This is a genomic window from Microbacterium sp. (assembly GCF_051860965.1).
Taxonomy (GTDB): Bacteria; Actinomycetota; Actinomycetes; order Actinomycetales; family Microbacteriaceae; genus Microbacterium.
On record NZ_JBIMKU010000010.1, the window covers coordinates 1 to 111,969 of the forward strand.

Genomic DNA, 111,969 nt, shown 5'->3' on the forward strand with positions numbered 1-111,969 from the left:
CCGAGACCGCCGCGCCCGGCGCCCCGGCTCCCGGCGCGCCGCGTCCGGGCGGTGCCGCCGGCGCTCCGCGTCCCGGCAACAACCCCTTCGCATCGGCGCAGGGCATGGGTCAGCGTCCCGCGGGCCCGCGTCCGGGCAACAACCCGTTCGCTTCGGCGCAGGGCATGGGCCAGCGCCCGACCCCGACCCCCGGGAACATCCCGCGTCCGCAGGCTCCGCGCCCCGGCGCCCCTCGTCCCGGCGCACCGCGTCCGGGCGGTGCGGGTCGTCCCGGCGGCGGCGGTCGTCCCGGCGCTCCGTTCCAGCAGCGTCCCGGCGGTCCCGGTCGTCCCGGTGGTGCCGGCGGCGGCTTCCAGCGCCCCGGTGGCGCGCCCGGTGGAGCGCCCGGCGGGTTCGCCGGTCGTCCCGGCGGTGGCGGCCCCGGCAGCCGTCCCGGCCGCGGTGGCACCGCAGGTGCCTTCGGAAAGGGCGGCGGCAAGTCCAAGCAGCGCAAGTCGCGTCGGGCGAAGCGTCAAGAGTTCGAGATGAGGGACGCCCCGACGGTCGGTGGCGTCAACGTCTCGCGCGGCAACGGCGAGATCATCCGGATGCGCCGCGGCGCATCCATCTCGGACTTCGCCGACAAGATCGAGAACATCACCGGCTACACCGTGCAGCCCGGCACTCTCGTCACCATCTTGTTCAACCTGGGCGAGATGGCGACCGCGACCGAGTCGCTCGACGAGGCGACCTTCGAGGTCCTGGGTGCCGAGCTCGGCTATAAGATCCAGATGGTCTCGCCCGAGGACGAGGACAAGGAGCTCCTCGAGAGCTTCGGCCTCGATCTCGAGCAGGAGCTCGAGGACGAGAACGAGGACGACCTCGAGATCCGTCCTCCGGTCGTGACCGTCATGGGCCACGTCGACCACGGTAAGACGCGACTGCTCGACGCGATCCGTCAGAGCAACGTCATCGAAGGCGAAGCCGGCGGCATCACGCAGCACATCGGTGCGTACCAGGTGTGGACCGAGCACGAGGGCATTGAGCGCGCCATCACCTTCATCGACACCCCGGGTCACGAGGCGTTCACCGCCATGCGCGCCCGTGGTGCCCAGGTGACCGACATCGCGATCCTCGTGGTCGCCGCCGACGACGGCATCATGCCCCAGACGGTCGAGGCGCTCAACCACGCGCAGGCCGCCGGCGTGCCGATCGTCGTCGCGGTGAACAAGGTCGACAAGCCCGAGGCCAACCCGGCCAAGGTCCGTCAGCAGCTCACCGAGTACGGCCTCGTCGCCGAGGAGTACGGCGGCGACGTGCAGTTCGTGGATGTCTCGGCTCGCGCCGGCACCGGCATCCAGGAGCTCCTCGACGCGGTGCTGCTCACCGCCGACGCCGGGCTCGACCTCACGGCGAACCCGAACAAGGCCGCCCGCGGTGTCGCGATCGAGGCGAAGCTCGACAAGGGTCGCGGATCGGTGGCCACCGTGCTCATCCAGTCCGGAACCCTGCGCGTCGGCGATGCGATCGTCGCGGGCACGGCCTATGGCCGCGTGCGTGCGATGGCGGACGAGAACGGCGACGCCGTGCTCGAGGCCTGGCCGTCGCGTCCCGTGCAGGTGCAGGGTCTCAACTCGGTGCCCCGCGCCGGTGACACCTTCATCGTGACCGAAGAGGACCGCCTGGCCCGTCAGATCGCCGAGAAGCGAGAGGCCGCCGAGCGCAACGCCCAGCTGGCCAAGGCGCGCAAGCGCATCTCGCTCGAGGACTTCACCCGCGCTCTCCAGGAGGGCAAGGTCGAGTCCCTCAACCTCATCATCAAGGGCGACGTGTCGGGTGCCGTCGAGGCGCTCGAGGAGTCGCTCCTCAAGATCGAGGTCGACGAGTCGGTGCAGCTGCGCATCATCCACCGCGGTGTGGGTGCCGTGACCGAGTCCGACGTGAACCTGGCGACGATCGACAACGCGATCATCATCGGCTTCAACGTGCGTCCCGACGCGAAGGCGCGCGAGCGCGCCTCGCGCGAAGGCGTGGACATCCGGTTCTACTCGGTCATCTACAACGCGATCGACGATGTCGAGCAGTCCCTCAAGGGCATGCTCAAGCCGGAGTTCGAAGAGAAGCAGTCGGGTGTGGCCGAGATCCGCGAGGTGTTCCGCTCCTCCAAGTTCGGCAACATCGCGGGTGTCATCGTCCGCTCGGGAACGATCACGCGCAACGCCAAGGCGCGGGTCATCCGCGACGGTGTCGTGCTGGCCGATGGCCTCGCCATCGAGTCGCTGCGTCGCTTCAAGGACGACGTCACCGAGGTGCGTACGGACTTCGAGGCCGGTATCGGGCTCGGCAAGTACAACGACATCCAGATCGGCGACGAGATCGAGACCACCGAGATGGTCGAGAAGCCGCGAGGCTAGTCGGACCGCAGAATGCACGGGATGCCCCGCCCACACCGGGCGGGGCATCCTGCACATCCACCGGATCACGGTGGCGAGGCAAGGAGGACAACATGGCAGGCGAACGTCAGGCACGAGTCGCAGACCGCATCCGCGTCGTGCTCGCGGAACGGCTGGAGAAAGGTCTGCGCGACCCGCGTCTCGGATTCGTCACGATCACCGATGTCAAGGTGACCGGGGACCTCCAGCACGCGTCGGTCTTCTACACCGTGATGGGGGATGACGCGCTGCGCGCGGACACCGCCGCCGCCCTGAAGTCCGCGACCGGGATGCTCCGCACCGAGGTGGGCAAGAATCTCAACACGCGTCTCACTCCGACGCTCGAGTTCTTCCTCGACGCGATCCCCGAGAACGCCGATCACATCGCGGCGCTCCTGCGCGAAGCGCGCGAGCGTGACGAGGCGGTCGCCGGTCTCGCCTCGACGGCGACCTACGCCGGCGACGCGGATCCCTACGTCAAGCCGCGCGAGGACGAAGAGTCCGACGACAGGGATGACGCGGACAAGTGACATGCCGAAGGGCGGGGTGGCTTCGGCCACCCCGCCCTTCGTGTTCTCACGCCCCGGCGACGCCCGTCGATAAGTCCGCCGCGAGGGTCCCCGACACGATCCTGTCGACCGTCGCGGCGAATCCCGCCGCGCCGCTCGCCGCGCTGATGTCGGCCGCGATGCGCTGAGCCGCACGGCGGTAGCCGGGGGTGCCCGACACCCGCTGAACCGCAGCGCGGATCGCGGCCGGCGTGGCCCGCCGCGTTCGGAGGTTCACCCCCGTGCCCGACCACGCGACGCGCGCCGCGACTTCGACCTTGTCCTCCTTGCCGGGGGCGACGACGAGCGGCACGCCGTGCCTCAGGGCGTACTGCACTCCGCCGTAGCCGCCATTCGTCACGAACACGTCCGTGTGCGCGAAGAGATCCTCGTAGGGCAGGAACTCTGCGGCGCGCACGTTCGCCGGCAGAGCACCGAGCGACGCGACCGGCAGTCCGCCGGTCGCGACGACGACCAGGGCCTCGGTCCCGGCGAGTCCCTCGATCGTCGGAAGGATCAGTTCCGACGGGTCGTCGTTGGCGATCGTTCCCTGCGTCACGTGCACGACGGTGCGCGCCCGCTCGACGTCGGTCCACCAGTCGGGCCGCGCGTGCGGCGCGACCGCGGCGGTGATCGGGCCCGTGAAGACGACGGATGCCGGAGCATCCGGTCTCGGATACTCGAACGACGGCACCGTCAGCTGGCAGACGGCGTCGGCGCGGGGGAGCCAGTCCAGCACGGGTCCGCTCAGAGCGTGGCCGACGGCCCGGCGTGCGATCTCGTCGGCGGCGGCGTCCACGGTGCGGAAGAGGCGCTTCGTGCCCGCGGCGAGGATCTTGTTGCGGATGCCGCCGATGAGGCCGCCCAGCGGAGGCAGCCCCATGCCGAACGGCGCGAGTCCGGGACCGGGATAGCTGAGCGGGACGAGCCCCGCCACGACGATCGGCACGCGCTCAGCCCGTGGGAGCTCCGCGTACAGGACGGCCCCGACGAAGAGCGGGTCGCACACGACGACATCGGCATCGCGGATGTCGACGAGTGCCGACAGTGCGGCGTACTGATGTTCGCCGGGTCGCACGAAGATGTGCTCGAAATCGAAGGCGATGGCCTTGACCGCCGGCATCCCTTCGCGCTCCGGATAGCGTGCCGACACCGTGCGGTCATCGAAGTCGGCCGCTTCGGGCAGCGGGATGTGCTCGGCGCCCGTCGCTTCGACGGCCGTGGCGAACCGCGCGCCGGTCAGGAAGGTCACGCGGTCGCCGCGCTCCACGAAGTGGCGGGCGATGGGCAGGAGGGGGACGACGTGGCCGTGCACCGGCACGGAGGCGATGAGGATTTCGGACATGACTGCTCCAGTGGAAGAATCGGGTGACCGTTGAGAGTATTCACTACAGGAGTACAGTAGTCAATATGGCAGATCAGAAATCCCCGCGACGCTATTCGTCGACGCTGCGTGCAGAACAGGCTGCGGCGACGCGCGAGCGGGTCGTCGCCGCTGCCGCTGAGCTCTTCTCGGAGCGCGGCTACGCGGGCACGAGCATGCCGGAGATCGCCCGGACGGCGGGGGTGTCCACCGAGACCGTCCAGTCGCACGGACCGAAGTCCGTCCTGCTGCGCGCCGCCATCGACGCGTTCGCATTCGGCGTCGGCCGCGATGCGGACACCCGCGCCACGGAGCTGGGCGGACGACTGCTCTCGGCGCGGTCGTCGACCGAGGCCGTGGAGCTGGCGGCGGACGTGCTCGCACAGGTCAATGCGGCGACGCACGGTCTGTGGCTGGCGTTCTCCGAGGCCGCGCGCACCGACGACGAGATCTCCGAGTCGTTCCGACAGCTCGCGCAGGGCATCCGCATGCAGAACGTCGTGCTCATGACGGAGTGGCGGCAGCGCGGGTTCGCGCGGGAGGACGTGCCGTTCGAGGAGCTCGTCGACCGATCGGTGCTCGTGACATCGGTCGAGCTCTACGACCGCGCGGTGCGCGTCGCGGGCATGTCGCCCGATGAGTATCGGCGCCACCTCGCGGTGATGCTGCGCGAGCTCATCGCCGCGCGTTGACGTCGTCTCGCGGCGATCAGTGCGGCAGGCGAAGCATCCCGTCGGCGGCCTCGGCCAGGCCATCGGCGATGAGCGAGTCGATCGCGCGATCGCGCTGGAGCGGGTCCGGCCAGTCCGGGATGACGGTGTCGACGGGGACCGCATGTGCCTCGGCATCCCGCAGCACCCTCAGCACGGCACCCCGCGCCTGTCGGTCGCTGCCCTCGTACTTCGCTTGCCTGCGGCGCTCGTCACCCGTGTCGGGGTAGCCGGCCAGACGCCAGGCGCACCGGTCGGCGATCGGGCACGCGTCGCATCGCGGCGAACGGGCGATGCACACGGTCGCGCCGAGCTCCATCGCTGCGGCGTTGACGATCGCGGACGACTCGACGTCGACCGGGAGGATGACCTCCATCGCGGCGAGGTCGCGCTTCGACGGCGGTCCGGGCTGTGAGCGACCGTCGATCGCGCGAGCCAGGACGCGACGGGTGTTGGTGTCGACGACAGGATGCCGCGACCCGTACGCGAACACCGCGACCGCGCGCGCCGTGTAGTCGCCGATGCCCGTGAGTGCGAGGAGCGCGTCGACGTCGTCGGGCACGACGCCGTCGTGGCGATCGCGGATCTCGACCGCAGCGCGATGCAACCACAGCGCCCGTCGCGGGTACCCCAGGTTGGCCCAGGCGCGTACGGCGTCGGCCGGAGCATCCATCGCCAGCGCCGTCGGCGTGGGCCAGCGTGCGAGCCACGCCTCGAGGTGCGGGATGACGCGGTTCACGGGCGTCTGCTGCAGCATGAACTCGCTCACCAGCACGCCCCAGGCGCCGAACCCCGGCCGTCGCCAGGGCAGGTCTCGCGCGTTGTCGCGGTACCACTCGATGAGCGGCGTCGCGAGGTCGGGCATGTCGATCAGCCTATGTCGGTCGGGAACACGTCGCCCTCAGTGAGAAGTCCTCGCGAACGCGAAGTCTGTGGCGATGGTTTCTCCCGGCCCGCCTCGTGCCCGGCCGCCTCGTAGGCTGGAGCCATGCGCCTGCCGACCACCCCCGCGACGACCCTGTGGCGCGAGCTGCGCGACGAGGTGCGCGCCCACTATCGCGCGGGCAGGATCATCCTCGCCGTCGACGGGCGCGACGGCGCAGGCAAGACCGTGTTCGCCGATGGGCTGGCCGACGTGTTCGCCGAGGACGGCTCGGCGGTGTTCCGGGCATCCATCGACAGCTTCCACCGCCCTCGCGACGAGCGCTGGGCCAGAGGCCGCACGAGCCCCGTCGGGTTCTACGAGGACTCGTACGACTACGCGACGTTCCGCCGGGTGCTGATCGACCCCTTCCGCGAGGGCGGACAGACCGGGGCGACGACCGGCTTCCAGCTCGCCGCATTCGACGTCGAGCGCGACGCGGCCGTCGAGTCGACGTGGGTCACCGCGCCGAAGGACGCCGTGCTCATCGTCGACGGCATCTTCCTCCACCGCCCGGCGCTGCGGGGCCTCTGGCACTGGTCGGTGTGGCTCGACGTGCCGATCGACGTCGCGTACGAGCGCATGGCTCGGCGAGACGGCACCGACCCCGACTTCCTGGCACCGGCGAACACCCGCTACCGCGAAGGGCAGGAGCTCTATCTGCGCGACGCGGACCCGCGGGACGCGGCGTCCGTCATCGTCGACAACACCGACTTCGCGCACCCGCGCCGCGTGTTCCGGGACTACTGCTGATGGCGACTGCGGGGATCGTGCTCGTCGACAAGCCCGGCGGCATCACGAGCCACGACGTCGTGGCCCGCGCGCGGCGGGCGTTCGGCACGCGCAAGATCGGCCACGCCGGCACGCTCGACCCCATGGCGACGGGTCTGCTCGTGCTCGGCGTCGAGGGCGCGACGCGGCTGCTCACGTTCATCGTGGGCCTCGACAAGACGTACGAGGCCACGATCCGGCTGGGGGTCTCGACGGACTCCGACGACGCCGACGGTGAGATCACCGCGACGATGGATGCCTCGCCCCTCGCCGACGCGCAGATCCGGGCGGCGATCGAGCCCCTCACAGGCCGCATCTCGCAGGTGCCGAGCACCGTCTCGGCCATCAAGGTGAACGGCAGGCGCGCCTACGACCTCGCGAGGGCGGGCGAGGAGGTGCAGCTCACGGCGCGCGAGGTCACTGTGTCGCGGTTCGAGGTGATCGATGCGCGGCGAGCGGGGGAGACCGTCGACCTCGACGTCGTCGTGGACTGCTCGAGCGGCACGTACATCCGGGCGCTCGCGCGCGACCTCGGTGCCTCGCTCGGGGTCGGCGGTCACCTCACGGCGCTGCGCCGCACGCGCATCGGCCCGTTCGACGCGCGCGACGCTGCGTCCGTCGACGAGCTGGCCGCGGCATCCGTCCTCACTCCCGCCGCCGTCGCGGCCGACGTGCTCGGAGCATTCGACGTCACCGCCGATGAGGCGCGCGATCTGCGACACGGCAAGCGCCTCGGGGGAGCGGCGCCCCGTCTCGCGGCGGGGAGGGCCGCGATCGACCCGAATGGCGTGCTCGTCGGGATCGTCGAGAAGCGCGGCGACGACGTCAAAAGCGCCATGAACATGCCCGAGGAGAGACCCGCATGATCCTGTGGTTCACGCTCGCCCAGGTCGCCGTCGCGGTGCTCGCGGGAATCCTGTGCATCGTCCTCGGACTCGCCGGGCGCCGCCCCAGCGATCTCAGCGTCGGATCGCTCGCGCTCGTCGAGGTTCTCCTGATCGCGCAGATCGTGATCGCGATCATCGCGCCGCTCGCCGGCAACCCGCCGACGGGCAGCGCGCTGGAGTTCTGGGTGTATCTCGTGTCGGCCGCTCTGCTGCCGGTGGCCGCGGTGTTCTGGGCGCTGCTGGAGCGCAGCCGGTGGTCGACCGTCATCATGGGCCTCGCGGCGCTCGCGATCGCCGTCATGGTGTGGCGGATGCAGGTGATCTGGACGATCCAGATCGGCTGAGCCCGCGCGGGCCGCAACTAAGCTGGATCGGTCATGTCATCTTCTGTCACCCCGCGCCGCCGCATGTCGGGCATCGGCCGCGTGCTCGTCGTCGTGTACGGCATCCTCGCGCTCGGTGCGTTCGGCCGCTCGCTCGTGCAGATCATCGAGCGCTTCGACCACGCCCCCCTCGCCTTCACGCTGTCGGCCGTGTCGGCGACCGTCTACATCGTCGCGACGCTCGCGCTGATCTTCGCGGGATCGCGCGTCTGGTATCGCGTCGCGTGGGTCACGATCTCGTTCGAGCTCGTCGGGGTGCTCGTGATCGGCACCCTGAGCCTCATCCGCCCCGACCTGTTCCCGGAGGCGACCGTCTGGTCGTTCTTCGGGATGGGATACCTCTTCATCCCGCTCGTGCTGCCGTTCCTCGGCATCTGGTGGCTCGTGAAGCATCCGCCCGTGACGTCGGATTCGACGAAGGATGCCGCCGTCCAGGTGGCCTCGTGATCGTCTTCCGGTCGCCGGCCGACGTGCCGGCGGGATTCGGCCCGTCCGTCGTCGCGATCGGCAAGTTCGACGGCGTTCACTCCGGGCACCGCGCCGTCATCGATCGCGCGAGGGTCGACGCCGCGAACAGCGATGCGCGCGTCGTCGCGGTGACCTTCGACCGCAATCCGCTCGCGCTGCTGCGTCCGGAGCTGTGCCCCGAGAACCTCATCGGCGTGCACCAGAAGCTGCAGATGCTCGCCGAGACGGGGGTGGATGCGACGCTGATGCTCACCTTCGATCGCGCGCTCGCCGACCTCACCCCGCGTGCGTTCGTCGAGCACGTGCTGGTCGACGCGCTCGGTGTGCGCATCGTGCTCGTCGGCGACGACTTCCGCTTCGGTGCGGGCGGCGCCGGCAACCCCGACGTCCTGCGGGAGCTCGGGCGGGAGTTCGGCTTCGAGGTGGAGGTCGTCGGCGACGTGCGCGCGATCGACGGCGGTCGGCGCGTGTCGTCGACGTGGATCCGCGAGCTGCTCGCCGAGGGGGATGTCGCGGGTTCCGCCCGCCTGCTGGGTCGCCCGCCGGCGGTCTGGGGCGAGGTCGTGCACGGGCTCAAGCGCGGACGCGAACTCGGCTACCCCACGGCGAACCTCTCGAACGACCTCGAGGGGTTCATCCCCGCCGATGGCGTCTACGCCGGATGGCTCGTCGACGAAAGCTCCGCCGACGGGCTGCGCCCCGGCATCCGGTACGCCGCCGCCATCAGCGTCGGCACCAACCCGACGTTCGACGACGTCCCCGTGCGACAGGTCGAGGCACACGTGCTGGACGAGACGGATCTCGACCTGTACGGTCATCGCGTCGAGGTGCAGTTCACCAACCGGGTGCGGGGCATGGTCGCGTTCGAAGGCGTGGACGCGCTCGTGCGGCAGATGGCCGACGACGTCGAGAGGGTGCGGAAGGCTCTGACATGACCGACACGACGCCGACCCGCCCGATCAAGGTCTTCCGGCGCGCGATCGTCGCCGTCATCATCGTCTCGTTCGGTCTCGCCGCTCTCCTGGGCATCGTCGTGCTGCTGGGGGGCGACCTGGGTTCGGAGCAGTACCGGGCCCTCGGAACGACGGCGACGATCGGCGCCTTCAGCGTCGCCGTCCTCTGCTGTGCGGCCCTCGCCGGACGGCGCCTGCAGCTCGTCGGATTCGTCGGCGCGGGAGTCGCGCTGGTGAGCGCGATCCTGTCGGTCTGGCTGATCTGGTATCGCTACGACAGCTACCCGGACTCCCTGTACGACACCCTCATGCGCCTGACGTGGACGGGTATCGCGCTCACCGTCGCCTTCTCGTTCGCGTCGCTCCTGCTCCTGCTCGCCGACCGCCGTCAGGCTGCCGTGCGGATCGGATTGGCTGTCACGATCGTCCTGTTCACCGTCGTCCTCGGTATGACGATCTATGCGATCTGGTGGTCCTCCACGATCACCGGCGACGCGTTCGGCCGCACACTAGGCGTCTGCGCGATCCTCGCCGCGCTCGGGGCCGTCATCGTCCCCGTGCTGTCGCTCATGCTGCGCGACGCGCCATCCACCACGGGACTGTCGCCCGTGTCGATCGCTCTGCTCGATGCCGAAGCCGCCCGCCGCGGCATTCCCGTCAACGCGCTCGTCGATGCGCTGCTGCGCGAGTCCGCCCCGATGGATCCCGTAGACCCGCGCTGAGCGCGCCTCTACGATCGAGGCGTGGATGCCGCATCCGTCGATCTCATCGCCTACGCGGCCGCGGCAGCGCCGTCGGTCAACCTGTGGGGAGCCCTCGGCTGCGCCGTCGCCTACTCGGCATCGCTGCTGGCGACCCTCGACGCGTTCGCGGACCTGATCCTCGCGCGCGGTGACGCGCCAGCGGGTCGGCTCACGGCCGGGGTAGGCTTGAAGTTCGCGTCCAAACTGGCCGCGGCCGCGATCGCCGTCATCGCAGCGGGGATCGTGCTCGCCCTCGACGACAACTGGTTCGCGTTCACGAGCCTCACGATCGCGTTCGTGATCGTCGTCGGGACCGGTGTGATCGTCCTCGTGCGCCACGCGCGCACGGCGGCGCCGACACCGGCGGAAGGCCCACCTACCCGGCGGACCAGACAGACCTGAGGAGACCCATGAGCCGCACCGATCTCCAGACCCTCCCCGAGCGCGCCGTCGAGCTGCTCGGCGGGGAACCCGACGACACGACCCTGCGCCGATACCTGCACGGACTGCCCGGCGTCGACGCCGTCGGCCTCGAACAGCGCGCCGCGGGCCTGGGCACCCGCTCCATCAAGACGACGTCCAAGGCATGGGCGCTCGACAAGATCATCGAGCTCATCGACCTCACGACGCTTGAGGGCGCGGACACGCCCGGCAAGGTGCGATCGCTCGTCGCGAAGGCGCTGAATCCGGATGCCTCCGATCCGACGTGTCCGCGGGTCGCCGCCGTCTGCGTGTACGGCGACATGGTCGCGTACGCCGTCGACGCGCTCGGCGAGGCGCACGGTGACCCCGACGACGGCGGCGTGAGCGTCGCGGCCGTCGCGACGGCCTTCCCGTCGGGCCGCGCATCGCTCGCGATCAAGCTCGCAGACACGGCCGAAGCCGTCGCCGACGGCGCTGACGAGATCGACATGGTGATCGATCGCGGCGCGTTCCTCGCAGGCCGCTACGGACTCGTCTTCGACCAGATCGCGCAGGTGAAGCAGGCGTGCCGCCGCGAGGACGGCTCGTACGCCTCGCTCAAGGTCATCCTCGAGACGGGTGAGCTCAACACGTACGACAACATCAAGCGCGCGTCGTGGCTCTCGATCCTCGCGGGCGGCGACTTCATCAAGACCTCGACCGGCAAGGTGCAGCCGGCGGCGACGCTGCCGACGACACTCCTCATGCTCGAGGTCGTGCGCGACTGGCACCGCGCGACAGGGGAGAAGATCGGCGTGAAGCCCGCCGGTGGCATCCGCACGTCGAAGGACGCCATCAAATACCTTGTGACGGTCGCCGAGACCGTCGGCGAGGAATGGCTCCAGCCGCACCTCTTCCGCTTCGGAGCATCCAGCCTGCTCAACGACGTGCTGCTGCAGCGCCAGAAGCTCAGCTCCGGGCACTACACCGGCGCCGACTACGTGACGATCGACTGATGACCACCCCCGACGGTCGAGGAGCGGGGCGGACCCCGCGGATCGAGACCAAGGAGAACCGAATGACCTTCCTCGAGTACGCCCCCGCGCCCGAGTCGCGCGCGATCCTGAATCTCCGCGAAGAGTACGGCCTCTTCATCGACGGCGAGTTCCGTCCCGGCACGGGGGAGTCGTTCGCGACGATCTCGCCCGCCGACGAGAAGCACATCGCCACGATCGCCTCGGCGTCGGAGGCGGATGTCGACGTGGCTGTCGCGTCCGCCCGCAAGGCGTTCGACAAGACGTGGTCTCGCATGAGCGGTCGCGACCGCGGCAAGTACCTCTTCCGCATCGCCCGGCTCGTCCAGGAGCGCGCGCGAGAGCTCGCCGTCGCCGAGAGCCTCGACAACGGCAAGCCGATCAAGGAGTCCCGCGACGTCGACGTGCCGCTCGTCGCCGCGTGGTTCTTCTACTACGCCGGCTGGGCCGACAAGCTCGACTACGCGGGCCTCGGAGCCGACCCGAAGCCGCTCGGGGTCGCCGCGCAGGTCATCCCGTGGAACTTCCCGCTGCTCATGCTCGCGTGGAAGATCGCGCCCGCCCTCGCTGCGGGCAACACCGTCGTCATCAAGCCGGCCGAGACGACGCCGCTGTCGGCGCTCATCTTCGCCGAGATCCTGCAGCAGGCCGACCTCCCGCCGGGCGTGGTCAACATCGTGACGGGCGCCGGGGCCACGGGAGCAGCGCTCGTGCGGCATCCCGACGTGAACAAGGTCGCCTTCACGGGCTCGACGGGAGTCGGACGCGAGATCGCCAAGTCCGTCGCCGGCACCGACAAGAAGCTCACGCTCGAGCTCGGCGGCAAGGCGGCGAACATCGTCTTCGAGGACGCCCCCGTCGATCAGGCGATCGAGGGCATCGTCAACGGCATCTTCTTCAACCAGGGTCACGTGTGCTGCGCGGGCAGCCGCCTGCTCGTGCAGGAGTCGATCCACGACGACGTCGTCGAGCGGCTCAAGACGCGCCTGTCCACCCTCCGCCTCGGCGACCCCCTCGACAAGAACACCGACATCGGCGCGATCAACTCGCGTGAGCAGCTCGACCGCATCCGCGAGCTCAGCCGCATCGGCGAGGAGGAGGGCGCGGTCCGCTGGACCGCGGACTGCGCGATCCCCGAGAACGGCTTCTGGTTCGCCCCGACGATCTTCACGAACGTGCAGGCGTCGCACCGGATCGCTCGCGACGAGATCTTCGGACCGGTGCTGTCGGTGCTGACCTTCCGCACGCCCTCCGAGGCGATCGAGAAGGCCAACAACACGCCGTACGGCCTGTCGGCCGGCATCTGGAGCGACAAGGGCTCCCGTATCCTCGCCGTCGCCGACCGCCTGCGCGCGGGAGTCATCTGGGCCAACACGTTCAACCGCTTCGACCCCGCCTCGCCGTTCGGCGGCTACAAGGAGTCCGGCTACGGCCGCGAGGGCGGACGCCAGGGACTCCTCGCCTACCTGAAGGGAGCCGCAGCGTGAGCAAGCGTCTGACCGTGCCCAAGACCTACAAGCTCTACATCGGCGGCGCGTTCCCGCGCAGCGAATCCGGTCGCACGTACGAGGTCGCGACCCCGAAGGGCGTGTTCCTCGCGAACGCCGCGCTCGCGTCGCGCAAGGACGCTCGGGATGCCGTCACCGCGGCGCGCGGCGCCGTCAAGGGCTGGGCGGGGGCCACCGCGTACAACCGCGGCCAGGTGCTCTACCGCGTCGCCGAGATCCTCGAGGGCCGCAAGGCCCAGTTCGTCGACGAGATCGTCGCGCAGTCGGGTGTCTCGGCATCCGTCGCCGCCGCCGAGGTCGACGAGGCGATCGACCGCTGGGTCTGGTACGCGGGCTGGTGCGACAAGTTCGGCCAGGTCGCGGGCAACGGCAACCCCGTCGCGGGGCCCTACTTCAACATCTCTGTGCCCGAGCCCACGGGCGTCGTCGGCATCGTCGCACCGCAGGATTCCGCGCTCGCAGGTCTCGTGTCGGTCATCGCGCCTGCGCTCGTGACCGGCAACTCGGTCGTCGTCGTCGCGTCGCAGAAGTACCCGCTGTCGGCGATCAGCCTCGCCGAGGTGCTCGCGACCTCCGACGTCCCGGGCGGCGTGGTGAACGTGCTCACCGGCTCGCCCGCCGAGATCGCGGGGTGGATCGCATCCCACCCCGACGTGCACGGCCTGGACCTCGCGGGAGCAGGCGACCTGGACTGGGTGGATCTGCAGATCAAGGCCGCCGAGACGCTCACGCGCGTACTGCGTCCGGGCGAGCCGGTTCCGAGCCTCGAGCGCATCACGGCCTTCACCGAGCTCAAGACCGTCTGGCACACCAAGAGCCTCGTCTGACGGCGCATCGGGTGGCGTGAGGCAAGGAGAATCACGCGGGAGAAGGATGCCGGGCGACGCAGCATCCTTGCCTCGCGTTGATCTCCTTGCCTCACGCCGTCCGATCGCCGTCTCCGCTCGGTCGGAGGATCGCCGTTCGGTCGGATGATTCGGGGCGAATCCTCCGACCGAAGCCACATTGTCCGACCGAGCTAAGCGCGTATCAGGCGAGGTCGAGGCCGGTGCCCCAGTGGCCGGGCTCGCGCAGTTCGCCGTAGCGCACGTCGACTTCGTCGCGGCCGACGGAGGCGACGCACGCCAGCAGCGAGAGCGTCGGGTAGCCGTACGGGCGGTTGTCGCGGATGATCGCGCGATCGTCGGTGCTCTCGAGCGCGGACGAGCGCTCGAGGACGTCGACCCACGGCATCCACCATCGATCCTGGTCCGAGACCGGCGCGTCGCGGAAGGCGTCGAGCCACGCGGCGATGCGGGGCGTGGACGGGTCGTCGACGTCGTCGTGCGCGATCATGTGCGTGCCGGGCTCGAGTCCGGTCATCGTCAGCGAGACGCCGTCCCACGTCAGCACGCGGGCTCCGTCGGCATCCACTTCGACGAGATTGAAGCCGTGCGTGCGCGGGTCGGCGGCGGGGGAGCGGCCCGCGGCCGAGTCCAAGACGATCCCTCCGCGCGAGAGCAGTTCGGACTCGGGGCGGTCGGTGACATCGGCCCGGTTCAGCAGCACCGCCAGGCGCCCGGCATCCGGATCCGCGGCGAGCCATGCGCCGCCGGCCCGAGCGTCACGGACACCGATCACGCCGTCGTGGGCCTCGGGCCACCACCGGCCGAGAGGATTCCACGGACGCGCGGGATCCTCGTCGCGGATCGCGAGCACCCGCGTCGGCTCACCCGCGGATTCGGGCACCCGGATGATCACGGTGCACATAACGGGCATTCTCCTGTCGGGCTCTCATGCCATGATCGGAACGTGTTCATCGTGGTCGGAGTCACGGGCGGGATCGCCGCCTACAAGACCGTGCACCTCGTGCGCCTCCTCGTGAAGGAGGGCCACGACGTGCACGTCGTGCCGACGGCGGATGCCGTGCGCTTCGTGGGTCTGCCGACCTGGGAGGCGATCAGCCGCAATCCCGTCACGACCTCCGTCCACGACGACGTCGCCCGCGTGCGGCACGTCGCCCTCGGCCAGTCGGCCGATCTCGTGATCGTGGCGCCCGCGACGGCGAACAGCCTGGCGAAGATGGCCACGGGGCTCGCGGACGATCTCCTCGGAACGACCCTACTCGCCACCACGGCGCCGGTCGTCGTGGCGCCGGCGATGCACACCGAGATGTGGCGGCATCCCGCGACCGTGGCCAACATCGCGACGCTCCGCGCACGCGGCGTCGTCATCGTGGGTCCTGCGGACGGGGAGCTGACGGGCGGCGACAGCGGACCGGGGCGGATGACCGAGCCCGAGGCGATCGTCGAGGCGGCGATGTCGCTCGGGGCGCGCAAGGACCTCGACGGCTGGCACGTCGTCGTGAGCGCGGGGGGCACGCGCGAGCCCATCGACCCCGTCCGCTTCATCGGCAACCGCTCCAGCGGCCGTCAGGGGGTCGCGGTGGCCCTCGCCGCCGGCGACCGAGGGGCGCACGTCGAGCTCGTCGCGGCGCACGTCGACGACGGAGTGCTGGCCGAGGCATCCGTCCATCCGCGTGTCGTGATCACGCGCGTCGGCACGGCGAAGGAGTTGGCGGATGCCGTGGGCTCCGCCGCGACCGACGCCGACGTCGTCGTGATGGCCGCCGCCGTCGCGGACTACCGCGTGGCCGAGGTCTCGCCGCGCAAGCTCGCGAAGGACCGCTCCGCCACCAAGGGACTGACGCTCGACCTCGTCGAGAACGACGACGTCCTGGCGGGTCTGGTCGCCTCGCGACGAGAGGGCCAGACGATCGTCGGCTTCGCCGCCGAAACGCCCGCGGAGGGCGACACGCTCCTCGAGCGCGGTCGTCGCAAAGCGGCGCGCAAGCGTGCGGATCTGCTCGCCGTCAACGAGGTCGGCTGGTCGGTGGGCTTCGAGTCCGACGACAACGCGCTGACGCTCCTCGACGCGGCGGGCGAGATCGTCGCGACGCCGAGCGGTACGAAGCGCGACGTGTCGGATGCCCTGTGGGACGCGATCCGCGACCTCCGCGAAAAAGGGTAACGAAAAGGTAACAGCGCGTGTAATGTGGTCGCACCGCGTCGAAGAAGACGCCGGTGGAAGACCCGAGGACACACCCGATGCCCGACCCGCACGCACCCGCCGCGCTGCGCGAGCGGATGCCCGCTCTCATCGTCGTGGGCGTGCTCGCGATCGCGAGCGTGCTCATCGCGCTCGTCGGCGTGACGCCCGCGCGCGTCGGGGCGACCGAGCTGCTCGGCGACGAGCGCACTCCCGGTGAGGCCGCGTTCATCGCGAGTCATCGCGGCGGCGGCGCCACGGCGCCCGAGAACACGCTCCCGGCGATCGCGGCCGCCCTGGCCGCCGGCTTCGACTACGTCGAGGTGGATGTCGCCCTGACGGCCGATCGCCGCCCGGTGCTCCTGCACGATTCCACGCTCGACAGGACGACGAACGGACGCGGCGCCGTGTCCGCGCACACGCTGGACGAGGTGCGCGCGCTCGACGCGGGGTCGTGGTTCGACCCGCAGTACGCGGGCACCCCGGTGCCGACCCTGGAGGAGTTCCTCGACCTGCTGGCGACGTCGCCGCAGCGGGCGATCGTCGAGTTCAAGGGGGAGTGGGATGCCGCGGCCGTGCAGGCGGCGATCGCCGAGGTGTCGGCTCGCGATCTGGACCGCCGCGTCGCGATCGCGAGCTTCGACACCCGCACGCTCGCCCTGGTCGAAGCCGCCTCCGAGGTCGTGCCGCGCCTGCTCATCCTCAAGCATCTGCCGGATGACGTCGTCGCGGCCACGGCGGAGGCCGGCGTGCGCGGCGTGATCGCCGACCGGAAGGCCGTCGATCTGCGTCCCGAGGTGGTCGACGACCTCCACGCCGTGGGAGTCCGCGTCATCGTGTACACGCTCAACAAGGATGCGCAGTGGGGCGAGATGACGGCGCTCGGCGTCGACGGGATCGTGACCGACGATCCCGGCACGCTGTCGGAGTGGCAGGGGATCGTCGCGGACGGCAGGTAGGGTCGGACCGCATCACGTCCTCGGAGGTCCCATGCCCACCGCACGCCGCAGCGCCCGTGCATCCCTCGTCGTCCTGCTCGCCGTCGTCGCACTGACCGCGGCGGGATGCGTGCCCGAGCCCGGCCCGACATCGTCCTCCTCGCCGTCGGCGTCCGCGTCGAGCGCTTCCCCGACGCCATCGGCGACTCCGACCGAGGAGCCGCCGGCAGCGCTGCCCGCCTCGTGCGACGCGATCTACTCCGCCGGCATGCTCGCCACACTGCAGGCGCAGGTCGCGCCGCTGAACGACCCCGGCATCACGATGCTCTCGAGCCAGAACGTCACGGCGCTCGACATCCTCGCTTCCGGCATCCCGACCCTGCGCTGCACGTGGGGCCCACCCTCCGAGCGCGGCATCGCGACGAACGTGTCGCAGATCGACGACGACCAGGCCGCGGCGATCCGCGACGCCCTCCTTCAGGAGGGGTTCTCGGAGGAGGCCTTCGAGGGCGGATCGATCTATCGCATCCAGCAGGAGATGATCACGCAGGACGACGACCTCGTGACGATGGGCGAGCAGCACTACCTCGCGGGCTCGCAGTGGGTGTCGACGCGGTGGATCAACGCCGAGATCCCGGGGTACACGGAAGACATCGTAACCACGGTGTGGGGCTGAAACGCCCCCGACCCACTAGACTGGCCCACGGGAACCGCTCCCGACGCCGCAGCTCGCAGAAGCGAGTGCCCGCGGCCGCAGGCGGACCTCCCGCCCGCAGCAGCGACGATCGCACCGCACCAACCGCGCAGCCGCCTGCGGGAGCACGCAGCCCTCGCCGGTCTCGACCGGTACCGCCGGACACCCGGCACCTACTCTCAGGAGGAGCATGCCGACCACGGCATCCACCACCGGCCGTTCGACCCAGCGGCGTCGCAAGGCCTCGCCGGCGCGCCGTGACGACGAAGCCCCCATCATCCCGATCCTCGCCCGCAAGGTGCGCGAGGTCGAGGCGAAGTCGCAGCGCGGCAAGCTCGGTCCGACGAACCGCGTGAAGTTCCAGGTCATCGCGTTCCTCGTGCGCGAGGAGCGCGCGCGGGTGAAGGCCGATGCCGAGATCACCGACGCCGCGCGCTCGGAGCTGCTCAAGCGTCTCGACGGCGTCGCGACGATCCTCGCCAAGACGGCGGCGCGCGACACCTCGCTCATCCAGCTGCTCGAGGTCGACCAGGCGACGTCTCCCGTCGCCAAGCGCATGCGCCGGGACTGGCTGCTCGAGTCGGGCGCCGAGCTCGCCCCCGACGAGCTCATCATCACCGATGTCGCGCCCGTCGCGACCCCCGTCGTGCCGGCCGCGCTCGCCGAACGGCAGGTCGTGCCGCCTCAGGTCGATGCTCGCCGCGAGGCGAACCCGTTCCTGCCGCCCGACCTCACGCTGCGCGCTCCGAAGGAGACGCCGCGCCGCCGACTCGACGGCTGGGAGCTGATGGGTCCGCTCTACAAGGCGTTCGAGACGGGCGCCGGCGGCGGCGCCGCGACGATGCCTCTGCCGCCCGTACCCGAGTTCGACCGTCTCTCGCCCAAGGGGCTCGAGGTCATGCCGCACCAGTCGCGCTTCCTCGAAGCCGTGCGAGACGGCCACCGCACGTTCCTCCTGGCCGACGAGCCCGGACTCGGCAAGACCGCCGAGTCGGTGCTCGCGGCATCCGTCGCCGACGCCTATCCGCTGCTGGTGGTCGTGCCCAACGTCGTCAAGATGAACTGGGCGCGTGAGGTCGAGCGGTGGACGCCGCAGCGGCGCGCGACCGTCATCCACGGCGACGGCGAGAACGTGGATGCCTTCGCCGACGTCTTCATCGTGAACTACGAGATCCTCGACCGCCACCTCTCGTGGCTGAGCTCCCTCGGTCTCAAGGGCATGGTCGTCGACGAGGCGCACTTCATCAAGAACCTCACGTCGCAGCGCTCGCAGAACGTCCTCGCCCTGGCGACCCGCATCCGCGAGCAGGTGCGCAACCCGCTGCTGCTCGCCCTCACGGGCACCCCGCTCATCAACGACGTCGAGGACTTCGACGCGATCTGGCGCTTCCTCGGCTGGACCAACGGCGAGAAGCCGGGTCCGGTGCTGATGGAGAAGCTGGATGACACGGGTCTCACACCCGCCGACAAGTCCTTCTACCCCGAAGCGCGCGAGGCCGTCATCTCGATGGGCATCGTGCGTCGACGCAAGAAGGATGTCGCGGCCGATCTCCCCGACAAGCTCATCGCCGATCTGCCCGTCGAACTGGATGACGATTTCGGCCGCTCGATCCGCCAGGCCGAGCGCGAGCTCGGCGAGCGCCTCGCGGCGAAATACCGTCGGATCATCGAGGCTCGCGGAGATCGCGGCCTCGCGCCGGGAGAGATCGACAGCGACATCGTCCGTCTCGTCGCGCACAACGAGCTCGAGGAGTCCAAGGCCGCCGGGACGGGCAGCGAGAACGTCTTCACCATGGTCCGCCGGATCGGTCAGGCCAAGGCGGGCCTCGCGGCGGACTACGCCGTGCAGCTGCAGCGCTCCGTCGGCAAGGTCGTGTTCTTCGCCAAGCACATCGACGTGATGGACACGGCCGAGTCGGCGTTCCGCGCCGCAGGGCTCAAGACCGTGTCGCTGCGCGGAGACCAGTCGACGACGGCCCGTCAGGAGGCGATCGACGCGTTCAACAACGATCCCGACGTCGGCATCGCGGTGTGCTCGCTCACGGCGGCGGGCGTCGGAGTGAACATGCAGGCGTCGTCGAACGTCGTGCTGGCCGAGCTGTCGTGGACGGCCGCCGAGCAGACGCAGGCGATCGACCGCGTGCACCGCATCGGCCAGGACGAGCCGGTGACGGCATGGCGGATCATCGCCGCGCACACGATCGACACCAAGATCGCCGAGCTCATCGACTCGAAGCAGGGGCTCGCCGCCCGCGCGCTCGACGGCGAGGCGGTCGACCCGCAGTCCAGCGACTCGGTCCAGCTGTCGGCGCTCATGCACCTGCTGCGTCAGGCGCTCGGCGGCGAGTAGCCCCCGCTATCGTTGCGGGATGCCCCTCGACCCGCTGACGCTGCTCGAGGGGCCCCGCGGGCGCCGGCTGTGCCTCGAGCTTCTCCTCGACCGGCACGAGGGGGACGAACGCCCCGCGTGGGAGGCGGTGTTCTGGGTATCTCACGCTCTCGATCCGAATCCGGGCACGCTGATCACGATCGGCGCGGATGACGGGTACGTGCAGCCCGTCGTGACGGTGGAGGATGCGGCATCCCTCCTCGCGGAACTCGCTGTGCCTCCGCTCACCGAGAGCCGCCTGCGGCGCGCGCTCGCCGTCTCGGTGGATCGCGCGATGTACTGGCAGGCGCCCGACGGCGAAGACGTCCTGGCGGCCCGGGATGAGCTCCGGCCGTCGCTCGCGCGCGTCGCGCAGGCTCTCGCCGCATCGCCTGAAGCGCAGTGGTGGGGGTCGGGCGTCGCGCGCGACGATCAGTGGGCGGTCTCGTGGGACGGGGGTGCGACGGCGCAGACCGACGCCGCGGCCGAGCTCGCGCGGTGGCGCGACGACGTCGTCGCCGAAGAGGAGCGTGCTCGGGTCGAACGCCCGATCGATCCGGCCGCGAACTGGACGGGCACGTGGTGGTCGAGGCCCCCGAGCGGGCTCGCGCGGTCGGCCCGGGGCCTGGGGGCCGCCGGCCCGGCCGGCCTGTGGTTCGTCGAGGACGGGTTGGGGTGGGAATCGGCCGTCGCGACGCCCGTGCTGCCGGTGTCGACGAACGTCCTCGAGATCGACGGCGCGGATGCCTGGATCGCGTTGTGCCGCCGGCATCCCCTCGTCGTCACGGCCTCGCGCCGCCACGACTGGTTCCGGGTGACGGGCTGGACGGGGGAGTGGGTCCAGCCGGACTGGGCGTCGGTCGCCCACGAGGTCGACGGTGTGCACCTCACCGTCGCGGGCTATCTCGAGGCGGCGACGCGCCTGCTCGAGGTCGGCGACGGGCGGGCGAGTGTCATCGCCGGATGGAACCCCGACGAGACCTTCTGGTTCGGCGACACGCGCGCCGGCGGAGCGTCTGAGGAGTGGACGCGGATCGACGACGAGTGGCACCCCGTCCCCGGTCGCGAGGGCGGGTCATCCGGCGATAGTGTCTGAGTGGCACCGTCGCCGACCCGACCCCCCCGACAGCGAGGACCACAGCATGAAGATCGGCATCCTGACGAGCGGCGGCGACTGTCCCGGTCTGAACGCCGTCATCCGCGGTGTCGTGCTCAAGGGCACGACGACGTACGATCTCGAGTTCGTCGGCATCCGCGACGGGTGGCGCGGCGTCGTCGACGGCGACTTCTTCCCGCTCACGCGACACGAGGTCAAGGGCCTGTCGAAGGTGGGCGGCACGATCCTCGGCACGTCGCGCACGAACCCGTACGAAGGTCCGCGCGGCGGTGCGGAGAACATCTCCAAGACGATGTACGGCCACCACCTCGACGGCATCATCGCGATCGGCGGCGAGGGAACCCTCGCGGCGGCCAACCGGCTCTTCAACGACGGCATCAACGTCCTCGGCGTCCCCAAGACGATCGACAACGACCTGCGCGCGACGGACTACTCGTTCGGCTTCGACACGGCCGTCAACATCGCGACCGACGCGATGGACCGGCTGCGCACGACGGGCGACTCGCACCAGCGCTGCATGGTCGCCGAGGTCATGGGCCGCCACGTCGGCTGGATCGCGCTGCACTCCGGCATCGCCGCGGGCGCGCACGTGATCTGCATCCCCGAGGTGCCTCTCACGCTCGACGACATCTGCGACCAGGTGTCCCGCGCTCACGACCGCGGTCGCGCGCCGCTCGTCGTCGTGTCGGAGGGCTTCACTCTCAAGGGCATGGAAGAGGCCTACAGCGACAAGGGCCTGGATGCCTTCAACCGCCCGCGGCTGGGCGGCATCAGCGAGATCCTCGCGCCCGAGATCGAGCGCATCACGGGCGTCGAGACGCGAGCGACCGTGCTCGGTCACATCCAGCGCGGCGGTTCGCCGTCGGCGTTCGATCGTGTGCTCGCGACGCGCCTGGGGCTGCACGCCGCCGACGCCATCGTCGAGGGCGCCTGGGGCCAGATGGTCTCGCTCAAGGGCACCGACATCGTCCGCGTGCCGTTCGCCGACGCGCTCGGCGAGCTCAACACCGTGCCCCTCTACCGCTACGAAGAGGCTGCCGCGCTCTTCGGCTGATTCGACGATGGATGCCGGAGTTCCGGCATCCATCGTCGCCCCCGCCGTCACTCGCCGCCGCCGTCGTTCGGTGTCCCATTTCGCGCGCTTCATGTCCCAGTTCGCCCCGAGTTTCGCCTGGGATGCGGGACAAAGTGGGACATGCCCTCGCTGGAGCCTCCTCCACACAGGGGCGTGCGGAGCAGTTGTCCCGTGTTCGGCCCGCGGAGGTGATCCGCGAGTGCCGGCGGGAGGACAGTGGAGGATGCCTCGCCGCCCGTCCGCGTTGCCAACCGACCTGCCTCCCGTGTTCGCCATAGCCGAGGGACCCGAATTCGGCCTTTCGCGCGGTCGCCTACAGCGCACCGACCTCCGGATCCCCTTCCGCGGGCTGCGCTCGGCCGCGGACGCGCCGTTCCCCACTAGCTTGCGGGAGCGAGCGGAGGAGTACGCTCCGCGGCTGAAGCCCTGGCAGTTCTTCAGCCACGAGACCGCCCTGGCGCTCATCGGCGCGCCCCTGCCTTCATGGCCGTATGCGCCGCGCCTGCATGTCTCAACCCACAGGCCACGACGCGAGCCGCGCATCGAGGGAGTGATCGGGCATCGCCTGCAGGTGCGACAGACTGCGGTGCTGGAGGTCGGCGGACTCCCCGTCGAGAGCCCGGATCGGGCATGGCGTCAGACGGGGGTTTCCTGGGCGCTCGATGACCTCATCGCCGCCGCCGACTTCCTCTCGTCGGGCCTCCTCCCGCTCGCTGCGCAGGACGAGCTTCTCGCCGAGGTCGAGGCGATGGGCGACTTCCGCCGCGGCATCCTGCGTCGCGCGCTCGCTGAGTCCAGGGCCGGCCCGCGGTCGGCGCGAGAGACGAGTCTGCGCCTGTCGCTCACTCGGGCGGGACTGCCGGAACCCGAGATCAACTGGACTCTGCGAGACTCGGCGGGGATTCCCGTTGCCGAGTTGGATCTGGCGTATCCGAAGTGGAAGGTCGCCCCAGAGTACGACGGGCGCGTCCACGAGCTGGACCGGACCCAGTTCGCGAGGGATGCGGATCGCTGGGATCTCATCCGTGCTCTCGGATGGGACCACGTGCGCATCCTCAATCACCACATGCGCCCGAACGCGGCCGTCGCGGTGCGGAAAGTCCGCGATGCGCTCATTCAGGCAGGCTGGCGACCAGGAGCGTGATCGTGTCCCAGTTCACCACGGAATGAGCAGGCATTTCGGGGCGAACTGGGACACGAAGGACGGAAAGTGGGACACGAAGCACGCGAGCGAGGGGTGGGATGCCGATGGTCACGCGCATCGGCGGCGAAGCCGGTCAGGCGTCAGCGGCGCCGAGGGTGTCGAGCAGCCACGCAAGCTCGAACGCACGCTCGCGCCAGGCGTTGTAGCGGCCCGACACGCCGCCGTGGCCGGCGACCATCTCGCACTTGAGCAGCGCGTCGGCGCCGACCTCGCGCAGGCGCGCGACCCACTTCGCGGGCTCGACGTAGAGCACGCGCGTGTCGTTGAGAGACGTGACGGCGAGGATGCGGGGGTACGCGGCATCCCGGACGTTCTCATACGGCGAGTACGACTTCATGTACGCGTACACGTCGGCGTCGTGCAGGGGATCGCCCCATTCGTCCCACTCGATGACCGTGAGGGGCAGCGACGGATCGAGGATCGTCGTGAGCGCGTCGACGAAGGGCACATCGGCGAGGATGCCGGCGAAGAGCTCGGGAGCGAGGTTCGCCACGGCGCCCATGAGCAGCCCGCCCGCCGATCCGCCCTCGGCGACCAGCTGCGCGGGGGTCGTGTAGCCGGCATCCACCAGGTGACGAGCCACGTCGACGAAGTCGGTGAAGGTGTTGCGCTTCGCCAGCAGCTTGCCGTCCTCGTACCACTGCCGCCCCATCTCGCCCCCGCCCCGCACGTGCGCGACGGCGAAGATCACACCGCGGTCGAGCTCGGACAGGCGCGGCACCGAGAAGCCGGGCTCGATCGAGTGCTCGTACGAGCCGTAGCCGTACAGGTGCAGGGGCCGAGGAGCATCGCCGGCGGCGCCGAACGATCGCTTCCACACGAGGGAGACGGGCACCTCCGTGCCGTCCTGCGCCGTCGCCCACACGCGGGCCTGCGCGTAGTCGCCGGGCTCGTAGCCCCCGAGCACGGGCTGGCGCTTGCGCAGGTGCCGCTCGCCGGTCGCGACCTCGTAGTCGTACACGGTGCCCGGCGTCACGAACGAGCCGTAGCCGATGCGCAGCAGCGGCGGAGCCCACTCCGGGTTGCCGCCGAGCCCCACGGCATACAGCTCCTCGTCGAAGTCGAGTTCGTCCACCGCGTTCGTCGCGTAGTCGAAGAGTCCGAGGCGGGGGAGCCCGCCGCGGCGGTAGCCGAGAACGCCCCAGTCGCGGAAGGTCGACAGACCCAGCAGGCGCTCGCCGGGGGTGTGCGCGACGACGACGGTGCGTTCGCCGGACGGGTCGGATGCCGCGACCCGCACGAGCTCGAAGTCCAGAGCATCCTGGTTGTGCAGGATGTAGAGCACGTCCTCGCCGTCGACGACGGCGTGCTCGGACTCGTACTCGACCCCCTCGGTGCGCGGCCACACGATCCGAGGCTCGGAGCGGAGGTCCGCGGCATCCACGAGCCACTCCTCGGACGTGATCGACGACCCGAGGCCGATCACGAGGAACCGGTCGCTGCGCGTGAAGCCCGCGCCGACCCAGTAGCGCTCGTCGGGCTCGTGGAAGAGCTTTGCGTCGCTGTCGACGCCGGTGCCGAGCTCGTGCAGCCACACGGTGTCGGGGCGCCACGCGTCGTCGACCGTCGTGTAGACGATGAAGCGGCCGTCGGGGGAGAAGGACGCCCCGGCGAAGGTATCCGGGATCTCGTCGGCCAGGTTCTCGCCCGTCGCGAGGTCGCGGACGCGGATCGTGTAGCGCTCGTCGCCCGCGACATCCACGCCGTACAGCATGCGATCGCCGTCATTGGTGACCTCGAAGCTGCCGAGCGAGAAGAAGTCGTGGCCCTCGGCTTCGACGTTGCCGTCGAGCAGGATCTGTTCGCCGGGGACGTCGGTGTCGGGCGAGAGGGACGGCGGAGTCCAGTCATCGGGGGCTGCGAGGGGCGCGCGGCACTGGATGCCGTACTGCTGCCCCTCCCGCGTACGGCTGTAGTACCACCACTCTCCGCGCCGCGACGGCACCGAGAGATCGGTCTCGAGCGTGCGTCCCTTGATCTCGTCGAAGATCTGCGCGCGCAGCGGTTCGAGGTGCGCCGTGCGCTCGCGCGTGTAGGCGTTCTCCGCCTCGAGGTGGGCGATGACCTCGGCATCCTCCTTCGCTCGCAGCCACTCGTAGCGGTCTTCGAACGCGTCGCCGTGGTGCGTGCGGACGGTCGGTCGCGCGGCGGCGACAGGGGCGATGGATGCGGTGTCTTCGGCGGTCACCCCTCAACGCTAGTCGCGTCGAGTTGACCCGGCGTAAGGGGGGTGTAAGGATTCCTACTGGCCGGTTGCCGGTTCCTGAACACACGGTGAACTCTTCGTTCGTCACGTCGATCCCGTCGACACCCACATCCTCTCCTCCCTTACGGAAAGCGACCGGTGGAAACCGCAACCCTGATCATCATCTTGGTCATCGCCTTCGCGCTGTTCTTCGACTTCACGAACGGCTTCCACGACACGGCCAATGCGATGGCGACGCCCATCGCGACCGGAGCTCTGAAGCCGAAGGTCGCCGTCCTGCTCGCGGCCGTGCTGAACCTCGTCGGCGCGTTCCTGTCGACCGAGGTCGCCAAGACGATCTCCGGCGGCATGATCCGAGAAGACCAGCTGTCGGCGGCGATCTTCCCCGAGATCATCTTCGCCGGACTCATCGGCGCGATCACGTGGAACATGCTCACGTGGCTCCTCGGACTGCCGTCGTCCTCCTCGCACGCCCTGTTCGGCGGTCTCATCGGAGCGACCCTCGTCGGAGTGGGGGCCGCGGCCATCGACTTCAGCGTCGTCATCTCGAAGGTGATCCTCCCCGCCGTGATCGCGCCCCTGACCGCGGGGATCATCGCGTACACGGTGACGAAGATCGCCTACGCGATGACGCGTCGCTACGACTCGAAACCCGACGGGCGCGACGGATTCCGGGTCGGACAGATCTTCACGTCGTCGCTCGTCGCGCTGGCCCACGGCACGAACGACGCGCAGAAGACGATGGGCATCATCACGCTCGCGCTGATCAGCGTGGGCTGGCAGACCGACCCCGACCCGCAGACCTGGGTCATCTTCGCGTGTGCGATCACCATCGCGCTCGGCACCTACATGGGCGGGTGGCGCATCATCCGCACCCTCGGCAAGGGGCTCACCGACGTGAAGCCGGCGCAGGGGTTCGCCGCCGAAGCATCCACCGCCTCGACGATCCTCGCGTCGAGCGCCCTCGGCTTCGCCCTCTCGACGACGCAGGTGGCGTCGGGCTCGGTCATCGGATCGGGACTCGGCCGCCGCGGCTCGACGGTGCGCTGGCGCACCGTCGGGCGGATCATGGTCGGCTGGCTGCTGACGCTCCCCGCGGCGGGTGCCGTCGGGGCCGGCGCCGCCGGGGTCGTCGTATGGTTCAACACGATGGGTCTCGCGTGGCTGGGCATCCTCATCGACGCCGTCGTCGCGCTGCTGATCATCCTCGGGCTCTTCGCGCGTTCGCGCCGCAACGCCGTGACGGCCAACAACGCGATGAGCGAGGTCGCCGACTCCGGGGCAGCCGTCCGCGTCAAGCGCAATCCGCCGCCCACACGGCGCCAGCGGGCGCTCGCCCGCGACGAGGCTCGTCGCGAGTCGGCCGCACGACGAGCCGCCGACAGGGATGCGAACGGAGGGGCACGCCGATGATCGTCATCGACTGGCTGGCATTCGTCCAGGTCTTCGTCGCCGCCATGACCGGCGCCGTCCTGGTCGTGACGTTCTACTCGCTCGGTCTGCGCCTGCTGGTGCGCGCCGGCCGCGCACCCGTCGTCGCGCCGGCGGAGTTCACCGACGCGATCACCGTCATCACCGAGAAGGAGGCCCGTCGAGCCGAGAAGGCCGCGGCGAAGGCGGCCAAGCGGAGTCCGCTGACGGCCGGGCAGAAGCGCGTCGCCCTGATCGGCGGATACGGATGCTTCGTCGTCGCCGGTGCAGCGGTGCTCGGCGGTCTGCTGCTGATCCTCTTCAACCACTGACGCGTCACTCCGGGGGCGTCGTCGGCCCGTCGTAGGCTGACCGTATGGCTACCGTGCACTTCGGACAGTACGCGCCCGCCCGCCGCACCATCCTGCACCTGAGCGACACACATCTGCTCGCAGACGACGCGCTGCTGGGCATCGGCATCGACACGGCGGCGAACCTTCGGCGCACTCTCGAGGCCGTGGAGCGGATGCAGGTGCGTCCCGACGCCATCGTCTTCACGGGCGACCTGACCGACCTCGGCGAGCCCGACGCCTACCGCCTGCTGCGCGAGGCGGTCGAGCCCGTCGCCGAGCGGCTCGCCGCGCCGGTCGTCTGGGTCGCCGGCAACCACGACGAGCGCCCGGCGCTGCGCCGCGGACTGCTCGATCTCGCGCCGACGCAGGAGCCCGTGACGGGCGTGTGGGATCTCGACGGCCTCCGGCTCATCGCGCTCGATTCGACCGTGCCGGGGTGGCACCACGGCGACCTGGATGCGGGTCAGCTCGAGTGGCTCGCCGGGGTCCTGGCGACTCCCGCGCCGCTCGGTACGGTCCTCGCGCTGCATCACCCTCCGCTGCCGTCCCACGTGCCGCTCTTCGACATCCTCGAGCTGCGCGACCAATCGCGCCTGGCCGACGTCATCCGCGGCACGGACGTCCGCTCGATTCTCGCCGGACACCTGCACTACTCGACGAGCGGGACGTTCGCCGGCATCCCCGTGAGCGTCGCCGCGGCGACCTGCTACACGATGAATCTCGCGCGGCCCGCCGCGTCGGTGAACGGGATGGATGCCGGGCACTCGTTCCACCTCGTGCACGTGTACGACGACACGATCACCCACGCCGTCGTGCCCGTCGTCGACGCTCCCACCGGCGACTACTTCTCCGAGGAGTGGGTCGCCCGCATGGCGGCGATGTCGCCCGCGGAGCGCCTCGAGGTCTTCTCGCGCAAACCCACATAGCCATCGCCCCGACGTACAAGGTCGGTGCAACACCGTACGACCTGTACACGGGCGATGGATGCCGTGAGGGTTACGCTCGAAGCATCCCCTTCACACCGTCGTGACCCACAAGGACGCCCGATGACTGCTGCCGAAACGCGTACAGAGACCGACTCCCTGGGATCCCTCGAGATCCCCGCCGACGCCTACTGGGGCATCCATACCGCCCGCGCGCTCGAGAACTTCCCGATCTCGAAGAGGCCGATCTCGGTCTACAAGGACCTCGTCGTCGCTCTCGCCATGGTCAAGCAGGCCTCGGCCCGGGCCAACCGCGAGATCGGCGACCTCGATCCCGCCAAGGCCGATCTGATCGACCGCGCCGCGCAGCGGGTCATCGACGGCGAGTTCCACGACCAGTTCGTCGTCGGCGTCATCCAGGGCGGTGCGGGCACGTCGACCAACATGAACGCGAACGAGGTCATCACCAACATCGCGCTCGAGCTCGCCGGCCGCGAGAAGGGCGATTACGCGTTCCTCTCGCCGATCGACCACACGAATCGCAGCCAGTCGACGAACGACGTCTACCCGACCTCGATCAAGGTCGGTCTCGGCCTCGATCTGCGTTCGCTCCTCGAGGAGCTCGACCTGCTGCGCAAGGCCTTCCTCGCGAAGGCCGTCGAGTTCCACGATGTGCTGAAGGTGGGCCGGACGCAGCTGCAGGATGCCGTGCCCATGACCCTCGGGCAGGAGTTCCACGGGTTCGCCACGACGCTCGGCGAGGACTACAGCCGCCTGAAGGAGAACGCCTATCTCCTGTACGAGGTCAACATGGGCGCGACGGCGATCGGCACCGGCATCACGACCCACCCCGCCTACGGCGCCGCGGTGCTGCGACACCTGCGGGAGATCAGCGGACTCGATCTCGATCTCGCGACCGACCTCGTCGAGTCCACCAGCGACACGGGCGCCTTCATGTCGTTCTCGTCGTCGCTCAAGCGCAACGCGATCAAGCTGTCGAAGATCTGCAACGACCTGCGACTGCTGTCGTCGGGTCCGCAGGCGGGCTTCGGTGAGATCAACCTCCCGGCGCGCCAGGCGGGCTCGAGCATCATGCCGGGCAAGGTCAATCCGGTGATCCCCGAGGTCGTGAACCAGGTCGCCTTCGCGGTCGCCGGTGCCGACCTGACAGTCACGATGGCCGTGGAGGGCGGTCAGCTGCAGCTCAACGCGTTCGAGCCGGTCATCGCGCACTCGATCTTCCAGTCGATCACGTGGATGCGTCGCGCGATGTGGACGCTGCGCGTCAACTGCGTCGACGGGATCACCGCCAACCGCGAGCGCCTCGGGGCGATGGTCGGCTCATCGGTGGGGGTCGTGACGGCGCTCACCCCGTTCATCGGCTACGCGGCGTCGGCTGCACTGGCCAAGACGGCGCTGCTCACGGGACGGAACGTCGGCGACCTGGTGGTCGAGGCGGGACTCATGTCGGCCGAGGACGTCGCCAAGCAGCTCTCGCCGGCGCGCCTGTCGGGCCTCGAGACGATCACAGCGGCCATTCCGGTTCAGCAGGCGGCGGAAGACGTCATCCCTGTAGAGCGCGCGTAACGGTCCTGCTAGCGTTTCTGTGAACATCCTGAGAGGGGACCTGACATGACCGATCCCAACACGCCGCCGGCGCCCGACGCGGGCTCGACACCGCCCGCCTACGCTCCGCCGCCCGCCGCACCCGCGGCCAGCGCCGCGCCGGCGTACTCGGCCGCGCCGCCCGCGTACGGCGCCCCCGCGCAGCAGCCGGTGCCCGGGAGGGCCCTCGGCATCGCCGCGTTCGTCGTCTCGATCTTCTTCTCGCTCGTCGGGCTCATCATGGGCATCGTCGCGCTCGTGCAGAGCCGCAAGGCCGGACAGAAGAACGGCTGGGCGGTGGCGGCGATCATCGTCGGCTCGATCCTCTTCGTCATCTCGATCATCGTCGGCATCCTCGCGGTCGTCGCGTTCGGGGCCGCGGCCGAGTTCGCCAGCGAAGCCCTGCGCGCGTGTCAGGCGGTCGACTTCGAAGGCACCGTCACCGTGAGCGGCGTCGAGGTCGCCTGCTCCAGCCTGAGCCGCTGATCCCGCGCCACTGAACGCAGCCGCGCTCTGCCCGAACGCCCGTCGCCTCGTGCGGCGGGCGTTCTCGCGCTCGTGGAGCCGTGCGGCTCAGTCGAGGTTGCGGCAGTGCGTCGTGAGCTCGCCGATGCCGTCGATGCCGACGGTGACGGTCGAGCGGTCGCGCAGGAACACCTGCGGATCGCGACTGTAGCCCGCGCCGCCGGGGCTGCCGGTCGAGATGAGGGTTCCCGGCAGCAGCGTGGCCGACTTCGAGAGGTGCGAGATCAGCGTCGCGACGGGACGCACCATCTGCCCGGTCGAAGCATCCTGAAGCGTGTGACCGTCGAGCACCGTCCAGATGTGGAGGTCCTGCGGGTCGGCGACCTCGTCGGCCGTCACGACGTACGGCCCCGTGGGCGTGAAGCCGTCGAACGACTTGCACCGCGACCACTGCGCTTCGGAGTACTGGATGTCGCGCGCCGTGATGTCGTTGACGACCGTGTAGCCCCAGACGTGCGCGAGGGCATCGGCGGGTGCGACGTCCTTCGCGGGTGTGCCGATGATGACGCCGAGCTCGGCTTCGTAGTCGATCGACTCGCTCAGCGTGCGCGGCCACGCGGTCGTGGAGTCGTGGCCCGACAACGAGTTCGGCCAGAGGACGAAGACGGTGGGCGTCGAGTCGGTCTTGAGCCCGAGTTCGCTCGAATGGGCGGCGTAGTTCAGCCCGATCGCGAGGATCACGGGGGGCGCGAGCACCGCCGATGCGAAACGGATGTCGGTGACGGGATGCCGCGGCAGCGCGCTCCGGTCGGCGGTGCGAACCCGATCGAGCAGCTCGTCCCCTCCCGCGATGAGCTCCTCGAGGTACCGGGGTGCGCCGGCGAAGAGATCCTCCACGACGATCGCGTCGCCTTCGTCGATGACCGCGAGGCGAGGCTCTGCGAACCCGGAACGCAGGATGTGGGCGAAGCGCATCCCTCCAAACTACCCGGGTCGCGCGGCACCGTATGCTGTGCGCATGACGAACGCTTCCGGCGAGCGCCCCTCCCTGACCCCGCCGGCGTTCCCGTCGGCACTCGCGCAGCCTCCGCAGCGCGCGGGAGCGAGCATCCCGCCTCCCGCCGCTGCCGTCGCGCCGGTCCCGACGGCCGCCGCTCCGTCGCGTCGCGGGCGTTCCGCGCCCATCTGGGCCGCGGCGCTCCTCGTGCTCGTGCTCATCGGCCTGGTCGGGTACTTCCTCACCGCCATCGGCCCCAGCGCATCACTCGTGGGGATGATCGTCGCGCTCATCCCGCTCGTGGGCGTGCTTTTCGCGATCCGGATCATCGACCGGTGGGAGCCCGAACCACGGGGTCTCGTGATCTTCGCGATCGCGTGGGGAGCGGTGGCGGCGGTGGGCATCGCGCTGGGGGTGGATCTCGTGCTCTCGTTCGTCTTCGGCGCGCGCGACAGCGCCGTGGACGACGCCTTCCGCGCCGTCGTGCAGGCGCCCATCGTGGAGGAGATCGCGAAGGGCCTGGGCGTCTACCTGATCTTCGTCACGGCGCGCCGGGCCTTCGACGGTCCCGTCGACGGCGTCGTCTACGGTGCTCTCGTTGGGGCGGGATTCGCGTTCACCGAGAACATTCAGTACTTCGCGATCAGCTTCATCGAGGGGGGTGTGGCCGACACCGGCGCGACGTTCTTCGTGCGCGGGATCATGTCACCCTTCGCACACGTCATGTTCACGAGCGTGACGGGCTTCGCGCTCGGTCTCGCCGCGCGCCGGGGTGCCCGAGCCGGTCGCGCCTTCGGGCCATGGATGCTGGGGCTGGTCGGCGCGATCGTCCTGCACGCCCTGTGGAACGGCTCGGCGGTCTTCGGCGACTTCTTCGTGCTCTACCTGACCCTGCAGATCCCGCTCTTCGCCGTCTTCATCATCGGCGTCATCGCGTTGCGCCGTGAGGAGACACGACTTACGCACGCGCGCCTGGCCGACTACGCCGCGGCCGGATGGTTCACGCCGCAGGAGGTCGACATGCTCGCCACGTCGGCCGGGCGCCGCACGGCTCTGGAGTGGGCGGGGACGCTGCGCGGCGACCGTCGGCAGGTCATGAAGGGATTCATCGCGGATGCCACCGCGCTCGCCGCCGCGCGGCAGCGCGCGATCTCGGGCCGCGATCCGCACGCCGCCGAAGACGAGCGCGTGCTCCTCTCCCGCACGGCCGCCGCCCGGGCCGCGCTGTTCGCGCCGTGATCTCGTCGAGGTCTTGACAACGCCCGCGGCCGGTCGGCATGCTGGGCACAGGTCAACTCAGCGCCCGGTTTGTTCGCAGGCATCGCCGCGACACCGGGCGCTGAGTCTTGATGTCGACGCGCGCTCGTCCGCGAGAATGGAGCGATGGTCGAAGCCACCGGGGTCCGGATCGCGTGGGATGACATCGCGCCCGAGATCCGTCACGCGGCTGTCGAGCTTCTCGGATCGCCCGTCGTCGAGGCGCGGAGCCAGCGCGGCGGGTTCTCGCCCGGCTCTGCCGATCGCGTCGTGTGCGCCGACGGTCGTCGCGCGTTCGTGAAGACCGCGACCGCGGCCGCCAATCCCGAAGTGCTCTCGATCCATCGACGCGAAGCGGCCGTGAACGGCATCCTTCCCCCGCATCTCCCCGCGCCGCGCATGCTCGGAGCCGTCGACGCGGGGGAGTGGATGCTGCTCGCCTTCGACGACGTCGCCGGCGCGCAGCCTGCCGTGCCGTGGTCCGAGCCCGACATCCGCGCGACGGTCACGGCGCTCGACATCGTGCGCCGGGCGCCGCTCGACGATGAGGCGGTCGCTGTCTTGCCCGCGGCCGATGTCGAGCTCGCCGCCCTCGCCGGGGCCTGGCGGAGCATCGTGACGGACCCCGCGGGCCTGCCCGCAGCGAGCGTTCCCGCCGAAGCCGAAGCGTGGGCCGCCCACGACACCGTCGACGGCATCCACGGCGACGCGCTCGTCCACTACGACATCCGCGCCGACAACATCCTCATCGGCCCGAGCGGTGAAGCCGTGCTCGTCGACTGGCCGTGGGCGGTGCGCGGCGCGGGCTGGATCGACCTCGTCCAGCTGGGATTCAACATCCGGCTGCACGACCCGACGTTCGATGTCGAGAGGCTTGTGGGCGAGCATCCCGCGCTGGACGGTGTCCCGCCCGCGCACGTCACGCGCCTGCTGATCGCCTTCGGCGGCTTCCTGCTCGACAAGTCGCGGGCGCCCGACCCGCCGGGGCTGCCCACCTTGCGGGCGTTCCAGCGCGCGCAGGCGCGCTCGATCCTCGATTGGGTCGCCGAGCGCTCGTCGCGTTGACCCGCCATCCCGGGTCGGGTTGGATGGAACCATGACAGATCGCACAAAGCCCGAGTTCGACGCCCCCGAAGGCCCCGCCCCCACGGAGCTCGTCATCCGCGACATCATCGTGGGCGACGGGGCGGAGGCGAAGCCCGGCGACACCGTGACCGTGCACTACGCCGGCGTGGAGTACGACTCCGGCGAGGAGTTCGACTCCTCCTGGGGCCGTGGCGAGAGCATCCAGTTCCCGCTGCGAGGCCTCATCCAGGGCTGGCAGGATGGCATCCCCGGCATGAAGGAGGGCGGTCGTCGCGAGCTCGTGATCCCGCCGCACCTCGCCTACGGCCCTGCCGGTGGCCACTTCCTCGGCGGCAAGACGCTCGTCTTCATCATCGACCTGATCAAGGTCGGCTGAGAGCTCGTTTCCACGGTGGGGCGGATGCTGCGGCATCCGCCCCACCGTCGTCTTTCCGAGAAAGTTTCCATTCACGGGAATGAATCGATGAGCGCGTGCTGTTGGCACCAGGGAACCTGCCCCATCCATCACGGAGGACACCCCATGACCACGAACACGATCGACATCCCCGGCTACCGCACGGGCACCTGGGTCCTGGACCCCTCGCACAGCGAGGTGGGCTTCGTCGTCCGCCACATGATGATCTCGAAGGTCCGAGGCCACTTCAACCTCAAGAGCGCGACGCTCGTGGCCCCCGAGAACCCCCTCGAGGCGACCGTCGAGGCGCACGTCGACGCGTCGTCGCTGGACACGAAGGACGAGGGCCGCGACCAGCACCTGCGCTCGGCGGACTTCTTCGACGTCGAGACCTACCCGTCGATCGACTTCGTCTCGACCGGTGTGCGCGTCGAGGACGGCGAGTTCCTCGTCGACGGCGACCTCACGATCCGCGGCACGACCAAGCCGGTCACGTTCGAGTTCGACTTCGGCGGCTTCGGCGCCGACCCGTGGGGCAACTACAAGGCCGGCGCGACGGCCAAGACCGTCATCAACCGCGAGGACTTCGGCCTCACCTGGAACGCCGCACTCGAGACCGGCGGTGTGCTCGTCGGCAAGGACGTCACGATCACGCTCGACCTGCAGGGCGCGCACCAGGTCTGACCTGACACGCGAAGGGGGGTGGATGCCGGCATCCACCCCCCTTCGTCGTCTCGCCCGCGATCGCGTCACCCCGAGACGGCGACCGTCTCGCGGATCGCGCTCGCGGACTCGACGAGGTCGGCGTGCACGTGTGCGACGGCGCGCCGCGACACCTTGCGCTCGCGCGTGGAGCCGTCGATCGAGGTGAAGTGCGCGGTCGAGTCGCCATCGCTCAGGTACACGGGCTGCACGATGGTCCAGTCGAGCTCCGATCCGCGCAGCACGCCCTCCTGGATCTCGCTGTCGATGATCTGCGGGCGGATCATCAGCGCGAAGAGAAGACGATCTCCGAGCGTCAGCATGTCGCGGGAGGGGCCGACGCCGTACGACGACTGCACGACGAGGCGATGGATGCCGGCCCGCCGTGCCGCGGTCACGATGGCCGCGGTGCCGCGTGAGCGGATGTCATCGGCGGTGCTCTTGGCGCCCCGCAGGCGCACGCGCAGCGGGGGCTCGGAGATCCCGAGAGTGACGACGATGGCATCATGCCCCGGCAGGAGACGGTCCAGGATTGCGGAGTCGGTCGCGTCGCCGTCGACGCGGTCGAGGCGCGCGCGGGGCTCGAGCCGGGTCGCGCTGCGCGAGAGCGCGGTCACAGCGTGCCCGCGCTCGAGGAGGACGTCGGTGACGGCGCGGCCCGATCCGCCGGTGGCGCCGATGACGAGAATTCGCATGAGGGTGTCCTTTCGGTGGTGGATGCTTCGACTCTGGCGGGCAGACGCTGGATGATCTATCGTCATACGTGCCGAAGATATGATCGTTCGTCCAGGAGGCGTCATGGATCTGCCGTGGGAGCAGCGGGACCCGCTCACCGAGGCGCTGTACCAGGTGCGGATGAGCGGCGCGTTCTACTCGTGGACCGAGGCGTCGGGTGACGGAAGCGTCGCGATGCCCGAGGTGCCGACGACCCTGAGCTTCCACGTCGTCTCGCGAGGGACGGCCTATCTCGAAGTGGACGGCGAGGATCCCGTCGCGGTGAGGGCGGGCGAGATGGCACTCGTGCCTCGGGGGATCGGCCATCGCGTCTCGACATCGGTCGGCGCGCGCCTCCTCGGCAGCGCCGAAGAGCTGCCGCAGACGATGCTCGGCGACCATTTCTCGGTGCTGCGCATCGGACCCGACGACGTGCCGCCGCACCTCTCGATGCTGTGCGGCGTGATCTCGTTCGACTCGCCGGGAGCGCAGCAGGTCCTCGACGTGCTGCCGCGCATCATCCGCGTCGACAGCCGCGACCGTCCGGTGATGGCGGCCCTCGTGCCGCTCCTGTCGAGCGAAGTGGTCGACCCGCGGCCCGGAGGCGAAGCCGTCGCGACGCGGCTGGCCGACGTGCTGGTCATCGAGACCGTCCGGGCCTGGCTCGCGAGCGATCCTGACGTGCAGACGGGATGGCTCGCCGCGCTCCGCGATCCCGAGATCGGCGCCGTCCTGGCTGTGATCCACCGCGAGCCGGGCCGGCCGTGGACGCTCGGGGAGCTCGCGGCGACCGCGGCCATGTCGCGCTCGGCGTTCGCCGCGCGGTTCACCGCCGTAGCGGGCGTCCCCGCCATGAAGTACGTCGCTCAGTGGCGCATGCGCGCAGCGCGGCACCGGCTCGCGGCGGGCGAGACCGTGGCATCCGTCGCCCTCGCCTTCGGCTACGGCTCGGAGGCGGCGTTCAGCCGGGCGTACGCGCGGACGACGGGCGAGACGCCGGGACGGGTGCGTCGACGGGCGGCGTGACGCTCTCGCGGCGCGACAGCGCCCGCAGACGGTCCTGCGCCAGCAGGATGCCCGCGAAGACCACGAGCGCGCCGACCGGCTCGTTCCACGTGATCTCCTCTCCGAGCACGAGGATCCCGAGCGCGACGCCGACGACGGGCGTGATGTACGTGACCGTGGATGCCCGGGTCGGCCCCCACGCGCGCAGCGCGTTCTGATTCCAGATGTACGCGACGCCCGTGCCGAGGCAGCCGAGCAGCACGATGCTGCCGATGATCCACGGGTCGAGCGTGACGGGCGTCAGCACCAGCACGGGTGTCAGGAGGAGCATGATCGCCGCGGCGATGCCGATGTTGAGGAACGAGAAGACGAGCGCGCTCATGCCGGTGTTCGAGACGAACCTGCGCATGTAGGCGAGGCTGAAGCCGTAGCACGCGGTCGCGCCGAGGATCGCGAGCTGAGCGACGAGGCTCTGGTTGAGATCGAGGCCCTGCCAGGGGGCGATGATGACCATGACACCGAGGATGCCGACGAGGATGCCGGCGATCTGCACGGGCTTGAGCTTCTCGACGCGGAAGACCGCCCATGCCATGACGGCGGTCATGATCGGCGTCGTCGCGTTGTAGATGCTCGCGAGTCCGCTCGTGACGTGCTGCTGCGCCCACGAGAAGAGCAGGAACGGCACGACGCAGAACGAGATCGCGAGCACCGTCATGTGCAGCCAGATCCTCAGGCGCCGGGGGAGCGGGTCGCGGCGCAGCGCCACGAAGAGGCCGAGCGTCAGGCCACCGAGCACGAGTCGCGACCAGGCGACCTGAGCGGGGGAGATGCCCGTCAGCGCGACCTTCATGAAGAGGAAGCTCGACCCCCACACGATGCCGCACAGCACGAACTGCACCGCGACGGACGTCGGGGACGGACTGCGCAGGGCGGGGGTGGTCACCCGCCGACTCTAGACCCGGCATCCGACGGCGCAGACGGATCCCGGATGCCGCGTCCGAAATCCGCGCACCCGTGGCCGGATCGCTCCGGTCAGGGGACGGGATGCTCGGCGTCGTAGGCGCGGAAACGCGGGTGCAGGCGCACGAGCGTCGCGACGAGCCCCATGATGAGCAGGCCGCCCAGGAGCGGCGGGAACCAGAGCGCCGTGACCGTCGCGAGGATGCCGGCATAGAGAGCGCCGAGTCGGGGGCCTCCCGTCACGACGACGATGAACACGCCCTGCAGCCGGCCGCGGATCGCATCGGGTACGGCGGCGAGCACCATCGTGTTGCGGAAGATCGAGCTGATGTTGTCGGCGGCGCCGGCGGCGGCGAGCGTGACGACGGCGGCGACAAGGAGCACGACGTTGGGGGTGGCGGCATCCACCGTCTCCGGAGCGAACCACCCGAGCGCGGCGGCGCCGAGCACGAGGCCGAAGGCGAGCATCGCCCCGCCGTACGCGATGATCGCCCGCTCGATGCCGAGTCCCTGCTGCCGCACGCGACCGGTCGGACCGGAGAACAGGCTCGAGAGGAACGCGCCGGCGGCGATGGATGCCGTCAGCACGCCGGTCGTGATCGGCCCGCCGCCCAGCAGCAGCGCTCCGATCGCGGGGAACAGAGCGATCGGGTGGCCGAAGGTCATCGCGACGATGTCGAGGACGAACTGCAGCCGGATGTTGCCGGCGCTCCTGAGGAACCGCCATCCGTCTCTGAGCGACTCGAGCCCCGGTCGGACGATCTCGCCTTCGGGCTTGATGCTCGGCAGGGTCCAGAGCCCGAGGAACAGACTGAGCATGAGCACGACGTCGATCGTGTACGTCCACGCGTAGCCCGAGACGGCCACGAGCACGCCGGCCAGAGCCGGTCCGCCCATGACCATGATCCCCATCGTGATGCCGCCGAGAGCCGAGGCCGCGGGAAGCAGGTCGCGCGGGATGAGCCGCGGCACGATCGACTGACGCGCCGCCATGACGATGGAGTTGGCGGCGGAGTTGACCACCGACAGCGCGTAGAGCCACCACACCGTCTCGAGCTGACCCCAGGCGAGGATCGCCAGGAGCAGCGTCGAGGCGAACGTGACGGTGGCGGCGAGGAGCGCGACGCGCCGGCGGTCGAAGGCGTCGGCCAACATCCCGCCGTAGAGGCCCGCGAGGATCATGGGGACGAGACCCGCGACGGCGACCATCGCGACGGCGAAGGTCGACTGCGTGAGGTCGTACATGTGCAGCATGATCGCGACGATCGTGAGCTGCCCCCCGAGGCCCGCGAGGGTCGAGCCGATCCACATGCGCGCGAACGCGGGACTCACCTGGAACGGCCGCAGGTCGATGAAGTGGTCGCGGCGCAGGCGCGCCACTAGCGGGCTCGGAAGGGGTGGGTCATCCATCGATGCTATCCACCGTCGGGGATTCGCCCGCCCCTCGGGCTGCTGGTAGACTCTTGAGGTTGCCGTTCGATCGGCCGCGGATGAAGAGAGCTCGCACATCAGGTGACGGGCGCCGCGCAATGAAGAGGAAGGGGATCCCATCTATGGCACTCGAAGCAGACGTCAAGAAGGCGATCATCGAAGAGTACGCGACGCACCCCGGTGACACCGGATCCCCCGAGGTGCAGGTCGCGATGCTGACGCAGCGCATCAAGGACCTCACCGAGCACCTCAAGGAGCACAAGCACGACCACCACTCGCGTCGTGGTCTGTTCCTCATGGTCGGTCAGCGCCGTCGCCTCCTGGGTTACCTCCAGGAGATCGACATCAACCGCTACCGTTCGCTCATCGAGCGACTTGGTCTTCGCCGCTAAGCAGCGACTGAGCGTATATCGCGCAGAACATTCTTGAAGAAGGCCTCCCCAGGTGTGGGGAGGCCTTCTTGCTGTCTGCGGGGGAGGATCAGGATGCCGCGCTGCGCGCCGCGACCAGGTCCGGGTGGTGGATCGCCGCGACGTCCGGATGCGCGCGCAGGCGGGACTTGAGCGCGTTCTCGCCGTAGAGGGCGTGGATCGGGTTGGTCGGGTCCTGCGTCACCCCGCGCGCTTCGGCGGCGAGCTCCGCGGGCAGCTCGATGATCGGCAGCCGTGCGTCGAGCGCGGGATTGAAGAAGAACGGCACCGAGATGCGGTAGTCGGGCGCCTTCGGCGAGATGACGCGATGGTTCGTCGCGGTGAGGTATCCCTGCGTCGCGTACTCCAGCAGCTCGCCGATGTTGACGACGAACGCACCGGGGACGGACGGGGCATCCACCCACTCGCCGTCGCGCTGGACCTGCAGCCCGCCCTTGCCCGGCTCGACCCACAGGAGGGTCAGGACGCCCGAGTCCTTGTGGGCGCCGACGCCCTGCTGCGGGGTCGGGTCCGCCTTGCCCGGGTACTTCACGATCTTGATGAGCGTCGACGGGTCGCCGAAGTGGCGGTCGAAGTAGTCCTCGGGTGCGCCCAGGGCCAGGGCCCACGCGCGCAGCAGCTTGCGGGCGACTCCCGACAGGTGGTCGTGCCACTCGGCGACGACCTCCCGCAGCTCGGGCTGAGCGGACGGCCACAGATTCGGCCCCGTGAGGCGGAAGAAGTCGGGCGCATCGGGGTCGGTGATCGCTTCGCGCTCCGGGCCGATGTCGATCTGCTCGCGCCAGTCGACCTTGCCCTGCGTCCGTTCGCCCCCGACGCGGGTGTAGCCGCGGAAGTGCGGGCTCGTGACGTTCTCGATCGCGAGCTTGTCGGCCTCGGGCAGCGCGAAGAAGTCGAGGGCGGCCCGGTGCAGACGGTCCTCGAGCTCCGGCGTCACGCCCGTGCCGGTGAGATAGAAGAATCCGACGTCGTGCGTCGCGTCGCGGAGGTCGTCTCGGAAGCGGGCGGCCTCGTCGGGGCCCTGATCGAGGCGCGAGAGGTCGAGGATCGGCAGGTTCAGCGCGGTCATTCGTCGAGCGTAAAGCGGACCGCGCGTCGTCGGGCCTTTTGTTACGGGATGCCACATGCCGGCCGATTTGAGGCCTCGGTGCCGTCGGAGTAAGGTCAGGCTTGCCTAATTTCAGTCCTCCCTCATTTCGAGAAGATCCCCCGTGCTCGCGACGTTCCTCATCGGCCTCCGTGAAGGCCTCGAAGCCGCGCTCGTCGTCGGCATCCTCGTCGCCTACCTGAAGCGCCTCGATCGCCGGGACGTCCTGCCGCGGCTGTGGGCGGGTGTCGGTCTCGCCGTCGTCCTCGCGCTGGCGATCGGGGCCATCCTGACGTTCGGCGCATACTCGCTGACATTCGAGGCGCAGGAGCTCATCGGCGGGCTCCTGTCGCTCCTGGCGGTCGGCATGGTCACCTGGATGATCTTCTGGATGCAGAAGACCGCGCGCACGATGAAGCGATCGCTCGAGGGCGGGATAGACAGGGCGCTCGCCACCGGCGGACTCTGGGCGATCGTCGCCATCGGCTTCGTGTCGGTCGCACGGGAGGGCATCGAGACGACACTGCTGCTGTGGTCGATGGTCCAGTCGTTCGGCGACGTTCCGGCGAACCTCACGGGAGCGATCCTCGGCCTGCTCGCCGCGGTCGTGATCGGCTGGCTTCTCGCCCGAGGGATGGTGCGCATCGATCTGCGGGTCTTCTTCACGTGGACGGGCGCGTTCCTGATCGTCGTCGCCGCAGGAGTCCTCGCGTACGCGATCCACGACCTGCAGGAGGCCGGCGCCCTGCCTGGTCCCTTCGGCCCGCTGGCGCCGATCGATCCGCTCACCGGCGCCGTCGCGGTCGGGTGGACGGGCTTCCCGTTCGGCTTCGCATTCGACCTCACCGCGGTCATCCCGCCGACGACTCCGCTCGCCGCCGTGCTGCAGGCGACGATCGGCTTCATGCCGCGGATGACCTGGCTCCAGGTCATCGCCTGGACGCTCTACATCGTCACGGTCGGGATCGTATGGCTGCGCGGCATCCGTCGCCCTTCGGCCGCCGCCTCGTCGCCGGTGTCCGTTTCCTCCACTCAGCAAGGAGCCCCATGAGAACCCATCGCCTCCTCGTCGCCGCCGTCCTGGCAGGCGCCGGCGCGCTCGTCCTCGCAGGATGCGTCGCGAAAGCCGACGTCGCCGCGTCCGACGCGCTGACGGTCACCTCGACCGCCGACGGCTGCGCGGTGTCGGCCGCCACGGCGACGAGCGGCACACTCGCGTTCGACGTCACGAACGCGGGCGACGAGGTGACGGAGTTCTACCTCCTCGCCGACGACGGTCTGCGGATCGTCGGCGAGGTCGAGAACATCGCGCCCGGGGCATCCCGCACCCTCACGGTCGTCGCGCAGCCGGGGGAGTACTTCACACTCTGCAAGCCGGGCATGCTCGGAGAGGGCGTCGGGCGCAGCGGATTCTCGGTGTCGGGCGACGCGGTCGCGCTCGATGGGGAGGACGCTGAGCTCAAGCAGCAGGCCGTCGACCTCTATGCGGCCTTCGTGAAGGACCAGGTCGAGAATCTCGTGCCGCAGGTCGACGCGCTCGTGACGGCCTACGAATCGGGCGACGACGCGACGGCCAGGACGCTGTTCCCCCAGGTGCGCGCGTACTACGAGCGCATCGAGCCGATCGCCGAGGCACTCGGCGACCTCGACCCGAAGATCGACTACCGCGAGGTCGACGCCGTCGCCGAGGGCCTCGACTGGACGGGTTTCCACCGCATCGAGAAGGACCTCTGGGTGCCCGCGCAGGACGCGCTCAACGCCGACGGCGAGACGCCCGCGTGGCAGGATTGGGCGCCCTCGACCCCCGAGGAGCGCGCATCCTTCGGCGACCAGCTGGTCAGCGACGTCGCCGAGCTCGACGCGTACGTGCACTCCGACGACTTCCGGTCCACCCTCGACGATCAGGGAGTCGCGGGTCTCTCGAACGGTGCGATCGCCCTTCTCGACGAGGTCGCGACCGGCAAGATCACGGGCGAGGAGGACTGGTGGTCGGGCACGGACCTGTGGGACTTCGCAGCCAACGTCGAGGGGTCGAAGATGGCCTTCTCGCTCGTGGAGGAACTCGCTCGGGCCAAGGGCGACGAGGGCGCGGCACTCGTGGACGACATCGACGCCGGGTACACGGCACTCGAGGCGTCCCTCGCCACGCACGGGTCGCTGGCCTCCGGATTCGTCTTGTACCCGCAGCTGACCGACGCCGACAAGCGCGAGCTCACCGATCTGCTCAACGCGCTCGCCGAGCCGCTCTCGCAGCTCACCGTGACCGTTCTGGAGTGATGTGACCGAGGCATCGTCCCCTCCCGCCCCGGCTCCCGATGAGGGGGCGGGGGTCTCGCGGCGCGGACTCTTCGGCCTCGCGATCGGTGCGGGCGCTGCGGGCCTCGCGGTGGGCGCGGGCGCAGGGGCGACGGCCGGCGTCGCGGTCGGTCGTGCGCGAGCGGAGGATGCCGCGGCATCCGTCTACGACTTCTACGGCGCGCATCAGGCGGGCATCACGACGCCCGTGCAGGATCATCTGCACTTCGCGTCGTTCGACATGATGGCCCGGACCGATCGCGACGACCTCGTCGCGCTGCTGCAGGACTGGACGTATGCCGCATCGCGCATGACGCAGGGCCTCGACGTCAGCGCCACCGGCGCGGTCGGCGGCTCGCCCGAAGCGCCGCCGGACGACACGGGGGAGGCGCAGGGGCTGACGGCAAGCGGACTGACGATCACGTTCGGGTTCGGCCCCACGCTCTTCGAGCTCGACGGCGTCGATCGCTACGGTATCGCGGCGCGCCGGCCGCCGGGCCTCGAGAGGCTGCCGGCGTTCCTCGGCGACGACCTCGACCCCGCGGAGTCGGGGGGCGACCTGTTCGTGCAGGCGTGCGCCGACGATCCGCAGGTCGCGGTGCACGCCGTGCGCAATCTCAGCCGGATCGCCTTCGGTCGCGCGCGGCTGCGGTGGTCGCAGCTCGGCTTCGGGCGCACGTCGCGCACGACGGCCGCGCAGGCCACTCCGCGCAACCTCTTCGGGTTCAAGGACGGCACGGCGAACATCCTCGCGAGCGACTCGGCTGCGCTCGACGAGCACGTGTGGGTCGCGGCATCCGACGACCCCGCGTGGATGGCGGGCGGGTCGTACCTCGTCGCCCGCAAGATCGCGATGCTGATCGAGACGTGGGACCGCGTGCGTCTCTCGGAGCAGAACGCGATCGTCGGCCGCGACAAGGGCGAAGGGGCTCCGCTGTCGGGCGGCGACGAGTTCACGGAGCCCGATCTCGCGGCGAAGGATGCCTCGGGCGCCGACGCGATACCCGCGAGGAGCCATGTGCGGCTGGCGCATCCGGACTCCAACGGAGGCACGCGGATCCTCCGTCGGGGCTACAACTACGTCGATGGCAACAACGATCTGGGCCGCCTCGACGCGGGGCTGTTCTTCCTGTCCTATCAGCGCGCGCCCGAGCAGTTCGTGCGCCTGCAGCGTGCCCTGTCGACGGACGTGATGAACGAGTATCTGCGCCACGTCGGCTCGGGGGTGTGGGCGGTGCCGCCCGGGGCGATCCCGGGTTCCTTCGTCGGGGCGGGGCTGTTCGCCTGACGGTGTGCCCGCGTCAGCCGTTCTGGCGCGGGTCGGCCGGGAGGACGCGCGGCGCCTCGCGAGGGCGTCGCGACCCCGTCGGATCGTTGCGGCGGCCCTCGCGCCCGGCGAGCGTGGGATCGCCGAACAGCCAGCCGGGGCGGGGTTCGACCAGGGGCCGGAAGACCGTCCGCACGGGCTTGGTCGCCAGGCCCAGCGCGATGAGGACGGATGCGACGACCACGATGGGCAGCCACAGCCACGTCGGATCGAGGTCGCGCAGCACACCCGACTCGCGGAACGGGTACAGCACGAACGAGTGCAGGAGGTAGACGTACATCGTGTACTGCCCGAAGTGCGTCCAGAAGTGCGTGCGTCGCGGCACCAGGGCGAAGAACGCCGCCGAGAGCACGATCGCGACCGCCATCAGCGCGAGACGCACCCCGCCGGCCCACCACTGCGTGCCGCCGATCGAGGAGTAGTTCTCGTCGTAGAAGAGCCATTCGCGCAGGTTCATGGCGCGGAAGTCGTCGATGAAGACCCACGCGATGAGCCCCGCCACGACGAACAGTCCGCCGCCGGCCGCGAACACCCACCACGGGCGGTCGCGCAGCAGTCGGAGCCGATCGACGATGTCGTGCTCGCGCAGCCACCACCCGAGCGTGAAGAACGGGAGGAGGCCGAGCGTGCGCGAGAGGGAGAAGGTCGAGTCGAGGTTGGGCAGGTAGCCGGCGCCGATCGAGATCGCGAGCGTCCACAGCAGCGGCCAGCGCAGGAGCGCGAGATAGGGGAGCACGAGCCGGAAGATCCCGAGCGCGAGCAGGAACCACAGCGTCCACGACGGCTCGGTGAGGTTGGGGTTGGCCTGCCCCTCGACGAGCCACTTCGTGAGGGTCCAGATGCCTTCGAAGATGACGTAGGGCACGAGGATGTCGGTGATGACGCGCGCCATCTGCCGCTTCGACGGCGAATCCGACTTCGAGAAGTAGCCCGAGATGATCGCGAACGCCGGCATGTGGAACGCGTAGACGACGAGATAGAGGCCGAGCGCGATGTCGGAGTCGTACGTCAGCCGCTGCGTCGCGTGCCCGAGCACGACGAGCACGATGCACGCGAAGCGCGCGTTGTCCCAGAACGGCACGCGGCGCTTTGCGCGCGGCGTACGTGTCGTTCCCGTGGTCGGGGGCGGAGTCGGTTCAGTCATGAGGCCCTGTCACCCTATCCTGGGGGCACCCCCGGATCGAAGGAGATCGCATGCCCGACGCCCCCGTCCTGTCCGTGTCGACCGGAGCTGTGCGCGGCGTGACGACGGACGGGGTCGACCGTTTCCTGGGCATCCCGTACGCAGCGCCCCCGTTCGGCGCGCTCCGGTACGAGCGCCCGCAGCCGCCCGCGGCGTGGGACGGGGAACGGGATGCCACGGCCTTCGGCCCCACGGCTGCGCAGGCGCCCTACGGCGGAGGTCTCGAGAACTACCTCCCGACCGTCGAGATCCCGGGCGAGGACATCCTGACGGCGAACGTGTGGGCCCCCGGGGGCAGCGGGCTCCCCGTGCTCGTCTTCGTGCACGGCGGCGCGCTGACGCGCGGCTCGGCGGCCCTCGACGCATACGACGGCACGACGTTCGCCCGTCACGGCATCGTCTACGTGTCGGTGCAGTATCGGCTGGGGCAGGAGGGCTTCGCCGTGCTGGGCGACGTGCCGCAGAATCTGGGCGTGCTCGACGTCGAGGCGGCCCTGCGCTGGGTGCGCACCGAGATCGTCGCGTTCGGAGGCGACCCGTCGAACATCACGGTGATGGGACACTCCGCCGGCGCGAACGTGCTCGCCGCCGCCCTCGCGCTGCCGCACGCGAAAGAGCTCTTCGATCGAGCGATCCTGCAGAGCGGACCGCTCGTCGCGCAGCCGCCGAAGAAGGCCGCGCGCATGACGCTCGAGGTCGCGAAACGGCTCGGGATCCCGGCATCCCGCGACGCCTTCTCCCATGAGAGCGCGGCGAAGCTCGTCCAGACGCAGACGGCCATCGCGGCGGGCGGCTCGCCCCTCGGCGGCGGCCCGACCGTGGCGCTCGCGATCGGCGGCGACGCCGTGCCCGTGAACCCGCTCGATGCGCTGCTGGCAGGTGCGAGCCGCGGCATCCCGGTCCTCATCGGCTCGACGAGCGAGGAGTACCGCCTGTGGTTCGTGCCGAGCGGCGCGCTCGACAGGATCCGCCGGGCGACGCTCACGATCGCTCGACTCGCGGCGGGCGTGCCCGCGCGCGTCGTGCGGGCGCATCGCCGCAGACGACCCGACGCGGCGCCGGGCGAGGTGCTCGGCGAGATCGTCGGCGACATGCTGCTGCGCGGGCCGCTCACGCGCTTCGCAGACAGCCGCGTCGGCGCCGAGGCCGGCACGTGGGTGTACGAGTTCCGCTGGCGCAGCCCCGTCGGCGGCCTCGGTGCGGCGCACGGCATGGAGCTCGGCTTCGTCTTCGACGCGATCGGCACTCCCGACGCGATCGCGCTCGCCGGCGACGATGCCCCGCAGCGCCTCGCCGACGCGATGCACTCCGCCTGGGTGTCGTTCGTGGTGGACGGCGATCCCGGGTGGGAGGCGTGGTCGCCACGGCGCCCGGTGCAGGCGTTCGACGCGGACGGCGGGCACATCGACTACGCGCCGCGCGCGGACGAACTCGCGGGGCTCCCCACGCGGTAGTCTCGACGTCGCCATGACGACGATCGATCCCGCAGTCGCCCTCGACCAGGACATCCCCGACATCGATTGGCATGTCTTCCCCGCGGGCACGGTGCGCGACGCCTTCGCCGCGCCGAGCGGTCTCCTCGCCCGGACGACGCTCGGACCGGCGGGAACCGAACGTGTCGTCCTGGTCCCGGGCGTGGCCGGGTCGAAAGAGGACTTCGTCCGCATCTTCCCGTTGCTCGCCGACGCCGGGTACCGCGTCGAGTCGTACGACATCGCAGGACACTGGGAGTCGGTGGATGCCGGGCCCGAGCACCTCGATCCGCCGCGCGAGAGCTACGACCGTCAGCTCTACGTCGACGATCTGATCGCGATCCTCGAGGACGGCGACGGGCCCGCGCACGTGCTCGGCTACAGCTTCGCCGGTCTGGTCGCCGAGCTCGGCCTCGTGCAGCGCCCCGACCTCTTCCGCAGCCTGACGCTCATGGCGGCGCCGCCGGCTGTCGGGCAGGTGTTCCGCGGGGTCAAGCACATCGGTCCGATCTCCGACATGCCGCCGCACCGCGCCGCCGGACTGATCCTGTGGGGCATCCGCTACAACCTCAACCGCACGCCCCCGCAGCGCATCGCCTTCGTGCGCGAGCGCCTCGCCGTGACCAAGCGGGCCGCGATCGACGACGTCGTCGCCGTCATGATGACGATGCCCGACATCGTCGCGGAGGTCGCGGCATCCCCCGTCCCGAAGCTCATCGCGGTCGGCGAGAGCGACCTGTGGCCCCTCGCGCAGCACGCGGAGTACGCCGAGCGCATCGGCGCGACCCTCGCCGTCTACGCGACGGGCCACGCGCCGTGCGAGACCGCACCGCATCAGCTGGTGCGCGACATGCTCGGGATGTTCGCGCACGCGTCGCGGGAATAGATTCGACCCACAGGCGTTCTACGAGATACATTCATTTGCATAGAACCGCCGACGGAGACCCCGACGGCGCAGAAGCGGAGAGATCGTGAACGACACCACCACGTGGCCCGGGATGCAGTTCGGCATCTTCACGGTGAGCGACATCACTGAGGACCCCACCGACGGTCGCACGCCCAGCGAGGCCGAGAAGATCCGCAACACGATCACGCTCGCCAAGCACGCCGAGGACGTCGGACTCGACGTCTTCGCCCTGGGGGAGCACCACAACCCGCCGTTCTGGTCGTCGTCGCCCACGACGACCCTCGCCTACATCGCCGCCCAGACCGAGCGGCTCATCATGTCGACCGCGACGACGCTGATCACGACGAACGACCCGGTGAAGATCGCCGAGGACTTCGCGATGCTGCAGCACGTATCCGGCGGTCGCGCCGACCTCATGCTCGGCCGCGGCAACACCGGACCCGTCTATCCGTGGTTCGGCCAGGACATCCGCCAGGGACTGCCTCTCGCGATCGAGAACTACAACCTGCTGCACCGCCTGTGGCGCGAGGACGTCGTGGACTGGGAGGGCAAGTTCCGCAGCCCGCTGCAGGGGTTCACGTCGACGCCCCGCCCCCTCGACGGCGTCGCGCCGTTCGTCTGGCACGGGTCGATCCGCACGCCCGAGATCGCCGAGCAGGCCGCGTACTACGGCGACGGCTTCTTCGCCAACAACATCTTCTGGCCCAAGGAGCACTACCAGCGCCTCGTCACGCTCTACCGTCAGCGCTTCGCGCACTACGGCCACGGCACGCCCGAGCAGGCGATCGTCGGCCTCGGCGGTCAGGTGTTCATGGCGGCGAAGTCGCAGGACGCCGTCGCGCAGTTCCGTCCCTACTTCGACAACGCGCCCGTGTACGGCCACGGCCCGAGCCTCGAGGACTTCAGCGAGATGACCCCGCTCACGGTGGGTTCGCCGCAGCAGGTCATCGACCGCTACGCCGCGATGCGCGAGACGTTCGGCGACTACCAGCGTCAGCTCTTCCTCATCGACCACGCGGGGCTCCCGCTCAAGACGGTGCTCGAGCAGCTCGACATCCTGGGCGGCGAGGTCGTGCCCGTGCTGCGCAAGGAGCTCGCGAAGGACCGTCCGGCGGAGGTTCCGGATGCCCCGACCCACGCGAACCTCGTCGCGGCGGCCGGCGGCGCGCGCGAGGCGCGGCCCAACCCGAACCGCGGCGACAACCTGACGGGCGCCTCGCCCTACCAGGACACCCCCGTCAAGGCGGGTTCGTCGTTCGGCGCCGCCGCGACGAGGACGGTGGCCTGACATGACCACGGCACGTCGCATCGCGGTCGTCTCGGCAGGGCTGTCCAACCCCTCGTCGACGCGTCTGCTCGCCGACCGGATGGTCTCGGCCACCGTGGCGCAGCTCGCGGAACAGGGCATCGAGGCGGAGGCCGACGTGTTCGAGCTGCGCGACTACGCGCATGACATCACGAACAATCTGCTGACGGGCTTCGCGCCTCCGGCGCTCGAGTCGATGATCAACACCGTCGTCTCGGCCGACGCCGTCATCGCCGTGACCCCGATCTTCTCGACGAGCTACTCGGGGCTGTTCAAGTCCTTCATCGACGTCCTCGACCCCGACGCGCTCACGGGTAAGCCCGTGCTCATCGGTGCGAACGCGGGCACGGCGCGGCACTCGCTCGCGATCGACTACGCGATCCGGCCGCTCTTCGCCTACCTCCACGCCGAGCCGGTCTCGACGGGCGTGTTCGCCGCGTCGAGCGACTGGGGAGCCTCGGGCGACCAGGTCGCGCCGCTCGGCGAGCGGATCGATCGCGGCGCGCGCGAACTCGCCGAGGCGATCGTGCGCAAGCAGCCGGCGGCATCCAGCGATCCCTTCGATCCCGCCAACTATCTCGGCGAGGGTCGCTCGTTCGGGCATCTGCTGGGCGGTCTCGCGGGGGAGTAGACCGACCCGCTCCCAGGGGGCCCTGGTACGGTCGGGCGACGGAGTCGGTTCGGCCCCCGAAACGGGAAGAGGCCTCGTGGCTCCCCAGCATCCCCTCACTCTCGGCGTCGTCGGCTCGTCCTTGAAGCCCGACGAGAAGCGGGTGCCGATCCACCCCGGGCACCTCGAGCGGATCCCCGACGAGCTGCGCCCGCGAGTGCTTCTGGAGAGCGGCTACGGCGAGCGGTTCGGGATCCACGACGATGAACTCCGCCCGCTCGTGGGCGGGATCGTCGACCGTGCCGAGCTGTTCGCGACCGCCGACGTGCTGCTGCTGCCCAAACCCCAGCATGCCGATCTGCACGAGATGCGTGACGGACAGGTGCTCTGGGGATGGCCGCACCTCGTGCAGGACCAGACCATGACCCAGCTCGCTCTCGACAAGCGCCTCACGGTCATCGCCTTCGAGGCGATGAACCACTGGGGGAGCGACGGCACGTTCGGGCTGCACGTCTTCCACATGAACAACGAGATCGCCGGATACTGCTCCGTGCTCCACGCGCTGCAGCTGTGCGGCTCGACGGGCGACTACGGCCGCCGACTGACGGCGGTCGTCATCGGATTCGGAGCGACCGCCCGCGGCGCCGTCACCGCCCTGCGCGCCCACGGCGTGCACGACGTGCGCGTGCTCACGAACCGTGCGACGGCGTCGGTCGCCGCTCCGATCCACGCGGCGCAGATCATCCAGTTCGACCACGACGGGCCGTATCTGAGCGAGGTCATCACCGACGAGGGGCGCGTGCCGCTGGCGCCGTTCCTGGCAGAGAGCGACATCGTCGTCAATTGCACGCTGCAGGACCCCAACCGTCCGCTGCTGTACCTCAAGGACGACGATCTCGGAGCCTTCCGCCCGGGCAGTCTCATCGTCGACGTGTCCTGCGACGAGGGCATGGGGTTCGAGTGGGCGCGGCCGACGAGTTTCGCCGATCCCATGTTCACGGTGGGCGGCAGCATCAACTACTACGCCGTCGATCACAGCCCGTCCTACCTGTGGAACTCCGCGAGCTGGGAGATCAGCGAAGCGCTCCTCGGGTTCCTTCCGACCGTGATGGCCGGGCCCGAGGCCTGGCGCGACGACGAGACCCTGTCGCGCGCGATCGAGGTCCGAGACGGTGACGTGCGCAACGAGGCGATTCTCGAGTTCCAGTACCGCGAGGCCGAACCGCCGTACGCCGTCCGCGCCGACTGACGCGCGGTCAGAGGGCGATGTCGGCGGAAGAGCCGAGTTCGCGCCACCCACGCGGTCGGGCCGCGCTCGCGTCGAGGACGTCGGCATCGACGAGAGGGCCGAGTTCGAGGCGCGCGCGCTCGGCGATGTCCGCAATGGGCGTCTGGAACGTGCGGAATGCGCCGAGCGGGGCGACCGTGGCCGCCTCATCGACGAGGTCGCTCTGGTCGAGCACGAACCCCGTGGCCGCGAGGATGCCGTCGTCGATCCATGCGGCGATCTTCCAGAACATGCGCGGGATCCGGATGCCGCGGTACGGCGGATCCTCGGCATCCAGCACCGGCGCGGTGAAGACCGAGATCCGGAGGTCTGCGGCATCCGCGTATGCGAGGACGTGGTCCTCGAGACCGAGCCAGAGCTCCTTCGACTGGTTGAACGCCGCCGCCTGCGGCGCAGCGTTGGGGTAGGCGAAGGTCGCCTCGGTCGCTTCCCGCGCCTCGGCTGCGGTGCCCCACCCCGGATCGCGGCGGCGCACGAGGTGTCCGCGGTCGAGGTCGTTGCGGGCATAGACCTCTGGCCCGGTCTGCTCCGCGGCGGGCACCCGCTCGTCGAGGTGCCAGTCGCCCGTGCGCGCGACATCCCGCAGCGCGGCACCGTCGATGTTCACGCCGGTCACCGCGGCGAGCCGCCGCTCCGGGTCGAGCGCGACCGAGAACCGCGGGTAGTCGAGCAGCCGCGTCTCCCCGGCCGCAGCGGGCAGCGGCACGGTCGCTTCGAGGAATCGCTCGTCGTAGCCCATGCATCCATCCTGTCGCCCGCCACCGACCCCGCGCGTGCGGGACGGCGTACTTTCCTGACGACACGCCGGGCTCGGGATGCCGCGTGACGGCGTGTCGCGGAGAACTCCCGACGCTGTGCACGCCCGCAGGTCAGCGCCAGCGGTACTCGGTCTCGGGCCGGCCGACCTTGCCGTAGCGCGGGACGCGCTCGGCGCGGCCGCTGTCGACGAGGTGCTCGAGGTAACGACGCGCGGCGACCCGCGACATCCGGAGCCGCTCGGCCGTCTCGGTCGCGGAGGCAGGGCCGTGCAGTCGCACGTCGCCGCTCACGAGCTCGAGCGTCTCGGGCGAGAGGCCCTTGGGCGGGGCCGCGGCGACCGCGGGACGCAGCGCCGAGAGCAGGGCGTCGATCTCGGCCTGCGTCGCCTCGCCCGCCGAGGCGTGCATGCGAGCGCGATAGTCGCGGTACTGCTCCAGCCGATCGCGGAAGGTCGGGAACGCGAAAGGCTTCACGAGATACTGCGCCGCCCCGAGCGCGACGACCTGCCGGACGACGTCGGCGTCGCGCACGCCCGTGATCGCGATGACGTCGACATCGGCGGCACGGGCACGCAGGTGCCGGAGCACGTCGAGACCCGTGCCGTCGGGCATCGTCATGTCGAGCAGGACGAGATCGATCGGCTCGGCGCCCCCATCGGGCTCGATGATCCGCGCGAGCGCCGCGCGCGCCCCGGCGCACTCAGCCACGACCTGGAAGCCGTCCAGTCGCTCGATGTACGAGCGGTGCAGCTCGAGCGTGAGGGCCTCGTCGTCGACCAGCGCGACGTTGATCATGCCGGTGCTCCCGACGGCAGGACCGCACGGAACGTCGTGGGCGATCCGTCCTCGAGCTCGAGCGTTCCGCCGATGTCGTCGATGACCGCGCGGGCCAGAGCCAACCCCACGCCGCGGCCCGCGGCGTCGGCCGGCTTCGTCGAGAATCCGCGTTCGAAGATGCGCTCCCGCAGCGCCGGGTCGACGCCGTCGCCGGAGTCCATGACGACCAGAGCGAGCGCCCCCGGGGCGGGTGTCATCGAAACGCGCACCCAGCGCGGCTCCGGGCCGGCCGCCGCCGCGTCGAGGGCGTTGTCGATGAGGTTGCCGACGACGGCGACCGCGTCGATGGGTGTGAGGAGCGATCGCGGTGCATCGGAGTGGATGTCGGCCGACCATGCGATTCCCCGCTCGCGCGCCTGCGCGGCCTTGCCGAGGAGGAGCGCCCCGACGGTCGGATCGCCTTGGGTCCGCGCGGCGACCTGGTCGACGAGCGCCTGGCTCTGACTCACCGACTCGGTCAGCAGGTCGACGGCCTCGTCGCTGCGGCCGAGCTCGATGAGCGCGACCGCGGTGTGCATGCGGTTGCCGTGCTCGTGCGTCTGGGCACGGAGCGCGTCACCGAGGGTCCGCATCGACTCGGCCGACGCGAGCGTGTCGCGCACGGCACCGGCGGGCAGGTCGCCCGTCACGCGGCGGGTGGCCCGTCGCGCGAGGACAGCGCCGATGTAGCCCGCTACGACGAGGGCCGCGGCGACGGCGACCGCGACGAGGATGCGGGGCAGGGCGGATGCCGTGATGCTCCCGATCGTGACACCCGCCGACACCCAGCCCACGAGTTCGCCGTCGTCGACGATGGGCGCGATCGTGCGGATCGACGGACCGAGGGTGCCCGCGAACTCCTCCGTCAGCGCCGTCTCGGATTCGGGGATCGTGCCGAGATAGTGCTTGCCGATCTGGTCGAGGTCGCGGTGGGTGATGCGGATGCCCGAGGTGTCCATGATCGTCACGAAGTCGATCCGGGCGTCGGCCATGACGTCCTCGGCGAGCGGCTGCAGACGTCCGGTCGGGTCGTCCGCGGTCACGCCCGTGATGACGTCGGGGGTGTGGGCGAGCGTCTGAGCGACCGCCTGCGTGACGCGCTCGGCCTCGGCGCGCGCGGCGCGCTGGCTCTCGAGCAGCAGAAGGCCCGCGGTGAGCAGGGCGAGGATGACGACGGCGGCGATGAGGGCGACGAAGACGCGGGATGCCGCGCTCCGCCCTTGCGTCCGAGCCACGTCGCCCGCCTCTCCGGGCGCTGCCGTGCGCCCGGCATCCATCCGACCACACATGCCGGTCCGCGGCGAGCGACCAATACGACCACAACTCCGTGCCCACTCGGATCGCGCCGAGAGTGGAGCCACCGCCGAAGATGGCGGACTCGAACAACGACCGTTCACCTCGGAGGCGACCATGGCTCTCACGACATCCTCGTTCAAGCTCCCCGGCTACAACTGGCGCCGCGGCAAGACCTCGTGGGACAGACACACCTGGCTCTACGTGTCGGTCATCATCGCCGTCGTGCTGGGCGCCGCCGTCGGCCTCATCTGGCCGTCGTTCGCCGAGACCCTCGAGCCGATCGGCAAGGCGTTCGTCAACCTCATCAAGATGATGATCGCGCCGATCATCTTCTGCACGATCGTCGTGGGCGTCGGGTCGATCGCGAAGGCGGCGACCGTCGGCAAGATCGGCGGGCTGGCGCTGCTGTACTTCATGATCATGACGACGTTCGCGCTGTTCATCGGCCTCGTCGTCGGCAACATCATCCACCCGGGTGAGGGCCTCGACATGACGAGCGCGACGTACGACACGTCCGACCTCAAGGCGAAGACGACGACCGAGTTCATCATGGGCATCATCCCGACGACGTTCTTCTCGGCGTTCACGGGTGAGAGCGTGCTGCAGGTGCTCTTCATCGCGCTGCTCGTGGGGTTCGCTCTGCAGCAGCTCGGCAAGAAGGGCGAGCCGATCATGTTCGCCGTCAAGCAGCTGCAGATCCTCGTGTTCCGCATCCTCGGCATGATCCTGTGGCTCGCACCCCTCGGTGCGTTCGGCGCGATCGCGGCCGTCGTCGGCAAGACCGGGTTCGCGGCGATCGTGAGTCTCGGCATCCTGATGATCGCGTTCTACATCACCTGCGCGCTGTTCATCTTCGGCATCCTCGGCACGATGCTCTACGCCGTCGCGCGCATCAACATCTTCGGCCTCATGAAGTACCTCGCCCGCGAGTACCTGCTGATCGTCGGCACGTCGTCGTCGGAATCCGCGCTTCCGCGCCTCATCGCCAAGATGGAGCACCTCGGCGTCTCGAAGCCCGTCGTGGGCATCACGGTGCCGACCGGATACTCGTTCAACCTCGACGGCACGGCGATCTACCTGACGATGGCGTCCCTGTTCATCGCGGCCGGCATGGGCACGCCGATGTCGATCCCCGAGCAGGTCGGTCTCCTCGTCTTCATGGTCATCGCCTCGAAGGGCGCCGCCGGCGTCACGGGAGCGGGGCTCGCGACCCTCGCGGGCGGTCTGCAGGCCTTCCGCCCCGACCTGGTCAACGGCGTCGGCGTCATCGTCGGCATCGACCGCTTCATGTCCGAGGGTCGCGCGATCACGAACTTCACCGGCAACGCGGTCGCGACGGTGCTCATCGGCACCTGGACGAAGGAGTTCGACAAGGACCAGGCGCGTGCCGTGCTCGCGGGGCAGCGCCCGTTCGACGAGTCGACTCTCGCGGGCGACGGTCACGACGGCATGTCGACGTCGACGGATGCCGTGGGCACGATCGGTCTCGAAGAGGCCGCGGTGACCGAGGCCGCCGCGAAGGAGGAGCGCCTGCGCGAGCGCGAGCGCGTCGCCGGCATCCACTGATCCGCCCTTCCGAGGCCTGTCCTGTCATCGGGGCAGGCCTCGTCGCGTGCACAGCGTCGGGGATCGCTCACGACACGCCGGAAGGCGGATGCCGTCACCCGGCGTGTCGGTCGGACTCCCCGACATCGTGCACGGGAGCGGAGGATGCCGCGGCGTGGGCACACCCGGATCAGGGGGAGCGGCGCGATCTCCGGACCAGCAGGGCGTCGATCGCAAGTCCCAGGCCGACGGCCAGCACGACTGATACGACGACCGCCGCCACTGGGCCGCCCGGCAGGAACGTCGCGACGACCGCCCCGATCAGCGCCTGGTACGCCGCCCACGCGAGGGCGGCGACCGCCGCGATGGCGAGATACCTCGGCGCCGGGATGCGGGTCGCCCCGGCGGTCAGGTTGACGGCGAGCCGCGCGAAGGGGATGAACCGTGCGGTGAAGAGCACGAGAGCGGCGCGACGGTGCAGCCGACCCTGCGCCCAGTCGAAGGCGCCCCGGATGCGAGGGCGTCGCATCCATCGCCATCTCTCGAGCCCGATCGTGCGCCCGACGAGGTAGCAGAGGGCGTCGCCGCACACCGCCGCGACGGTCGCCACGAGGATCACCGCCCACAGCTGCGGCTCTCCCTGCGCGACGGCGAGGGCGCCGAAGGCCGTGACGGCAGCTTCCCCCGGCACGACCACGAGGACGGCGTCGGCGAAGACGAGCGCGAACAGCAGCGCGAGCGCCCACGGGCTCTGAGCGATCCCGGCCAGCAGCTCGTCGACCACGGGCCCTTTCTAGTCCCGGCGGGTGAACGCCGGACCAACGGCGATCGCGGCCGGTGACAGGTGTCGGAGCATCCGGTGAACACTCCGCGGGAGGGCGCGATCCGTGGCATCCCGAGCCCGCGGATCACCCACCCTGGACGCATGAGAGTCGCGATTCTCGCCGAGTCCTTCCTGCCGCACATGAACGGAGTGACGGGTTCCGTCCTCCACGTCCTGAAGCAGCTCGCCGCTCAGGGGCACGAGACCCTCGTGATCGCCCCCCGATCCGGAGAGGTGTCGAGCGACCTGCACGGTGCGCAGACGGCGCTGCTGCGCTCGGTGCCCCTGCCGAGCTATCCCGAAGTGCGGATCGTGTTCGCGCGCGCCGCGCGCCTCGCCGCGATCCTGCGGGCGTTCGACCCCGACGTCGTGCACCTCGCGTCGCCGTTCGTGCTCGGCTGGCAGGGGCTCGCGGCCGCCGACGCGCTCAAGGTGCCCGCCGTGGCGGTGTATCAGACCGACATCGTCGCGTACGCCCGGAAGTACGGGATGCCGCGCGCCACCGCTCTCGTGGAGTCGCACGTCGCGCGGCTCCATCGCCGCTCGACCCTCACGCTCGCGCCGTCGACCGCTTCCCTCGCGCAGCTCGACGGGCTCGGGGTCGATCGTCTCCGGCGGTGGGCCAGGGGAGTGGATGCCGAGCGCTTCGCTCCGTCGCGGCGGAGCGAGGCCTGGCGACGCAGGGTCGCGCCGGGCGAGACGATCGTCGGCTACGTCGGACGCCTCGCGCCCGAGAAGCAGGTCGCCGACCTCGCGGCGCTGCACGATCTGCCCGGCGTGCGCCTCGTCATCGTCGGCGACGGGCCCGCGCGCACCGCGCTCGAGTCCGCACTGCCGCGGGCCGTCTTCCTCGGCCATCAGTCGGGCGTCGCGCTCGCCGAGGCGGTCGCGAGCTTCGACGTCTTCGTGCACCCCGGCGAGTCCGAGACGTTCGGCCAGACGATCCAGGAGGCCCTCGCGAGCGGCGTCCCCGTCGTCGCGACCGGCACCGGCGGACCGGTCGACCTCGTCCGCTCGAGCGTCGACGGCTGGCTCTACCGACCGGGCGATCTGGGCGATCTGCGCGCGCGCGTCGCCGACCTCGTCGGCGACACGGCCAAGCGACGCGCCTTCGCCGTGTCGGCGCGCGAGGGAGTGCGCGGCCGCACGTGGGAGGCACTGTGCCGCGATCTCGTGGCGCACTACGAGGAGGCGCGGATGCTGCGCCCCCTCGACGATGCGCTGCTCGCCCGCTCCGCGACGCGGCCGGAGCGGCCCGAGACCTCCGCGACGGCACCGCACTGGCGTCGCTTCGTCGCGCTCGGCGACTCGCTCACCGAAGGGCTCTGCGACACGTCGCGCTCGACCGACGGCGCGTACCGCGGCTGGGCCGATCGTCTCGCGCAGCTGCTCGCCCACGCGGGCTCGGGCGGGGGAGAGCTGCGCTACGCCAATCTCGCCGTCCGCAGTCGCCGGGTGCGCGATCTCACGTCGGGGCAGGTCGCACGGGCGCTCGCGCTCAAGCCCGATCTCGTTTCGATCCTCATCGGGGCGAACGACCTCGTGGGCTGGGCGGCCGATCCGGTCCTCCTCGCGGCCGAGCTCGAGGCATCCGTCGCCCTCCTCCGCTCCTCCGGGATCGACGTGCTCCTGGTCACGCCCTTCCTGCCGCGCCGCATCTCGGCGCGCCTCTTCGCCCGGCGGTTCGCCGCCTACGCGTCGGAGCTGCGTCGGATCGCCGCCGTCCACGGTGCCCTGCTGCTCGACCTGGAGGCGCACCCCGGGATCAGCGCCCTCGACATGTGGGCCGATGACAAGGTGCACCTCCGCTCGCGCGGGCACCGGTTCCTGGGCTACCGCGCGGCGGACGTGCTCGGGATGCCGGATGCCGAGGCCCTCGGCGCGCTCGACGCCGCGCTCCACATCGACGACGACCCGCCGATGGCCGGACGCTGGCTCACGCGCGACGCGCTGCCGTGGCTCTGGAGACGTGTGCGCGGGCGCACGGCGGGCGACGGCCGGGTGCCGAAGCACGACGACTACGTCGTGATCCGCCGGGGCGACTCCGTCGGGATCACCGCCCCCGGATGAGGTCTACTCGCCGATCGGCTCGAGGTCGTCGGCCTCGACGTCGCCGTCGAGAGGCTCGCCCTGGGCGCCGGAGCCGTCGAGGTCGGGAAGCGCATCGGCCTCATCGGCGATCTCGTGGAAGGTCGGGTCGAACACCATGATGGATGCCTCCTAGCCGCTCTTGCGGCGGAACTCGCGCTTCGTGACGGCACCGTGCGTGCCGTGGACGGGGGAGTCGCCGTCGAGGTGCGCTTCGCCTTCGCGGTGCTGCGCGTTCTTCTTGTCGAGCGCCTCCTTGAACTTGCGCTTCATCTCCTCGGAGGCGGCGGTCTTGTCGTCGGTGCTCATGGTGCAAGCCTACGCAGGCTCCGCGCATGCGGCCAGCAATAGGGTCTCGCGGGCCGCGCTGGTAGGCTTGTGCGGGTTGCCTTCGGGCATCCGCTCAACTCAACATGAGCTCAGGGAGCAGGCCGGCAGGATGCTGGTCTCCTGTGGTGGTCTCCCAGCCGTCGATCTCGCCATCGACGTCTGGGAGCCTTCCACTGGTGACCAGCGCAAGCGCATCGACGTGGCGTGCTGAAATCTGCCTGTTCCTGCTCCTTCGTACGATCTCGCGCGCCACACGGGCGGGCGAGACAAAACAAAGAAGGAGAGACCTCTTGGAAGGTCCTGAAATCACCGCCGCTGAAGCCGTTCTCGACAACGGCCGCTTCGGCACCCGTACCATCCGGTTCGAAACCGGCCGTCTCGCGCAGCAGGCTCAGGGAGCCGTCGCCGCGTACCTCGACGAAGAGACGATGCTCCTCTCGGCCACCAGCGCCGGCAAGCACCCGCGTGAAGGCTTCGACTTCTTCCCGCTGACCGTCGACGTCGAAGAGCGCTCGTACGCCGCGGGCAAGATCCCGGGCTCGTTCTTCCGTCGTGAGGGCCGTCCCTCGACCGAGGCCATCCTGGTGTGCCGACTGATCGACCGCCCGCTGCGCCCGTCGTTCGTCGACGGCCTCCGCAACGAGGTCCAGATCGTCGTCACCGTCCTGTCGATCGCGCCGGGCGAGTTCTATGACGCGCTCGCGATCAACGCGGCATCGCTCTCGACGCAGATCTCGGGTCTGCCGTTCTCGGGCCCGATCGCCGGGGTGCGCCTCGCGCTCATCCCGGGTCACGGCGAGAACGCCGACCAGTGGATCGCCTTCCCGACCGTCACCCAGCTCGAAGAGGCCGTTTTCGACCTCATCGTCGCGGGTCGCGTCATCACCGATGCCGACGGCAACGAAGATGTCGCGATCATGATGGTCGAGGCCGAGGCGACCGAGGGTTCCTGGAACCTCATCAAGGGCGGCGCCGTCAAGCCCAACGAGCAGGTCGTGGCCGAAGGCCTCGAGGCCTCGAAGCCCTTCATCAAGGAGCTCGTCGCAGCGCAGAACGTCGTGGCGAACACCGCCGCGAAGGAGATCAAGGAGTTCCCGGTCTTCCCCGCGTACAGCCAGGAGGTCTACGACTTCGTGGCCGGCCGCGCGTACGACCGCCTCGTGCCGGTCTACCAGATCGCCGACAAGCAGGAGCGCCAGAACGCCGACGACGTCATCAAGGACGACGTCAAGGCGCAGCTGCTCGCGGCCGTCGAGGCAGGGGAGCTCCCCGCCGTCGCGACGCTCGAGTTCTCCGCCGCCTACAAGTCGGTCACGAAGACGATCGTGCGAGGACGCATCCTCGCCGAGGGTGTGCGCATGGACGGTCGCGGCCTCGCCGACATCCGTCCGCTCGACGCCGAGGTGCAGGTCATCCCGCGCGTCCACGGCTCGGCGATCTTCCAGCGCGGCGAGACGCAGATCCTCGGTGTCACGACGCTCAACATGCTCAAGATGGAGCAGCAGATCGACTCGCTGTCGCCCGTCACGCACAAGCGCTACATGCACCACTACAACTTCCCGCCCTACTCGACCGGTGAGACCGGCCGTGTCGGCAGCCCGAAGCGTCGCGAGATCGGGCACGGCTTCCTCGCCGAGCGCGCGCTCGTGCCGGTGCTGCCCAGCCGCGAGGAGTTCCCCTACGCGATCCGCCAGGTGTCCGAGGCTCTCGGCTCCAACGGCTCGACGTCGATGGGCTCGGTGTGCGCCTCGACCCTCTCGCTGCTCAACGCGGGTGTGCCGCTGCGCGCTCCCGTCGCCGGCATCGCGATGGGTCTCGTCTCGGACGAGGTCGACGGCCAGACGCGCTACGCCGCGCTGACCGACATCCTCGGCGCCGAGGACGCGCTGGGCGACATGGACTTCAAGGTCGCCGGCACGAGCGAGTTCGTCACGGCGATCCAGCTCGACACGAAGCTCGACGGCATCCCGTCGTCGGTCCTCACCGCCGCGCTGCAGCAGGCCCGTGAGGCGCGCCTCACGATCCTCGACGTCCTGAACCAGGCGATCGACGGTCCCGACGAGATGGCGCCGACCGCGCCGCGCGTCATCAGCGTCCAGATCCCGGTCGACAAGATCGGCGAGCTCATCGGACCCAAGGGCAAGACGATCAACGCGATCCAGGACGAGACCGGCGCGCAGATCTCCATCGAGGAGGACGGCACCGTCTACATCGGCGCGACCGACGGCCCGTCGGCCGAGGCCGCCCGTGCCCAGGTCAACGCGATCGCCAACCCGACCAACCCCGAGATCGGCGAGCAGTTCCTCGGAACCGTCGTCAAGATCGCGACGTTCGGCGCGTTCGTCTCGCTCCTGCCCGGCAAGGACGGACTGCTGCACGTCAGCGAGGTCCGCAAGCTCGCCGGCGGCAAGCGCGTCGAGAACGTCGAGGACGTCCTCGGAGTGGGCCAGAAGATCCTCGTGAAGATCACGAAGATCGACGACCGCGGCAAGCTGTCGCTCGAGCCCGTGATCGACGAGGCCGACACGCAGGGTTCGGCAGCGGCGAGCGAGGGTCCCGGAGACGCTCCCGCCGAGGGCTGATCCTCCGCACTCGATCGGATGCCCGTTCCTCTCGCGAGGGGCGGGCATCCGTCGTCTGTCCACCGTTCGGAGGACAGGCGCGACATGATAGCGCTTCTGTGACGAAAGCGTTATGCAATGTTTACCGCCCGTACGACTCATTGCACGGAAGTGTCCGCGCCCTGCCCTACTCTCTAACTACCGCGCCGGGGGGCTCGGGTGAAAAGTGGTCACGAGGATTCCGCTGACGGATCGTCGTGAGGGGGTGGGACATGAGCGTTTTCGGCGTCGGCGCGGCCGTCTCCTCGAAGAGCGCTCCCGAGCGTGTCCCCGCCGTCCACCCCTCCGCACCGATCCCCGTCCAGGGCCCCGGCGTCGGCGAGGGCCTGCGCGTTCCGCTCGGTGAGGGCGGTCCGGCGGTCTTCCCCCTCATCCTCGGCGGCGCCGAGTTCGGCTGGAACGTCGATCTCGAATCCAGCCACGAGATCCTCGACTCCTACGTCGAGCTCGGCGGCAATGCGGTGCACACCGCCGATCGCTACTCGGGCGGCCGCAGCGAGCACATCATCGGCCAGTGGCTCCATTCGCGCGGCCTCCGCGACGACATCGTCCTCGGGGTCCGGGTGGGCGGGCACGCCGACAACCCCGGGCTCGACTCGGTCAACCTCGTGCGCGCGGTCGAGGCATCCCTCACCCGCCTCCGTACCGACCGCATCGACGTGCTGTACCTCGACGCGACCGCCGACCGCGCGACAGCTCTCGAAGACACCCTCGCGACCGCCGAGTGGCTGGTCGAGACGGGCAAGGCCCGCGCGATCGGCGCCGTCGGCTACACGGCCGCGCAGCTCGTCGAGGCGCGCATCTTCTCATCGGCCGGCTACCCGCGCATCACGGTGCTCGACGTGCCGTTCAACGTCGTGCGCCGGCACGAGTTCGACCCCGATCTCAGGCTCGTCGTCGGCGCCCAGGGCATCGCCGTGACCCCGTCGCACGCGCTCGAGCATGGCTTCCTCGCGGGGCGTCACCGCTCGCGGGCGCGCTCGACCCTGTCGGTGCGCGGTGCGCAGATCGCGGCGAACCTCAACCGCCGCGGCAGCCGCACCCTGCGGGCTCTCGACGCGGTCGGCGCAGAGCTGGGTGTTCCGGATGCCGCGGTCGCCGTCGCGTGGCTGCTCGCGCAGAAGCTCGTGACAGCTCCGATCGTCAACGCCTACGCGCCCGATCACGTCGAGGAGCTCGTGCAGGGCGTCGGCGTGCGGCTCAGCCGCGGCCAGCTCGCCGACATCGCGCGCGCGTCGGAGTGAGTCGCCCTCCGGTCGACCTGTCGCCGGTGTGACGTATGGTGGAAGGACGCCCCGATCGGGCGTACGCCCCCCGACGAAGCGAGCTGCGTGACGCATTACATCTACCTCGTGCGCCATGGAGAGCATCAGGACGCCGAGTACGGCTTGACCGATGGCCCTCTGTCGCCGCGCGGCCGACGCCAGGCCTCACTGCTCGCCGATCGCCTCTCGGGTGTCGCCTTCGACGCCGTCTGGCACTCGCCCCTCATGCGCGCCGCCCAGACGGCTGAGGCCGTCGCGGAACGCATGCCGTCGGCCTCGCCCCAGCCCTCGGCGCTGCTGTTCGACTGCGTGCCGACGGGCATGACCGATGAGACGCCGGCCGTGTTCGAGCCGTTCTTCGGCTCGGTGACCGGGGCCGAGGTCGAGGCGGGTCGCGCGCAGATGGCCGACGCCGTCTCGGAGTTCCTCGTGCGCAAGAGCGGCGAGGTGCACGACCTCATCATCACCCACAACTTCGTGATCGGCTGGTTCGTGCGCGAAGTGCTCCAGGCTCCCGATTGGCGATGGATGACGCTCAATCAGGCGCACTGCGGGCTGACGGTGCTCGCTCAGAAGCAGGGGCGCCCGTGGACGCTGGTCTCGCACAACGACCTCGCGCATCTGCCGGTCGAGCTGCGGACGGGCCTGCCCGACGACTACCCGGTCTGATCCGGAGCGTCGACCGGAATCGGCTCCTTCGGGAGCTTGCGCACCTTCTGCCGACGGCGTCGCCGCTGCGGGATCATCGAGCGCATCTCCTCGAGCTTGCCGAAGCACAGGAGGCGATCCTCGCCCTCGAGCACGACGTTCTTGCGCGGATTCGGGATGACCGTGGTGGCGCGATGGAGTGTGAGCACGGTGATGTCGCGCTCCCAGAGACCCGACTCGCCCAGCGTCTTCCCGACCAGGTCGGCATCGCCGTGGACGAGGAGCTCCGCCACGCCGTAGCCGGTCGACACCGTCAGTCGCTGGCGCACGTCGATCTCGGGGAATCCGACCTGGTTGGCGATGTGATCGATGATGGCGCCGGCGACGTCGAGGTTCGTCGCCGCCTCGATGCCCTGCAGACCGGGGGACGAGTTGACCTCCATCACGAGGGGGCCGTCCGAGCCCATGAGCATGTCGACGCCGGCGACCTTGAGGCCCATGATCTGGGCCGACCGCACGGCGGCCTCTTCGTACTCGGGTGTGAGCTCGACGGGTTCGACCGAGCCGCCGCGGTGCACGTTGGAACGGAACTCGTCACCCTGCGCGCTGCGCCGCATGGCGGCCACGACGCGGTCGCCGACGACGAGGGCCCGGATGTCGCGGCCGCGGCTCTCGGCGATGAAGCGCTGGATCAGCACGTTCTGCCGTGTCGAGTGGAGCGTCTCGATGATCGCCTCGGCGACCTTGATCTCGGGCGCCAGGATGACGCCGATGCCCTGCGTGCCCTCGAGCAGCTTGATGACGACGGGGGCCCCGCCGACGCGCTCGATCGCGGGCCGCACGTCGGCGCGGTTGCGGACGAATGCCGTCGCCGGCATATCGATGTTGTGGCGCGAGAGGATCTGCGTGGCCCGGAGCTTGTCGCGCGCGTTCGAGATGCCGTTCGCGGTATTGGGCGTGTAGACGTCCATCTGCTCGAACTGACGCACGACGGCCGTGCCGAAGTAGGTGATGGAGTTGCCGATCCGCGGGAGCACGGCGTCGTAGTCCGAGAGCGGACGACCGCGGTACTGCAGGTCGGGCTCGTCGCCCGAGAGGTCGATCGCGAAGCGCAGCGTGTCGAGGATGCGGACGTCGTGTCCACGCTGCAGCGCGGCAGCCTTGAGGCGCTGCGTGGAGTACGCGCGCGGCGCGCGCGACAGGAGGGCGAGCTTCATGCCGGATTCCTGGGAGGATCGAGGGGTGACGGAACGCATCCATTCAAACACTCTCGTGGGCTGGCGGGAGTGGGTCAGCCTGCCCGAGGCGAACATCGAGTGGATGAAGGCCAAGCTCGACACCGGCGCCCGGTCGTCGGCCCTCCACGCGGTCGACATCGAGGAGTTCGAGCGCGACGGCGAGGTCTGGGTCCGCTGCGGCGTGCGCCCGTGGCAGCACTCCGTGCGCGACGGCACGATCCTGGAGCTTCCGGTGCACGACGTGCGTCGCATCCGCAGCTCTTCCGGGCACTCGCAGCGGCGCTATGTCGTGCTGATGCGGATCGGCCTGCCGGGTCGCGAGGTCACGACCGAGGTCACGCTGACCAATCGCGACAAGATGGGGTTCCGCATCCTGATCGGGCGCCAGGCCCTGCGCCAGGGCTTCGTCGTCGACTCGAGGCGCTCGTTCGTCGCGGGCCGCGCACCGAAGGCGATCCGCCGTCTCAACCGCGGGGTCGTGGACTAGCCGACCGGCTTGCCGTACCAGCGCGTCGCGTTCGGGTTGTCGTTGTAGCGCTCGATCGCGACGAACCCGGTCGCCGCGTACAGGCCTGCCGCCGCCTCGAGCGAGTGGTGCGTATCGAGCACGAGCTCGCGTGCGCCGAGTTCGACGGCGCGGCGCTCGAGCTCGGCGAGCAGCATCCGCCCCCACCCGCGACCACGCGTCGCGGGCCGGAGATACAGGTGCTTGACCTCGTACCGGCCGTCGCCGATCCGGCGGATGCCGCCGCACCCCACCGCCAATCCGTCGTCATCCTGGACGACGAGGAAGACGCCGGCAGGCGAGACGAACGCCGCAGCCTCGGGGTACTTCCGGGTGTAGACCACGTTCTGGTGGGCGAACCCGATCTCGCGCGAGTCGAAGTACTCCGCGAGCAGCTCGTGTGCGACGGGATCGTCGACGGGGATCTCGGTCAGGGCGGCCATCCGTCCAGCGTAGGGCCGTGATGGCCCCGCCTAGGATGGGGGCATGACGACGCGCGTGGCCATCGTAGGCGGGACCGGCAAGCTCGGAGGCATCATCCGCGACGTCGTCGAGGCCGAGGACGGCTTCGAGGTCTTCGCGATCCTGACCTCGCGGTCCGACCCGTCCGAGCTCGACGGAGCGGATCTGGTCGTGGATGCCTCGACCACCGCCGTCTCGATCGACGTCGTGCGGGCTGCGATCGAACGGGGCCAGAACGTCCTCGTCGGCACGTCGGGGTGGTCCGCCGAGCGCGTCGCGCTCGTCCGGCCTCTCGTGGATGCCGCTGGCACGGGAGCCGTCTTCATCCCGAACTTCTCGCTCGGCTCGGTGCTCGGCTCGGCGCTCGCCGCCGCGGCCGCTCCGTTCTTCCCGTCGATCGAGATCGTCGAGGCGCACCGCGAGACCAAGGCCGACTCGCCGAGCGGCACCGCGATCCGCACGGCCGAGCTCATCGCGGCGGCGCGTGCCGACGTCGGTCCGGTCGAGTCTCCCCGAGTCGACCAGCGCGCCCGCGGTCAGCAGGTCGCGAGCGTGCCCATCCATTCCCTCCGGCGTCCCGGTGTGATCGCACGGCAGGAGACGATCCTCGCGGGTGCGGGGGAGTCGCTCTCGATCGTCCACGACACGATCGAACCCGCCGCGGCGTACGGCCCCGGCATCCGCCTCGCCCTCGCAGCGGCACGCGACGCGCGCGGCGTGATCGTCGGTCTCGACGCGTTCCTCGACATCGGCCTGCGCACGCCGGGCACGCGCTCCGGCGCTCCCGTCTCCGAGGGCGACGTCCCGGGGCAGGTCGCCCGCGTCACGTCATCGTGAGCGCCCGCATCGGCGTCGCCGTCACGGCGGTGCTCCTCGGGCTGTACATCGTGCTCGTCGGGCAGCGCGCCGTACTGCTGCTGACCAGCGGAGACCCCATCGGCGTCGGCATGGGCGTCGCCCTGATCGTGCTGCCGCTCATCGCCACATGGGCGCTCGGGCGCGAGCTGTGGTTCGGCGTGCGCGCCGAGCAGCTCGGCAAGCGGCTCGGCGCGGAGGGCGGGCTGCCCGAGGAGGACGTCGCGGTCAAGCCCAGCGGCCGCGTCGTGCGCGAAGACGCCGACGCCCTCTTCCCCGCCTATCGCGCCCAGGTCGAGGCCGCGCCCGATGACTGGCGTGCCTGGTACCGCCTCGGACTCGCCTACGACGCGTCGGGCGACCGGCGCCGCGCGCGCGAGGCCGTGCGCACCGCGATCCGGCTCGAGAGCGCGTCGCGCAGAGGCTAGTCCGCCGCCGGCACCGCCGCCGCGACGGCATCCTCCACCGTCTCGTGACGGAAGGAGAATCCGGATGCCTCGAGCACCGCCGGCACGACGTCCATGTCGGACGTCAGGATCGCCTCGGTCGCGTCGGAGCCGAGCACGAGCTTCATGCCCCAGACGGGAGCGCGCAGCACGAACGGCTTGTTCATGCGCCGCGCGAGAGCGAACCCCAGATCGTTCGCGGTCGCCCGCGTCGGTCCGGTGAGATTCACGGGCCCTGTGATGCCCTCATCGATCACGTGCCGGATGGCGCGCACTTCGTCGTCGAGCGAGATCCAGGGCCAGACCTGCGTGCCGCGACCGATCGGTCCGCTCACACCCAGCTTCGTGAGCAGCAGCAGCGGCTTGAGGACACCGTCCTCGTGCACGATCGGCGCCGTGCGCAGCGTCGTGACGCGCTCGCCCGCGGCGCGGGCGGCGGCCTCCCACTCGCCGCAGAGGTCGGCGAGGAACGAGTCGCCCTGCGGTGCCTCCTCTGTCAGCCGCACGCCGGGTGCGCTGCCGTACCAGCCGACCGCCGAGGCGGAGACGAAGTGCGGCGCCTCCGCGCCGTGCTCGCGGATCGCCCGGGCGAGCGCCTGCGTGGGTGTGATCCGCGACCACAGGAGCGTGTTCTTGTACTTCGACGTCCACGGGAACTTCCCGATGCTCGCGCCGTTGAGGCCGACGACCGCGTCGACGCCGTCGAGCACCGCGGGATCGAGGGGCGTCGCATCCGTCAGCCATTCGATCTCGTCGGGCGCCGCCGGCGGGCGTCGCACGAGCGTGCGCACCTCGTGGCCGTCGGCGCGGAGACTGTCGACGAGCGCGGAGCCGATGAGACCCGAGGCGCCCGCGACGACGAAGCGGCGGGGATCAGGCAAGCGTCGCCTCGAGGGTGATCTCGATGCCGGCGAGCGCCTGCGAGACGGGGCACCCGGTCTTGGCTGCGGACGCGATGCGCTCGAAGTCCTCGGCCGACAGGCCGGGAACGACGGCGTTCACGTTGAGGTGGCTGCCGGTGATCCCGGTGCCGGGCTTGAAGGTGACGGATGCCGTCGTGTCGATCGACTCGGGCGGGGTCCCGTTCTCGCCCAGCGCGTGCGAGAGCGCCATGCTGAAGCACGACGAATGCGCGGCCGCGATGAGCTCCTCGGGCGTGGTGACGGATGCCGAGCCCTCGCTGCGCGCCTTCCAGTTCACGTCGAAGGTGCCGAGGTTCGACGACACGAAGGTGACTTCGCCGGATCCGTCGGTGAGGGCGCCCTTCCAGGCGGTCTTCGCTTCGCTCGTGACGGTCATCTGTTCCTCCTCGCACGGGCGACGCGGGATGCGGGCGCCTCGCGGTCAGCCTAACCGCGGCGCACGGGGAGCGCGACGGATTGACAGAGCCGGTTCAGGCGGCCGAAGGCCGCGCTCGTCCGACGACGCCGATGCGCTGGAGGAGCAGATAGAGCATGCAGCCCAGGCAGATGCCGAACGCAGCGTTGAGGAACGCCGCGAAGAACGCGGCGCCCGCCGCGATCGAGAGCGCCCACGGCACTCCGACCAGCTGCAGCACGAGCCCGACCGTCACGACGAAGAAGCCGACGCCCTGCGCGAAGCGCGGCGGGCGAGGGTCCTCGAGTTCGGAGGGCGGCGAGAGCCGCGGCTGCACGACCGTGCGGAACAGAGCGCTCCACGGCTGCGTGCGGGGAGAGATCAGCGACCACAGGAACAGCAGCGCGATCGCGACGAGGAGGAGGAAGGCGGGGGTGGATGCGCGCTCCGCGACCGTCGCCGACTGGATCGCCCAGCCGTCCATGCCGTACGACGTCCCGAGACCCGTGAGCGCGAGGAACAGCGCGATGACCAGGAGGAACGACGTGATGCCCGCGGCGAAGCGCGGACCGCGAGGGTCGATGCCGCGGGGTGCGGCCGGGGTCTCAGGCATGTGCAGCCACTCCGGTCAGTCGGGTGAGCTCGAGCTCGATGACGTCGCGGCTGGGAGCGCCGCCGAATCGCGTCTGCACGACGCCGTCGCGGTCGAGCACGAGTGTCGTGGGGGTCTGGAGGACGTGGAAGTGCTTCGCGATGTCGGGGCGGTGCGTCAGATCGACGTCGAGATGCATGACGCCTTCGCGGGCCTCGGCGATCGACGTCAGCGTGCGGTGCACGCCGGGGCAGCGCGCGCACGTCTCGGTGCTGAACTGGAGCAGCGTCGCCACGTCGCCCAGCGACGCGGCTCCGAGTCGCTGCGGGTCGACGACCTCGTGGGGGATGTGGCGCTGCGGCCGCGACTGGCTCCACCGCAGGTACGCGCCCACGAAAACGGTCACCGCGAGGAGGATCGCGATGGCGATCAGGGCGCCGAAGAGGTTCACAACAGTCGAGGATAACTAATTTCTCCTGAATGGATCCCGGACGGCGTCATGTTACGCCGGTCGCGTCACGCGGCCGCCGTGTCCGCCGCGCGGGTATCGTGGCGTGCGTGACGACAGGCATCCCGACTCCGTACGAAGATCTGCTGCGCGACGTGCTCGAGAACGGGGTCCACAAGGACGACCGGACGGGCACCGGCACGACGAGTTCGTTCGGGCGCCAGATCCGCTTCGACCTGGCGCAGGGGTTCCCACTCATCACCACGAAGCGCGTGCACTTCAAGTCGATCGCGTACGAGCTGCTGTGGTTCCTGCGGGGCGAGTCGAACGTCGCGTGGCTGCAGGAGAACGGCGTCACGATCTGGGACGAGTGGGCGGATGCCGCGGGTGAGCTCGGTCCCGTGTACGGCGTCCAGTGGCGCTCGTGGCCGTCGCCCGGCGGCGAGGGCATCGACCAGATCTCGCAGGTGATCGAGCAGATCCGCTCGAACCCCGACTCGCGACGACTCATCGTGTCGGCGTGGAACCCCGCGGACATCCCCGACATGGCGCTCGCTCCGTGCCACGCGCTCTTCCAGTTCTACGTCGCCGACGGCAAGCTGTCGTGCCAGCTCTACCAGCGCAGCGCCGACCTCTTCCTCGGCGTGCCCTTCAACATCGCCTCGTACGCCCTGCTCACGATGATGATCGCGCAGCAGGTCGGTCTCGAACCCGGCGACTTCGTGTGGACGGGCGGCGACTGCCACATCTACGACAACCACCTCGAGCAGGTGCGCGAGCAGCTGACCCGCGATCCGTACCCGTACCCGTCACTCCGCTTCGCCCGCAAGCCCGACTCGGTCTTCGACTACCGGTACGACGACTTCATCGTCGAGGACTACCAGCACCACCCCGCGATCCGCGGCGCCGTCGCGGTATGACGATCGGGCTGGTCTGGGCCGAGGGCCGTGGCGGGGTCATCGGCGCCGACGGCGGGATGCCGTGGCACGTGCCCGAAGACCTCGCGCACTTCAAAGCGGTCACGATCGGCTCGCCCGTCGTGATGGGTCGCCGCACGTGGGAGTCGTTCCCCGATCGCTTCCGGCCTCTTCCCGGCCGGCGGAACATCGTCGTGACCCGCAACGCCGAGTGGTCCGCCGACGGCGCGGAGAGCGCGGCATCCCTCGACGAGGCTCTCGCGCTCGCCGGCGACGACCGCGTCTGGGTCATCGGCGGCGGTGCGCTCTTCCGCGAGGCCATCGCCCGCGCCGACCTGCTCGAGGTGACCGAGCTCGACCTCGATGTCGACGGCGACACGTTCGCGCCGTCCCGTGCCGGTTGGGTCGTGTCCGACGAGGGGGAGTGGATGCCGTCCCGCACCGGCGTCCGCTACCGCTTCCTCCGTCTCGAGCCCGCGCCGTAGGCTTCTGCGCATGCCCACCGCTCTGATCACGGGCGCGAGCTCCGGCCTCGGCGCCGAGTACGCGCGCCAGCTCGCGGCGCGCGGCGCCGACCTCGTGCTCGTCGCGCGCGACCGCGACGCCCTCCAGACGCTCGCCGCGAGTCTGCACACCCAGCACCACGTCGACGTCGAGGTGCTCGCCGCCGACCTGCTCAAGCACCGACAGCGCGACAAGGTCGTGGCGCGGCTGGCCGATGCATCCCGTCCTATCGACATCCTCGTCAACAACGCCGGTCACGGGCTCGCGCTCGCGTTCGAGCACAACGACATCGACGACGAGATCCGCCACCTCGATCTCCATGTCGAGGTGCCGCTGCGGCTCATGCACGCCGTCCTTCCCGTCATGATCGAGCGCGGCAAGGGCCGCATCATCAACGTCGCCTCGGTGGCGGCGTTCATCCCGCGCTCCACGTACGGTGCCGTCAAGGGCGCGATCGTGAGCTTCAGTCGCTGGGCCAACGGACGCTACGGGCCGAAGGGCGTCACGGTGACCGCCGTCTGCCCGGGGTTCACGCACACGAACTTCCACGAGCGCGCCGGACTCCCGCCGGGACAGGAGGGCGTCGCCGACTGGATGTGGCTCGACGCGCCCGACGTCGTCAAGGAGTCGCTGCGGGATGCCGCGCGCGGCCGCGCCGTGTCGATCCCCTCCCTGCGCTACAAGCTCATCGTCGCCGCCTCGCGCTTCGCGCCCGCGAATCTCGCCGCGCGTGCGGGCCAGGCGGGTCGCAAGTAGTCGGGCGGAGCGCGGCATCCCGCTAGCCTGGACGCATGACGCATTCGGGAAACCCCTTCGGACAGGTTCTCGTCGCGCTCGTCACCCCGATGGCGGCCGACGGCGAAGTGGACTGGCCCGCGGTCGAGAAGCACATCGACGACGTCATCACGGCGGGGGCAGACGGCATCGTCGTGACCGGCACGACGGGCGAGACCTCGACGCTCACCGACGCCGAGAAGATCCGCCTCGTCGAGACGGGAAAGGATGTCGCGGCCGGCCGCGCCAAGATCATCACGGGCGGCGGCTCGAACGAGACGGCCCACGCGATCGAGCTCTACAAGGCGAGCGAGCGCGCGGGCGCCGACGGCATCATGATCGTGACGCCGTACTACAACAAGCCGACGCAGGCGGGCATCCTGACCCATTTCCGGCTCGTCGCCGACGCCACCGACCTGCCCGTCATCCTCTACGACATCCCCGGTCGCACCGGGGTGCCGATCAAGTACGAGACGATCCTGCGCCTCGCGAAGCATCCGAACATCCTCGCGATCAAGGACGCCAAGGGCGACTTCAGCGAAGTGAGCCGCGTACTCAACCAGACCGACCTGCTGTACTTCTCCGGCGACGACGCGAACGTGCTGCCGCACCTCTCGATCGGAGCGTCCGGCCTCATCGGCGTGACGGCCAACATCGCTCCCGCGCCCTATCGCGCGATCGTCGATGCCGTCAACGCGGGCGACCTGAAGACGGCGACGGCGGCGCACCGGCAGCTCGAGCCGCTCGTGCGCGCCGTGATGACCCACGTTCCGGGCACGGTCAGCGCGAAGTACATCCTCCACGGTCTCGGGCGCATCGGCAGCCCGCGCGTGCGCCTGCCCCTCGTCGGACCAGAAGAGTGGGAGGCCGCCAAGATCGAGGACGAGCTCGCCCTCGTCACGGGCGTTGCCGGCGCCGACTTCTCCAACTTCCGCCCCGACCGCAACGCCGCCGCCGGCGGCGCCCTGCCGAAGGTCTCGGGCACCACGCGATAACACGGTCGCACGAGCGACCAGAAGACGGATGCCGCGGCATCCACTAGGAGGCACTCCATGCCCACCACGGTCATCGACCCGCCCGCCCTCGCGCCCGGCACCCTTCGTGTCACGCCGCTCGGCGGCCTCGGCGAGGTCGGCCGCAACATGACGGTCTTCGAGTACGAGGGCAAGCTGCTCATCGTCGACTGCGGCGTGCTCTTCCCCGAGGAGCACCAGCCGGGCGTCGACCTGATCCTGCCGGACTTCGAACCGATCAAGGACCGCCTCGACGACGTCGTCGGACTCGTGCTGACGCACGGGCACGAGGACCACATCGGCGCGGTGCCGTATCTGCTGAAGCTCAAGAGCGACATCCCCCTCATCGGCTCGGGTCTGACGCTCGCCCTCGTCGAGGCGAAGCTCAAGGAGCACCGCATCAAGCCCTACACGCTGACGGTGCGCGAGGGGCAGACCGAGCAGCTCGGTCCGTTCGACCTCGAGTTCATCGCCGTCAACCACTCGATCCCCGACGCGCTCGCCGTCGCGATCCGCACCCCCGCGGGGGTGGTCCTGGCGACGGGCGACTTCAAGATGGACCAGCTCCCGCTCGACGGGCGGCTGACCGACCTCCGCGCGTTCGCGCGGCTGGGCCAGGAGGGCGTCGACCTCTTCCTCGTCGACTCGACGAACGCCGACGTGCCGGGCTTCACTCCGCTCGAGCGAGAGATCGGCCCCGTCCTCGACCAGGTCATCGGACGCGCTCCGCGCCGCGTGATCGTGGCGAGCTTCTCGAGCCACGTGCACCGCGTGCAGCAGGTGCTGGATGCCGCGGCCGCCCACGGCCGCAGAGTCGCGCTCCTCGGCCGCAGCATGGTGCGCAACATGACGATCGCCGCCGACCTCGGCTACCTGACGGTTCCCCCGGGCGTGCTGATCGACTACAAGAAGGCGCGCGATCTGCCCGACGACAGGATCGTCTACATGTCGACCGGCTCGCAGGGCGAGCCGATGGCCGTCCTCAGCCGCATGGCCAACAACGACCACGAGATCGAGCCGGGTCCCGGTGATACCGTGATCCTGGCATCCAGTCAGATCCCCGGCAACGAGAACGCGATCTACCGCGTGATCGACGGCCTCACGAAGCTGGGCGCCAACGTCGTGCACAAGGGCAACGCGCGGGTGCACGTCTCGGGTCACGCCGCCGCGGGCGAGCTGCTCTACTGCTACAACATCCTCAAGCCCCGCAACGTCCTGCCCATCCACGGCGAGTACCGCCATCTCATGGCGAACGCGCGCCTCGCGCAGGACACCGGCATCGCGCCGGAGCGTACGATCCTCGCCGAGAACGGCACCGTCATCGACCTGAGAGACGGCGATGCGAACATCGCCGGGCAGCTCGACCTCGGCTTCGTCTACGTCGACGGCTCGACCGTCGGCGAGATCACCGAGGCCGATCTCAAGGACCGCCGCATCCTCGGCGAGGAGGGCTTCATCTCGGTGATCGTCGTGGTGGATGCCACGACCGGCAAGATCATCTCGGGTCCCGACATCCACGCCCGCGGCTTCGCCGAGGACGACTCCGTCTTCGACGACGTCAAGCCCAGGATCGCGTCCGCGCTCGCCGAGGCGGCGAACTCGGGGGTGCGCGACACGCACGCGCTCTCGCAGATCGTCCGGCGCACGATCGGGCGCTGGGTCAACACGTCGCTGCGCCGTCGTCCGATGATCGTGCCCCTCGTCATCGAGGCGTAACACGCTGTCGGTACGCTCGTCGGGTGCCGTCGTCCTTCGTGCTCCGCCCTGCCACGCAGGCCGATGGCGCGTTCCTGGGCGACATGGTCGTCGAGGCGGCGAACTGGCGGCAGGGCGGCGCGCGGCCGAAGCACCAGGTGCTGACGAGCCCCGAGCACTCGCGGTACATCGCCGGATGGATGCGCCCCAGTGACGCGGGCTTCATCGCCGTGGACGGGCACGGCGAGCCGGTCGGAGCGGCGTGGAGGCGGATGCTGCCGCGCACCGATCCCGGCTTCGGCTACGTCGGCACCGGCGTGCCGGAGCTCATCATCGGGGTGCGGCCGATCTGGCGTGCCCACGGCGTCGGCCGCACGCTGCTGCAGCGCCTGTGCGACGACGCCCGCGCCCACGGCCTCGCGCGGATCAGCCTGAGCGTCGAGCGCGGAAACTTCGCCGCATCGCTCTACCGGTCCGAGGGATTCGCCGTCACCCAGTCCGGATTCGGCCGCGACACGATGGTCAAGCGCCTGCGCTGAGGGTTCCGTCGCTCCCGCGTCGCTCCCCGGAAATGTCCTCGCGCGGCCGTACCGTGGGGGAATGGCCAGGAGTTCCAGTCCGACCAAGAGTGGTCGCGCGCCCGCAGGGGGGTCGTCGTCGCGCGCGCGCAAGCCCGCGCCCACGCCCAAGCGCTACGTCGGCGAGGCCGAGAAGCCGCCTGTGATCGTGCGGGCCTGGATGGGCCTCGCTCATGCCACGGGCGGGCTCTTCCGCGCCTTCGGTCCCGAGACGCTCGAGAAGGATCAGCGCCGCGACGGCTTCCCCTTCCTGCTGGTCCTCCTGGCGATCGCGGGCGCCGTCAACGAGTGGTTCTTCATCGGCAGCGAGGTCGCTGCGACCATCAGCGCCTACACGGTGGGTGCGCTGATCGGCCGCGAGGCCTTCGTCATGCCCGTGCTCCTCCTCGTGCTCGCGGGGTGGATGTTCCGGCATCCGTCATCCGTCCACGACAACGGCCGTATCGGCATCGGGTTCGGGCTCCTGGTGTGGACGATCGCGGGCTTCTGCCACGTCGCCGGCGGACGACCTCAGCCGAGCGGCGGTCTGCCCGGCCTGAGCGAGGCCGGCGGCCTCTTCGGATGGATGATCGGCGAGCCGATCGCGATGCTCCTCACCGACGTCGGCGCGTACGTCGTGCTCTCGCTGTTCGCGGTGCTCAGCGTCCTCATCATCACCAAGACCCCGCCCAACCGCATCGGCCGTCGCCTCGGCGATCTGTACAACTGGATGTTCGGCGCCGAGCCCAGTGAGAAGGCCGAGAAGGATGCCGCGGGCCCCTCGTTCGACGAGGCCGACGAAGACGACTCGATGCCGTGGTGGCGGCGCAACAAGACCGGGCGCGAGAAGGATCCCGAGGACGGCATCGGCTCGCAGGATCTGACCGAGCTGCTGACGCCGGGCGCCTCGCAGGGCGGCTTCGAGAAGGCCGCCATCGCGACCCCTGCGCCGCAGACGCCGCTCGTGACGCCCGATGCGCTCACCGAGGTGCTCGACCCCGCCGTGCTCGCGGGTGCGGGCAAGGGGGCGAAGCGGGGAAGCACCTCGCTGCAGGACGACTTCGAAGAGGATCCGTTCGACGACGGCGTGCTGCCTGGACTCGACGGCATCGGAACCGACACTCCGCACGGCGGTCCTCCGGCGCTGCCCTACCGCCTTCCGTCGGTGAACTCCCTCGCCGCGGGCACGCCGCACAAGGAGCGCTCCGAGGCGAACGACGCGGTCGTGCGCGCCATCACGGGCGTGTTCGACCAGTTCGGCGTCGACGCGCGCGTGACGGGCTTCTCGCGCGGCCCGACCGTCACGCAGTACGAGGTCGAGGTGGGGCACGGCGTCAAGGTCGAGCGCATCACGGCTCTCACCAACAACATCGCCTATGCCGTGGCATCCAACGAGGTCCGCATCCTCGCCCCGATCCCCGGCAAGAGCGCGATCGGCGTCGAGATCCCCAACACCGACCGCGAGATCGTGACGCTCGGCGACGTGCTGCGCTCCGACGCGTGCGTGCGCTCGACGCATCCCATGACGATCGGCGTCGGCAAGGACGTCGGCGGCGGCTACGTCGTCGCGAACCTCGCGAAGATGCCCCACCTGCTCGTGGCCGGCTCGACCGGCTCCGGCAAGTCGAGCTTCGTGAACTCGATGATCACGAGCCTGCTCATGAAGGCGAAGCCGTCAGATGTGCGGATGGTGCTCATCGACCCGAAGCGCGTCGAGCTGACGTCCTACGCGGGCGTCCCGCACCTCATCACCCCCATCATCACGAACCCCAAGAAGGCCGCCGAGGCGCTGCAGTGGGTCGTGAAGGAGATGGACATGCGGTACGACGACCTGGCGTCGTTCGGCTTCCGCCACATCGACGACTTCAACAAGGCCGTCAACGAGGGCACCATCACCCTCCCGCCGGGCAGCGAGCGGGTGCTCAAGCCCTATCCGTACCTCCTCGTCGTCGTCGACGAGCTCGCCGACCTCATGATGGTCGCCCCGCGCGACGTCGAGGACTCGATCGTGCGCATCACGCAGCTCGCCCGCGCGAGCGGCATCCATCTGGTCCTCGCGACGCAGCGACCCTCGGTCGACGTCGTGACGGGTCTCATCAAGGCCAACGTGCCCTCGCGGCTCGCGTTCGCGGTGACCAGCGTCACCGACTCGCGCGTCATCCTCGATCAGCCCGGAGCCGACCGGCTCATCGGCCAGGGCGACGGACTCTTCCTGCCGATGGGCGCGTCGAAGGCGATCCGCGTGCAGGGCGCGTGGGTCAGCGAGGCCGAGATCGAGAAGGTCGTCAAGCACGTCACGGCGCAGGCCCGCCCCGAGTACCGCGAGGTCGCCGTGGCCACCGAGAAGAAGGAGGTCGACGCGGACATCGGCGACGATCTCGAGCTGCTGCTCGCGGCGACCGAGCTCATCGTCTCGACGCAGTTCGGCTCGACCTCGATGCTGCAGCGCAAGCTGCGTGTGGGCTTCGCGAAGGCCGGTCGCCTGATGGACCTGCTCGAGTCGCGTGAGATCGTCGGCCCCTCCGAGGGCTCGAAGGCGCGCGACGTGCTCGTGACGAACGAGCAGCTGCCGGCCGTCCTCGCGCGCCTGCGGGGCGAGGATGTACCCACCGACTCCGACCCGGTCGACGCCCAGTTCGACGGCCTGCCCGTCGTCGAGTCCGAGGGCGACGAGGACGCCTGGGGTCTCACCGGCCGCGACTGACCGACGCGCGGCGATAGGCTCGCCCCGTGGCGATTCCCCGGCAGCTCCCCAACGCGATCACGATCGTGCGCATCCTGTGCGCACCGGTCTTCCTGTGGCTCCTGCTCGCCGACGGGGGCTCCGACGGGCCGCTCCGGTGGTGGGCGGCGGCGCTGTTCATCGTGGCGATCGCGACCGACGGGATCGACGGGTATCTCGCTCGCAGGCATGACATCGTCACGGATCTCGGCAAGCTCCTCGATCCCATCGCCGACAAGGTGCTCACGGGCTTCGCGTTCATCGGGCTCTCGATCCTGTGGGAGCTCCCGTGGTGGATCACGATCGTCGTGCTCATCCGCGAGATCGGAATCACCGTCTACCGCTTCGTGGTCGTCAGCGACCACGTGCTCGCAGCCGCCTGGATGGGCAAGCTCAAGACCGTCGCGCAGGCTGTCGCGCTGTCGCTCGCGCTGCTGCCGTTGTGGACACTCATGGGCGAATGGATCTGGTGGGTCAACGGCGTGACGATGACGATCGCGGTGATCCTCACGATCGCGAGCGGCATCGACTACGTCGTGAGCGAGCTCCGCGCCGGTCGCAGGAAGACCGCATGACGGATGCCGCGGCCGTGCTGTCGCGCCTCGACGAGCGTGGCTGGACCGTCGCGGTCGCCGAGTCGCTCACGGGCGGACTCGTCGTGTCCGAGCTCGTGTCGGTTCCGGGCGCGTCGAGAGTGCTGCGTGGGGGTGTGGTCGCCTATGCGACCGACGTCAAGCGCGATGTGCTGGGAGTGGATGCCGAGCTGCTCGACGCCGTGGGAGCGGTCGACACCGCTGTCGCACGGCAGATGGCGGAGGGCGTGCGTCGGGTGCTGGGTGCGGACGTCGGCATCGCGACGACGGGTGTCGCCGGTCCAGAGCCTCAGGACGGCAAGCCCGTCGGCACGGTGTGCATCGCCGTCGCGACGCCCGATGCGGTGACGACCGGCGCCGAGATGTTCACCGGCGATCGAGACGCGATCCGCCGTGCCGCCACCGATGCCGCGCTGACCGCCGTCCTGGCGCAGCTCTAGCGTCCTCGTCACGGTGTTTCGGGGTCGTTACATTCGGCGATTCCCACCCATTCCACAGCGGGTGGGATTAGATTGACATCAACCGGTGTTGTACCGTTGTCCACCCGGACACAGCGATTCCGACACCCGGGCGGAGCAAGGGGAGGGGGCCCACAATGATCCTGGTTCGTCAAGAGATCGGCGAAGTGCTTCGCGACTACCGCCAGCAGAAGGGCCGTACCCTTCGCCAGGTCGCGAGCCGCGCCAGTGTCGCACTCGGCTACCTCAGCGAGGTCGAGCGCGGCCAGAAGGAGGCGTCGAGCGAGATCCTCGCATCCGTCGCCGAGGCGCTCGACGTGCCCATCTCCACGATCATGCGCGAGGTCGGCGACCGCATCTCCATCCTCGAGGGTGTGCAGGTGTTCCCCGACGTCGTCCCCGACGACCTCGTGGCCGAGGTCGGCTCCGAGCTCTCGTTCCGCTGACCGGCGCTGCATGCGTCGCAGTGAGTTCGAACGCGCCGTCGACGACGAGTTCGGCGCCCGTGGTTCGTCGTTGCTCGTCGACCTGAATCTGCCGACGCTCGGCAACCGGACGGCGCGTGAGGCGATGGATGCCGGCATCCCGCCGAAGGAAGTGTGGCTCGCGCTCTGCGCCGAGACGGACGTGCCACTCGACCGCCGCTACGGCGTGGGCCGACTCGAGCCCAAGCGCCGCTGATCGCGCGGCGTGTCGCTCGAATCTCTGTTCTAATCCCGCGTAGTCTCCTGCACAGCAGGTGTCGAGAGCGTGTTTTCCACGTGAGCGGAAGGAGCGACGACGGATGTCCGAGCCCCTCCCTAGCGTGGACCACGTCGAACGACAACCTCACGCCTTGTCGCAGCAGCTGTCCCACCGGGGCGGGGCGCGGCAGCCTACAGGCGACGGAACACGAGCATTAGGAGTACGCCATGCCCTCAGCAGTTGACCGCGAGAAGGCCCTCGACACGGCCCTCGCCCAGATCGACCGGCAGTTCGGAAAGGGCTCGGTCATGCGCCTGGGCTCCGACGAGCGCGCGCCCGTCGAGGTCGTCCCGACCGGATCGATCGCCCTCGATGTCGCCCTCGGCATCGGCGGACTCCCGCGCGGTCGCATCGTGGAGATCTACGGTCCGGAGTCGTCGGGTAAGACGACGTTGACCCTCCACGCGATCGCCAATGCGCAGCGCGCCGGCGGCATCGCCGCCTTCATCGACGCGGAGCACGCGCTCGACCCCGACTACGCGCAGAAGCTCGGCGTCGACATCGACGCGCTCCTGGTCTCGCAGCCCGACACGGGTGAGCAGGCCCTCGAGATCGCCGACATGCTCGTCCGCTCCGGTGCGATCGACCTCATCGTCATCGACTCCGTCGCGGCACTCGTGCCCAAGGCCGAGATCGAGGGCGAGATGGGCGACTCGCACGTCGGACTCCAGGCGCGTCTCATGTCGCAGGCTCTCCGCAAGCTGACGGGTGGTCTCAACCAGACCAACACGACGATGATCTTCATCAACCAGCTGCGCGAGAAGATCGGCGTCTTCTTCGGCTCGCCCGAGACCACCGCCGGCGGCAAGGCGCTCAAGTTCTACGCGTCCGTCCGTCTCGACATCCGCCGTATCGAGACGCTGAAAGACGGCACCGACGCGGTCGGAAACCGCACGCGTGTCAAGGTCGTGAAGAACAAGATGGCGCCGCCGTTCAAGCAGGCCGAGTTCGACATCCTGTACGGCGTCGGCATCTCGCGCGAGGGCAGCCTCATCGATTACGGCGTCGAGCAGGGCATCGTCAAGAAGTCGGGTGCCTGGTACACGTACGACGGCGAGCAGCTCGGTCAGGGCAAGGAGAACGCCCGCAACTTCCTCATCAAGAACGCCGATGTCGCGGCCGAGATCGAGTCCAAGATCCTTGCGAAGCTCGGCATCGGGCAGCCGAAGGCCGTCGATGCTCCTGCGCTGAGCGATCAGCTCGCTGAGCGCCGCCCGGCCTGATCATGCCCGACTCGAGCGACGAGCTCGCGCCGGTCATCCCGCTCTTCGGTGGTGGGGGGGCCGGGGGCCCGCCCCCCCCCCCGCCGGCGCAGCACGGGGACGCCCCCGGGGGAGGCGCGGCCCCCCATGACCCGGGCGGGTCCGCCCCGGGGAGCGGGGCTGCCGCCCCACGCGCCCGCCCCCTGTCAACACCAGCGCCCGTCCGCGCGCCGGCCTTCCTCCCCGTTCGGGGGGGGGGGGGGGCGCCGCCCCCCCCACCACCCCGAGCCGGATCAGCAGTGGCACGCCAGCTGGATCGGCGACGCCGACGATGACGAGGTCGGCTCCGACGATGACAGCGTCGATGCCGCCACAGACGCCGACACGAACCTCGACGAGGCGGAACGCGCACTTCTTCGCCGATTGCGCGGGCGCTCGCTCTCGGTGTCGGAGGCACGGGATCTCCTGCGCGACCATGATCTCGAACTCGATGAGGTCGAGCGTCTGCTCGCGCGCTTCCAGAGCCTGGGCTATCTCGACGACACGCTGCTGGCCGAGCAGCTCGTGCATGTCGGATCCGATCGGAAGGGCCAGGGCCGCCGCGTCATCGCGCAGACGATGACCAAGCGCGGCATCCCCCGCGAGGTGGCCGACGCCGTGCTCGCCGAACTGCCCGACGATGACGACGAGCGCGCGCTCGAGTTCGCCCGCACCAAGGCGAAGAGCATGGCGAGCCTCGACCGCGACACCGCCCTGCGCCGGCTCACCGGTCAGCTCGCGCGGCGCGGATACGGGGGCGCGGTCGCCATGACGGCGGCCCGCGCCGCGCTCGACGAGGTGCAGAAGCCGTCGACGGGAGTGCGCTTCCGCTGATTCAGGTCCCGCACGTGGACCCACCCCCGGCGGGTCGTGTAAGACTGACACTCGGCGCATTTCCGATGGTGTCGCCGTCACGAGGAGGACGATGGCGATCCAGGTGGAAGGGCTCACCAAGCGCTTCCGCACGACGACCGCCGTAGACGATCTGACGTTCTCCGTCCCGGACGCCTCCGTGTTCGCCTTCCTGGGCGCCAACGGTGCCGGCAAGTCCACGACGATCAACTGCCTCACGACCGTCCTCGCATTCGACAGCGGGTCCGTGCAGGTGGCCGACCATGATGTCGTCTCGCAGGGAGAGCTCGTGCGCGAGCGCATCGGCGTGGTCTTCCAGGACTCCGTTCTGGATCCCATGCTCACTGTGCGCGAGAACCTCCGACTGCGCGCGACTCTCGCGAAGGTCCCGCATCCCCGCGCCGAACAGCGGATCGCGCACCTCTCCTCGCTCATCGAGCTCGACTCGTTCCTCGACCGACGCTACGGGACGCTCTCGGGCGGTCAGCGCCGTCGCGTCGACATCGCTCGTGCGCTCGTGCACGAGCCCGCGATCCTCTTCCTCGACGAGCCCACCGCGGGGCTCGATCCGCGCAGCCGCGCGATCCTGTGGCGCACCGTGCACGACCTGCGCCGCGAGACGGGCCTCACCGTCTTCCTCACGACGCACTACATGGAGGAGACGGAAGAAGCGGACCGCGTCTGCATCATCGACCGCGGGCGGATCATCGCGGACGGCACCCCGGCGGCGCTCCGCGCCCAGTACAGCACCAGCATCCTGACCGTGACGTCGTCCGACCCTTCCGGCCTCGTGGCGCTGGCGCGTTCACAGGATGCCGAAGCGCGTGCGGACGGCGACGTCGTCGAGATCGCGGTGCTCGGCGCGGACACGGCGCGGGCGATACTCTCCGCCCACGGTGACGACGTGCGCGACTTCGAGTTCCGTCACGGCCGCATGGACGACGTGTTCCTGGCGCTGACGGGGCGCGCGGCCGATGCGACCGAGGATCCGGATGCCGCGGTGACGGTCGCATGATCGTCGTCATCGCGATCGTGCGCCGCAATCTGCGCCTCTTCTTCCGCGACCGCATGAACGTGTTCTTCTCGCTGCTCGGCGCCATCATCCTCTTCGTGCTCTACACGCTGTTCCTCGCCCGGCTGCAGATCGACGGTCTGAAGCAGACCTTCCCCGACTCCTCCGAAGCAGAGATCCGCGCCTTCGTCGACACCTGGATGTTCGCGGGCATCGTGATGCTGTCGACGATCACGACGGGCCTCGGCGCCCTCGCCACGCTCGTCGACGACGGCGAGTCCGGTCGGTTCCGCGACTTCCTCGTGTCGCCCGTGCGCCGCACGCAGCTCGTGCTCGGCTATCTCCTCGCAGCAGTGATCGTCGCGGTCGTGATGTCGATGATCGTGCTGGGGCTCAGCATCCTGTATCTCGGCCTCTTCGACTCGACGTGGCTCGTGCCGCTCACCGTGCTGCGGATCGCGGGGATCACGGTGCTGTGCTGCGCGGGCTTCACGGCTCTGTCGGCGCTCATCGTCTCCTTCATCCGCACGAACGCCGCATTCTCCGGTTTCGCCACCGTCATCGGCACCGTCCTCGGATTCATCGCGGGCGCCTACATCCCCGTCGGCTCGCTCCCGGAGGCCGTGGCGAGCACGATCAACGCTCTGCCGTTCGCACAGGGGGCCATGCTGCTGCGCCGCGAGTTCACCGACGGCACGCTGACGGCGATGGTGGGCGACAACGCGCAGGCCGCGGACTCGATCCGCGAGTTCTACGGCATCGACGCCTTCGTCGGCGATCTCCTCGTGCCGGGGACCGTTGCGTTCGGAGTCCTGGTGGCGATGGCGATCGGGTTCACCGCGCTGTCGGCGGGACGCATCCGCGCGCGCATCCGCTGACGGGGCGTCGGGAGCGGCATCCGCCCTCAGTCGACCTTCTCTCGGCGGCTCGTAGAATGGCACGCATCATGACCACGCCTGCCTCGACCCCGACGCTGATCGCGCCCTCCGACGCCGCGATCGCCCCCGACGGCCACGCGCGGACCTACGAGGTGCGCACCTTCGGCTGCCAGATGAACGTGCACGACTCCGAGCGGCTGTCCGGCTCGCTCGAGAGCGCCGGCTATGTGCGCGCCGAAGCGGGCATCGAGGCCGATGTCGTCGTCATCAACACGTGCGCGGTGCGCGACAACGCCGCCGGCAAGCTCTACGGCACGCTCGGCCACCTCAAGTCCCGCAAGGATCAGCGGGCAGGAATGCAGATCGCCGTCGGCGGCTGCCTCGCGCAGATGGACAAGGACGCCGTGCAGCAGAAGGCGCCGTGGGTGGACGTCGTCTTCGGCACGCACAACATGGGTTCGCTGCCGAGCCTGCTCGAGCGGGCGCGTCACAACGGCGAGGCGGAGCTCGAGATCCTCGAGTCGCTCGAGATCTTCCCCTCGACGCTGCCGACGAAGCGCGACTCCGTGCACAGCGGCTGGGTCTCGATCTCCGTCGGCTGCAACAACACCTGCACGTTCTGCATCGTGCCGAGCCTGCGCGGCAAGGAGAAGGACCGCCGTCCGGGCGACATCCTGAACGAGATCCGCCTGCTCGTCGACGACGGTGCGATGGAGGTCACTCTCCTCGGTCAGAACGTGAACTCCTACGGCGTCGAGTTCGGCGACCGCCAGGCGTTCGGCAAGCTGCTGCGCGCCGCGGGTGAGATCCCCGGACTCGAGCGCATCCGCTTCACGAGCCCGCATCCCGCCGCCTTCACCGACGACGTCATCGACGCGATGGCCGAGACCCCCGCCGTCATGCCGCAGCTGCACATGCCTCTGCAGTCCGGCAGCGATCGCGTCCTCAAGGCGATGCGTCGCTCCTACCGCAGCGAGAAGTTCCTCGGCATCCTGGACCGCGTGCGGGAGAAGATGCCGGATGCGGCGATCACGACGGACATCATCGTGGGCTTCCCGGGCGAGACCGACGAGGACTTCGCCGACACGATGCGCGTCGTCGAGCAGGCCCGCTTCGCGAGCGCCTTCACGTTCCAGTACTCGATCCGCGAGGGTACTCCTGCAGCGACGATGGAGGGCCAGGTGCCGAAGGCCGTCGTGCAGGAGCGCTACGAGCGGCTCATCGCGCTGCAGGAGCGCATCTCGCTCGAAGAGAACGAGAAGCAGGTCGGCCGCGAGCTGCACGTGCTCGTCTCGACGGGCGAGGGCAAGAAGGATGCCTCGACCCATCGCCTGACGGGCCGCGCGGAGGACAACCGGCTCGTGCACTTCGAGGTTCCCGACGGGGCCGAGCTGCCGCGCCCCGGTGACGTCGTCGCGGTCGTCGTGACGCACGCCGCTCCCTTCCACCTGCTCGCCGATTCTCCCGACGGGGCGCCGCTGCGCATCCGCCGCACGCGTTCCGGCGACGCGTGGGATCGCACGCAGGCCGAATCGTGCGGTGTCCCGACGCCTGCGGGCGAGTCGGCAGGACCGCGCGCCGTGTCGCTCGGTCTGCCGACGCTGCGCATCGGGGTGTGAGCACGCCCGCCCCCGGCGCGGCATCCGCCCCCGCCCCGCGTCTGTGGGCCGTCGTCGGCGCGACCGGGACCGGCAAGACCGGGCTCTCGCTCGACCTCGCCGCAGCGCTCGTCGCGCGCGGCAGACCCGCCGAGATCGTCAACGCCGACGCCATGCAGCTGTATCGCGGCATGGACATCGGCACGGCCAAGCTGCCCGAGCGGGAGCGCCGCGGCATCCCGCATCATCTCTTCGACGTGCTCGATGTCACCGATGAGGCGGCTGTCGCCTGGTATCAGGACGCCGCGCGCACCGCGATCCGCGCGATCCACGCGCGCGGGGCCGACGCGATCCTCGTGGGCGGGTCGGGTCTCTACGTCTCGAGCGTCGTGTTCGACTTCCGGTTCCCGCCGCGGGATGAGAGCCTGCGCGCACGCCTCGAGAGCGAGCTCGACGAGGTCGGCCCGGGAGCGCTCTACGCCCGTCTGCGCGATGCCGACCCGGCCACCGCGGCGCGGGTGGATCCGCGCAACGGCCGGCGGATCGTGCGTGCGCTCGAGATCCTCGCACTGGGGGAGCAGACCCACGGCGCCGCACTCCCCGACGCGCCCGAGCTGTGGCACGACCCGACGACCCTCATCGGGGTCGAGGTGCCACGCGCAGAACTCGTCGAGCGTCTCGATGCGCGGGTCGAGCGCATGTGGACGGACGGCATCGTGGCCGAGGTGGAGCTCCTGCGGGGTGCCGGACTCGAGCACGGGGTCACGGCGCGGCGGGCGATCGGCTACGCGCAGGCGCTCGCGCAGCTCTCGGGCACGATGACGCAGGCGGAAGCCGTGGCCGAGACGCAGGCGCTCACCCGCCGCTACGCGCGACGCCAGGTGTCGTGGTTCCGCCGGTACGCCGACATCTCGTGGGTGGGGGCGGATGCTTCCGTCGATCGGCTCGTCGCGCAAGCACTGGACTCGGCGTCGGAGCGGCCTGAAAGACTGGGTCGATGACAGTCCAGATCCGCACCTTCGCCTTGACCGACACCGACGCCGTCGTGGCCCTGTGGCAGGAGACGGGGCTCACGAGGCCCTGGAACAATCCTCACCAGGACATCGCGCGTAAGCTCCGGGTGCAGCCCGAGCTCTTCCTCGTGGCGGTGGACGGCGATGAGGTCGTCGGCTCGGTGATGGCCGGATACGACGGTCATCGCGGCTGGCTGTACTACCTCGGTTCGTCGCCGTCACGGCGCGGCGAGGGGATCGCACGGCAGCTCGTGGCGCACGCCGAGGACCTGCTCATCGAACTCGGCTGTCCCAAGGTGCAGCTCATGGTGCGGCCCGAGAACAACGTGGCGCAGGGCTTCTACGACGCGATCGGCTACGAGACGTTCGAGACGTGGGCGACGGGCAAGCGGCTCATCGCCGACTGACGCGCGAATAGACTGGCCGGATGCCGCAGACCGTCTCGTTCACGAAGGGGCACGGCACGGGCAATGACTTCGTGCTGATCCCCGATCCCGACGGAGCGCTCGAGCTGTCCGACGACCAGGTCGCCGTGCTGTGCGACCGCCGGTTCGGCATCGGCGCGGACGGGATCCTGCGGGTCGTGCGCTCGTCCGCGCTGCCCGAAGGAGCCGGTTCCCCCGACGCCGAGTGGTTCATGGACTATCGCAACGCCGACGGCTCGGCCGCCGAGATGTGCGGCAACGGCATCCGCGTGTTCGCCCGCTACCTCGTCGAGGTCGGCTGGGCGGACATCGACGCAGGGCCGCTCGCGATCGGCACGCGGGCGGGCGTCAAGACACTCACCCGCAGCGATCGCGGCTTCGAGGTCGATCTCGGCGCGTGGATCGTCGAACAGGATGACGTGCTCGTCCGCGCGCGTGGCATCGGCGCTCCGCGTCCGGGGCTCGGCATCGACGTCGGAAATCCGCACGTCGTCGTCGCGCTGCCCGACCACGCCGAGCTGGAGGGGCTGGATCTCTCGGTCGTGCCGCAGCTGCATCCCGAACCGCCGCACGGCGCGAACGTGGAGTTCGTCGTCCCCAGCGATCCGCTCGTGCACGAGGGTGTCGGCACGATCCGCATGCGCGTGTTCGAGCGCGGGGTCGGCGAGACCCTGAGCTGCGGCACGGGCGTCGCGGCGGCCGCGCTCGCCGTCCGCCACTGGGCGGGTTCCGCGGCGCCCGACCACTGGACGGTCGAGGTGCCGGGGGGCGTGCTGGGCGTGCGCATGGTCGACGGGCACGTGCTGCTGTCCGGGCCCGCGACCCTCGTCTACTCGGGCGAGGTCACTCTCGCCTGACCGGTCGGCCGTCAGGGCAGGTCGATGGGCTCGCTCGGGGGCGACCCGTGCCGGCGCACCTTGAGCACCCGGAAGCCGCGGCCCGTCGCAGCGCGATGCACCGAGTAGCCGCGGTCGAACGTCGCGGCGAGCCAGCGCTGCAGCGAGTCGGAGCCGAGGTTCCGCTGCACGACGAGCCAGGCATCCGATCGTTCGTCCAGGCGCGGGATCCATCGTTCGAGCAGACCGTGCAGCTCGTTCTTGCCCACCCGGATCGGCGGATTCGAGCGGATCGTGCGGAACGTCACGTCATCGGGAACATCGTCGGGCAGGACGGCGTTGACATTGTCGAGCCCGAGATCTGCGGCGTTGCGTCGCACGAGATCGAGGGCCCGCTCATTGACATCGACGGCCCACACCGTGGCGTGCGGGGACTCCAGGGCCAGTGACAGCGAGATCGGCCCCCATCCGGCGCCCAGATCGAGCAGGTTGCCGCCCGGCGGGGCCGGAGGCGTGTTCGCGAACAGCACGGCGGTGCCCGTGTCGACGTGCTCGGGACTGAAGATCCCGCCCGCCGTCGTCACCTCGACATCGCGACCCGCGAGGGTCACGCGGATGCGCCGGAGATTCTCGGCACTGGCGGGGGACGCGCTGAAGTAGTGGTCACTCCCCATGGAGGATGAGCGTAGCGGAGGACCTCCCCGTCGCGGGAGGCTAGAATCCACGGATGCCCGATCCGAGGCATCCCGAAAGGAACCCATGACGGATACGACGACACCCCAGAGCACGGACGAGACGCCGGTGGACCCGGTGGATCGCGTGCTGGCGCGGGCGGAAGCCCGCTCGGGGGTGCGCGTGTTCGGCAACGCCCAGGCGCTGCAGGACGACGCGACGATCTCGCGAGCGGATGCCGACGGCGAGCAGTGGGACCGCGAGGACCGCGCGTCGCTGCGGCGCGTGCCGGGTCTCTCCACCGAGCTCGAGGACGTCACCGAGGTCGAGTACCGCCAGCTGCGGCTCGAGAACGTCGTGCTGGTCGGCGTGCACCCGCAGGGCGAGCAGGTGGACGCCGAGAACTCGCTCCGCGAGCTCGCCGCGCTCTCCGAGACGGCAGGTGCGATCGTGCTGGATGCCGTGCTGCAGAGGCGCCCGCATCCCGACCCCGCGACGTACGTCGGCCGGGGCAAGGCGCAGGAGCTCCGTGACATCGTCGCCGCCGTCGGCGCCGACACCGTCATCGCCGACACCGAGCTCGCGCCCAGCCAGCGGCGCGCGCTGGAGGACGTCGTGAAGGTCAAGGTCATCGACCGCACGACCGTGATCCTCGACATCTTCAGCCAGCACGCGAAGTCGCGCGAGGGCAAGGCGCAGGTCGAGCTCGCACAGCTCGAGTACCTTCTTCCCCGCCTGCGCGGCTGGGGTGACTCGATGAGCCGTCAGGCGGGTGGCCAGGTCGGTGCCGGCGGAGCGGGTATGGGCTCGCGTGGTCCGGGTGAGACGAAGATCGAGCTCGATCGTCGTCGCATCCGCACGAAGATGGCGCTCCTGCGTCGCCAGATCCGCGACTTCGGCCCTGCGCGCGAGGCCAAGCGCGCCGAGCGCAAGCGCAACACCATCCCGGCGGTCGCGATCGCGGGGTACACGAACGCCGGCAAGTCGTCGCTGCTCAACCGGCTCACGCGGGCGGGCGTGCTCGTCGAGAACGCGCTGTTCGCCACCCTCGACACCTCGGTGCGTCGCTCGCAGACGGCCGACGGCCGCACCTACACGCTGACCGACACCGTCGGCTTCGTGCGCAATCTGCCGCACCAGCTCGTGGAGGCGTTCCGCTCCACGCTCGAAGAGGTCGGCGACGCCGACGTCCTCCTGCATGTCGTGGACGCGTCGCATCCCGATCCCGCCGCGCAGCTCGCGACCGTGCGCGACGTCATCGGCGACGTGGGTGCCCGCGACACGCACGAGATCGTCGTCTTCAACAAGGCCGATCTGGTCGGCGACGACGAGCGGCTCGTGCTGCGCGGGTTGGAGCCCGGAGCGATGTTCGTCTCGTCGCGGACGGGGGAGGGCATCGACGAGCTCCGCGCCGCCATCGAGGCGGCGCTGCCGCTCCCGGCGGTCGAAGTGCGCGCACTCGTGCCCTACGACCGCGGTGACCTCATCTCGGCGGCGCACGAGACGGGTCACATCCTCGCGCAGTCGCACGAGGCCGAGGGCACGGCGCTGCACGCGCACGTCCCCGAGCGCCTCGCGAACGAACTGGCACCCTTCGCCGTGTGAGCAGCGCTAGCTGAGCACGATCGGCGGGATGCCGGGAACGTCGAAGCCGAACACGGCGCCGAGGAACGCGAGCTCCGACTCGTAGGCGTGCACGAGGGTCTCGGTGCGGCGGAACCCGTGGCCCTCGCCCTCGTAGACGACGTACGCATGCGGGATGCCGCGCTCCGCGAGCGCGTCGCGCACGGCCTCGGACTGCGCGGGCGGCACGACCCGGTCATCCGCCCCCTGCAAGAGCAGGATCGGCACGCGGAACCCGTCGCGATGCGTGAGCGGTGATCGCTCGATGTACACCGCTTCGGCCTCGGGGAGGGGGCCGATGAGTCCGTCCAGGTACCGCGCTTCGAAATCGTGAGTGTCGGCGGCGAGCATCCGCGCGTCGCCGACTCCGTAGCGCGAGATGCCGGCTGCGAAGGCCTCGGTACGCGCGAGCGCGGCGAGCACGGTCCATCCGCCCGCCGAGCCGCCCGCGATCGCGATGCGCGCAGGGTCGGCGACTCCGGATGCCGCGATCCCGCGCGCGGCGTCCGCGACGTCTTCGACGTCGACGACGCCCCACCCGCCGAGCAGTCGCTCGCGATAGGCGCGGCCGTAGCCGCTGGAGCCGCCGTAGTTGACGTCGAGCACACCGATCCCACGACTCGTGAACCACGCGATGCGGGGGGATGCCGCGGGCCCGACGTGCGTCGTGGGCCCGCCGTGGACGAACACGACGTACGGGGGGAGCTCGCCGTCGGGGGCGGTGACCTCGGGATTCGTCGGCGGGTGGTCGAAGGCGTGCACGGGCCCGCGCGGGCCGTCGAACGAGACGGCGCGGGGCCGCGGCATCCATTCGTCCCCCCACGGCGACTCGCCTCCGCGTACCGTGGCGACGGTGCCGGCGTCGACGTCGACGACCCAGAGGCCGGGCCCCGCCGAGGCGCTCGCGCCGCTCACGAGCACGCGCGTGCCGCGCGCGTCCTCGATGTTCGTGTTCCACACGGGCGGCGCGGTGAGCGGCGTCACGTCGTCGCCCGCGATGAGCACGACCTCGTCAGCGCCGTCGGTGCGCACGGCCACGATGCGGCCGTCGTCGAGGACGGCGTACCACCGTGCCCCGAGCACCCACAGGGGCGCGCCCGTGTCGGCGTCGGCGGGGGAGACGGCGCGTTCGGGCAGATCGGCGGAGAGGTGCAGGCGTTCGATGTTCCACCGACCGCTCGGGTCGTCGAGGTGGAGGAGGTCCTCGTCGCTCAGCCAGATCGGCTGGAGTGGAGCGGTCTCGCCGCCGGCGACCGTCGCCCATTCCACGACGACGTCCTCCTCGACGCGACCGACCCGCAGCTCGGTGCGATCCCACGGCATCGCCGGGTGGTCCCACGCGATCCACGCGAGCCGGGTGCCGTCGGGCGAGAGCGCCGGCTGCGCGACGAAGTCGCTGTCGCCGACGAGCTGGACCAGGGATGCCGCATCCAGCGCACCGGATCCGTCGAGCGGGATCGTCACCAGATCGCGCACTGGGACGGGCCCGTCGCCGTGGGCCTCGCGGATCGCCAGCAGGCGACCGGCCTGCCACAGGAGTCCGCCGAAGCGCACGTCGCCGCCGGCCGCGGTGAGCGGACGCGGCGCCTCACCGGGGGAGAGCAGCCATACGCGCTGGTCGGTCTTCTCGACGAACACCAGGTCTCCGTCGTCGGTCGTGGTCCACGCGCCGCCGCCGTACTCGTGCACGCGCGATCGTGCGCTCCACGGCGCCGGGAGGACGTCGTGGACCTCGCCGTCGGCGTCGCGGCGGCGGATGGAGGACCGCCCGCCCTCTTCGGGCATGCTCTCGCCCCACCAGATGTCGTCGCCGACGAAGCGCGCACCCTCGATGCGCGGACTCGCGGCCGAGACCGCCGCTGCCGAGATGGGGGAAGGCCATGCGCCGTAGGGGATCGTCACAGCTCCACCGTACGCCCGGCCGAAACACGAGGTCACACACCGACGCGAGCGCGATCTGCGGGGCTAGCGTGTATCCATCGTCGCCCGGCCCTCCCCGGCCCGGCATGGGAGCGACAGCCGAGCCCGGCACCCGCCCGCGAGAACCGCCGACGCTTCGCGTCGGTGTCGTCCGCGGCCGTCCGGCCGCATCCGATCCCGAAAGCCCCGCCATGCCGATCGACCTGAGCGCACCGCCCGTGCCGTTCTCGTTCGAGATCTATCCGCCGCGCTCCGACGTGCGCACGGCGGAGCTCTTCGAGACGATCGGCCATCTGGCGGCGGCGGATCCGCGCTTCATCTCGGTCACGTACGGTGCGGGCGGCTCGGTCGGCGGACGCTCGCTCGAGATCCTCCGCCACATCCTCACCGAGACCCGCGTCGCGCCGCTCGCGCACCTCACGTGCGTGGGGACGACGTACGCCTCGGCGACGTCGCTGATCCGGGAGTTCCTGGATGCCGGCATCACGAGCTTCCTCGCCCTGCGCGGCGATCCGCCCGCGGGCGTCGCCGAGGGCGAGCTCTTCCTCGGCGATCTCGAGAGCTCGGCGCAGCTCGTGCAGCTCATCGATCGGGTGCAGGCGGAGCGAGCCCCCTACGCGGAAGCCGCCATCCCCGGCGTCACCGGCGCCGTGCGGGTCGCGCCGCGGGAGAAGGTCGACATCGCCGTCGCCGCGTTCCCCAACGGCCATCCCCGCTCCCGGCACGCGCGCGAGCACATCGACGCCCTGCTCGCCAAGCAGGCGGCCGGCGCGACGCTCGCGATCACGCAGCTCTTCTTCCACGCCGACGACTACCTCGCGTTCGTGCAGCGCTCGCGTGCAGCCGGCGTCACGATCCCGATCCTGCCCGGCATCATGCCGATCACCTCGCCGGGTCGCCTGCAGCGCGTGCTCGAGCTGTCGGGGGAACAGCTGCCCGCCGAGCTTGCCATCGCGCTCGACGTCGAGCCGACGCCCGAGGGTCGACGCGAGGTCGGCATCGCGTACGCGGCGCAGCTCGCGCGCGACGTCGTCGCCGGCGGCGCGCCCGGCATCCATCTCTACGCCTTCAACGACCACGTCCCGGTGCTCGCGGTGCTCCGCGAAGCCGGCATCCTCCCGCCCGAGCAGACTCCGGCTCCCGAACCCACGAAGGAAGCAGCACGATGACCGCATCCACATTCCCCTCCGGCACGATCCTCGGCTACCCGCGCATCGGCCGGCGCCGCGAGCTCAAGCGCGCCGTCGAGGCGCACTGGGCCGGCGCGACCGATGCCGAGACGCTCGAGCGGACCGCGGCGGATCTGCGGCGCGCGACGCGCGAGCGCCTGGTCGCCCTCGGTCTCGGCCGCGATGACTCATCGATCCCCGAGTCGTTCTCGTACTACGACCAGGTGCTGGATGCCGCGCTCGCCGTCGGTGCGCTGCCCGCGCGCTTCGCGGACCTGCGCGGAGCCGACGGCACGATCGGACTCGACGCGTACTTCACCGCCGCGCGCGGAGCAGGCGAGCACGCGCCCCTCGAGATGACGAAGTGGTTCGACACGAACTACCACTACCTCGTGCCCGAGATCGGGCCCGAGACCGTGTTCGCGCTCTCGAGCGGCCGTTTCGCCGCACAGGTCGCCGAGGCCGCGGCCGAGGGGTTCACCGTGCGTCCCGTCGTCGTGGGGCCCGTGACGCTTCTGGCGCTCGCGAAGGCGACCGATGAAGCGCCCGCGGGCTTCGATCCGCTGAGCCGCCTCGACGACCTGCTGCCCGTGTACGCCGAGCTGCTGGCGTCACTGAAGGCGGCGGGAGCCGAGTGGGTGCAGCTGGACGAGCCGGCCCTCGTGAGCGAGAGCCTGCCGGTGGATGCCGCGACCCTCGCCGATGCCGCTGCGCGCGCGTACGGCGTGCTCGGCGCGGCGCAGGACCGCCCTGCCATCCTCGTGGCCGCCGGCTACGCCCAGCTGTCCCCCGAGGCGTGGTCGGCGCTCGCCGCCGCTCCGGTCGAGGCGCTCGCGATCGACCTGACGCGCGGCTCGGTGCCTGCGGCCGCAGCGGGGATCCAGGGGAAGACCCTCGTGGGCGGCGTCGTGGACGGCCGCAACATCTGGCGCGGCGACCTCGCCGGTGCGTGGGAGAAGCTCGACGCGCTGCGCGCCGTCGGCGCGGGCGCGATCGCCGCGGGCACCTCGACCTCGCTGCAGCACGTGCCCCATGACGTCGAGGACGAGAGCGAGCTCGACCCGCGCCTCGCGTCGTGGCTCGCGTTCGCCGACCAGAAGACGGGTCAGATCGTCACGCTCGCGCGGGGCCTCGCCGCGGGTCGCGACGCCATCGACAAGGAGCTGACCGCGGCATCCATCGCCCTCGACGACCGCCGCTCGGCGCCGGGCGTCGCCGACGGCGCGGTCCGTGGTCGCGCAGCGCAGCTGCTCGAGGGCGACTTCGACCGGGGCGACTACGAAGCCCGCGTCGCCGCGCAGGACGCGGCCTTGGGGCTCCCGGTGCTGCCGACCACGACGATCGGCTCGTTCCCGCAGACGGGCGACATCCGGCGCGCGCGTGCGCGCCACGGCAAGGGCGAGATCACGACCGAGGAGTACGAGCAGTTCCTGAAGGAGGAGATCGCCCGCGTCGTCACGCTGCAGGAGGATCTCGGTCTCGACGTCCTCGTGCACGGCGAGGCAGAGCGCAACGACATGGTGCAGTACTTCGCCGAGAACCTCGACGGCTTCGCCGTGACGCAGAACGGCTGGGTGCAGTCCTACGGCTCGCGCGCGACCCGTCCGTCGATCCTGTGGGGCGACGTCTCGCGTCCGGCGCCCATCACCGTCGCATGGTCGGCCTTCGCGCAGTCCCTGACGGACAAGCCGATGAAGGGCATGCTCACGGGTCCGGTCACGATCCTCGCGTGGTCGTTCGTGCGCGACGACCAGCCGCTCGGCGACACCGCGAACCAGGTCGCCCTCGCGCTGCGGGACGAGATCGCCGATCTCGAGGCGGCCGGCATCGCCGTCATCCAGGTCGATGAGCCGGCCCTTCGCGAGCTGCTGCCGCTCAAGAAGGCGGATCAGCCCGCGTACCTCGACTGGTCGGTCGGGTCGTTCCGTCTCGCGACGGCCGGCGCCGCCCTCGCGACGCAGGTGCACACCCACCTCTGCTACTCGGAGTTCGATGTCGTGATCGACGCGATCGCGGCCCTCGACGCCGACGTGACCTCGATCGAAGCGGCGCGCAGCAGGGGAGAGGTCATCGGCGACATCGCGACGTCGGGCTTCTCGCACGGTGTGGGTCCGGGCGTGTACGACATCCACTCGCCGCGCGTGCCGTCCGTCGCCGAGATCGCGGAGCTGCTCGAGCGCGCGGCGACCGAGCTGCCCCTCCGACAGGTGTGGGTCAACCCCGACTGCGGCCTGAAGACCCGCGGCTACGACGAGACCGTCGAGTCGCTGCGCAACATCATCGAGGCCACGCGCGACGTGCGCGAGAAGGTCGGCGTCGCGGTCTAGCACTTCCCCGTCTTCGGTGCGACGGGGATGGATGCCTCGGCTGACTCGTCGGCCGAGGCATCCGTCGTCTCCACGCCCGCCGTCGCCCCGTCGACGTCCGGCTGCTCATCGGTGCGCTTCTGCAGCAGCTCGAGCGCCCACGCGACGAGGATCGCCACGACGATCACGAGCACGACGTCGCCGAACGAGAGGGGCCGCAGCGACAGCATCCACACGACCGCCAGAACGGCGATGAGGGTGCGCACGAGCACGCGGTAGCGCGCGAGCCACGTGCCGAACGCGCCCGTGTCGAGTCCGCGCGCAGCGAGCCTCGTGCGCGCTGCGGCGTTGAGCCCGCGCACCGTGCCGCGCACGGAGTCCGCGGCGCGGGAGCGGCCCATGATCCAGCCGAGCAGGGCGACGAAGACACCGAGCACGGCGATGACGAGCCCCGTGCGGCGCATCGAATCGACGAGCTGGGCGTAGATGACGTCGAGGGCGGATGCCGAGATGTCGAGCGAGCCCGCGACGGCGCCGACCGCGGCGCCTCCGATGGCGAGGGTGATCGCGAGCGTTCCGCCGCCGACGGCGAGACCGATGCCGGTGCCCAGGACGGCCGTGGACCGCCGCCGGGCGATGAGGATGCCGAGGCCGAAGAGCGCGAGGGTGATGACCGGCAGCCACCAGCCGACGACGTTCGCGAGCGCGTAGCCCGTGCGGATGAGCGCCAGGTTGTTCCCCTCGCCGATGATGATGACGCGATCGACCGCGGGGATGAGCTGGGCGATCCCGACGCCCCGATCGACGAGGTTCTCCTTGACCCGCTCGACGATCGCACCGAGCTGGATGCCCACCCCGTCGTCGGTGCGCACGACGAGCCCGCCGCCGTCGCTCGTCGCGGCCGTCGTGAGAGCACGGTGGGCCGCGCGCGTCGTGCCGGCCCAGACGTCGGAGAAGGCGTCCGACTCCACGACCCGCGTGACCGTCTGCGACACGAGTCCGCGCAGGCCGTCGGCCGCCGGGGCCTGGAGCAGGCCCAGCGCCTGCGCGGCGCGGGGAGGCAGGCCGAGATCGACGATGCCGTCGAACACATTCGCAGTGAGCTGATCGAAGTCGACCTGCGCATTGATCGCATCGACGGTCTCGTCGATGATCATGCCCTGCACCGAGGGGTCGTCGACGAGGGGCGCCATCGTCGCGACGAACGCCTCTTCGTCGACGAGCTGCAACCGCGCCCATCCCGTGACGATCGACACCGGCACGAGGATCGTCGCGATGACGATGACCACGGCCGAGAGGAGCCCGCGCCACCAGCCGCGGCGATCGGTCGTCCGCCGCGGCGTCGCGTCGCTCAGGCGGGCGTTCTCGGCCTCCAGAAGGCGGACACGTTCGGCCAGGGCTGCGACATCGGCCTGGCCGCCCGCCGCATCGATCTGCGTCATGTCGCCATTGTGGCGTCATCTCACCCGTGCCGCACGGCGCGGAGCGGAAATCACCCCGGGTGACTTCTGCGTCAGATCGCGCGCAGCACCGCGACGACCTTGCCCAGCACGACGGCGTCGTCGCCCAGGATCGGCTCGAACGAGCTGTTGCGCGGCAGCAGCCACGTGTGCCCGTCGCGCTGGCGGAACGTCTTGACGGTCGCCTCGTCGTCGAGCATCGCCGCGACGATGTCACCGTTCTCGGCCGTCTGCTGCGAGCGGACGACGACCCAGTCGCCGTCGCAGATGGCGGCGTCGATCATCGACTCGCCCGACACCTTGAGCATGAACAGATCGCCCTTGCCGACGAGCTGGCGGGGGAGCGGGAAGATCTCCTCGACCTGCTGCTCGGCGGTGATGGGCACTCCCGCCGCGATGCGACCCACGAGCGGCACGAGAGCCGCGTCGCCGAGCGCGGGGGCGGTGTCGGCGGGATTCTCCGTCGACATGCCCGGCAGGTCGATCAGCACCTCCATCGCGCGCGTCTTGCCGGCGTCGCGTCGGAGGTAGCCGCTCAGCTCGAGCTGATTGAGCTGATGCGTCACGCTCGACAGCGACTTGAGTCCGACGGCGTCGCCGATCTCGCGCATGCTGGGCGGGTAGCCGTGCCGCGCGATGGAGCGCTGGATCACCTCGAGGATCGCCAGCTGCTTGTCGCTCAGGCTCTTGCGGCGTCGCGTCTGGGGCTTGTCGCGCCCGGTGATGTCGCTCATGACGGCTCCTGGTCAGATGTCGGGGTCTTCGAATGTCGGAGGTCGGTGATGGGGTGACCTTATCGAAACCGTATCCGGTTGCGAGCAGCGCGCGAGGGAGATCTCCCGCGTGTCGCGTTCGAAAGCCGGCGACGATGTCGACCACTTGACAGCCTAGAACATCGAAGATATCTTCGGAAGAGAAGTTCGCATCCGGCCCTCCCGGCCGAGGGCCGGATGCGAATCTCTCCCCAAGAGGAGGATCGACATGACCGCCATCGCCGCAGCCCCACTGGCATCCCGCACGCGCCTGCGCCTCACGGCGCGCGGCCGTCGTCTGCTCGCGGTGTTCGCCGCGCTGCCCGCCGTCATCGCCCTGGGCTTCGCCATCGTGAGCGGCGGGTCGGCGCTCGCGACGCTCGATGACGGGGCGCCCGCCGACTCGTTCTCGACCGTGACCGTCTCGCACGGTGACACGCTGTGGTCCATCGCCGAAGAGGTCGCTCCGCAGGCCGATCCGCGTGACGTCGTCGACGCGATCGTGCGCCTCAACGCCCTCGACGGTGCGGCGATCTCCGCCGGTCAGTCGCTGGCCATTCCGGCCGACTACGCACCCTGATCCGGCGGTCGTGTGACGCGGCCCGCGAGGCGGGCCGCAGACGGCTCTACGATGGAGCAGGTGACGGCCCGCCTCGAAGACCTGCCCCTCCGCGACGATCTGCGAGGGCTCACGCCCTACGGCGCCCCGCAGGCTCCGCTGCCCGTGGCCCTGAACGTCAACGAGAACACGCATCCCGTCCCGCAGGAGGTCGCGGATGACATCCTCGACTCGGTCGCCCTCGCGCTGCGTGACGTCAACCGCTACCCCGATCGCGAGTTCACCGCGCTGCGCGAGGGGTTCGCGGACTACCTCGGTCACGGCCTGACGGCAGACCAGATCTGGGCGGCGAACGGCTCGAACGAAGTGCTCCAGCACCTGCTCCAGGCTTTCGCGGGTCCCGGGCGGACGGCGTTCGGATTCACCCCCACGTACTCGATGTATCCGCTCCTGACGCGAGCGACCGGTGCCACCTGGATCGCGGGGTCGCGGGGCGAGGACTTCGCGATCGACGCGCAGGATGCGGCGTCCCAGATCGCCGAGGCGTCACCCGATGTCGTCTTCCTCTGCGCGCCGAACAATCCGACCGGCACGCCGATGACACTAGAGGTCATCGAGGCCGCGTACGACGCGACCGAGGGGATCGTGATCGTCGACGAGGCCTATCAGGAGTTCGCGCCGCACGGCACACCCTCCGCCGTGACGCTCCTCCCCGGGCGCGAGCGGCTGGTCGTGTCGCGCACGATGAGCAAGGCGTTCGCCTTCGCCGGTGCGCGGGTCGGCTACCTCGCGGCCGATCCCGCCGTGATCGACGCCCTGCGGCTCGTTCGGCTCCCGTATCACCTGAGCGCCCTCACGCAGGCGGCGGCGTCCGCGGCCCTGCGGCACGCGTCGACCATGATGCGGATGGTCGACGACATCCGCGAGCAGCGCGATCGCATCACGGCCACGGTCGAGGCGCTCGGGTACCGACCGTACGAGTCGTGGACGAACTTCGTGCTCTTCGGCGGCGTCGAGGACTCCGCAGCGACCTGGCAGTCGCTGTACGACCGCGGTGTGCTCATCCGCGACGTCGGCATCGCGCACCACCTGCGTGTCACCGCCGGCACCGAGGACGAGACCACGGCGTTCCTGGATGCGCTGGCCTCGGTAGGATCGGCCTCATGACGCGCGCCGCAGAGCACCGCACCGCCTCCCTCCGTCGCGCCACGAGCGAGTCCACCGTCGAGCTCGAGATCGACCTCGACGGCACCGGCCGCAGCCACATCGACACGACGGTGCCGTTCTTCGATCACCTCCTGACGGCGTTCGCCAAGCACTCGCTGACCGATCTGACCGTGCGCGCCTCGGGCGACACCGACATCGATGCCCACCACACGGTCGAGGACGTCGCGATCGTGCTCGGTCAGGCCATCCGCGAGGCGCTCGGAGACAAGGCGGGCATCGGCCGCTACGGCGACGCGATCGTGCCGCTCGACGAGGCCCTCGCGCAGGCGGTGGTCGACATCAGCGGTCGCCCCTACCTCGTGCACTCGGGCGAGCCGGCGGGGTACGAGCACCACCTCATCGGCGGCCACTTCACGGGATCCCTCGTGCGCCACACGTTCGAGGCCATCGCGTTCAACGCCGGGCTGACGGTTCACGTCACGGTGCTCGCGGGCCGCGATCCGCACCACATCGCCGAGGCGGAGTACAAGGCTCTCGCGCGGGCGTTCCGGCAGGCCAAGGCGCTCGATCCGCTGGTCGAGGGCGTGCCGAGCACCAAGGGTGCTCTGTGAGCTCGAAGCCGCTGGTCGCTGTGCTGGACTACGGGTCGGGGAACGTCCACTCCGCGGTCAAGGCGCTCGCTGCTGCGGGCGCAGATGCGCGCCTCACCTCCGATCGGGGACTGGTCATGGACGCCGACGGGCTCGTCGTCCCCGGTGTCGGCGCTTTCCGCGCAGTCATGGATGCGCTCCGCGCGAGCCGCGGTGATGAGCTCGTCGGCCGCCGTCTCGCCGGCGGACGGCCCGTCCTCGGCATCTGCGTCGGCATGCAGGTGCTCTTCGAGCGCGGGGTCGAGCGGGGCGTCGACACGGAGGGCATGGGGGAGTGGCCGGGCGTCGTGACGGAGCTGGATGCCCCGGTGCTGCCGCACATGGGCTGGAACACCGTGCAGCCGGGCGACGGCACGCGTCTGTTCGCCGGTCTCGAGGACGAACGGTTCTACTTCGTGCACTCCTACGGCGTGCAGCACTGGACTCTCGACGTCCAGGCCCCGTTCACCGAGCCGACGCTCACGTGGTGCGACTACGGCACGCCCTTCCTCGCCGCGGTCGAGAACGGACCGCTGTCGGCGACGCAGTTCCACCCCGAGAAGTCGGGGGATGCCGGCATCCACCTCCTGTCCAATTGGATCGGCGGGCTGACCGCGACTACCCTCGGGGATCGTGCCGTCCGCGGATGAATCCTCTCCGCGTGAGCATCCGGCACGAGGAGCCATGAACGATTTCGCGTCCACGCCAGAACTGATCCTGCTGCCCGCCGTCGACGTCGCCGACGGCAAGGCCGTACGCCTCACCCAGGGGGAGGCCGGCAGCGAGACGAGCTACGGCGATCCCGTCGACGCCGCTCTCGAATGGGCCCGACAGGGCGCGCAGTGGATCCACCTCGTCGACCTCGACGCCGCCTTCGGTCGCGGCACGAACGCGGGCGTGCTGCGCAAGGTGATCAAGCAGGTCCGAGGCGTGCAGGTCGAGGTCTCCGGCGGAATCCGCGACGACCAGTCCCTCGACGCCGCGCTCGAGAGCGGCGCCGCGCGTGTCAACCTCGGCACGGCCGCGCTCGAGAACCCCGAGTGGGCAGCCGATGTGATCGGCCGCTACGGCGAACTCGTCGCCGTCGGTCTCGACGTCCGAGGCACGACGCTCGCCGCGCGCGGGTGGACGCGCGAGGGCGGCGACCTGTGGACGGTGCTCGAGCGCCTCGAGTCGGCCGGCTGCAGCCGCTACGTGGTGACCGACGTCACGAAGGACGGCACGCTGCAGGGGCCGAACATCGACCTCCTGCAGCAGATGACGTCCCGCACGCCGAAGCCCGTCATCGCCTCGGGCGGAATCTCGAGCCTCGATGACATCGCTGCACTGCGCGAGCTGGTGCCGCTCGGCGTCGAGGGTGCGATCGTGGGCAAGGCGCTCTACGCGGGCGCGTTCACGCTCGCCGAGGCGCTCGATGTCGCCGGACACTGACGGAACGGACGACCGCGCGCACCTCGCCGATTCGGCGGGCGTGCCCTGGGAGGGGCGCGCCTTCCACGCGAACCCCAACGCCGGCGACGACGGATCTGCGGACACCGCTCTCTTCGCCGCGCTGACCGCGTTCCGCACGGGCGAGGGCGACCAGATCGCGGTCGTCGACGCCTACCGCGCGGCGCGCCTGCTGATCCCGCTCGTCGCCGAGAAGGGCGACCACGGCGTCGGCGCGCACGGCCTCGACGTCGACAAGACGCAGGAGCTCTCGATCGTGACGGTCGCGGCGCCCGACGGTCGTCGTGTGCTTCCCGTGTTCACGTCGGTGGATGCCATGAAGAGATGGGATGCCACAGCCCGCCCGGTGCCGGCCGACGGTGTGCGCACGGCGCTCGCCGCTGCTGACGACGACACCGACCTCATCGTGATCGACCCCGGCTCCGACACCGAGTTCGTGCTGCGCCGACCCGCCGTCTGGGCCATCGCCCAGACCCGCGCGTGGGAGCCCAGCCACTCCTCGCCCGAGGTGTTCCTGGGGCTTCAGGAGAGCATCGGCGGCGAACTCGCGGTGCTCGACCTCGCGGTCGCGCCCGGTGATCCCGACGCGCGCCTGCGTGGGCCGGAGCTCATCGTGCGGCTCCACCTCATCGACGGGCTCGATCAGACCGAGCTCGACGCCGTCCTGCAGCGTATTGCGCGGCGCTGGGCGGCCGACGACCGCATCGCGGTCCTCGTCGATTCGCTGACGGTCAAGCTCGTCCGCGGCTGACGCAGATTCGCTGCGTGACGGACGGCATCCGTCGCGCCGTCGAACCCACCCACCCTCTGCGAACCCACCCGGAATCGCGGACGAAAGCGCGTGGGTTGGGAGAAAGTGCGTGGGTTCGCGTGAAGGGGAGGGTCAGTTGACCGGGCCGGTCCATTTCTCGCCGGGGCCCTTGCCGATGGGGTCGGGGATGACGGATGCCTCGCGGAACGCCAGCTGCAGCGACCGCAGGCCGTCGCGCAGCGAGCGGGCGTGCATGTCGCTGATCTCGGGGGCGCCTGCGGTGATGAGGCCCGCCAGCGCGTTGATGAGCTTGCGGGCTTCGTCGAGATCGGTCTGCGTCGCGGGATCGTCGGCCAGGCCGACCTTGACGGCGGCGGCGCTCATCAAGTGCACCGCGGTGGTCGTGATGACCTCGACGGCGCCGACGTCGGCGATGTCCCGCGTGGCCTCGGACGCTGCGCGCTCCTGCTCCTCCCAGCGAGCCTGCCGCGCGGCATCCATCTCATCGTCCTGAATTCTGTCCACGCCGCTCTCTCTGCTAGACTCGTGCGGGCTCCGGTGCGTTCTGCATCGGACTGAAAGAGGATCACATCCCACCCGCGCTTGCCGCTCAAGGCTACCGGGTCACGCACTCCGCCCCGAACGTCCGCGTTCCGGGGTGGTCAGGGTGCAGAATGCCGGCGTTTCGACGCCGTGCGGGTGGAATACTCCTCTTTCGCTCGTGACACCCCGTGTCGCGAGGGCCATCACCCGTATGAAAGAGGAGTTCCGCATCAGCGATCCCCGCACCAATGACCGCATCCGCGTTCCCGAGGTCCGCCTCGTCGGACCCGCGGGTGAGCAGGTCGGCGTCGTCCGCATCGAGGTCGCGCTGCGCCTGGCTCAGGAAGCCGATCTCGACCTGGTCGAGGTGGCTCCCAACTCGAAGCCGCCCGTCGTCAAGATCATGGACTACGGGAAGTTCAAGTACGAAGCTGCGCAGAAGGCCAAGGAGGCTCGTCGCAATCAGGCGAACACGGTCCTGAAAGAGGTCCGTTTCCGCCTGAAGATCGACCAGCACGACTACGAGACCAAGCGCAAGCGCGCCGAGGGCTTCCTCAAGACCGGCGACAAGGTCAAGGCCATGATCCTGTTCCGCGGTCGCGAGCAGTCGCGTCCGGAGCAGGGTGTGCGCCTTCTCCGCAAGTTCGCCGAAGACGTCGCCGAGTTCGGCACGGTCGAGTCGAGCCCCACGATCGACGGTCGCAACATGGTCATGGTGGTCGCACCGCACAAGAACAAGTCCGAGGTCAAGACCGAGCAGAACGCCGCTCGCGCCGCCAACAAGGAGGCCGCCCGATCGGCCCGCACCGGCGGTCCGGCCTCAGAGCCCGAGACGACCGAAGCGGTCGCCGAGTAAGGCCCCACAGACCCCCGCCCCGGCGGGAACCGACTCCCGCTCCGGCGGGAACCACAACGAAGGAAGAGACATGCCGAAGCAGAAGACCCACTCGGGTGCCAAGAAGCGCTTCAAGGTCACCGGTAGCGGCAAGCTGATGAAGCAGCAGGCCAACATGCGCCACAACCTCGAGGGCAAGTCGTCGCGTCGCACGCGTCGCCTCAACCAGGAGCAGGTGCTGGCCCCGGGCGACGCCAAGGTCGCCAAGAAGCTTCTCGGCCTCTGATCGCCGACGCACGAATAGGAACGAAACGAAATGGCTAGAGTCAAGCGGGCCGTCAACGCCCACAAGAAGCGTCGCGTCATCCTCGAGCGCGCCTCCGGTTACCGGGGTCAGCGTTCGCGTCTGTACCGCAAGGCGAAGGAGCAGGTCACCCACTCGCTCGTCTACGCGTACCGCGACCGTCGCAAGCGCAAGGGCGACTTCCGTCGTCTGTGGATCCAGCGCATCAACGCCGCCGCCCGTGCGAACGGCATCACGTACAACCGCTTCATCCAGGGCCTCGGCCTCGCGGGTGTGCAGGTCGACCGTCGCATGCTCGCCGAGCTCGCGGTGAACGACCCGAAGACGTTCGCGTCGCTCGTCGCGACCGCCAAGGCGGGTCTGCCCGAGAACGTCAACGCCCCCAAGGCGTAAGCGCTCCGACTCGTCCGATGGGCGCCCTCTCCGGAGGGCGCCCATCGGCGTTTCCGGCGCACGGCTGCGGGATGCCGCGGCCCTAGACTTGACGCGTGCTCGAGAACCCGCGGTCGCCCCGTGTTCGCGCCGTCGCGAAGCTCACCAAACGCAGCGCGCGGCACGACACCGGACTCTTCCTCCTCGAGGGTCCTCAGGCGGCGCGCGAGGCCCTCGCGTTCCGCCCCGAGACCGTCGTCGAGCTCTTCGCGACGCCGACGGCCCTCGAGAAGCATCTCGACATCCGCGAGGCGGCCGCGTCCGCCGGCATCGAGGTCGTCTTCACGACCGAAGGCGTGCTCGATGCGATGGCGGACACCGTCACACCGCAGGGGATCGTCGCCGTCGCCCGGCAGACGCCGACCTCGGTGCGCGACGTCTTCGCGGCATCCCCTCGTCTGGTCGTGATCTGCGAAGAGGTGCGCGACCCCGGCAACCTCGGCACGATCATCCGCGCGGCCGATGCGGCGGGGGCGGATGCCGTGGTCCTCACGGGCCGGACGGTGGATCCGTACAACCCGAAGGTCGTGCGCGCGACGACCGGGTCGCTCTTCCACCTCCCGGTCGCGGTCGGTGTGGACCTCAAGACCGCCGTCGAGCGCGCGCACGAAGCCGGTGTCCGCGTCATCGCGGCCGACGTCGGCGGAGCCGACTTCCTGGCATCCCGCGGCCTGCTCGCCGAGCCCACGGCCTGGCTGTTCGGCAACGAGGCGCGGGGCCTCGAAGACGATGCGCTCGCGCTCGCCGACCTGTCTCTGCGGCTGCCGATCTACGGCGCCGCGGAGTCCCTCAACCTCGCGACGGCGGCCAGCGTCTGCCTGTACGAGACCGCGTTCGCGCAGCGCGCGGCATCCTGACATCCGCCGTTCCGGTCCTGTTACAAGACGGTAAAGGCTCGGGTCAAGCCCTGGTGGCGGCCGTGCGCGGATGCCAGTGTCGAAGACATGACGACCTCCGACGGTGCGCCGAAAACATCGAACATCTCGGTCCGCCGCGGTGATCCGCTCGTCGAGATCACCGATGTGCAGAAGCACTACGGCGACTTCCAGGCGCTGAAGGACATCGACCTCACGGTCAATCGCGGCGAGGTCGTCGTGGTGATCGGTCCGTCCGGTTCGGGCAAGTCGACGCTCTGTCGCACGATCAATCGGCTCGAGACGATCACGAGCGGCACGATCATGATCGACGGCAAGGAGCTGCCCAAAGAGGGCAAGGCCCTGGCCGGCCTCCGCGCCGATGTCGGCATGGTGTTCCAGTCCTTCAACCTGTTCGCGCATCTGACGATCCTCGACAACGTGACGCTCGGCCCGATCAAGGTCAAGGGCATGAAGAAGAAGGATGCCGAGGCCCTCGCCCGCCAGCTGCTCGATCGCGTGGGCGTCGGCGTCCAGGCCGACAAGCTCCCCGCCCAGCTCTCCGGCGGGCAGCAGCAGCGTGTAGCGATCGCGCGCGCCCTCGCGATGCAGCCCAAGGTGATGCTCTTCGACGAGCCGACGAGCGCGCTCGACCCCGAGATGATCAACGAAGTGCTCGACGTCATGGTGGGTCTCGCGCAGGACGGCATGACGATGATCGTCGTCACCCACGAGATGGGTTTCGCTCGCAAGGCGGCCGACCGCGTGGTGTTCATGGCGGACGGCCAGATCGTCGAAGAGGAGACCCCCGAGGAGTTCTTCACGAATCCGAAGAGCGATCGCGCCAAGGACTTCCTCTCGAAGCTGCTGACCCACTGACCACCGCACCGAGAGGAAGGACCCGCTCCGCCACATCCCCGACCGCGACTCCGCACGACCCGAACGTCGGACACACGGAACCACAGCACATATACGCAACCAAGGAGTACACATGCGAAAGTCTCGAATTCTCGTCGGCATCGGCCTGGCAGCCGTCGCCGCACTCGGCCTCACGGCGTGCAACAGCGGCACGCCCGGGGCCGCACCATCGGGAGACGGCTCGGGCGACACCGGCAGCAGCGACGCTCTGTGGGAGGTCGCGACCGACGTCGACCTGACCGACAGCCCCACGTACGACCGGATGGTGGAGCGCGACGGCGTCATCGTCGGCGTGAAGAACGACCAGCCCGGACTCGGCTACGAAGACACCGTGACCGGTGAGCGCTCCGGCTTCGACGTCGAGATCGCCCGCTGGATCGCGGCATCCCTCGGCTTCGACGAGAGCCAGATCGAGTACGTGACGATCCCCTCCGCCAACCGCGAGCAGGAGATCGTCAACGGAAACATCGACTACTACGTCGGCACCTACTCGATCACCGACTCCCGCAAGGAGCAGATCGACTTCGCCGGACCGTACCTGATCACGGGTCAGGGCCTGCTGGTCGCCGCCGACAACGAGGACATCACGGGCCCCGACGACCTGGCGGGCAAGATCGTCTGCTCGGTGACGGGATCGACCCCGCTGCAGCGCATCCGCGACGAGTACAACCCGGGTGACACCGTCGAGAACGGCACGTACTCGGAGTGCATCGAGCAGGTGAAGTCGGGACAGGTCGACGCGGTCACCACCGACCAGGCCATCCTGGCCGGGTACGTCGCGCTCGAGCCCGACGCGCTGAAGATCGTGGGCGAGCCGTTCAGCGAGGAGCGCTACGGCGTGGGCCTCGAGAAGGGCGACACCGCTCTGAAGGACTGGATCAACGCGCTGTTCAACGACGGCGGAGACGTGTGGACGGCGCTCTTCGACGCCAACCTCGCTCCTGCGGGCATCGAAGGCGACCAGCCCACCGCGGACGAGTGACCCCCTGCGGGGTGGCGGTCGAGACCGACCGCCACCCCGCATTCAGCGATAGACCGGAAAGGAGCGTGCGGTGGAGGTCATCACCGGCAACCTCGATCTGTGGGGCGAACTGCTCGTCGGCACGCTCATCCTCTTCTTCGCGGGCGGCGCGCTCGCGCTCGTGCTCGGCACCATCGTGGGTGCCATGCGCGTCTCGCCCGTGCCCATCGCGCGGGCTGTCGGCGGCTTCTACGTCGGCACGATCCGAAACACCCCGCTGACGCTGGTGTTCTTCGCGTTCTCGTTCGCGCTGCCGCCGTTGCTCGGCCTCCGCCTGACCGCGGCGACGGCGATCACCCTGGCGGTCTTCGCTCTCGGCATCTACACGGCGACCTACGTCGCCGAGACGATCCGGTCGGGCATCAACACGGTGTCCGTCGGGCAGGCCGAGGCGGCCCGCGCGCTCGGACTGACGTTCGGCCAGGTGATGGGCCTCGTCGTGATGCCGCAGGCGTTCCGCTCGGTCGTGCCTCCGATGATGAGCGTGCTGATCGCGCTCCTGAAGAACACGACGGTCGCCGCGGGCTTCTCGGTGCCGAACCTCGGGTCCGCACGCAACTACCTCAGCGAGCGCGGCGAGAACCAGTTCCTCGTCATCCTGTGGCTGATGATCATCTTCATCGTGCTCGTCCTGCTGCTGTCCTGGCTGCAGCGGACGCTTGAGAACCGCTGGAGGATCGCACGATGAGCAGTGTGCTCTACGACGTCCCGGGTCCGCGGGCGATCATCCGCAACCGCATCATCGGCGTGATCGTCGTGCTCGTGGTCGTCGCGATCGCGGGATTCTTCGTGTGGCGACTCGCGGTGACCGGCCAGTTCACCGCCGAGAAGTGGAACATCTTCACCTACTCCCAGATCTGGGTTCAGATCGCGGAGGCCACGCTGCGCACTCTCGCCGCCTTCGCGGTCGCGGCGGTCGGTGCACTGCTCCTGGGATTCGTCCTCGCGATCGGGCGCCTCTCGGACCACAGGTGGCTGCGCCTGCCCGTCGGCGGAGTCGTCGAAGTGCTGCGCGCCGTGCCCGTGCTGATCTTCATGTTCCTGCTGTACTACGGCCTGCCCGTGCTGGGTGTGCGGCTGCCGTCCTACTGGGCCGTCGTCATCGCCCTGATCGCGTACAACGGCTCGGTGCTGGCAGAGGTCATCCGTGCGGGCGTCGAGTCGCTGCCCCGCGGGCAGCGCGAGGCCGGCTATGCGATCGGCCTGCGCAAGGCCGGAGTCATGCGCCTCGTGCTGCTCCCGCAGGCGATCCGCGCGATGATGCCCGTGATCATCGCCCAGCTCGTCGTCACTCTGAAGGACACGGCGCTCGGCTTCATCATCACCTACCCCGAGCTGCTCTTCCTCGCCCGATCCATCGGCTCTCAGGCGACGTACGACTCGCCGATCGTGCAGGCGACGATGGTCGTCGCGGTCATCTACATCGGACTCTGCCTCCTCCTCTCGGCGGTCGCGTCGACCGTCGAGAAGCGACTCCGCCGCGGCGGGCGCGGCGGGCGGATCGCGGCTGCGAATCAGCCGACGCAGGAGGGCACCGACACCGAGCTGATCGTCGCGCAGAAGGGCGGGTCGGGGCTCGCTGGCTCGCACTGAGTCGGCGGCGGGCGGGGCATCCACCCGTCGGTAGACTCGTCTCTCGTGTCCGACGTTCCCGAAATCACCCCTGAGGCAGTGGATGCCGCGGTCCAGGCGGCGCTCGACGCCATCGCCGCGGCGGCCGACACCGCCGAGTTGAAGGCCGCGCGCGCCGCGCACTCGGCGGAGAGCTCGGCGCTCGCCGCACTCAACGCCCAGCTGCGCAACGTGCCGAACGACAGGAAGGCCGAGTTCGGCAAGCTCGTCGGGCAGGCTCGAGGCCGCGTGAACCAGGCTCTCGCCGCGCGCGAAGAGCAGCTCGCCGCCGCCGAGACCGCCGCGAAGCTCGAGGCCGAGCGCGTCGACATCACGGCGATCGCGTCACGAGCACGGGTCGGGGCGAGGCATCCCATCTCGCTCCTGCAGGAGCAGGTCGCCGACATCTTCGTCGGCATGGGGTGGGAGATCGCCGAAGGCCCCGAGCTCGAGCACGAGTGGTTCAACTTCGACGCCCTGAACTTCGACGTCGATCACCCGGCGCGCCAGATGCAGGACACCTTCTTCGTCGACCCGATCGACCGGCACCTCGTCATGCGCACCCACACGAGCCCCGTTCAGGTGCGCTCGATGCTCGAGCGCGACATCCCGATCTACGTCCTGTGCCCCGGTCGCGTCTACCGCACCGACGAGTTCGACGCGACGCACCTGCCGGTCTTCACCCAGTTCGAGGGCCTCGTGATCGACAAGGGCATCACGATGGCGCACCTCAAGGGCACGCTCGACCACGCGGCGAAGGTACTGTTCGGACCCGAGGCGAAGACGCGCTTCCGCGCCAACTTCTTCCCGTTCACCGAGCCGTCGGCAGAGCTCGACCTGTGGCACCCGACTTTCAAGGGCGGGGCGCGCTGGATCGAGTGGGGCGGCTGCGGCATGGTCAACCCCAACGTCCTGCGTGCGGCCGGCATCGATCCCGAGGTCTACTCGGGCTTCGCGTTCGGCATGGGCATCGAGCGCACGCTCATGTTCCGCAGCGACGTGCAGGACATGCGCGACATGGCCGAAGGCGATGTGCGCTTCAGCGAGCAGTTCGGAATGGTGGTCTGATGCGCGTCCCGCTCTCCTGGTTGCGCGAGTACGTCGAGGTGCCGGTGGATGCCGCGCCCGAGGACGTCCTCGAGGCGCTCGTACGCGTCGGGTTCGAAGAAGAGGATGTGCACCGCTTCGAGCTCGAAGGCCCCATCGTCGTCGGCGAGGTCGTGGAGTTCACGCCTGAGCCGCAGTCCAACGGCAAGACGATCCGCTGGTGTCAGGTCGATGTCGGTCCCGAGCACGGGGGCGTGCGCGGCATCGTGTGCGGCGCCGACAACTTCTTCGCGGGCGACAAGGTCGTCGTGACGCTGCCGGGCGCCGTGCTTCCCGGCCCCTTCCCGATCGCGGCGCGCAAGACCTACGGGCACGTCTCCGACGGCATGATCGCCTCGGCGAAGGAGCTCGGACTCGGCGACGAGCACTCCGGCATCCTGCGTCTGGTGGAACTCGGTGTCGACGCGCCTGTCGGCACCGACGCGATCGCCCTGCTCGGTCTCGATGACGTGGCGATCGACATCAACGTGACGCCCGACCGCGGCTATGCGCTGTCGGTGCGCGGCGTCGCCCGCGAGTACTCCCACGCGACAGGTGCGGCTTTCCGCGACCCCGCGGAGCGCGAGTGGAGCGAGGTCGAGCCCGGAACGGGCTTCCCGATCGCCGTGGTCGACGACGCCCCCATCCGAGGACGCGTCGGCGCGACCGAATTCGTCGCCCGCGTCGTGCGCGACGTCGACCCGACCAAGCCCACGCCGCCGTGGATGATCGCGCGGCTCACGCTCGCCGGCATCCGGTCGCTCGGGATCCTGATCGACATCACGAACTACGTCATGCTCGAGCTCGGTCAGCCCATCCACGGCTACGACCTCGACCGGCTCGCGGGCGGCATCACGGTGCGGCGCGCCACCGCCGGCGAGAAGCTCGAGACGCTCGACGGCAAGGTGCGTACGCTCGACGCCGAGGATCTCCTCATCACCGACGAGTCCGGCCCCATCGGCCTCGCCGGCGTCATGGGCGGCGGGACGACCGAGATGACGGATGCCACGCGCAACGTCCTCATCGAGGCGGCCACCTTCGACACGGTCTCGATCGCGCGCACGGCGCGTCGGCACAAGCTGCCCTCGGAGGCCTCGCGCCGCTTCGAGCGCGGTGTCGATCCGCTCGTGCCGTTCGTCGCGGCCCGTCGCGTCGCCGACCTCATGGTCGAGTACGCGGGCGGCACGCTCGATCCGCAGCTCGGTGGCGCGCTGTTCGCCGAGGTCGTCATCGCGGGCATCGACCTGCCCACGGGCTTCGTCGAGGGCCTCATCGGCGTCGACTACACGACCGAGGAGATCGTCGCGGCGCTCGAGATGATCGGCGCCGAGGTGTCTCCTGCGCACGACGGCGGATGGAACGTCATCCCGCCCTCGTGGCGCCCCGACCTCACCGACAAGTGGACGCTGGCCGAAGAGGTCGCGCGCATCGAGGGGTACGACCGCATCCCGTCGGTCCTCCCGCTGCCGCCCTCGGGTCGCGGGCTCACGCTCGCGCAGCAGGGTCGACGTCGCGTCGCGAACGCGCTCGCCGCCGCGGGGTACGTCGAGACACCCTCGTTCGGATTCACGACCGAGGAGCAGAACGACCTGCACGGATCGGCCTCCGGCGGTCACGTGCCGTCGATCAAGCTCGCGAACCCGCTCGACGGGCAGGCGCCGTTCCTGCGCCGATCGCTGCTGCCGGGTCTGATCCAGGTCGCGCACCGCAACCAGTCGCGAGGACTCACGGATCTCGCGCTCTTCGAGACCGGTGTCGTGTTCCTCCCCGCGCCGGGTGTCGCGTACGGCACGGACTTCGTGCCGCCGCTCGCCGTGCGACCGGATGCCGCGACCCTCGCGACCCTCGACGGCTCGATCCCGCCGCAGCACCGGCATGTCGCCGTTCTGCTCGCGGGTTCCGCCGTGGCGAAGCAGCCGGGTCAGGCGGCCGTCGCCGCGGGTCTCGCCGACGCACTCGATGCCGTGCGCACGATCGCCTCGGCGGCGGGCGTCGCGATCGACGTCGCACAGGGGGAGCGCGCGGCGCTGCACCCCGGTCGGACGGGCGTGCTGTCGGTGGGTTCGGTCGAGGTGGGATACGTCGGGGAGCTGCTGCCCGCGGTCGCCGAGGCATCCGACCTCCACGGTCGTGTCGTGGTGGCCGAGCTCGATCTCGACCTCGTCCTCTCGCTCGCGGGCGAGCGGGTCGTCGCGGCGTCGCTGTCGGGCTATCCGGCCGCGACCCAGGACGTCTCGCTCGTGCTCGGCGACGACGTGCCCGCAGCCGACGTGCGTGCCGCGCTCGAAGAGGGAGCGGGCGAGCTGCTCGAGTCGCTGCGGCTCGTCGACGACTACCGCGGCCGGGGGCTGCCCGAGGGCACGAAGAGCCTGACGTTCGCTCTGCGCTTCCGCGCGCCCGATCGCACACTCACCGCTGCCGAGGCGACCGAGGCCAAGCTCGCGGGAGTCGCCGTCGCGACCCAGCGGTTCGGCGCTGCGCTGCGCGAGTAGGACCATCTGCGACGGAACGCCGACCGTCGGGCGCTCACCAGGGCGTGATCTTGCGTGATCGGGCCGCCGTCGCGAGCAACCCTCCGCACCACACGGTGCGCACGCGAGGCGAGGGGAGTCCGCCGAGAGAAGGACGATTCGCCGCCGAATCTCCTTTTCTCGCGTGCATCTCGTTGTGTCGAGTGGTCGATGTGCTCGTGAGGTGAGCGGCTGGGCGCCTTGTGAGGTCGTGCGCTAGCGCGAGCCCCACTGCCATGGCGGCTGATCGAGCATGCCCTGACCGACGATCCGCGTGCCCGAGGTCGACGGCTCGAGCCGGTGCGTGAGCGCACCCGCGTGCTCGAGCGCGTCGGCGAGCGACGAGGCGTGCGTCACGACGACCACTTGCGTGCTGCGGGATGCCGCGGCGATGAGCTCGCCGAGCGGAGCGAGCAGATCGGGGTGCAGGCTGGCCTCTGGCTCGTTGAGCACGATGAGCGGCGGGGGATACGCGGGCAGCAGCGCCGCGCACAGCAGGAGGTACCGCAGCGTGCCGTCCGACAGCTCGGTCGTGTCGAGGGGCCGCAGAAGGCCCGGCTGCCGCATGACGAG

General features: G+C 70.1%; 113 protein-coding genes (1 of these 113 only partly in view). 85 read left to right on the forward strand and 28 right to left on the reverse strand.

The window, feature by feature from the left end; genetic code table 11:
* Positions 1–2,393 (forward strand): translation initiation factor IF-2 (gene infB / locus ACTIFV_RS17010; protein ID WP_439593993.1); only part of this gene is annotated, 2,393 nt, incomplete at its 5' end.
* Positions 2,394–2,485: 92 nt separating this feature from the next.
* Positions 2,486–2,941 carry a 30S ribosome-binding factor RbfA gene (gene rbfA, locus ACTIFV_RS17015; RefSeq protein ID WP_439593994.1) on the forward strand — a complete coding sequence of 152 codons (456 nt, stop codon included), beginning with the start codon at positions 2,486–2,488 and terminating at the stop codon, positions 2,939–2,941.
* 46 nt (positions 2,942–2,987) lie between these two features.
* Here rbfA and ACTIFV_RS17020 read toward each other — a convergent pair whose 3' ends face one another.
* Positions 2,988–4,304: a glycosyltransferase gene (locus ACTIFV_RS17020; RefSeq protein WP_439593995.1), complete on the reverse strand. Its 1,317-nt coding sequence runs from the start codon at positions 4,302–4,304 to the stop codon at positions 2,988–2,990.
* Positions 4,305–4,369: 65 nt separating this feature from the next.
* Between ACTIFV_RS17020 and ACTIFV_RS17025 the strand changes: the two genes are divergently transcribed.
* On the forward strand, positions 4,370–5,014 hold the full coding sequence (locus ACTIFV_RS17025) for a TetR/AcrR family transcriptional regulator (RefSeq protein WP_439593996.1): 645 nt from the start codon (positions 4,370–4,372) through the stop codon (positions 5,012–5,014).
* A 16-nt stretch (positions 5,015–5,030) separates the two neighbouring features.
* On the opposite strand, the gene ACTIFV_RS17030 is transcribed toward ACTIFV_RS17025, so the two are convergent.
* Positions 5,031–5,897 carry an A/G-specific adenine glycosylase gene (locus ACTIFV_RS17030; protein WP_439593997.1) on the reverse strand — a complete coding sequence of 289 codons (867 nt, stop codon included), beginning with the start codon at positions 5,895–5,897 and terminating at the stop codon, positions 5,031–5,033.
* Positions 5,898–6,020: 123 nt separating this feature from the next.
* Between ACTIFV_RS17030 and ACTIFV_RS17035 the strand changes: the two genes are divergently transcribed.
* From ACTIFV_RS17035 to ACTIFV_RS17080, 10 genes are all read left to right on the forward strand, one after another.
* Positions 6,021–6,707: a uridine kinase gene (locus ACTIFV_RS17035; protein WP_439593998.1), complete on the forward strand. Its 687-nt coding sequence runs from the start codon at positions 6,021–6,023 to the stop codon at positions 6,705–6,707.
* Positions 6,707–7,591 (forward strand): tRNA pseudouridine(55) synthase TruB, encoded by an 885-nt coding sequence (gene truB, locus ACTIFV_RS17040; protein WP_439593999.1) that lies wholly within the window; start codon positions 6,707–6,709, stop codon positions 7,589–7,591. The genes ACTIFV_RS17035 and truB overlap by 1 nt, the downstream gene beginning before the upstream one ends.
* A complete protein-coding gene (locus ACTIFV_RS17045; protein ID WP_439594000.1) occupies positions 7,588–7,956 on the forward strand; it encodes a hypothetical protein in 369 nt (122 codons plus the stop codon). The genes truB and ACTIFV_RS17045 overlap by 4 nt, the downstream gene beginning before the upstream one ends.
* Positions 7,957–7,989: 33 nt before the next feature.
* A complete protein-coding gene (locus tag ACTIFV_RS17050) occupies positions 7,990–8,442 on the forward strand; it encodes a hypothetical protein (RefSeq protein ID WP_439594001.1) in 453 nt (150 codons plus the stop codon).
* Positions 8,439–9,398 carry a bifunctional riboflavin kinase/FAD synthetase gene (locus tag ACTIFV_RS17055; RefSeq protein ID WP_439594002.1) on the forward strand — a complete coding sequence of 320 codons (960 nt, stop codon included), beginning with the start codon at positions 8,439–8,441 and terminating at the stop codon, positions 9,396–9,398. The genes ACTIFV_RS17050 and ACTIFV_RS17055 overlap by 4 nt, the downstream gene beginning before the upstream one ends.
* On the forward strand, positions 9,395–10,138 hold the full coding sequence (locus ACTIFV_RS17060) for a hypothetical protein (protein ID WP_439594003.1): 744 nt from the start codon (positions 9,395–9,397) through the stop codon (positions 10,136–10,138). Before ACTIFV_RS17055 ends, ACTIFV_RS17060 begins: the two co-directional genes overlap by 4 nt.
* 21 nt (positions 10,139–10,159) lie before the next feature.
* Positions 10,160–10,561, forward strand: coding sequence for a hypothetical protein (locus tag ACTIFV_RS17065; RefSeq protein ID WP_439594004.1), 402 nt, complete (start codon positions 10,160–10,162; stop codon positions 10,559–10,561).
* An 8-nt stretch (positions 10,562–10,569) separates the two neighbouring features.
* Positions 10,570–11,577 (forward strand): deoxyribose-phosphate aldolase, encoded by a 1,008-nt coding sequence (gene deoC / locus ACTIFV_RS17070; protein ID WP_439594005.1) that lies wholly within the window; start codon positions 10,570–10,572, stop codon positions 11,575–11,577.
* Between the two features lie 62 nt (positions 11,578–11,639).
* On the forward strand, positions 11,640–13,082 hold the full coding sequence (locus tag ACTIFV_RS17075; protein ID WP_439594115.1) for an aldehyde dehydrogenase family protein: 1,443 nt from the start codon (positions 11,640–11,642) through the stop codon (positions 13,080–13,082).
* Positions 13,079–13,930 carry an aldehyde dehydrogenase family protein gene (locus ACTIFV_RS17080; protein ID WP_439594006.1) on the forward strand — a complete coding sequence of 284 codons (852 nt, stop codon included), beginning with the start codon at positions 13,079–13,081 and terminating at the stop codon, positions 13,928–13,930. Before ACTIFV_RS17075 ends, ACTIFV_RS17080 begins: the two co-directional genes overlap by 4 nt.
* Positions 13,931–14,132: 202 nt before the next feature.
* Here ACTIFV_RS17080 and ACTIFV_RS17085 read toward each other — a convergent pair whose 3' ends face one another.
* The gene (locus tag ACTIFV_RS17085) at positions 14,133–14,852 is read right to left on the reverse strand and encodes an NRDE family protein (RefSeq protein WP_439594007.1); all 720 of its coding nucleotides are present in this window, start codon (positions 14,850–14,852) and stop codon (positions 14,133–14,135) included.
* Positions 14,853–14,894: 42 nt separating this feature from the next.
* Here ACTIFV_RS17085 and coaBC point away from each other — a divergent pair, with 42 nt between their 5' ends.
* From coaBC to ACTIFV_RS17120, 7 genes are all read left to right on the forward strand, one after another.
* Positions 14,895–16,112 (forward strand): bifunctional phosphopantothenoylcysteine decarboxylase/phosphopantothenate--cysteine ligase CoaBC, encoded by a 1,218-nt coding sequence (gene coaBC / locus ACTIFV_RS17090; RefSeq protein WP_439594008.1) that lies wholly within the window; start codon positions 14,895–14,897, stop codon positions 16,110–16,112.
* Positions 16,113–16,189: 77 nt separating this feature from the next.
* The gene (locus ACTIFV_RS17095; protein ID WP_439594009.1) at positions 16,190–17,089 is read left to right on the forward strand and encodes a glycerophosphodiester phosphodiesterase; all 900 of its coding nucleotides are present in this window, start codon (positions 16,190–16,192) and stop codon (positions 17,087–17,089) included.
* A 31-nt stretch (positions 17,090–17,120) separates the two neighbouring features.
* On the forward strand, positions 17,121–17,744 hold the full coding sequence (locus tag ACTIFV_RS17100; protein ID WP_439594010.1) for a hypothetical protein: 624 nt from the start codon (positions 17,121–17,123) through the stop codon (positions 17,742–17,744).
* A 208-nt stretch (positions 17,745–17,952) separates the two neighbouring features.
* Positions 17,953–20,112: a DEAD/DEAH box helicase gene (locus ACTIFV_RS17105; RefSeq protein WP_439594011.1), complete on the forward strand. Its 2,160-nt coding sequence runs from the start codon at positions 17,953–17,955 to the stop codon at positions 20,110–20,112.
* A gap of 19 nt (positions 20,113–20,131) precedes the next feature.
* Positions 20,132–21,226, forward strand: a complete 1,095-nt coding sequence (locus ACTIFV_RS17110; protein WP_439594012.1) for a hypothetical protein — start codon at positions 20,132–20,134, stop codon at positions 21,224–21,226.
* A 46-nt stretch (positions 21,227–21,272) separates the two neighbouring features.
* Positions 21,273–22,301: a 6-phosphofructokinase gene (locus tag ACTIFV_RS17115; RefSeq protein WP_439594013.1), complete on the forward strand. Its 1,029-nt coding sequence runs from the start codon at positions 21,273–21,275 to the stop codon at positions 22,299–22,301.
* 406 nt (positions 22,302–22,707) lie between these two features.
* The gene (locus ACTIFV_RS17120; protein ID WP_439594014.1) at positions 22,708–23,466 is read left to right on the forward strand and encodes a hypothetical protein; all 759 of its coding nucleotides are present in this window, start codon (positions 22,708–22,710) and stop codon (positions 23,464–23,466) included.
* 133 nt (positions 23,467–23,599) lie between these two features.
* Here the strand turns inward: ACTIFV_RS17120 and ACTIFV_RS17125 are convergent, their stop codons facing one another.
* A complete protein-coding gene (locus tag ACTIFV_RS17125; RefSeq protein ID WP_439594015.1) occupies positions 23,600–25,714 on the reverse strand; it encodes a S9 family peptidase in 2,115 nt (704 codons plus the stop codon).
* Between the two features lie 156 nt (positions 25,715–25,870).
* On the opposite strand from ACTIFV_RS17125, the gene ACTIFV_RS17130 reads away from it, so the two are divergent.
* The 5 genes from ACTIFV_RS17130 to ACTIFV_RS17150 all read left to right on the forward strand — a co-directional run bounded on the left by ACTIFV_RS17130 (position 25,871) and on the right by ACTIFV_RS17150 (position 30,509).
* A complete protein-coding gene (locus tag ACTIFV_RS17130; protein ID WP_439594016.1) occupies positions 25,871–27,145 on the forward strand; it encodes an inorganic phosphate transporter in 1,275 nt (424 codons plus the stop codon).
* A complete protein-coding gene (locus ACTIFV_RS17135) occupies positions 27,142–27,474 on the forward strand; it encodes a peptidase (RefSeq protein ID WP_439594017.1) in 333 nt (110 codons plus the stop codon). The genes ACTIFV_RS17130 and ACTIFV_RS17135 overlap by 4 nt, the downstream gene beginning before the upstream one ends.
* 44 nt (positions 27,475–27,518) lie before the next feature.
* Positions 27,519–28,421, forward strand: a complete 903-nt coding sequence (locus ACTIFV_RS17140; protein WP_439594018.1) for a phosphodiesterase — start codon at positions 27,519–27,521, stop codon at positions 28,419–28,421.
* Between the two features lie 120 nt (positions 28,422–28,541).
* Entirely contained in the window at positions 28,542–30,005 is a 1,464-nt protein-coding gene (locus tag ACTIFV_RS17145) for an aspartate ammonia-lyase (RefSeq protein WP_439594019.1), read from the forward strand.
* Between the two features lie 45 nt (positions 30,006–30,050).
* Positions 30,051–30,509, forward strand: a complete 459-nt coding sequence (locus tag ACTIFV_RS17150) for a DUF4190 domain-containing protein (protein WP_439594020.1) — start codon at positions 30,051–30,053, stop codon at positions 30,507–30,509.
* 87 nt (positions 30,510–30,596) lie between these two features.
* On the opposite strand, the gene ACTIFV_RS17155 is transcribed toward ACTIFV_RS17150, so the two are convergent.
* Positions 30,597–31,463 (reverse strand): fumarylacetoacetate hydrolase family protein, encoded by an 867-nt coding sequence (locus ACTIFV_RS17155; RefSeq protein ID WP_439594021.1) that lies wholly within the window; start codon positions 31,461–31,463, stop codon positions 30,597–30,599.
* A 43-nt stretch (positions 31,464–31,506) separates the two neighbouring features.
* Here ACTIFV_RS17155 and ACTIFV_RS17160 point away from each other — a divergent pair, with 43 nt between their 5' ends.
* From ACTIFV_RS17160 to ACTIFV_RS17175, 4 genes are all read left to right on the forward strand, one after another.
* Positions 31,507–32,724, forward strand: coding sequence for a PrsW family intramembrane metalloprotease (locus ACTIFV_RS17160; RefSeq protein ID WP_439594022.1), 1,218 nt, complete (start codon positions 31,507–31,509; stop codon positions 32,722–32,724).
* 144 nt (positions 32,725–32,868) lie between these two features.
* On the forward strand, positions 32,869–33,807 hold the full coding sequence (locus ACTIFV_RS17165) for a hypothetical protein (RefSeq protein WP_439594023.1): 939 nt from the start codon (positions 32,869–32,871) through the stop codon (positions 33,805–33,807).
* A 31-nt stretch (positions 33,808–33,838) separates the two neighbouring features.
* Positions 33,839–34,204 (forward strand): FKBP-type peptidyl-prolyl cis-trans isomerase, encoded by a 366-nt coding sequence (locus tag ACTIFV_RS17170; protein WP_439594024.1) that lies wholly within the window; start codon positions 33,839–33,841, stop codon positions 34,202–34,204.
* Between the two features lie 144 nt (positions 34,205–34,348).
* Positions 34,349–34,906, forward strand: a complete 558-nt coding sequence (locus tag ACTIFV_RS17175) for a YceI family protein (protein WP_439594025.1) — start codon at positions 34,349–34,351, stop codon at positions 34,904–34,906.
* 65 nt (positions 34,907–34,971) lie between these two features.
* Here ACTIFV_RS17175 and ACTIFV_RS17180 read toward each other — a convergent pair whose 3' ends face one another.
* Positions 34,972–35,619, reverse strand: coding sequence for an NAD(P)-dependent oxidoreductase (locus tag ACTIFV_RS17180; RefSeq protein WP_439594026.1), 648 nt, complete (start codon positions 35,617–35,619; stop codon positions 34,972–34,974).
* 103 nt (positions 35,620–35,722) lie between these two features.
* On the opposite strand from ACTIFV_RS17180, the gene ACTIFV_RS17185 reads away from it, so the two are divergent.
* The gene (locus ACTIFV_RS17185) at positions 35,723–36,664 is read left to right on the forward strand and encodes a cupin domain-containing protein (RefSeq protein ID WP_439594027.1); all 942 of its coding nucleotides are present in this window, start codon (positions 35,723–35,725) and stop codon (positions 36,662–36,664) included.
* Here ACTIFV_RS17185 and ACTIFV_RS17190 read toward each other — a convergent pair.
* Together ACTIFV_RS17190 and ACTIFV_RS17195 are read right to left on the reverse strand one after the other, a co-directional pair.
* The gene (locus ACTIFV_RS17190; protein ID WP_439594028.1) at positions 36,600–37,586 is read right to left on the reverse strand and encodes a DMT family transporter; all 987 of its coding nucleotides are present in this window, start codon (positions 37,584–37,586) and stop codon (positions 36,600–36,602) included. The two genes, ACTIFV_RS17185 and ACTIFV_RS17190, sit on opposite strands and share 65 nt — an antisense overlap.
* A gap of 89 nt (positions 37,587–37,675) precedes the next feature.
* Positions 37,676–39,013: an MFS transporter gene (locus ACTIFV_RS17195; RefSeq protein ID WP_439594029.1), complete on the reverse strand. Its 1,338-nt coding sequence runs from the start codon at positions 39,011–39,013 to the stop codon at positions 37,676–37,678.
* A gap of 143 nt (positions 39,014–39,156) precedes the next feature.
* Between ACTIFV_RS17195 and rpsO the strand changes: the two genes are divergently transcribed.
* Positions 39,157–39,426: a 30S ribosomal protein S15 gene (gene rpsO / locus ACTIFV_RS17200; RefSeq protein WP_248147377.1), complete on the forward strand. Its 270-nt coding sequence runs from the start codon at positions 39,157–39,159 to the stop codon at positions 39,424–39,426.
* A gap of 88 nt (positions 39,427–39,514) precedes the next feature.
* On the opposite strand, the gene ACTIFV_RS17205 is transcribed toward rpsO, so the two are convergent.
* Complete coding sequence (locus ACTIFV_RS17205; RefSeq protein ID WP_439594030.1) at positions 39,515–40,534, reverse strand: isopenicillin N synthase family dioxygenase; 1,020 nt, start codon at positions 40,532–40,534, stop codon at positions 39,515–39,517.
* Between the two features lie 142 nt (positions 40,535–40,676).
* Between ACTIFV_RS17205 and efeU the strand changes: the two genes are divergently transcribed.
* From efeU to efeB, 3 genes are read left to right on the forward strand one after another with little or no spacing between them, the layout of a single operon-like run.
* Entirely contained in the window at positions 40,677–41,603 is a 927-nt protein-coding gene (efeU, locus tag ACTIFV_RS17210; RefSeq protein ID WP_439594031.1) for an iron uptake transporter permease EfeU, read from the forward strand.
* Positions 41,600–42,829, forward strand: a complete 1,230-nt coding sequence (gene efeO, locus ACTIFV_RS17215) for an iron uptake system protein EfeO (protein ID WP_439594032.1) — start codon at positions 41,600–41,602, stop codon at positions 42,827–42,829. Before efeU ends, efeO begins: the two co-directional genes overlap by 4 nt.
* A gap of 1 nt (position 42,830) precedes the next feature.
* Positions 42,831–44,135, forward strand: coding sequence for an iron uptake transporter deferrochelatase/peroxidase subunit (gene efeB / locus ACTIFV_RS17220; RefSeq protein WP_439594033.1), 1,305 nt, complete (start codon positions 42,831–42,833; stop codon positions 44,133–44,135).
* Positions 44,136–44,148: 13 nt separating this feature from the next.
* Here the strand turns inward: efeB and ACTIFV_RS17225 are convergent, their stop codons facing one another.
* The gene (locus ACTIFV_RS17225; RefSeq protein WP_439594034.1) at positions 44,149–45,318 is read right to left on the reverse strand and encodes an acyltransferase family protein; all 1,170 of its coding nucleotides are present in this window, start codon (positions 45,316–45,318) and stop codon (positions 44,149–44,151) included.
* Between the two features lie 50 nt (positions 45,319–45,368).
* On the opposite strand from ACTIFV_RS17225, the gene ACTIFV_RS17230 reads away from it, so the two are divergent.
* The 5 genes from ACTIFV_RS17230 to ACTIFV_RS17250 all read left to right on the forward strand — a co-directional run bounded on the left by ACTIFV_RS17230 (position 45,369) and on the right by ACTIFV_RS17250 (position 50,901).
* Entirely contained in the window at positions 45,369–46,811 is a 1,443-nt protein-coding gene (locus tag ACTIFV_RS17230; protein ID WP_439594035.1) for a carboxylesterase/lipase family protein, read from the forward strand.
* 13 nt (positions 46,812–46,824) lie between these two features.
* Positions 46,825–47,715: an alpha/beta fold hydrolase gene (locus tag ACTIFV_RS17235; RefSeq protein ID WP_439594036.1), complete on the forward strand. Its 891-nt coding sequence runs from the start codon at positions 46,825–46,827 to the stop codon at positions 47,713–47,715.
* A 112-nt stretch (positions 47,716–47,827) separates the two neighbouring features.
* Positions 47,828–49,024: an LLM class flavin-dependent oxidoreductase gene (locus ACTIFV_RS17240; RefSeq protein ID WP_439594116.1), complete on the forward strand. Its 1,197-nt coding sequence runs from the start codon at positions 47,828–47,830 to the stop codon at positions 49,022–49,024.
* Position 49,025: 1 nt separating this feature from the next.
* Complete coding sequence (locus ACTIFV_RS17245) at positions 49,026–49,673, forward strand: FMN reductase (protein WP_439594037.1); 648 nt, start codon at positions 49,026–49,028, stop codon at positions 49,671–49,673.
* Between the two features lie 76 nt (positions 49,674–49,749).
* Positions 49,750–50,901 (forward strand): N(5)-(carboxyethyl)ornithine synthase, encoded by a 1,152-nt coding sequence (locus tag ACTIFV_RS17250; RefSeq protein ID WP_439594038.1) that lies wholly within the window; start codon positions 49,750–49,752, stop codon positions 50,899–50,901.
* A gap of 7 nt (positions 50,902–50,908) precedes the next feature.
* Here ACTIFV_RS17250 and ACTIFV_RS17255 read toward each other — a convergent pair whose 3' ends face one another.
* From ACTIFV_RS17255 to ACTIFV_RS17265, 3 genes are all read right to left on the reverse strand, one after another.
* On the reverse strand, positions 50,909–51,679 hold the full coding sequence (locus ACTIFV_RS17255; RefSeq protein ID WP_439594039.1) for a DNA/RNA non-specific endonuclease: 771 nt from the start codon (positions 51,677–51,679) through the stop codon (positions 50,909–50,911).
* Between the two features lie 130 nt (positions 51,680–51,809).
* Positions 51,810–52,493, reverse strand: a complete 684-nt coding sequence (locus ACTIFV_RS17260) for a response regulator (RefSeq protein ID WP_439594040.1) — start codon at positions 52,491–52,493, stop codon at positions 51,810–51,812.
* A complete protein-coding gene (locus ACTIFV_RS17265; protein ID WP_439594041.1) occupies positions 52,490–53,749 on the reverse strand; it encodes an ATP-binding protein in 1,260 nt (419 codons plus the stop codon). Before ACTIFV_RS17265 ends, ACTIFV_RS17260 begins: the two co-directional genes overlap by 4 nt.
* Before the next feature lie 175 nt (positions 53,750–53,924).
* On the opposite strand from ACTIFV_RS17265, the gene ACTIFV_RS17270 reads away from it, so the two are divergent.
* The gene (locus ACTIFV_RS17270; protein WP_439594042.1) at positions 53,925–55,376 is read left to right on the forward strand and encodes a cation:dicarboxylate symporter family transporter; all 1,452 of its coding nucleotides are present in this window, start codon (positions 53,925–53,927) and stop codon (positions 55,374–55,376) included.
* Positions 55,377–55,545: 169 nt separating this feature from the next.
* Here ACTIFV_RS17270 and ACTIFV_RS17275 read toward each other — a convergent pair whose 3' ends face one another.
* Positions 55,546–56,139 carry a DedA family protein gene (locus ACTIFV_RS17275; RefSeq protein WP_439594043.1) on the reverse strand — a complete coding sequence of 198 codons (594 nt, stop codon included), beginning with the start codon at positions 56,137–56,139 and terminating at the stop codon, positions 55,546–55,548.
* A gap of 141 nt (positions 56,140–56,280) precedes the next feature.
* Here ACTIFV_RS17275 and ACTIFV_RS17280 point away from each other — a divergent pair, with 141 nt between their 5' ends.
* Positions 56,281–58,248: a glycosyltransferase gene (locus tag ACTIFV_RS17280; RefSeq protein WP_439594044.1), complete on the forward strand. Its 1,968-nt coding sequence runs from the start codon at positions 56,281–56,283 to the stop codon at positions 58,246–58,248.
* Positions 58,249–58,251: 3 nt separating this feature from the next.
* Here ACTIFV_RS17280 and ACTIFV_RS17285 read toward each other — a convergent pair whose 3' ends face one another.
* Both ACTIFV_RS17285 and ACTIFV_RS17290 read right to left on the reverse strand, forming a co-directional pair.
* Positions 58,252–58,386 carry a hypothetical protein gene (locus ACTIFV_RS17285; protein ID WP_439594045.1) on the reverse strand — a complete coding sequence of 45 codons (135 nt, stop codon included), beginning with the start codon at positions 58,384–58,386 and terminating at the stop codon, positions 58,252–58,254.
* 12 nt (positions 58,387–58,398) lie between these two features.
* Complete coding sequence (locus ACTIFV_RS17290) at positions 58,399–58,575, reverse strand: DUF5302 domain-containing protein (RefSeq protein WP_439594046.1); 177 nt, start codon at positions 58,573–58,575, stop codon at positions 58,399–58,401.
* Positions 58,576–58,886: 311 nt separating this feature from the next.
* Between ACTIFV_RS17290 and ACTIFV_RS17295 the strand changes: the two genes are divergently transcribed.
* The 3 genes from ACTIFV_RS17295 to ACTIFV_RS17305 all read left to right on the forward strand — a co-directional run bounded on the left by ACTIFV_RS17295 (position 58,887) and on the right by ACTIFV_RS17305 (position 63,151).
* Positions 58,887–61,178 (forward strand): polyribonucleotide nucleotidyltransferase, encoded by a 2,292-nt coding sequence (locus tag ACTIFV_RS17295; protein WP_439594047.1) that lies wholly within the window; start codon positions 58,887–58,889, stop codon positions 61,176–61,178.
* 251 nt (positions 61,179–61,429) lie between these two features.
* Positions 61,430–62,461 carry an aldo/keto reductase gene (locus ACTIFV_RS17300; protein WP_439594048.1) on the forward strand — a complete coding sequence of 344 codons (1,032 nt, stop codon included), beginning with the start codon at positions 61,430–61,432 and terminating at the stop codon, positions 62,459–62,461.
* Between the two features lie 87 nt (positions 62,462–62,548).
* The gene (locus tag ACTIFV_RS17305; RefSeq protein ID WP_439594049.1) at positions 62,549–63,151 is read left to right on the forward strand and encodes a histidine phosphatase family protein; all 603 of its coding nucleotides are present in this window, start codon (positions 62,549–62,551) and stop codon (positions 63,149–63,151) included.
* Here ACTIFV_RS17305 and ACTIFV_RS17310 read toward each other — a convergent pair.
* Entirely contained in the window at positions 63,139–64,347 is a 1,209-nt protein-coding gene (locus tag ACTIFV_RS17310) for a RimK family alpha-L-glutamate ligase (protein ID WP_439594050.1), read from the reverse strand. The genes ACTIFV_RS17305 and ACTIFV_RS17310 overlap by 13 nt on opposite strands.
* Before the next feature lie 25 nt (positions 64,348–64,372).
* Here ACTIFV_RS17310 and ACTIFV_RS17315 point away from each other — a divergent pair, with 25 nt between their 5' ends.
* Positions 64,373–64,855: an ATP-dependent zinc protease family protein gene (locus ACTIFV_RS17315; RefSeq protein ID WP_439594051.1), complete on the forward strand. Its 483-nt coding sequence runs from the start codon at positions 64,373–64,375 to the stop codon at positions 64,853–64,855.
* Here ACTIFV_RS17315 and ACTIFV_RS17320 read toward each other — a convergent pair.
* Positions 64,852–65,316, reverse strand: coding sequence for a GNAT family N-acetyltransferase (locus ACTIFV_RS17320; protein WP_439594052.1), 465 nt, complete (start codon positions 65,314–65,316; stop codon positions 64,852–64,854). The genes ACTIFV_RS17315 and ACTIFV_RS17320 overlap by 4 nt on opposite strands.
* A gap of 43 nt (positions 65,317–65,359) precedes the next feature.
* Between ACTIFV_RS17320 and ACTIFV_RS17325 the strand changes: the two genes are divergently transcribed.
* Complete coding sequence (locus tag ACTIFV_RS17325) at positions 65,360–66,172, forward strand: 4-hydroxy-tetrahydrodipicolinate reductase (RefSeq protein ID WP_439594053.1); 813 nt, start codon at positions 65,360–65,362, stop codon at positions 66,170–66,172.
* Positions 66,169–66,618, forward strand: coding sequence for a hypothetical protein (locus ACTIFV_RS17330; protein ID WP_439594054.1), 450 nt, complete (start codon positions 66,169–66,171; stop codon positions 66,616–66,618). Before ACTIFV_RS17325 ends, ACTIFV_RS17330 begins: the two co-directional genes overlap by 4 nt.
* Here ACTIFV_RS17330 and ACTIFV_RS17335 read toward each other — a convergent pair.
* The 4 genes from ACTIFV_RS17335 to ACTIFV_RS17350 form a co-directional block, all read right to left on the reverse strand.
* A complete protein-coding gene (locus ACTIFV_RS17335; protein ID WP_439594055.1) occupies positions 66,615–67,517 on the reverse strand; it encodes a TIGR01777 family oxidoreductase in 903 nt (300 codons plus the stop codon). The two genes, ACTIFV_RS17330 and ACTIFV_RS17335, sit on opposite strands and share 4 nt — an antisense overlap.
* A complete protein-coding gene (locus tag ACTIFV_RS17340) occupies positions 67,510–67,935 on the reverse strand; it encodes an OsmC family peroxiredoxin (RefSeq protein WP_439594056.1) in 426 nt (141 codons plus the stop codon). Before ACTIFV_RS17340 ends, ACTIFV_RS17335 begins: the two co-directional genes overlap by 8 nt.
* Before the next feature lie 94 nt (positions 67,936–68,029).
* Complete coding sequence (locus tag ACTIFV_RS17345; protein WP_439594057.1) at positions 68,030–68,566, reverse strand: DUF4395 domain-containing protein; 537 nt, start codon at positions 68,564–68,566, stop codon at positions 68,030–68,032.
* A complete protein-coding gene (locus ACTIFV_RS17350; protein WP_439594058.1) occupies positions 68,559–68,996 on the reverse strand; it encodes a TlpA family protein disulfide reductase in 438 nt (145 codons plus the stop codon). Before ACTIFV_RS17350 ends, ACTIFV_RS17345 begins: the two co-directional genes overlap by 8 nt.
* 107 nt (positions 68,997–69,103) lie before the next feature.
* On the opposite strand from ACTIFV_RS17350, the gene ACTIFV_RS17355 reads away from it, so the two are divergent.
* The 19 genes from ACTIFV_RS17355 to dapF all read left to right on the forward strand — a co-directional run bounded on the left by ACTIFV_RS17355 (position 69,104) and on the right by dapF (position 86,846).
* On the forward strand, positions 69,104–69,913 hold the full coding sequence (locus ACTIFV_RS17355; protein ID WP_439594059.1) for a thymidylate synthase: 810 nt from the start codon (positions 69,104–69,106) through the stop codon (positions 69,911–69,913).
* Complete coding sequence (locus ACTIFV_RS17360) at positions 69,910–70,395, forward strand: dihydrofolate reductase (RefSeq protein ID WP_439594060.1); 486 nt, start codon at positions 69,910–69,912, stop codon at positions 70,393–70,395. The genes ACTIFV_RS17355 and ACTIFV_RS17360 overlap by 4 nt, the downstream gene beginning before the upstream one ends.
* 10 nt (positions 70,396–70,405) lie before the next feature.
* On the forward strand, positions 70,406–71,170 hold the full coding sequence (locus ACTIFV_RS17365) for an SDR family NAD(P)-dependent oxidoreductase (RefSeq protein WP_439594061.1): 765 nt from the start codon (positions 70,406–70,408) through the stop codon (positions 71,168–71,170).
* 35 nt (positions 71,171–71,205) lie between these two features.
* The gene (gene dapA, locus ACTIFV_RS17370; protein WP_439594062.1) at positions 71,206–72,183 is read left to right on the forward strand and encodes a 4-hydroxy-tetrahydrodipicolinate synthase; all 978 of its coding nucleotides are present in this window, start codon (positions 71,206–71,208) and stop codon (positions 72,181–72,183) included.
* Between the two features lie 57 nt (positions 72,184–72,240).
* Complete coding sequence (locus tag ACTIFV_RS17375) at positions 72,241–73,917, forward strand: ribonuclease J (protein WP_439594063.1); 1,677 nt, start codon at positions 72,241–72,243, stop codon at positions 73,915–73,917.
* Between the two features lie 23 nt (positions 73,918–73,940).
* Positions 73,941–74,435, forward strand: a complete 495-nt coding sequence (locus ACTIFV_RS17380) for a GNAT family N-acetyltransferase (RefSeq protein WP_439594064.1) — start codon at positions 73,941–73,943, stop codon at positions 74,433–74,435.
* A gap of 61 nt (positions 74,436–74,496) precedes the next feature.
* Positions 74,497–77,157 (forward strand): DNA translocase FtsK, encoded by a 2,661-nt coding sequence (locus ACTIFV_RS17385; protein WP_439594065.1) that lies wholly within the window; start codon positions 74,497–74,499, stop codon positions 77,155–77,157.
* Positions 77,158–77,183: 26 nt separating this feature from the next.
* Positions 77,184–77,750 carry a CDP-diacylglycerol--glycerol-3-phosphate 3-phosphatidyltransferase gene (pgsA, locus tag ACTIFV_RS17390; protein WP_439594066.1) on the forward strand — a complete coding sequence of 189 codons (567 nt, stop codon included), beginning with the start codon at positions 77,184–77,186 and terminating at the stop codon, positions 77,748–77,750.
* A complete protein-coding gene (locus tag ACTIFV_RS17395) occupies positions 77,747–78,208 on the forward strand; it encodes a CinA family protein (protein ID WP_439594067.1) in 462 nt (153 codons plus the stop codon). The genes pgsA and ACTIFV_RS17395 overlap by 4 nt, the downstream gene beginning before the upstream one ends.
* A gap of 155 nt (positions 78,209–78,363) precedes the next feature.
* Positions 78,364–78,672 carry a helix-turn-helix domain-containing protein gene (locus ACTIFV_RS17400; RefSeq protein ID WP_248147451.1) on the forward strand — a complete coding sequence of 103 codons (309 nt, stop codon included), beginning with the start codon at positions 78,364–78,366 and terminating at the stop codon, positions 78,670–78,672.
* A 10-nt stretch (positions 78,673–78,682) separates the two neighbouring features.
* Positions 78,683–78,907, forward strand: coding sequence for a DUF3046 domain-containing protein (locus ACTIFV_RS17405; protein ID WP_439594068.1), 225 nt, complete (start codon positions 78,683–78,685; stop codon positions 78,905–78,907).
* Between the two features lie 230 nt (positions 78,908–79,137).
* Positions 79,138–80,193, forward strand: coding sequence for a recombinase RecA (gene recA / locus ACTIFV_RS17410; RefSeq protein WP_439594069.1), 1,056 nt, complete (start codon positions 79,138–79,140; stop codon positions 80,191–80,193).
* Between the two features lie 423 nt (positions 80,194–80,616).
* Positions 80,617–81,045 carry a regulatory protein RecX gene (locus tag ACTIFV_RS17415; RefSeq protein ID WP_439594070.1) on the forward strand — a complete coding sequence of 143 codons (429 nt, stop codon included), beginning with the start codon at positions 80,617–80,619 and terminating at the stop codon, positions 81,043–81,045.
* Positions 81,046–81,136: 91 nt separating this feature from the next.
* Positions 81,137–82,078 (forward strand): ATP-binding cassette domain-containing protein, encoded by a 942-nt coding sequence (locus tag ACTIFV_RS17420; protein WP_439594071.1) that lies wholly within the window; start codon positions 81,137–81,139, stop codon positions 82,076–82,078.
* Entirely contained in the window at positions 82,075–82,953 is an 879-nt protein-coding gene (locus ACTIFV_RS17425; protein WP_439594072.1) for an ABC transporter permease, read from the forward strand. The genes ACTIFV_RS17420 and ACTIFV_RS17425 overlap by 4 nt, the downstream gene beginning before the upstream one ends.
* Positions 82,954–83,021: 68 nt before the next feature.
* A complete protein-coding gene (gene miaB / locus ACTIFV_RS17430; RefSeq protein WP_439594073.1) occupies positions 83,022–84,572 on the forward strand; it encodes a tRNA (N6-isopentenyl adenosine(37)-C2)-methylthiotransferase MiaB in 1,551 nt (516 codons plus the stop codon).
* On the forward strand, positions 84,569–85,552 hold the full coding sequence (gene miaA, locus ACTIFV_RS17435; protein WP_439594074.1) for a tRNA (adenosine(37)-N6)-dimethylallyltransferase MiaA: 984 nt from the start codon (positions 84,569–84,571) through the stop codon (positions 85,550–85,552). The genes miaB and miaA overlap by 4 nt, the downstream gene beginning before the upstream one ends.
* Entirely contained in the window at positions 85,549–85,971 is a 423-nt protein-coding gene (locus tag ACTIFV_RS17440; RefSeq protein ID WP_439594075.1) for a GNAT family acetyltransferase, read from the forward strand. Before miaA ends, ACTIFV_RS17440 begins: the two co-directional genes overlap by 4 nt.
* A 20-nt stretch (positions 85,972–85,991) precedes the next feature.
* Positions 85,992–86,846, forward strand: coding sequence for a diaminopimelate epimerase (gene dapF, locus ACTIFV_RS17445; protein WP_439594076.1), 855 nt, complete (start codon positions 85,992–85,994; stop codon positions 86,844–86,846).
* Positions 86,847–86,857: 11 nt separating this feature from the next.
* Here the strand turns inward: dapF and ACTIFV_RS17450 are convergent, their stop codons facing one another.
* The gene (locus ACTIFV_RS17450; RefSeq protein ID WP_439594077.1) at positions 86,858–87,499 is read right to left on the reverse strand and encodes a class I SAM-dependent methyltransferase; all 642 of its coding nucleotides are present in this window, start codon (positions 87,497–87,499) and stop codon (positions 86,858–86,860) included.
* Between the two features lie 85 nt (positions 87,500–87,584).
* Here ACTIFV_RS17450 and hflX point away from each other — a divergent pair, with 85 nt between their 5' ends.
* Positions 87,585–89,102, forward strand: a complete 1,518-nt coding sequence (hflX, locus tag ACTIFV_RS17455) for a GTPase HflX (RefSeq protein ID WP_439594078.1) — start codon at positions 87,585–87,587, stop codon at positions 89,100–89,102.
* Between the two features lie 6 nt (positions 89,103–89,108).
* Here the strand turns inward: hflX and ACTIFV_RS17460 are convergent, their stop codons facing one another.
* The gene (locus ACTIFV_RS17460; RefSeq protein ID WP_439594079.1) at positions 89,109–91,022 is read right to left on the reverse strand and encodes an alpha/beta hydrolase family protein; all 1,914 of its coding nucleotides are present in this window, start codon (positions 91,020–91,022) and stop codon (positions 89,109–89,111) included.
* 209 nt (positions 91,023–91,231) lie between these two features.
* On the opposite strand from ACTIFV_RS17460, the gene ACTIFV_RS17465 reads away from it, so the two are divergent.
* Positions 91,232–92,209, forward strand: a complete 978-nt coding sequence (locus ACTIFV_RS17465) for a methylenetetrahydrofolate reductase (protein ID WP_439594080.1) — start codon at positions 91,232–91,234, stop codon at positions 92,207–92,209.
* Positions 92,206–94,536: a 5-methyltetrahydropteroyltriglutamate--homocysteine S-methyltransferase gene (gene metE, locus ACTIFV_RS17470; protein WP_439594081.1), complete on the forward strand. Its 2,331-nt coding sequence runs from the start codon at positions 92,206–92,208 to the stop codon at positions 94,534–94,536. The genes ACTIFV_RS17465 and metE overlap by 4 nt, the downstream gene beginning before the upstream one ends.
* On the opposite strand, the gene ACTIFV_RS17475 is transcribed toward metE, so the two are convergent.
* Together ACTIFV_RS17475 and lexA are read right to left on the reverse strand one after the other, a co-directional pair.
* On the reverse strand, positions 94,533–95,957 hold the full coding sequence (locus ACTIFV_RS17475) for a hypothetical protein (RefSeq protein WP_439594082.1): 1,425 nt from the start codon (positions 95,955–95,957) through the stop codon (positions 94,533–94,535). The two genes, metE and ACTIFV_RS17475, sit on opposite strands and share 4 nt — an antisense overlap.
* Positions 95,958–96,028: 71 nt before the next feature.
* Positions 96,029–96,709, reverse strand: coding sequence for a transcriptional repressor LexA (gene lexA, locus ACTIFV_RS17480; RefSeq protein WP_439594083.1), 681 nt, complete (start codon positions 96,707–96,709; stop codon positions 96,029–96,031).
* Positions 96,710–96,956: 247 nt separating this feature from the next.
* On the opposite strand from lexA, the gene ACTIFV_RS17485 reads away from it, so the two are divergent.
* From ACTIFV_RS17485 to ACTIFV_RS17510, 6 genes are read left to right on the forward strand one after another with little or no spacing between them, the layout of a single operon-like run.
* Complete coding sequence (locus ACTIFV_RS17485) at positions 96,957–97,307, forward strand: LysM peptidoglycan-binding domain-containing protein (protein WP_439594084.1); 351 nt, start codon at positions 96,957–96,959, stop codon at positions 97,305–97,307.
* Between the two features lie 51 nt (positions 97,308–97,358).
* A complete protein-coding gene (locus ACTIFV_RS17490) occupies positions 97,359–98,453 on the forward strand; it encodes a histidinol-phosphate transaminase (RefSeq protein WP_439594085.1) in 1,095 nt (364 codons plus the stop codon).
* Positions 98,450–99,064, forward strand: a complete 615-nt coding sequence (gene hisB / locus ACTIFV_RS17495) for an imidazoleglycerol-phosphate dehydratase HisB (RefSeq protein ID WP_439594086.1) — start codon at positions 98,450–98,452, stop codon at positions 99,062–99,064. Before ACTIFV_RS17490 ends, hisB begins: the two co-directional genes overlap by 4 nt.
* Entirely contained in the window at positions 99,061–99,732 is a 672-nt protein-coding gene (hisH, locus tag ACTIFV_RS17500) for an imidazole glycerol phosphate synthase subunit HisH (RefSeq protein WP_439594087.1), read from the forward strand. The genes hisB and hisH overlap by 4 nt, the downstream gene beginning before the upstream one ends.
* A 34-nt stretch (positions 99,733–99,766) precedes the next feature.
* Positions 99,767–100,513 (forward strand): bifunctional 1-(5-phosphoribosyl)-5-((5-phosphoribosylamino)methylideneamino)imidazole-4-carboxamide isomerase/phosphoribosylanthranilate isomerase PriA, encoded by a 747-nt coding sequence (gene priA / locus ACTIFV_RS17505; RefSeq protein WP_439594088.1) that lies wholly within the window; start codon positions 99,767–99,769, stop codon positions 100,511–100,513.
* Positions 100,497–101,282: an SseB family protein gene (locus ACTIFV_RS17510; RefSeq protein WP_439594089.1), complete on the forward strand. Its 786-nt coding sequence runs from the start codon at positions 100,497–100,499 to the stop codon at positions 101,280–101,282. The genes priA and ACTIFV_RS17510 overlap by 17 nt, the downstream gene beginning before the upstream one ends.
* Before the next feature lie 132 nt (positions 101,283–101,414).
* Here ACTIFV_RS17510 and ACTIFV_RS17515 read toward each other — a convergent pair whose 3' ends face one another.
* Positions 101,415–101,783 (reverse strand): DUF1844 domain-containing protein, encoded by a 369-nt coding sequence (locus ACTIFV_RS17515; RefSeq protein WP_439594117.1) that lies wholly within the window; start codon positions 101,781–101,783, stop codon positions 101,415–101,417.
* A gap of 253 nt (positions 101,784–102,036) precedes the next feature.
* On the opposite strand from ACTIFV_RS17515, the gene infC reads away from it, so the two are divergent.
* The 10 genes from infC to pheT all read left to right on the forward strand — a co-directional run bounded on the left by infC (position 102,037) and on the right by pheT (position 111,378).
* Entirely contained in the window at positions 102,037–102,681 is a 645-nt protein-coding gene (infC, locus tag ACTIFV_RS17520; RefSeq protein ID WP_439594118.1) for a translation initiation factor IF-3, read from the forward strand.
* A gap of 70 nt (positions 102,682–102,751) precedes the next feature.
* Complete coding sequence (rpmI, locus tag ACTIFV_RS17525) at positions 102,752–102,946, forward strand: 50S ribosomal protein L35 (RefSeq protein WP_191718014.1); 195 nt, start codon at positions 102,752–102,754, stop codon at positions 102,944–102,946.
* A gap of 30 nt (positions 102,947–102,976) precedes the next feature.
* Positions 102,977–103,357, forward strand: a complete 381-nt coding sequence (rplT, locus tag ACTIFV_RS17530; protein ID WP_439594090.1) for a 50S ribosomal protein L20 — start codon at positions 102,977–102,979, stop codon at positions 103,355–103,357.
* Between the two features lie 95 nt (positions 103,358–103,452).
* The gene (locus ACTIFV_RS17535; RefSeq protein ID WP_439594091.1) at positions 103,453–104,253 is read left to right on the forward strand and encodes a TrmH family RNA methyltransferase; all 801 of its coding nucleotides are present in this window, start codon (positions 103,453–103,455) and stop codon (positions 104,251–104,253) included.
* Between the two features lie 87 nt (positions 104,254–104,340).
* Positions 104,341–105,129 carry an amino acid ABC transporter ATP-binding protein gene (locus ACTIFV_RS17540; RefSeq protein ID WP_439594092.1) on the forward strand — a complete coding sequence of 263 codons (789 nt, stop codon included), beginning with the start codon at positions 104,341–104,343 and terminating at the stop codon, positions 105,127–105,129.
* 112 nt (positions 105,130–105,241) lie between these two features.
* The gene (locus ACTIFV_RS17545; protein ID WP_439594093.1) at positions 105,242–106,150 is read left to right on the forward strand and encodes a glutamate ABC transporter substrate-binding protein; all 909 of its coding nucleotides are present in this window, start codon (positions 105,242–105,244) and stop codon (positions 106,148–106,150) included.
* Positions 106,151–106,220: 70 nt separating this feature from the next.
* The gene (locus ACTIFV_RS17550; protein WP_439594094.1) at positions 106,221–106,877 is read left to right on the forward strand and encodes an amino acid ABC transporter permease; all 657 of its coding nucleotides are present in this window, start codon (positions 106,221–106,223) and stop codon (positions 106,875–106,877) included.
* A complete protein-coding gene (locus ACTIFV_RS17555; RefSeq protein ID WP_439594095.1) occupies positions 106,874–107,782 on the forward strand; it encodes an amino acid ABC transporter permease in 909 nt (302 codons plus the stop codon). Before ACTIFV_RS17550 ends, ACTIFV_RS17555 begins: the two co-directional genes overlap by 4 nt.
* 45 nt (positions 107,783–107,827) lie before the next feature.
* Positions 107,828–108,868 (forward strand): phenylalanine--tRNA ligase subunit alpha, encoded by a 1,041-nt coding sequence (gene pheS, locus ACTIFV_RS17560; RefSeq protein WP_439594096.1) that lies wholly within the window; start codon positions 107,828–107,830, stop codon positions 108,866–108,868.
* Positions 108,868–111,378, forward strand: a complete 2,511-nt coding sequence (gene pheT, locus ACTIFV_RS17565; RefSeq protein ID WP_439594097.1) for a phenylalanine--tRNA ligase subunit beta — start codon at positions 108,868–108,870, stop codon at positions 111,376–111,378. The genes pheS and pheT overlap by 1 nt, the downstream gene beginning before the upstream one ends.
* Before the next feature lie 234 nt (positions 111,379–111,612).
* Here pheT and ACTIFV_RS17570 read toward each other — a convergent pair whose 3' ends face one another.
* Positions 111,613–111,969 carry the end of an AAA family ATPase gene (locus ACTIFV_RS17570; RefSeq protein WP_439594098.1) on the reverse strand. 786 nt of this gene lie beyond the right edge of the window, so the window shows 357 of its 1,143 coding nt (coding positions 787–1,143); the start codon falls outside the window, past its right edge — the gene reads right to left on this strand; the stop codon is at positions 111,613–111,615.

Coding starts and splice junctions, on each gene's coding strand:
- ACTIFV_RS17400 (WP_248147451.1), top strand. CDS start 78,364: ATGATCCTGGTTCGTCAAGAGATCGGCGAAGTGCTTCGCGACTACCGC.
- ACTIFV_RS17235 (WP_439594036.1), top strand. CDS start 46,825: ATGACGACGATCGATCCCGCAGTCGCCCTCGACCAGGACATCCCCGAC.
- ACTIFV_RS17035 (WP_439593998.1), top strand. CDS start 6,021: ATGCGCCTGCCGACCACCCCCGCGACGACCCTGTGGCGCGAGCTGCGC.
- ACTIFV_RS17555 (WP_439594095.1), top strand. CDS start 106,874: ATGAGCAGTGTGCTCTACGACGTCCCGGGTCCGCGGGCGATCATCCGC.
- ACTIFV_RS17140 (WP_439594018.1), top strand. CDS start 27,519: ATGGCTACCGTGCACTTCGGACAGTACGCGCCCGCCCGCCGCACCATC.
- ACTIFV_RS17515 (WP_439594117.1), bottom strand. CDS start 101,783: ATGGATGCCGCGCGGCAGGCTCGCTGGGAGGAGCAGGAGCGCGCAGCG.
- ACTIFV_RS17160 (WP_439594022.1), top strand. CDS start 31,507: ATGACGAACGCTTCCGGCGAGCGCCCCTCCCTGACCCCGCCGGCGTTC.
- ACTIFV_RS17540 (WP_439594092.1), top strand. CDS start 104,341: ATGACGACCTCCGACGGTGCGCCGAAAACATCGAACATCTCGGTCCGC.
- ACTIFV_RS17145 (WP_439594019.1), top strand. CDS start 28,542: ATGACTGCTGCCGAAACGCGTACAGAGACCGACTCCCTGGGATCCCTC.
- ACTIFV_RS17340 (WP_439594056.1), bottom strand. CDS start 67,935: ATGACCGTCACGAGCGAAGCGAAGACCGCCTGGAAGGGCGCCCTCACC.
- infC (WP_439594118.1), top strand. CDS start 102,037: ATGAAAGAGGAGTTCCGCATCAGCGATCCCCGCACCAATGACCGCATC.
- ACTIFV_RS17280 (WP_439594044.1), top strand. CDS start 56,281: ATGAGAGTCGCGATTCTCGCCGAGTCCTTCCTGCCGCACATGAACGGA.
- ACTIFV_RS17060 (WP_439594003.1), top strand. CDS start 9,395: ATGACCGACACGACGCCGACCCGCCCGATCAAGGTCTTCCGGCGCGCG.
- ACTIFV_RS17135 (WP_439594017.1), top strand. CDS start 27,142: ATGATCGTCATCGACTGGCTGGCATTCGTCCAGGTCTTCGTCGCCGCC.
- ACTIFV_RS17255 (WP_439594039.1), bottom strand. CDS start 51,679: ATGGGCTACGACGAGCGATTCCTCGAAGCGACCGTGCCGCTGCCCGCT.
- ACTIFV_RS17465 (WP_439594080.1), top strand. CDS start 91,232: ATGCCGATCGACCTGAGCGCACCGCCCGTGCCGTTCTCGTTCGAGATC.
- ACTIFV_RS17310 (WP_439594050.1), bottom strand. CDS start 64,347: ATGAAGCTCGCCCTCCTGTCGCGCGCGCCGCGCGCGTACTCCACGCAG.
- ACTIFV_RS17320 (WP_439594052.1), bottom strand. CDS start 65,316: ATGGCCGCCCTGACCGAGATCCCCGTCGACGATCCCGTCGCACACGAG.
- ACTIFV_RS17050 (WP_439594001.1), top strand. CDS start 7,990: ATGTCATCTTCTGTCACCCCGCGCCGCCGCATGTCGGGCATCGGCCGC.
- ACTIFV_RS17270 (WP_439594042.1), top strand. CDS start 53,925: ATGGCTCTCACGACATCCTCGTTCAAGCTCCCCGGCTACAACTGGCGC.
- ACTIFV_RS17385 (WP_439594065.1), top strand. CDS start 74,497: ATGGCCAGGAGTTCCAGTCCGACCAAGAGTGGTCGCGCGCCCGCAGGG.
- ACTIFV_RS17375 (WP_439594063.1), top strand. CDS start 72,241: ATGCCCACCACGGTCATCGACCCGCCCGCCCTCGCGCCCGGCACCCTT.
- ACTIFV_RS17115 (WP_439594013.1), top strand. CDS start 21,273: ATGAAGATCGGCATCCTGACGAGCGGCGGCGACTGTCCCGGTCTGAAC.
- ACTIFV_RS17240 (WP_439594116.1), top strand. CDS start 47,828: ATGCAGTTCGGCATCTTCACGGTGAGCGACATCACTGAGGACCCCACC.
- ACTIFV_RS17345 (WP_439594057.1), bottom strand. CDS start 68,566: ATGCCTGAGACCCCGGCCGCACCCCGCGGCATCGACCCTCGCGGTCCG.
- ACTIFV_RS17365 (WP_439594061.1), top strand. CDS start 70,406: ATGCCCACCGCTCTGATCACGGGCGCGAGCTCCGGCCTCGGCGCCGAG.
- ACTIFV_RS17325 (WP_439594053.1), top strand. CDS start 65,360: ATGACGACGCGCGTGGCCATCGTAGGCGGGACCGGCAAGCTCGGAGGC.
- recA (WP_439594069.1), top strand. CDS start 79,138: ATGCCCTCAGCAGTTGACCGCGAGAAGGCCCTCGACACGGCCCTCGCC.
- ACTIFV_RS17150 (WP_439594020.1), top strand. CDS start 30,051: ATGACCGATCCCAACACGCCGCCGGCGCCCGACGCGGGCTCGACACCG.
- ACTIFV_RS17110 (WP_439594012.1), top strand. CDS start 20,132: ATGCCCCTCGACCCGCTGACGCTGCTCGAGGGGCCCCGCGGGCGCCGG.
- ACTIFV_RS17025 (WP_439593996.1), top strand. CDS start 4,370: ATGGCAGATCAGAAATCCCCGCGACGCTATTCGTCGACGCTGCGTGCA.
- ACTIFV_RS17180 (WP_439594026.1), bottom strand. CDS start 35,619: ATGCGAATTCTCGTCATCGGCGCCACCGGCGGATCGGGCCGCGCCGTC.
- ACTIFV_RS17450 (WP_439594077.1), bottom strand. CDS start 87,499: ATGGGGAGTGACCACTACTTCAGCGCGTCCCCCGCCAGTGCCGAGAAT.
- ACTIFV_RS17475 (WP_439594082.1), bottom strand. CDS start 95,957: ATGACGCAGATCGATGCGGCGGGCGGCCAGGCCGATGTCGCAGCCCTG.
- ACTIFV_RS17185 (WP_439594027.1), top strand. CDS start 35,723: ATGGATCTGCCGTGGGAGCAGCGGGACCCGCTCACCGAGGCGCTGTAC.
- ACTIFV_RS17490 (WP_439594085.1), top strand. CDS start 97,359: ATGGAGCAGGTGACGGCCCGCCTCGAAGACCTGCCCCTCCGCGACGAT.
- rpmI (WP_191718014.1), top strand. CDS start 102,752: ATGCCGAAGCAGAAGACCCACTCGGGTGCCAAGAAGCGCTTCAAGGTC.
- pheT (WP_439594097.1), top strand. CDS start 108,868: ATGCGCGTCCCGCTCTCCTGGTTGCGCGAGTACGTCGAGGTGCCGGTG.
- ACTIFV_RS17020 (WP_439593995.1), bottom strand. CDS start 4,304: ATGTCCGAAATCCTCATCGCCTCCGTGCCGGTGCACGGCCACGTCGTC.
- metE (WP_439594081.1), top strand. CDS start 92,206: ATGACCGCATCCACATTCCCCTCCGGCACGATCCTCGGCTACCCGCGC.
- ACTIFV_RS17395 (WP_439594067.1), top strand. CDS start 77,747: ATGACGGATGCCGCGGCCGTGCTGTCGCGCCTCGACGAGCGTGGCTGG.
- ACTIFV_RS17195 (WP_439594029.1), bottom strand. CDS start 39,013: ATGGATGACCCACCCCTTCCGAGCCCGCTAGTGGCGCGCCTGCGCCGC.
- ACTIFV_RS17425 (WP_439594072.1), top strand. CDS start 82,075: ATGATCGTCGTCATCGCGATCGTGCGCCGCAATCTGCGCCTCTTCTTC.
- ACTIFV_RS17205 (WP_439594030.1), bottom strand. CDS start 40,534: ATGACCGCGCTGAACCTGCCGATCCTCGACCTCTCGCGCCTCGATCAG.
- ACTIFV_RS17170 (WP_439594024.1), top strand. CDS start 33,839: ATGACAGATCGCACAAAGCCCGAGTTCGACGCCCCCGAAGGCCCCGCC.
- ACTIFV_RS17230 (WP_439594035.1), top strand. CDS start 45,369: ATGCCCGACGCCCCCGTCCTGTCCGTGTCGACCGGAGCTGTGCGCGGC.
- hisB (WP_439594086.1), top strand. CDS start 98,450: ATGACGCGCGCCGCAGAGCACCGCACCGCCTCCCTCCGTCGCGCCACG.
- ACTIFV_RS17095 (WP_439594009.1), top strand. CDS start 16,190: ATGCCCGACCCGCACGCACCCGCCGCGCTGCGCGAGCGGATGCCCGCT.
- ACTIFV_RS17105 (WP_439594011.1), top strand. CDS start 17,953: ATGCCGACCACGGCATCCACCACCGGCCGTTCGACCCAGCGGCGTCGC.
- ACTIFV_RS17545 (WP_439594093.1), top strand. CDS start 105,242: ATGCGAAAGTCTCGAATTCTCGTCGGCATCGGCCTGGCAGCCGTCGCC.
- ACTIFV_RS17510 (WP_439594089.1), top strand. CDS start 100,497: ATGTCGCCGGACACTGACGGAACGGACGACCGCGCGCACCTCGCCGAT.
- miaB (WP_439594073.1), top strand. CDS start 83,022: ATGACCACGCCTGCCTCGACCCCGACGCTGATCGCGCCCTCCGACGCC.
- ACTIFV_RS17030 (WP_439593997.1), bottom strand. CDS start 5,897: ATGCCCGACCTCGCGACGCCGCTCATCGAGTGGTACCGCGACAACGCG.
- truB (WP_439593999.1), top strand. CDS start 6,707: ATGGCGACTGCGGGGATCGTGCTCGTCGACAAGCCCGGCGGCATCACG.
- ACTIFV_RS17175 (WP_439594025.1), top strand. CDS start 34,349: ATGACCACGAACACGATCGACATCCCCGGCTACCGCACGGGCACCTGG.
- ACTIFV_RS17100 (WP_439594010.1), top strand. CDS start 17,121: ATGCCCACCGCACGCCGCAGCGCCCGTGCATCCCTCGTCGTCCTGCTC.
- ACTIFV_RS17045 (WP_439594000.1), top strand. CDS start 7,588: ATGATCCTGTGGTTCACGCTCGCCCAGGTCGCCGTCGCGGTGCTCGCG.
- ACTIFV_RS17485 (WP_439594084.1), top strand. CDS start 96,957: ATGACCGCCATCGCCGCAGCCCCACTGGCATCCCGCACGCGCCTGCGC.
- ACTIFV_RS17225 (WP_439594034.1), bottom strand. CDS start 45,318: ATGACTGAACCGACTCCGCCCCCGACCACGGGAACGACACGTACGCCG.
- ACTIFV_RS17285 (WP_439594045.1), bottom strand. CDS start 58,386: ATGGTGTTCGACCCGACCTTCCACGAGATCGCCGATGAGGCCGATGCG.
- ACTIFV_RS17405 (WP_439594068.1), top strand. CDS start 78,683: ATGCGTCGCAGTGAGTTCGAACGCGCCGTCGACGACGAGTTCGGCGCC.
- ACTIFV_RS17245 (WP_439594037.1), top strand. CDS start 49,026: ATGACCACGGCACGTCGCATCGCGGTCGTCTCGGCAGGGCTGTCCAAC.
- ACTIFV_RS17360 (WP_439594060.1), top strand. CDS start 69,910: ATGACGATCGGGCTGGTCTGGGCCGAGGGCCGTGGCGGGGTCATCGGC.
- ACTIFV_RS17165 (WP_439594023.1), top strand. CDS start 32,869: ATGGTCGAAGCCACCGGGGTCCGGATCGCGTGGGATGACATCGCGCCC.
- ACTIFV_RS17420 (WP_439594071.1), top strand. CDS start 81,137: ATGGCGATCCAGGTGGAAGGGCTCACCAAGCGCTTCCGCACGACGACC.
- ACTIFV_RS17290 (WP_439594046.1), bottom strand. CDS start 58,575: ATGAGCACCGACGACAAGACCGCCGCCTCCGAGGAGATGAAGCGCAAG.
- rbfA (WP_439593994.1), top strand. CDS start 2,486: ATGGCAGGCGAACGTCAGGCACGAGTCGCAGACCGCATCCGCGTCGTG.
- ACTIFV_RS17085 (WP_439594007.1), bottom strand. CDS start 14,852: ATGTGCACCGTGATCATCCGGGTGCCCGAATCCGCGGGTGAGCCGACG.
- dapA (WP_439594062.1), top strand. CDS start 71,206: ATGACGCATTCGGGAAACCCCTTCGGACAGGTTCTCGTCGCGCTCGTC.
- ACTIFV_RS17075 (WP_439594115.1), top strand. CDS start 11,640: ATGACCTTCCTCGAGTACGCCCCCGCGCCCGAGTCGCGCGCGATCCTG.
- deoC (WP_439594005.1), top strand. CDS start 10,570: ATGAGCCGCACCGATCTCCAGACCCTCCCCGAGCGCGCCGTCGAGCTG.
- rpsO (WP_248147377.1), top strand. CDS start 39,157: ATGGCACTCGAAGCAGACGTCAAGAAGGCGATCATCGAAGAGTACGCG.
- rplT (WP_439594090.1), top strand. CDS start 102,977: ATGGCTAGAGTCAAGCGGGCCGTCAACGCCCACAAGAAGCGTCGCGTC.
- efeO (WP_439594032.1), top strand. CDS start 41,600: ATGAGAACCCATCGCCTCCTCGTCGCCGCCGTCCTGGCAGGCGCCGGC.
- hflX (WP_439594078.1), top strand. CDS start 87,585: ATGACGGATACGACGACACCCCAGAGCACGGACGAGACGCCGGTGGAC.
- lexA (WP_439594083.1), bottom strand. CDS start 96,709: ATGAGCGACATCACCGGGCGCGACAAGCCCCAGACGCGACGCCGCAAG.
- dapF (WP_439594076.1), top strand. CDS start 85,992: ATGCCGCAGACCGTCTCGTTCACGAAGGGGCACGGCACGGGCAATGAC.
- ACTIFV_RS17155 (WP_439594021.1), bottom strand. CDS start 31,463: ATGCGCTTCGCCCACATCCTGCGTTCCGGGTTCGCAGAGCCTCGCCTC.
- ACTIFV_RS17440 (WP_439594075.1), top strand. CDS start 85,549: ATGACAGTCCAGATCCGCACCTTCGCCTTGACCGACACCGACGCCGTC.
- priA (WP_439594088.1), top strand. CDS start 99,767: ATGAACGATTTCGCGTCCACGCCAGAACTGATCCTGCTGCCCGCCGTC.
- ACTIFV_RS17260 (WP_439594040.1), bottom strand. CDS start 52,493: ATGATCAACGTCGCGCTGGTCGACGACGAGGCCCTCACGCTCGAGCTG.
- ACTIFV_RS17300 (WP_439594048.1), top strand. CDS start 61,430: ATGAGCGTTTTCGGCGTCGGCGCGGCCGTCTCCTCGAAGAGCGCTCCC.